At 72.1% G+C, this 113,823-nt stretch carries 103 protein-coding genes and 1 other RNA gene (2 of these 104 only partly in view); 63 read left to right on the top strand and 41 right to left on the bottom strand.

Annotation, left to right across the window (positions count from 1 at the left end):
* Positions 1–903 carry the 3' portion of a DUF3616 domain-containing protein gene (locus tag HEK131_RS07040; protein WP_244334114.1) on the top strand. It extends 474 nt beyond the left edge of the window, so the window shows 903 of its 1,377 coding nt (coding positions 475–1,377); the start codon falls outside the window, past its left edge; it ends in the stop codon at positions 901–903.
* Here HEK131_RS07040 and pspAA read toward each other — a convergent pair whose 3' ends face one another.
* Positions 904–1,182 (bottom strand): PspA-associated protein PspAA, encoded by a 279-nt coding sequence (gene pspAA, locus HEK131_RS07035; protein ID WP_161150852.1) that lies wholly within the window; start codon positions 1,180–1,182, stop codon positions 904–906.
* A gap of 33 nt (positions 1,183–1,215) precedes the next feature.
* Positions 1,216–2,013, bottom strand: a complete 798-nt coding sequence (locus tag HEK131_RS07030; protein ID WP_217463893.1) for a PspA/IM30 family protein — start codon at positions 2,011–2,013, stop codon at positions 1,216–1,218.
* Positions 2,014–2,291: 278 nt separating this feature from the next.
* On the opposite strand from HEK131_RS07030, the gene HEK131_RS07025 reads away from it, so the two are divergent.
* The 3 genes from HEK131_RS07025 (at position 2,292) to HEK131_RS07015 (ending at position 4,859) form a co-directional block, all read left to right on the top strand.
* Positions 2,292–2,918 carry a DUF3043 domain-containing protein gene (locus tag HEK131_RS07025; protein ID WP_217463892.1) on the top strand — a complete coding sequence of 209 codons (627 nt, stop codon included), beginning with the start codon at positions 2,292–2,294 and terminating at the stop codon, positions 2,916–2,918.
* Positions 2,919–2,992: 74 nt separating this feature from the next.
* Positions 2,993–3,730 (top strand): class I SAM-dependent methyltransferase, encoded by a 738-nt coding sequence (locus tag HEK131_RS07020; protein ID WP_244334113.1) that lies wholly within the window; start codon positions 2,993–2,995, stop codon positions 3,728–3,730.
* Between the two features lie 58 nt (positions 3,731–3,788).
* Positions 3,789–4,859: a S1C family serine protease gene (locus HEK131_RS07015; protein ID WP_244334112.1), complete on the top strand. Its 1,071-nt coding sequence runs from the start codon at positions 3,789–3,791 to the stop codon at positions 4,857–4,859.
* A gap of 52 nt (positions 4,860–4,911) precedes the next feature.
* Here the strand turns inward: HEK131_RS07015 and HEK131_RS07010 are convergent, their stop codons facing one another.
* Positions 4,912–5,124 carry a hypothetical protein gene (locus HEK131_RS07010; protein ID WP_217463889.1) on the bottom strand — a complete coding sequence of 71 codons (213 nt, stop codon included), beginning with the start codon at positions 5,122–5,124 and terminating at the stop codon, positions 4,912–4,914.
* Positions 5,125–5,257: 133 nt separating this feature from the next.
* On the opposite strand from HEK131_RS07010, the gene HEK131_RS07005 reads away from it, so the two are divergent.
* On the top strand, positions 5,258–6,457 hold the full coding sequence (locus HEK131_RS07005; protein WP_217463888.1) for a bifunctional adenosylcobinamide kinase/adenosylcobinamide-phosphate guanylyltransferase: 1,200 nt from the start codon (positions 5,258–5,260) through the stop codon (positions 6,455–6,457).
* A gap of 17 nt (positions 6,458–6,474) precedes the next feature.
* Here the strand turns inward: HEK131_RS07005 and HEK131_RS07000 are convergent, their stop codons facing one another.
* Positions 6,475–7,347: a class I SAM-dependent methyltransferase gene (locus tag HEK131_RS07000; protein ID WP_244334111.1), complete on the bottom strand. Its 873-nt coding sequence runs from the start codon at positions 7,345–7,347 to the stop codon at positions 6,475–6,477.
* A gap of 132 nt (positions 7,348–7,479) precedes the next feature.
* Between HEK131_RS07000 and cobT the strand changes: the two genes are divergently transcribed.
* The 3 genes from cobT (at position 7,480) to HEK131_RS06985 (ending at position 11,158) form a co-directional block, all read left to right on the top strand.
* Positions 7,480–8,592 carry a nicotinate-nucleotide--dimethylbenzimidazole phosphoribosyltransferase gene (gene cobT / locus HEK131_RS06995; RefSeq protein ID WP_244334110.1) on the top strand — a complete coding sequence of 371 codons (1,113 nt, stop codon included), beginning with the start codon at positions 7,480–7,482 and terminating at the stop codon, positions 8,590–8,592.
* 65 nt (positions 8,593–8,657) lie between these two features.
* Entirely contained in the window at positions 8,658–10,466 is a 1,809-nt protein-coding gene (locus HEK131_RS06990) for a phosphatidylglycerol lysyltransferase domain-containing protein (RefSeq protein ID WP_432215614.1), read from the top strand.
* Complete coding sequence (locus HEK131_RS06985; RefSeq protein ID WP_244334108.1) at positions 10,463–11,158, top strand: hypothetical protein; 696 nt, start codon at positions 10,463–10,465, stop codon at positions 11,156–11,158. Before HEK131_RS06990 ends, HEK131_RS06985 begins: the two co-directional genes overlap by 4 nt.
* Here HEK131_RS06985 and HEK131_RS06980 read toward each other — a convergent pair.
* Positions 11,098–11,862 carry a hypothetical protein gene (locus HEK131_RS06980; protein ID WP_217463883.1) on the bottom strand — a complete coding sequence of 255 codons (765 nt, stop codon included), beginning with the start codon at positions 11,860–11,862 and terminating at the stop codon, positions 11,098–11,100. The two genes, HEK131_RS06985 and HEK131_RS06980, sit on opposite strands and share 61 nt — an antisense overlap.
* Before the next feature lie 61 nt (positions 11,863–11,923).
* Between HEK131_RS06980 and HEK131_RS06975 the strand changes: the two genes are divergently transcribed.
* The 8 genes from HEK131_RS06975 to HEK131_RS06940 all read left to right on the top strand — a co-directional run bounded on the left by HEK131_RS06975 (position 11,924) and on the right by HEK131_RS06940 (position 22,909).
* Entirely contained in the window at positions 11,924–12,727 is an 804-nt protein-coding gene (locus HEK131_RS06975; RefSeq protein WP_244334106.1) for an adenosylcobinamide-GDP ribazoletransferase, read from the top strand.
* Positions 12,728–13,023: 296 nt separating this feature from the next.
* The gene (locus HEK131_RS06970) at positions 13,024–14,550 is read left to right on the top strand and encodes a leucyl aminopeptidase (RefSeq protein ID WP_244334105.1); all 1,527 of its coding nucleotides are present in this window, start codon (positions 13,024–13,026) and stop codon (positions 14,548–14,550) included.
* A gap of 229 nt (positions 14,551–14,779) precedes the next feature.
* The gene (gene lpdA, locus HEK131_RS06965) at positions 14,780–16,168 is read left to right on the top strand and encodes a dihydrolipoyl dehydrogenase (protein WP_161149561.1); all 1,389 of its coding nucleotides are present in this window, start codon (positions 14,780–14,782) and stop codon (positions 16,166–16,168) included.
* A gap of 61 nt (positions 16,169–16,229) precedes the next feature.
* A complete protein-coding gene (gene sucB, locus HEK131_RS06960; protein ID WP_244334104.1) occupies positions 16,230–18,089 on the top strand; it encodes a 2-oxoglutarate dehydrogenase, E2 component, dihydrolipoamide succinyltransferase in 1,860 nt (619 codons plus the stop codon).
* Between the two features lie 293 nt (positions 18,090–18,382).
* On the top strand, positions 18,383–19,006 hold the full coding sequence (locus HEK131_RS06955) for a GntR family transcriptional regulator (protein WP_217460447.1): 624 nt from the start codon (positions 18,383–18,385) through the stop codon (positions 19,004–19,006).
* A 237-nt stretch (positions 19,007–19,243) separates the two neighbouring features.
* The gene (gene aceE / locus HEK131_RS06950; RefSeq protein WP_217460448.1) at positions 19,244–21,955 is read left to right on the top strand and encodes a pyruvate dehydrogenase (acetyl-transferring), homodimeric type; all 2,712 of its coding nucleotides are present in this window, start codon (positions 19,244–19,246) and stop codon (positions 21,953–21,955) included.
* Positions 21,956–22,063: 108 nt separating this feature from the next.
* On the top strand, positions 22,064–22,582 hold the full coding sequence (locus HEK131_RS06945) for a DUF4240 domain-containing protein (protein ID WP_244451958.1): 519 nt from the start codon (positions 22,064–22,066) through the stop codon (positions 22,580–22,582).
* Positions 22,583–22,651: 69 nt separating this feature from the next.
* A complete protein-coding gene (locus tag HEK131_RS06940; RefSeq protein ID WP_244334103.1) occupies positions 22,652–22,909 on the top strand; it encodes a RidA family protein in 258 nt (85 codons plus the stop codon).
* Here the strand turns inward: HEK131_RS06940 and HEK131_RS06935 are convergent.
* Complete coding sequence (locus tag HEK131_RS06935) at positions 22,906–23,691, bottom strand: peptidoglycan recognition protein family protein (RefSeq protein WP_244334101.1); 786 nt, start codon at positions 23,689–23,691, stop codon at positions 22,906–22,908. The genes HEK131_RS06940 and HEK131_RS06935 overlap by 4 nt on opposite strands.
* Positions 23,692–23,938: 247 nt before the next feature.
* Between HEK131_RS06935 and HEK131_RS06930 the strand changes: the two genes are divergently transcribed.
* The 3 genes from HEK131_RS06930 (at position 23,939) to HEK131_RS06920 (ending at position 27,647) form a co-directional block, all read left to right on the top strand.
* Entirely contained in the window at positions 23,939–25,132 is a 1,194-nt protein-coding gene (locus tag HEK131_RS06930) for a MarP family serine protease (protein WP_217460450.1), read from the top strand.
* A gap of 60 nt (positions 25,133–25,192) precedes the next feature.
* Positions 25,193–26,089 (top strand): TIGR01777 family oxidoreductase, encoded by an 897-nt coding sequence (locus HEK131_RS06925; protein WP_244334099.1) that lies wholly within the window; start codon positions 25,193–25,195, stop codon positions 26,087–26,089.
* Between the two features lie 193 nt (positions 26,090–26,282).
* The gene (locus tag HEK131_RS06920; RefSeq protein WP_217460452.1) at positions 26,283–27,647 is read left to right on the top strand and encodes an NAD(P)/FAD-dependent oxidoreductase; all 1,365 of its coding nucleotides are present in this window, start codon (positions 26,283–26,285) and stop codon (positions 27,645–27,647) included.
* Between the two features lie 68 nt (positions 27,648–27,715).
* Here the strand turns inward: HEK131_RS06920 and HEK131_RS06915 are convergent, their stop codons facing one another.
* Positions 27,716–29,161 (bottom strand): regulator, encoded by a 1,446-nt coding sequence (locus tag HEK131_RS06915; protein WP_244334097.1) that lies wholly within the window; start codon positions 29,159–29,161, stop codon positions 27,716–27,718.
* Positions 29,162–29,412: 251 nt separating this feature from the next.
* Between HEK131_RS06915 and lipB the strand changes: the two genes are divergently transcribed.
* From lipB to HEK131_RS06895, 4 genes are all read left to right on the top strand, one after another.
* Positions 29,413–30,207 (top strand): lipoyl(octanoyl) transferase LipB, encoded by a 795-nt coding sequence (gene lipB / locus HEK131_RS06910; protein WP_217460454.1) that lies wholly within the window; start codon positions 29,413–29,415, stop codon positions 30,205–30,207.
* A 105-nt stretch (positions 30,208–30,312) separates the two neighbouring features.
* A complete protein-coding gene (lipA, locus tag HEK131_RS06905) occupies positions 30,313–31,278 on the top strand; it encodes a lipoyl synthase (RefSeq protein WP_217460455.1) in 966 nt (321 codons plus the stop codon).
* A 229-nt stretch (positions 31,279–31,507) separates the two neighbouring features.
* A complete protein-coding gene (locus HEK131_RS06900; RefSeq protein ID WP_130334211.1) occupies positions 31,508–31,705 on the top strand; it encodes an SCO2195 family GlnR-regulated protein in 198 nt (65 codons plus the stop codon).
* A 73-nt stretch (positions 31,706–31,778) separates the two neighbouring features.
* Positions 31,779–32,480 carry a DUF4191 domain-containing protein gene (locus tag HEK131_RS06895; RefSeq protein WP_217460456.1) on the top strand — a complete coding sequence of 234 codons (702 nt, stop codon included), beginning with the start codon at positions 31,779–31,781 and terminating at the stop codon, positions 32,478–32,480.
* A 107-nt stretch (positions 32,481–32,587) separates the two neighbouring features.
* Here HEK131_RS06895 and HEK131_RS06890 read toward each other — a convergent pair whose 3' ends face one another.
* Positions 32,588–33,055, bottom strand: a complete 468-nt coding sequence (locus tag HEK131_RS06890; RefSeq protein WP_217460457.1) for an RDD family protein — start codon at positions 33,053–33,055, stop codon at positions 32,588–32,590.
* A 210-nt stretch (positions 33,056–33,265) separates the two neighbouring features.
* On the opposite strand from HEK131_RS06890, the gene glnA reads away from it, so the two are divergent.
* Positions 33,266–34,675, top strand: coding sequence for a type I glutamate--ammonia ligase (gene glnA / locus HEK131_RS06885; protein WP_161150111.1), 1,410 nt, complete (start codon positions 33,266–33,268; stop codon positions 34,673–34,675).
* Positions 34,676–34,766: 91 nt separating this feature from the next.
* On the opposite strand, the gene HEK131_RS06880 is transcribed toward glnA, so the two are convergent.
* The gene (locus HEK131_RS06880; RefSeq protein WP_244334095.1) at positions 34,767–35,795 is read right to left on the bottom strand and encodes an endonuclease/exonuclease/phosphatase family protein; all 1,029 of its coding nucleotides are present in this window, start codon (positions 35,793–35,795) and stop codon (positions 34,767–34,769) included.
* A gap of 88 nt (positions 35,796–35,883) precedes the next feature.
* Between HEK131_RS06880 and HEK131_RS06875 the strand changes: the two genes are divergently transcribed.
* Complete coding sequence (locus HEK131_RS06875; protein WP_244334093.1) at positions 35,884–36,558, top strand: response regulator transcription factor; 675 nt, start codon at positions 35,884–35,886, stop codon at positions 36,556–36,558.
* The gene (locus HEK131_RS06870) at positions 36,551–37,654 is read left to right on the top strand and encodes a sensor histidine kinase (protein ID WP_244334091.1); all 1,104 of its coding nucleotides are present in this window, start codon (positions 36,551–36,553) and stop codon (positions 37,652–37,654) included. The genes HEK131_RS06875 and HEK131_RS06870 overlap by 8 nt, the downstream gene beginning before the upstream one ends.
* A gap of 56 nt (positions 37,655–37,710) precedes the next feature.
* On the opposite strand, the gene HEK131_RS06865 is transcribed toward HEK131_RS06870, so the two are convergent.
* Positions 37,711–37,965 (bottom strand): hypothetical protein, encoded by a 255-nt coding sequence (locus tag HEK131_RS06865; RefSeq protein WP_217460461.1) that lies wholly within the window; start codon positions 37,963–37,965, stop codon positions 37,711–37,713.
* 303 nt (positions 37,966–38,268) lie between these two features.
* On the opposite strand from HEK131_RS06865, the gene HEK131_RS06860 reads away from it, so the two are divergent.
* From HEK131_RS06860 to pspAB, 4 genes are all read left to right on the top strand, one after another.
* Positions 38,269–38,526: a hypothetical protein gene (locus tag HEK131_RS06860; RefSeq protein WP_217460462.1), complete on the top strand. Its 258-nt coding sequence runs from the start codon at positions 38,269–38,271 to the stop codon at positions 38,524–38,526.
* A gap of 208 nt (positions 38,527–38,734) precedes the next feature.
* Positions 38,735–39,790: a hypothetical protein gene (locus tag HEK131_RS06855; protein ID WP_347881848.1), complete on the top strand. Its 1,056-nt coding sequence runs from the start codon at positions 38,735–38,737 to the stop codon at positions 39,788–39,790.
* 96 nt (positions 39,791–39,886) lie between these two features.
* Entirely contained in the window at positions 39,887–40,807 is a 921-nt protein-coding gene (htpX, locus tag HEK131_RS06850) for a zinc metalloprotease HtpX (RefSeq protein ID WP_244334089.1), read from the top strand.
* A gap of 3 nt (positions 40,808–40,810) precedes the next feature.
* Positions 40,811–41,407: a PspA-associated protein PspAB gene (gene pspAB, locus HEK131_RS06845; RefSeq protein ID WP_244334088.1), complete on the top strand. Its 597-nt coding sequence runs from the start codon at positions 40,811–40,813 to the stop codon at positions 41,405–41,407.
* Between the two features lie 9 nt (positions 41,408–41,416).
* On the opposite strand, the gene HEK131_RS06840 is transcribed toward pspAB, so the two are convergent.
* Positions 41,417–41,686, bottom strand: coding sequence for a hypothetical protein (locus HEK131_RS06840; RefSeq protein ID WP_244334087.1), 270 nt, complete (start codon positions 41,684–41,686; stop codon positions 41,417–41,419).
* Between the two features lie 91 nt (positions 41,687–41,777).
* Here HEK131_RS06840 and HEK131_RS06835 point away from each other — a divergent pair, with 91 nt between their 5' ends.
* A complete protein-coding gene (locus tag HEK131_RS06835) occupies positions 41,778–42,500 on the top strand; it encodes an alpha/beta fold hydrolase (RefSeq protein ID WP_244334085.1) in 723 nt (240 codons plus the stop codon).
* A gap of 42 nt (positions 42,501–42,542) precedes the next feature.
* Here HEK131_RS06835 and HEK131_RS06830 read toward each other — a convergent pair whose 3' ends face one another.
* Positions 42,543–42,848: a hypothetical protein gene (locus HEK131_RS06830; protein WP_217460468.1), complete on the bottom strand. Its 306-nt coding sequence runs from the start codon at positions 42,846–42,848 to the stop codon at positions 42,543–42,545.
* 213 nt (positions 42,849–43,061) lie between these two features.
* Between HEK131_RS06830 and HEK131_RS06825 the strand changes: the two genes are divergently transcribed.
* The 6 genes from HEK131_RS06825 to HEK131_RS06800 all read left to right on the top strand — a co-directional run bounded on the left by HEK131_RS06825 (position 43,062) and on the right by HEK131_RS06800 (position 49,470).
* Positions 43,062–43,439 (top strand): ArsC/Spx/MgsR family protein, encoded by a 378-nt coding sequence (locus HEK131_RS06825; protein WP_244334083.1) that lies wholly within the window; start codon positions 43,062–43,064, stop codon positions 43,437–43,439.
* Positions 43,440–43,534: 95 nt separating this feature from the next.
* Complete coding sequence (locus tag HEK131_RS06820) at positions 43,535–44,236, top strand: septal ring lytic transglycosylase RlpA family protein (RefSeq protein ID WP_244334081.1); 702 nt, start codon at positions 43,535–43,537, stop codon at positions 44,234–44,236.
* Between the two features lie 351 nt (positions 44,237–44,587).
* Positions 44,588–45,619, top strand: coding sequence for a glutamine synthetase (gene glnII / locus HEK131_RS06815; RefSeq protein WP_244334079.1), 1,032 nt, complete (start codon positions 44,588–44,590; stop codon positions 45,617–45,619).
* Positions 45,620–46,056: 437 nt separating this feature from the next.
* A complete protein-coding gene (locus HEK131_RS06810) occupies positions 46,057–46,659 on the top strand; it encodes a winged helix-turn-helix domain-containing protein (RefSeq protein WP_244334077.1) in 603 nt (200 codons plus the stop codon).
* 61 nt (positions 46,660–46,720) lie between these two features.
* Positions 46,721–47,767, top strand: a complete 1,047-nt coding sequence (locus HEK131_RS06805) for an NAD-dependent epimerase/dehydratase family protein (RefSeq protein ID WP_244334075.1) — start codon at positions 46,721–46,723, stop codon at positions 47,765–47,767.
* Between the two features lie 119 nt (positions 47,768–47,886).
* Positions 47,887–49,470, top strand: coding sequence for a DUF1996 domain-containing protein (locus HEK131_RS06800; RefSeq protein WP_217460474.1), 1,584 nt, complete (start codon positions 47,887–47,889; stop codon positions 49,468–49,470).
* Positions 49,471–49,612: 142 nt separating this feature from the next.
* Here HEK131_RS06800 and HEK131_RS06795 read toward each other — a convergent pair whose 3' ends face one another.
* Positions 49,613–50,023, bottom strand: coding sequence for a hypothetical protein (locus tag HEK131_RS06795; protein ID WP_217460475.1), 411 nt, complete (start codon positions 50,021–50,023; stop codon positions 49,613–49,615).
* Positions 50,024–50,160: 137 nt separating this feature from the next.
* On the opposite strand from HEK131_RS06795, the gene HEK131_RS06790 reads away from it, so the two are divergent.
* The 5 genes from HEK131_RS06790 to HEK131_RS06770 all read left to right on the top strand — a co-directional run bounded on the left by HEK131_RS06790 (position 50,161) and on the right by HEK131_RS06770 (position 55,454).
* Positions 50,161–50,667, top strand: a complete 507-nt coding sequence (locus HEK131_RS06790) for a tetratricopeptide repeat protein (protein ID WP_244334074.1) — start codon at positions 50,161–50,163, stop codon at positions 50,665–50,667.
* 69 nt (positions 50,668–50,736) lie between these two features.
* Entirely contained in the window at positions 50,737–52,659 is a 1,923-nt protein-coding gene (locus tag HEK131_RS06785; protein WP_217460477.1) for a hypothetical protein, read from the top strand.
* 79 nt (positions 52,660–52,738) lie between these two features.
* Complete coding sequence (locus HEK131_RS06780) at positions 52,739–53,641, top strand: metal-dependent hydrolase (protein ID WP_244334072.1); 903 nt, start codon at positions 52,739–52,741, stop codon at positions 53,639–53,641.
* Positions 53,634–54,695, top strand: coding sequence for a PDR/VanB family oxidoreductase (locus tag HEK131_RS06775; protein WP_244334070.1), 1,062 nt, complete (start codon positions 53,634–53,636; stop codon positions 54,693–54,695). The genes HEK131_RS06780 and HEK131_RS06775 overlap by 8 nt, the downstream gene beginning before the upstream one ends.
* A 69-nt stretch (positions 54,696–54,764) precedes the next feature.
* Positions 54,765–55,454 (top strand): TetR/AcrR family transcriptional regulator, encoded by a 690-nt coding sequence (locus tag HEK131_RS06770; RefSeq protein ID WP_244334068.1) that lies wholly within the window; start codon positions 54,765–54,767, stop codon positions 55,452–55,454.
* Between the two features lie 4 nt (positions 55,455–55,458).
* Here the strand turns inward: HEK131_RS06770 and pulA are convergent, their stop codons facing one another.
* The 6 genes from pulA to HEK131_RS06740 all read right to left on the bottom strand — a co-directional run bounded on the left by pulA (position 55,459) and on the right by HEK131_RS06740 (position 67,651).
* On the bottom strand, positions 55,459–60,852 hold the full coding sequence (gene pulA, locus HEK131_RS06765) for a pullulanase-type alpha-1,6-glucosidase (protein ID WP_244334066.1): 5,394 nt from the start codon (positions 60,850–60,852) through the stop codon (positions 55,459–55,461).
* A gap of 201 nt (positions 60,853–61,053) precedes the next feature.
* Positions 61,054–62,433 carry an alpha-amylase gene (locus HEK131_RS06760; protein ID WP_217460482.1) on the bottom strand — a complete coding sequence of 460 codons (1,380 nt, stop codon included), beginning with the start codon at positions 62,431–62,433 and terminating at the stop codon, positions 61,054–61,056.
* Between the two features lie 156 nt (positions 62,434–62,589).
* Positions 62,590–64,272, bottom strand: coding sequence for a glycoside hydrolase family 13 protein (locus HEK131_RS06755; protein ID WP_244334064.1), 1,683 nt, complete (start codon positions 64,270–64,272; stop codon positions 62,590–62,592).
* 57 nt (positions 64,273–64,329) lie between these two features.
* Positions 64,330–65,250, bottom strand: coding sequence for a sugar ABC transporter permease (locus HEK131_RS06750; RefSeq protein ID WP_244334063.1), 921 nt, complete (start codon positions 65,248–65,250; stop codon positions 64,330–64,332).
* 19 nt (positions 65,251–65,269) lie between these two features.
* Complete coding sequence (locus tag HEK131_RS06745; protein WP_217460485.1) at positions 65,270–66,274, bottom strand: carbohydrate ABC transporter permease; 1,005 nt, start codon at positions 66,272–66,274, stop codon at positions 65,270–65,272.
* Between the two features lie 102 nt (positions 66,275–66,376).
* Positions 66,377–67,651: an extracellular solute-binding protein gene (locus tag HEK131_RS06740; RefSeq protein ID WP_244334061.1), complete on the bottom strand. Its 1,275-nt coding sequence runs from the start codon at positions 67,649–67,651 to the stop codon at positions 66,377–66,379.
* A gap of 459 nt (positions 67,652–68,110) precedes the next feature.
* Between HEK131_RS06740 and HEK131_RS06735 the strand changes: the two genes are divergently transcribed.
* A complete protein-coding gene (locus HEK131_RS06735; protein WP_217460487.1) occupies positions 68,111–69,145 on the top strand; it encodes a LacI family DNA-binding transcriptional regulator in 1,035 nt (344 codons plus the stop codon).
* A gap of 97 nt (positions 69,146–69,242) precedes the next feature.
* Positions 69,243–70,106, top strand: a complete 864-nt coding sequence (locus tag HEK131_RS06730; RefSeq protein WP_217460488.1) for a phosphatase PAP2 family protein — start codon at positions 69,243–69,245, stop codon at positions 70,104–70,106.
* Here the strand turns inward: HEK131_RS06730 and HEK131_RS06725 are convergent.
* Positions 70,103–73,096, bottom strand: a complete 2,994-nt coding sequence (locus HEK131_RS06725) for a bifunctional [glutamine synthetase] adenylyltransferase/[glutamine synthetase]-adenylyl-L-tyrosine phosphorylase (RefSeq protein WP_244334059.1) — start codon at positions 73,094–73,096, stop codon at positions 70,103–70,105. The two genes, HEK131_RS06730 and HEK131_RS06725, sit on opposite strands and share 4 nt — an antisense overlap.
* 516 nt (positions 73,097–73,612) lie before the next feature.
* On the opposite strand from HEK131_RS06725, the gene HEK131_RS06720 reads away from it, so the two are divergent.
* Both HEK131_RS06720 and HEK131_RS06715 read left to right on the top strand, forming a co-directional pair.
* Positions 73,613–74,056: a VOC family protein gene (locus HEK131_RS06720; protein ID WP_217460490.1), complete on the top strand. Its 444-nt coding sequence runs from the start codon at positions 73,613–73,615 to the stop codon at positions 74,054–74,056.
* Positions 74,053–74,469 (top strand): VOC family protein, encoded by a 417-nt coding sequence (locus tag HEK131_RS06715; protein ID WP_217460491.1) that lies wholly within the window; start codon positions 74,053–74,055, stop codon positions 74,467–74,469. Before HEK131_RS06720 ends, HEK131_RS06715 begins: the two co-directional genes overlap by 4 nt.
* Before the next feature lie 13 nt (positions 74,470–74,482).
* Here the strand turns inward: HEK131_RS06715 and HEK131_RS06710 are convergent, their stop codons facing one another.
* Positions 74,483–75,298 carry a 6-phosphogluconolactonase gene (locus tag HEK131_RS06710; protein ID WP_244334057.1) on the bottom strand — a complete coding sequence of 272 codons (816 nt, stop codon included), beginning with the start codon at positions 75,296–75,298 and terminating at the stop codon, positions 74,483–74,485.
* Positions 75,299–75,523: 225 nt separating this feature from the next.
* Between HEK131_RS06710 and HEK131_RS06705 the strand changes: the two genes are divergently transcribed.
* The gene (locus HEK131_RS06705) at positions 75,524–76,681 is read left to right on the top strand and encodes a hypothetical protein (protein ID WP_244334055.1); all 1,158 of its coding nucleotides are present in this window, start codon (positions 75,524–75,526) and stop codon (positions 76,679–76,681) included.
* Between the two features lie 11 nt (positions 76,682–76,692).
* On the top strand, positions 76,693–77,535 hold the full coding sequence (locus HEK131_RS06700) for an inositol monophosphatase family protein (RefSeq protein WP_217460494.1): 843 nt from the start codon (positions 76,693–76,695) through the stop codon (positions 77,533–77,535).
* A gap of 148 nt (positions 77,536–77,683) precedes the next feature.
* On the opposite strand, the gene HEK131_RS06695 is transcribed toward HEK131_RS06700, so the two are convergent.
* The gene (locus HEK131_RS06695) at positions 77,684–79,045 is read right to left on the bottom strand and encodes a glutamine synthetase family protein (RefSeq protein ID WP_030807800.1); all 1,362 of its coding nucleotides are present in this window, start codon (positions 79,043–79,045) and stop codon (positions 77,684–77,686) included.
* Positions 79,046–79,382: 337 nt separating this feature from the next.
* Between HEK131_RS06695 and HEK131_RS06690 the strand changes: the two genes are divergently transcribed.
* The 4 genes from HEK131_RS06690 (at position 79,383) to HEK131_RS06675 (ending at position 84,702) form a co-directional block, all read left to right on the top strand.
* Positions 79,383–80,072, top strand: a complete 690-nt coding sequence (locus HEK131_RS06690; RefSeq protein ID WP_244334053.1) for a DUF3105 domain-containing protein — start codon at positions 79,383–79,385, stop codon at positions 80,070–80,072.
* Complete coding sequence (locus HEK131_RS06685) at positions 80,069–80,701, top strand: DUF305 domain-containing protein (RefSeq protein ID WP_244334051.1); 633 nt, start codon at positions 80,069–80,071, stop codon at positions 80,699–80,701. The genes HEK131_RS06690 and HEK131_RS06685 overlap by 4 nt, the downstream gene beginning before the upstream one ends.
* A 198-nt stretch (positions 80,702–80,899) precedes the next feature.
* Positions 80,900–82,864: a S53 family peptidase gene (locus HEK131_RS06680; RefSeq protein WP_244334049.1), complete on the top strand. Its 1,965-nt coding sequence runs from the start codon at positions 80,900–80,902 to the stop codon at positions 82,862–82,864.
* A gap of 83 nt (positions 82,865–82,947) precedes the next feature.
* A complete protein-coding gene (locus tag HEK131_RS06675) occupies positions 82,948–84,702 on the top strand; it encodes an NAD+ synthase (RefSeq protein WP_244334047.1) in 1,755 nt (584 codons plus the stop codon).
* Here the strand turns inward: HEK131_RS06675 and HEK131_RS06670 are convergent, their stop codons facing one another.
* The 7 genes from HEK131_RS06670 to HEK131_RS06640 all read right to left on the bottom strand — a co-directional run bounded on the left by HEK131_RS06670 (position 84,703) and on the right by HEK131_RS06640 (position 91,387).
* Positions 84,703–85,242, bottom strand: a complete 540-nt coding sequence (locus HEK131_RS06670; RefSeq protein WP_244334045.1) for a putative immunity protein — start codon at positions 85,240–85,242, stop codon at positions 84,703–84,705.
* Complete coding sequence (locus HEK131_RS06665; protein WP_217460500.1) at positions 85,239–85,442, bottom strand: hypothetical protein; 204 nt, start codon at positions 85,440–85,442, stop codon at positions 85,239–85,241. Before HEK131_RS06665 ends, HEK131_RS06670 begins: the two co-directional genes overlap by 4 nt.
* Positions 85,443–85,599: 157 nt before the next feature.
* On the bottom strand, positions 85,600–86,370 hold the full coding sequence (locus HEK131_RS06660; RefSeq protein ID WP_244334043.1) for an MHYT domain-containing protein: 771 nt from the start codon (positions 86,368–86,370) through the stop codon (positions 85,600–85,602).
* Between the two features lie 158 nt (positions 86,371–86,528).
* Positions 86,529–87,758 (bottom strand): MFS transporter, encoded by a 1,230-nt coding sequence (locus HEK131_RS06655; RefSeq protein ID WP_244334041.1) that lies wholly within the window; start codon positions 87,756–87,758, stop codon positions 86,529–86,531.
* Between the two features lie 98 nt (positions 87,759–87,856).
* A complete protein-coding gene (locus tag HEK131_RS06650) occupies positions 87,857–88,909 on the bottom strand; it encodes an endonuclease/exonuclease/phosphatase family protein (RefSeq protein WP_217460503.1) in 1,053 nt (350 codons plus the stop codon).
* A gap of 189 nt (positions 88,910–89,098) precedes the next feature.
* Positions 89,099–89,728 (bottom strand): TetR/AcrR family transcriptional regulator, encoded by a 630-nt coding sequence (locus HEK131_RS06645; protein ID WP_217460504.1) that lies wholly within the window; start codon positions 89,726–89,728, stop codon positions 89,099–89,101.
* A gap of 75 nt (positions 89,729–89,803) precedes the next feature.
* Positions 89,804–91,387, bottom strand: coding sequence for an MFS transporter (locus HEK131_RS06640; RefSeq protein ID WP_244334039.1), 1,584 nt, complete (start codon positions 91,385–91,387; stop codon positions 89,804–89,806).
* A gap of 174 nt (positions 91,388–91,561) precedes the next feature.
* On the opposite strand from HEK131_RS06640, the gene panB reads away from it, so the two are divergent.
* From panB to HEK131_RS06625, 3 genes are all read left to right on the top strand, one after another.
* Complete coding sequence (gene panB, locus HEK131_RS06635) at positions 91,562–92,425, top strand: 3-methyl-2-oxobutanoate hydroxymethyltransferase (protein WP_244334037.1); 864 nt, start codon at positions 91,562–91,564, stop codon at positions 92,423–92,425.
* A gap of 122 nt (positions 92,426–92,547) precedes the next feature.
* Positions 92,548–93,573 (top strand): ATP-binding cassette domain-containing protein, encoded by a 1,026-nt coding sequence (locus HEK131_RS06630; RefSeq protein ID WP_244334035.1) that lies wholly within the window; start codon positions 92,548–92,550, stop codon positions 93,571–93,573.
* Positions 93,570–94,394 (top strand): ABC transporter permease, encoded by an 825-nt coding sequence (locus HEK131_RS06625; protein WP_244334033.1) that lies wholly within the window; start codon positions 93,570–93,572, stop codon positions 94,392–94,394. Before HEK131_RS06630 ends, HEK131_RS06625 begins: the two co-directional genes overlap by 4 nt.
* Before the next feature lie 14 nt (positions 94,395–94,408).
* Here the strand turns inward: HEK131_RS06625 and HEK131_RS06620 are convergent, their stop codons facing one another.
* Complete coding sequence (locus tag HEK131_RS06620; RefSeq protein WP_244334031.1) at positions 94,409–97,702, bottom strand: BTAD domain-containing putative transcriptional regulator; 3,294 nt, start codon at positions 97,700–97,702, stop codon at positions 94,409–94,411.
* Positions 97,703–97,862: 160 nt separating this feature from the next.
* Here HEK131_RS06620 and HEK131_RS06615 point away from each other — a divergent pair, with 160 nt between their 5' ends.
* Entirely contained in the window at positions 97,863–98,663 is an 801-nt protein-coding gene (locus HEK131_RS06615; protein WP_217460510.1) for a site-2 protease family protein, read from the top strand.
* On the opposite strand, the gene HEK131_RS06610 is transcribed toward HEK131_RS06615, so the two are convergent.
* Together HEK131_RS06610 and npdG are read right to left on the bottom strand one after the other, a co-directional pair.
* Positions 98,653–98,847: a hypothetical protein gene (locus HEK131_RS06610; protein ID WP_217460511.1), complete on the bottom strand. Its 195-nt coding sequence runs from the start codon at positions 98,845–98,847 to the stop codon at positions 98,653–98,655. The genes HEK131_RS06615 and HEK131_RS06610 overlap by 11 nt on opposite strands.
* Positions 98,848–98,922: 75 nt before the next feature.
* Complete coding sequence (gene npdG, locus HEK131_RS06605) at positions 98,923–99,648, bottom strand: NADPH-dependent F420 reductase (protein WP_217460512.1); 726 nt, start codon at positions 99,646–99,648, stop codon at positions 98,923–98,925.
* A gap of 127 nt (positions 99,649–99,775) precedes the next feature.
* Between npdG and HEK131_RS06600 the strand changes: the two genes are divergently transcribed.
* Entirely contained in the window at positions 99,776–100,372 is a 597-nt protein-coding gene (locus HEK131_RS06600) for a hypothetical protein (protein ID WP_217460513.1), read from the top strand.
* A gap of 60 nt (positions 100,373–100,432) precedes the next feature.
* On the opposite strand, the gene HEK131_RS06595 is transcribed toward HEK131_RS06600, so the two are convergent.
* Positions 100,433–100,663 carry a hypothetical protein gene (locus HEK131_RS06595; protein WP_217460514.1) on the bottom strand — a complete coding sequence of 77 codons (231 nt, stop codon included), beginning with the start codon at positions 100,661–100,663 and terminating at the stop codon, positions 100,433–100,435.
* Positions 100,664–100,721: 58 nt separating this feature from the next.
* On the opposite strand from HEK131_RS06595, the gene map reads away from it, so the two are divergent.
* Positions 100,722–101,579: a type I methionyl aminopeptidase gene (map, locus tag HEK131_RS06590; protein ID WP_217460515.1), complete on the top strand. Its 858-nt coding sequence runs from the start codon at positions 100,722–100,724 to the stop codon at positions 101,577–101,579.
* An 8-nt stretch (positions 101,580–101,587) separates the two neighbouring features.
* On the opposite strand, the gene HEK131_RS06585 is transcribed toward map, so the two are convergent.
* Positions 101,588–102,232 (bottom strand): PhzF family phenazine biosynthesis protein, encoded by a 645-nt coding sequence (locus HEK131_RS06585; protein ID WP_244334029.1) that lies wholly within the window; start codon positions 102,230–102,232, stop codon positions 101,588–101,590.
* A gap of 214 nt (positions 102,233–102,446) precedes the next feature.
* Here HEK131_RS06585 and efeO point away from each other — a divergent pair, with 214 nt between their 5' ends.
* The 4 genes from efeO to HEK131_RS06565 all read left to right on the top strand — a co-directional run bounded on the left by efeO (position 102,447) and on the right by HEK131_RS06565 (position 106,767).
* Positions 102,447–103,583, top strand: a complete 1,137-nt coding sequence (gene efeO / locus HEK131_RS06580; protein ID WP_217460517.1) for an iron uptake system protein EfeO — start codon at positions 102,447–102,449, stop codon at positions 103,581–103,583.
* Positions 103,584–103,600: 17 nt separating this feature from the next.
* The gene (gene efeB, locus HEK131_RS06575) at positions 103,601–104,854 is read left to right on the top strand and encodes an iron uptake transporter deferrochelatase/peroxidase subunit (RefSeq protein WP_244334027.1); all 1,254 of its coding nucleotides are present in this window, start codon (positions 103,601–103,603) and stop codon (positions 104,852–104,854) included.
* Positions 104,855–104,857: 3 nt separating this feature from the next.
* On the top strand, positions 104,858–105,700 hold the full coding sequence (gene efeU / locus HEK131_RS06570; RefSeq protein ID WP_217460519.1) for an iron uptake transporter permease EfeU: 843 nt from the start codon (positions 104,858–104,860) through the stop codon (positions 105,698–105,700).
* Positions 105,701–105,774: 74 nt separating this feature from the next.
* Entirely contained in the window at positions 105,775–106,767 is a 993-nt protein-coding gene (locus HEK131_RS06565) for a hypothetical protein (RefSeq protein WP_244334025.1), read from the top strand.
* 17 nt (positions 106,768–106,784) lie between these two features.
* On the opposite strand, the gene HEK131_RS06560 is transcribed toward HEK131_RS06565, so the two are convergent.
* From HEK131_RS06560 to HEK131_RS06535, 6 genes are all read right to left on the bottom strand, one after another.
* Positions 106,785–107,528, bottom strand: coding sequence for a bifunctional DNA primase/polymerase (locus HEK131_RS06560; protein WP_244334023.1), 744 nt, complete (start codon positions 107,526–107,528; stop codon positions 106,785–106,787).
* A 165-nt stretch (positions 107,529–107,693) separates the two neighbouring features.
* Positions 107,694–108,686 carry a small ribosomal subunit Rsm22 family protein gene (locus HEK131_RS06555; protein WP_217460522.1) on the bottom strand — a complete coding sequence of 331 codons (993 nt, stop codon included), beginning with the start codon at positions 108,684–108,686 and terminating at the stop codon, positions 107,694–107,696.
* Between the two features lie 47 nt (positions 108,687–108,733).
* Positions 108,734–109,909, bottom strand: coding sequence for a serine hydrolase domain-containing protein (locus HEK131_RS06550; protein ID WP_244334021.1), 1,176 nt, complete (start codon positions 109,907–109,909; stop codon positions 108,734–108,736).
* Positions 109,861–111,147, bottom strand: coding sequence for a multidrug effflux MFS transporter (locus HEK131_RS06545; protein WP_217460524.1), 1,287 nt, complete (start codon positions 111,145–111,147; stop codon positions 109,861–109,863). Before HEK131_RS06545 ends, HEK131_RS06550 begins: the two co-directional genes overlap by 49 nt.
* Positions 111,148–111,255: 108 nt before the next feature.
* Complete coding sequence (locus HEK131_RS06540) at positions 111,256–112,476, bottom strand: D-alanyl-D-alanine carboxypeptidase family protein (RefSeq protein WP_244334019.1); 1,221 nt, start codon at positions 112,474–112,476, stop codon at positions 111,256–111,258.
* Between the two features lie 166 nt (positions 112,477–112,642).
* On the bottom strand, positions 112,643–112,969 hold the full coding sequence (locus HEK131_RS06535; RefSeq protein ID WP_161148904.1) for a nuclear transport factor 2 family protein: 327 nt from the start codon (positions 112,967–112,969) through the stop codon (positions 112,643–112,645).
* A gap of 130 nt (positions 112,970–113,099) precedes the next feature.
* On the opposite strand from HEK131_RS06535, the gene HEK131_RS06530 reads away from it, so the two are divergent.
* Positions 113,100–113,645: a DoxX family protein gene (locus HEK131_RS06530; protein ID WP_161148903.1), complete on the top strand. Its 546-nt coding sequence runs from the start codon at positions 113,100–113,102 to the stop codon at positions 113,643–113,645.
* Between the two features lie 110 nt (positions 113,646–113,755).
* Here HEK131_RS06530 and rnpB read toward each other — a convergent pair.
* An RNA gene (gene rnpB, locus HEK131_RS06525) (RNase P RNA component class A) lies at positions 113,756–113,823 on the bottom strand (it continues 333 nt past the right edge of the window).

The following is a 113,823-nucleotide window of genomic DNA, read 5'->3' as shown; positions in this document are numbered from 1 at the left end:
GGCTACGTCCTGGTGGCCAACGACGAGGACAACACCCTGCGCCTGTACGACGGCACGGCCTCGGGCGCGCCGGTGCGGAGCTGGGACCTGGGTTCCGCGCTGGGCGCGGACAAGGAGGTGGACATCGAGGGCGCGGCCCGCGTCGGGAACACCGTCTACTGGACCGGCTCGCTCGGCAACAACAAGGACGGCGAGTACAAGGCGGACCGGAACACGGTCTTCACCACCACCCTCTCCGGCTCCGGCGCCGGCACCTCGGTGGCCTTCGGCGGCGCCGGGCACAGGCTGCGGGACGACCTGGTGGCCTGGGACCACGCGAACGGCGACCGGTACGGCTTCGCGGCCGCCACCGCCGACGGCCAGGCCCCCAAGCAGGTGGACGGCTTCAACGTGGAGGGCCTGGAGTTCGCGCCCGGCTCCACCACCACCGCCTACGTCGGCTTCCGCGCCCCGCTGGTGCCGCCGCGCGAGGGCGGGAAGGCGCTGATCGTGCCGGTGACCAACATGGACCAGGTGGCGCGCGGCACGAAGGCGGCGTTCGGCACCCCGGTCGAGCTGGACCTCGGCGGGCTGTCGGTGCGGGATCTGCGCCGCAACGACAAGGGGCAGTACCTGATCCTCGCCGGGTCCTGGGCGGCCGAGGACAACAGCGCGCCCTACGCCCTGTACCGCTGGGACGGGGTGGCCGGGCACCAGCCGGTGAAGGTGCTGGACCTGCCCACGGCGGACGCGGGCGGCTGGGAGTCCGTGGTGTCGGTGCCCGACCTGGACGTGTCCGGCGGCCGGGTCCAGCTCGTCACCGACGACGGCAGCGCCGACCTCTACGGCGACGGCACCGAGGCCAAGGACCTCTCCCACCCGGAGTGGCAGAAGTCCCGCGCCACCTTCTTCACGCTGGGCTGATCAGCCGGGGATCAGTCCGTCGTCGCTGAGCATCTTGCGGACCTCGTCCAGGGTGGCGTCCGGGGCGGGCAGGATCAGCTCGGAGGGCTCCAGGGCGTCGTCCGGGAGCGGGGTGCCGAGGCCCCGGACGGCGTCGAGGAGGGCGGTGAGGGTGCGGCGGAAGCCCGCCTCGTCGCCGCTCTCCATCTCGGCCAGCAGTTCGTCGTCCAGTTCGTTGAGCCGGGTGAAGTGGGAGTCGTCCACGCTCACCTGGCCCTCACCCATGATCCGTACGATCACGTCGGCCTCCTCGGCTCCGGTCCCGGCGGCGGACTACTGCTTGTCGAAGCGGGGGGTGTCCTGCGGCTGCTGCTGGGCCTGCTGCCCGCCCGCACCGCCCTCGATGGCCTGCTGCTGAGCCGAGGGACCCCCGGCCAGCTCGGCCTTCATCCGCTGGAGCTCCAGCTCGACGTCGGAGCCGCCGGAGAGCCGGTCCAGCTCGGCCTGGATGTCGTCCTTGGCCATGCCGGACTGGTCGTCCAGCGCGCCGGAGGCGAGCAGTTCGTCGATCGCGCCGGCCCGCGCCTGGAGCTGGGCCGTCTTGTCCTCGGCCCGCTGGATCGCGAGGCCCACGTCGCCCATCTCCTCGGAGATGCCGGAGAACGCCTCACCGATCCGGGTCTGCGCCTGGGCGGCCGTGTAGGTGGCCTTGATGGTCTCCTTCTTCGTACGGAAGGCGTCCACCTTGGCCTGGAGGCGCTGGGCCGCGAGGGTGAGCTTCTCCTCCTCGCCCTGGAGGGTGGCGTGCTGGGTCTCCAGATCGGTGACCTGCTGCTGGAGGGCGGCGCGGCGGGACAGCGCCTCGCGGGCCAGATCCTCACGGCCCAGCGCGAGCGCCTTGCGGCCCTGGTCCTCCAGCTTCCCGGACTGCTGCTGCAACTGGTTGAGCTGGAGCTCCAGACGCTTGCGGGAGGTCGCCACGTCGGCGACGCCGCGCCGCACCTTCTGGAGCAGCTCGAGCTGCTTCTGGTACGAGTAGTCGAGGGTCTCGCGCGGGTCCTCGGCCCGGTCAAGGGCCTTGTTCGCCTTCGCGCGGAAGATCATCCCCATACGCTTCATGACACCGCTCATGGGCTTCGCGCGCCCCCTTCTGACGGAACTCCGGCTCACCGATCCTGCGACAGAACCCACAGTACGGGCCCTGCCTCCATTACCGCACCGTTCGGGGAGCGATGCGCTCCTCCCCAAGGACGAGCGTCGGCCCGGCCACTCCGGCGTGAGGAGTAGGTGATCCCCGGGGGTGGCCCCTCGACGGGTGTACGACTCGCCCAGGAAGAGTCCGCGACGTCCCCTCTGTACCCCTGTAGACGTCCGGTGTTGCCGGATCGTTCCCCGGGACACTGGGGTCCATGCCGGTGATGCCCGTACCCTTGGGTTTTGTGTTCCGTAGCCGTGCGAAGGAAGAGAAGGCACCCGCCGACAAGGCGCAGGTGACCGGATCCAGTCAGCCCCGCGACCCGCAGGCCCGCAAGGGCAGGCCCACGCCCAAGCGCAGTGAGGCCCAGTCCCAGCGCCGCGGTGTCGCCAGTACGCCCGTGTCCCGCAAGGACACCGCCAAGCGGCAGCGTGAGGACCGCCGCCAGGCCCTGGAGCGGCAGCGCCGCGCGCTGGCAGGGGGTGACGAGAGGTATCTGCCCGCCAGGGACAAGGGTCCGGTGCGCAAGTTCGCCCGTGACTGGGTGGACTCGCGGATCAACGTGGCGGAGTTCTTCCTCCCGCTGGCCATCGTGATCCTGATCCTCAGCGTGGTGCGGGTCCCCTCGATCCAGAACATCGCGCTGCTGCTGTGGCTGATCGTGATCGTGCTGATCGTCATCGACTCCGCCTTCAGCGGCTACCGGCTGCGCAAGCGGCTCGCCGAGAAGTTCCCGGACGTGAACCGCCGGGGCGCCGTCGCCTACGGCCTGATGCGCTCCCTCCAGATGCGCCGGCTGCGGCTGCCTAAGCCGCAGGTCAAGCGCGGAGAGCGACCCTGAGCGCAGACGCTGCGCCCGGCACGGCGGCCCTGGACCGGCCGGATGCGCCGGGCGAGCTGATCCGGCAGCGGCTGGTGACCTGGCAACTGGACGAGCAGCTCGCCCGCGTCTTCCCCGTCGGGCGTCGGCTGCGCGTGCTGGACGTCGGGATGGGCCGGGGCGCGCAGGCGCTGCGGCTCGCCCGGCTGGGCCACCAGGTGACCGGGGTCGAACGCGACCCCGAGCTGGTCGCCGCCGCCCGCGGGACGCTGGCCGAGGAGCCGGAGGGCATCCGCGAGCGCGTCCGGCTGGTGCAGGGCGACGGGCGGGACACCGGTGTGCACTTCCTGCCGGGCAGCTTCGACGTGGTGCTGTGCCACGGCGTGCTGATGTACGTCGAGGAGCCCGACCCGCTGGTGGCCGGGCTGGCCCGGATGCTCGCGCCCGGGGGCCTGCTGTCCCTGCTGGTGCGCAACGGCGACGCCCTCGCCATGGGGCCGGGCCTCACCGGCGACTGGGCCGGTGCGCTGGCCGCGCTGGACAGCGCCGCCCTGCTCCCCCGCTCCCGCACCGAGGCGGACGGCGACGCCCCGGTGCCTCCCGGCCCGGAGGGCCGCGCCGACCGGCTGGCCGCCCTGACCGCCACCCTGCACGGCATCGCCGCCCCGCTGCACGCCTGGTACGGCGTACGCGTCTTCGCCGGGCGCACCCCGGCTGCCCCCGCCTGTGAGGCCGACCTGGAGACCCTGCTCGCGGTCGAGGAGCGTGCGGGCCGCACGGACCCGTACCGGGGGGTCGCGGAGCTGCTGCACCTGTGCGGTGTGCGGGGCTGAGGCCTCGTTCGGGCGTATCCGGCGGGCCGGGGTCCTCGGCCCGTGGGGAGACTCGGGCATGGACGCTTCCCGTATCCGGGCCGGGCTCCGGAGTGCCGCGGTCGCCGTGCCGCTGTGCGCCGCCGTCCTCCTCGCCGGCTGCTCGAACCCGGTGTCACCGGCCCGCAAGGGCGGTCCGACCGCGCAGGCGGCGCTGCCGATGGTGGCGGACGACCTCCAGGACCGGTACCAGATGGTCATCAAGGACGTGCTGCCCTCGGTCGTGCAGCTCCAGGCGGGACAGGCCCTGGGCTCCGGCGTGGTGTACGACGACAGGGGCCACATCGTCACCAACGCGCACGTGGTCGGCACGGAGAAGACCTTCAAGGTGACCACGGCCAGCAGCGAGGAACCGCTGTCGGCGAGCCTCGTCTACTCCTACCCCGAGCAGGACCTCGCGGTGATCAAGCTGGACCGGGTACCGGCGGGGCTGCGCCCGGCGGTGTTCGGGGGCTCCGACGAGGTGGAGGTCGGCCAGATCGTGCTGGCCATGGGCTCACCGCTCGGCCTCTCGTCCAGCGTGACCCAGGGCATCGTCTCGGCCACCGGACGGACCGTCAGCGAGCCCGGGGACAGCGACGGTACGGGCGCCACGCTCACCAACATGGTGCAGACCTCGGCCGCGATCAATCCGGGCAACAGCGGGGGCGCGCTGGTGAACCTCGACGGCCGGGTGATCGGCATCCCGACGCTGGGCGCGTCCGACCCAGGCATGGAGGGCGGGGCGGCGCCCGGCATCGGCTTCGCCATCCCCGCGTCGACGGTGCGCACGGTCGCCGGGCAGATCATCAGCAGCGGCAAGGTCACCGACTCGGGCCGGGCCGCGCTGGGCGTGACGGTCCGTACGGTCGTGGACGACGGCTACCGGCCCGCCGGGGCGGCGGTGGTCACGGTGCAGGCGGGTGGTCCGGCGGCGAAGGCGGGGCTCCGGGCGGGCGATGTGATCACCCGGCTGGGTGACACCCCGACCGGCTCCGGCACGGAACTCGCCGAGGCGCTGGCGGAGGAGGAGCCGGGCGCGCGGACTGCGGTCACCTACCAGCGCTCGGGCACCGCGCACACCGCACAGGTGACGCTCGGGGAGCAGTGACGGGGCCTGCCGACGGGAGCGGGAGAACCCCGCCCCCGCGGGGCCTTCGGCGCTACTGCTCCTGGGCGTTCAGGCTCATCGGCCCGTAGATCTCGGTGCCCTCCTCGAAGAGCCGCACCTGCTCGGCGCCGCCCTCCAGCAGCGCCTTCCAGTTCTCGCCGACCCAGGACTCGGCGTCGCCCTGCGTGGTGAACTCCTCGGGCTCCACCGCGGGCGGGACCTCCGTCCCGTCGGCCTTCTCGAACCGCCACGTCCAAGCTGTCATGCGCGCCTCCTTCGATCCGACTTCTGCGGGCAGCGTATGCGGTCACCGGGGCCGCCCACAGGACATCGTGGATCATCGTCCGCTCAGGCGGCCCGGTGCGCGGGGGCCGCCGGGAGAGGTGAAAATCGGTTCCGTGGATGTCACTCTGCTCGGCACCGGTGCCCCCTCGGGGCTGCCCCGCCCCGCCTGCCCCTGTGCCGTGTGCGCGAACGCGCTCGGCCCGGACGCGCGGGCGGCCACCGCGCTGCTGGTGGACGGGGTCCTGCTGCTGGACCTGACCCCCGGCGCGGCGTTCGCGGCGGCGCGGGCCGGGCATTCGCTGGGCGGGGTGCGCCAGGTGCTGCTGTCCCACCCGCACGACGGGCCCGCCCTTGAGGTGCCGGCCGGGCTGCCGCAGCCGGTCCGGGTGCCGGACGGCCGCGAGCTGACGCTGCTGACGGGGCATCGGGTGCGGGCACTGGCGATGGACGCGGGCGGCACCGGGTACGAGGTGACCGGGCCGAGCGGGCTCCGGCTGCTGTATCTGCCGCCGGGCGGGTCTCCGGCGGGACTGGAGCGGTCGGCGGAGCCGTACCACATGGTCCTGGCCGACATCGTGGGGCGCCCGGACGCGCTGGCCCGGCTGCGGGCGGCCGGCGGGGTGGGTCCGGCCACGGACGTCGTCGCCGTCCACCTGGACCACGACGTGCCGCAGGCCACGGAGTTGCCCCGGCGGCTGGCGGCGGCAGGGGCGCGGACGGTACCGGACGGGGTGACGCTGGCGGTGGGAGCGTACGACGAGGTGCCGGACGTGCCGCGCCGGACGCTGGTGCTGGGCGGGGCGCGCTCGGGCAAGTCGGTGGAGGCCGAACGGCGCCTGGAGTCCTTCCCGGACGTGGTGTACGCGGCGACCGGCGGCACCCGCGCCGGGGACCGCGAGTGGGCGGACCGGGTGGCCGCGCACCGCGAGCGGCGGCCGGGCTCCTGGCAGACGGCGGAGACCACGGACCTGGTCCCGCTGCTGGCCGAGGACGGGCCGCCCCTGCTGATCGACTGCCTCTCGCTCTGGCTGACCGACGTCATGGACGCGGTCGGCGCCTGGGACGACGCCCAGTGGGCGGACGGCGGCCAGAAGGCGCTGCGCGAGCGGGTCCGGGAACTGACGCGGGCGGTGCGCGAGACGCCCCGCACGGTGGTGGCGGTCTCCAACGAGGTCGGTTCCGGCATCGTCCCCGCCACCGCCTCCGGCCGCCGCTACCGCGACGAACTGGGCCGCCTGAACACGGCGTTCGCCTCCGAGTGCGAGCAGGTCGTCCTGGTGGTGGCGGGCCAGGCGCTGGTGCTGCGCGGCTAGGCCCTCCGCGACAGGCCCTAGCTGGGTGACCGTCCCGGTGCGCGGGCCACCACCCGGTAGGTGCTGGCGAAGCGGGTGTGGCGGGTGAGGGGGGCGAGGAGGTGGTCCAGGGCCGTGGCCGCCGCCAGGGGGACCCGCAGGGGCGCGGGGAGGGTGAACGCCGTGGTGAGGTCCTGGGGCTGGTGGGTGCGGGCCGTGGTGGTGATCGCGCAGTCCAGGGCGCGGAGTTCGGCCTCCAGGTTGGGCAGCGGGAGCAGGTGGAGGTGGCTGTGCGGGAGCCAGCGGGGGCCGAGGAGGGCGGCGTAGGCGCAGTCCGGGTCGGCGGCCTCGATCACGAGGTGGCCGCCGGGGCGGAGCACGGCCAGCGCGGCGTGCAGTTCGGCGCGGGGGTCGGGGACGTGCGCCAGGTGGTGGAACATGCTGACCACGTCGTAGCGGGCGCGCAGCCGCTCGGTGATGCCGGGCGTGGTCAGCAGCCCCCGGTGGGCCTCCTCGACGCGGCCCTCGTCGAGCGCCCGCTCGACACGCGCGGAGGGGTCGAGCCCGTCGAAGCTGGTGTACGGGAAGAACTCCTTGGCGGCCTCGGGGAAGTGACCGTGCCCGGTGCCGACGTCGAGCCAGCTCTCCGGGTCGGGGAGTCCGGCGAGGGCGCGGGCGGCGGCCCGGTGGCGACGGCCCGGCAGCGGGCGGGCGGCGTCATCGGCGGACCGAGGGTTCTGGAAGGCGTGGGCGCAGTCGCCGCACCGGTCGAGGGCGACGGCGCCGGTCCGCTGCCGGCCGGGGGCTCTGAGCCGGGTGCGCAGGCGGGCGGAGCCGCACCAGGGACAGTCCTCGCGGCGCGGGCCGGGGAACCGGTCGCTGACCTGCGGGGCGGAGGGCGAGGGCGGCATGGCGGCTCCCTGTACGGCATTTCGCGGTAAACCGGAACGTATGGGATGCCGATCTTGGGTGCAACGACGTCGGCCGGGTGTGGTGGCGGTGTGGCGCGGGGCGCCTCACGCGCGGGCGGTACTGTTCCGCGAATGGACAGGCTTCAACTCGACGACTTCACCGATCTGATCGAGCGCCCGGACGGCGGTGTGCGCGGGGACGCCGAGGCGCGGCGGGAGCGCCTGGCCGTGCCGCCCGGCGCGCTGGGCAAGCTGGACGAGCTGGGCGAGTGGCTGGCGGCCGCGCAGGGCGCGGTGCCCCTGCGGCCGGTCGAGCGGCCGAAGATGGTCCTCTTCGCCGGTGACCACGGCATCGCCACGCTCGGCGTCTCCAAGCGGCCGGAAGGCGGCGCGGCCGGCCTGGTGCGGGCGGTGCTGGAGGGCGCGAGCCCGGCCGCGGTGCTGGCCCGCCGGCTGGACGTGCCGGTACGGGTGGTGGACCTGGCGCTGGACTGCGCGCCGGACGCATTCCCGGCGGAGGTCTCGCGGTACCGGGTGCGGCGCGGCAGCGGCCGGATCGACATCGAGGACGCCCTGACCGCCGAGGAGGCCGAGACGGCGTTCCGGGCCGGGATGGCCGTCGCCGACGAGGAGGCCGACTCCGGCACCGACCTCGTGGTGCTCGGCGACGTGAGCGTGGGCGGTACGACGGCGGCCGCGGTGCTGGTGGCCGCACTGTGCGGGACGGACGCCTCGGTGGTGACCGGCCGGGGCGGCGAGGCCATCGACGACCTGGCGTGGATGCGCAAGTGCGCGGCGGTGCGGGACGCGCTGCGGCGCGCGCGCCCGGTCCTCGGCGACCAGCTCGAACTGCTGGCGACGGTGGGCGGCGCGGACCTGACCGCGATGACCGGGTTCCTGCTCCAGTGCGCGGTGCGCAAGCTCCCGGTGATCCTGGACGGCGTGGTGTCCGCCGCCTGCGCGCTGGTGGGCCAGCGGGTGGCGTTCCGGGCGCCGGACTGGTGGCTCGCGGGCCACGACAGCGGCGAGCCGGGACAGGCGAAGGCGCTGGACCGGATGGCCCTGGAGCCGCTGCTGGCCCAGGGCGTGCGGGTCGGCGAGGGCGCGGGCGCCCTGCTGGCGCTCCCCCTGGTCCGGTCGGCCGCCGCGCTGGCCGCCGAGCTGCCGGAGCGGCCGGAGCCGGAGAAGCCCGAGCCGGAGAAGCCCGAGCCGGGGAAGCCGGAGGACGTGACCGAGAGCGCCTAGCCGGGCGCGGCCCACGGCGCCGATGAGCGCGATTCGCGGCATATGCGGACATATGATCCCCGCTCATGGGAGATGCCCGAGTTGCCGTGGTTGCCGTGGACCAGCGGACGGAACCGGACCGGCGGACCGGGCCGGACCGGCGGCCGGGCGGGATGTCGTCCCGCCGGGCCGCCGCCGGCGCGGTCTGGTATCTGCGGGCCGTCGCGTTCGTCAACTTCCTCAGCGCGGTGTGGGTCTCGCTGGGCCAGGACGTGCGCCGGCACAACCAGGAGAACCTGTTCACGCCGTACCTGCTGACGGCCGGCTTCGCCTCGGGTGTCTTCACCGCGTTCCTGGCCATCACCATGCGGCGGCGCAAGCGGGCCGCGTGGATCCTCAACCTGGCGCTCAGCGGCGCCTTCCTGGCCCTGTTCGCCTTCGCCATGGCCTTCCCGGAGATCCGCCGGTACCCGCAGAACTGGATCTCCCTCGCCCTCACGGCCGCCTTCGTCGCCGTCCTGCTCACCGGCCGCCGCGAGTTCTACGCCAAGGGCGACCGCGCCAACCCCCGGCTCGCCGCGACCGTCGCCGTCGGCGGCACGGCGGTGGCCTCGCTGCTCGCCGCGCTGCTGGTGACGGCCACCAACCAGGCGCCGGACGCGGCGCGTTCGACGTTCCTGGAGCGCTGGCGGTACGGCACGCTGCGGTTGGTGTCCGTGGGCATCGAGGAGTCCGGCTTCCCCGGCATCGACCCGCCCAACTGGGCCGACGTGAGCATCAACGTGCTCAGCACGGGCCTCCTCCTCGCCGCCCTGTACGCCGCGTTCCGCTCCCGTCGCGCCGTCGACCCGCTCACCGAGGACGACGAGAAGCGGCTGCGCGAACTGCTGGACAGGCACGGCGAACGCGACTCCCTCGGCTACTTCGCACTGCGCCGGGAGAAGAGCGTGCTGTGGTCGCCGACCGGCAAGGCGGCCGTCGCCTACCGGGTGGTGGGCGGGGTCAGCCTGGCCTCCGGCGACCCTCTGGGCGACCCCGAGGCATGGCCCGGCGCCATCACCCCCTGGCTGGCCGAGGCGCGGGCGCACGGCTGGATCCCGGCCGTGATGGGGGCGGGCGAGGAGGCAGGCACCGTCTACGCCCGGCACGGCCTGGACGCCCTCGAACTCGGCGACGAAGCCCTCGTGGAGGTCGGCGAGTTCACCCTGGAGGGCCGCGCGATGCGCACCGTGCGCCAGGCGTACAACCGGGTGCGGCGGGCCGGGTACCGGGTGCGGATGCGGCGGCACGAGGACATCCCGGCGGCCGAGATGGCCCACCTCGTCGAGCGGGCCGACGACTGGCGCGACGGCGCCACCGAGCGGGGCTTCAGCATGGCCCTGGGGCGGCTCGCCGACCCCGGGGACGGCCGGTGCGTGATGCTGGAGTGCACCGACGCCGAGGGGCGGCTGCGCGCCCTGCTGTCGTTCGTGCCCTGGGGCCCCGGCGGCCTCTCGCTGGACCTGATGCGCCGTGACCGGGAGAGCGACAACGGGCTGATGGAGTTCATGGTGATCGACCTCCTGCGCCGGTCCCAGGAACTCGGCGTCACCCAGGTCTCGCTGAACTTCGCGGTGTTCCGCTCGGTGTTCGAGCGCGGTTCCCGCCTGGGCGCCGGGCCGGTGCTGCGGCTGTGGCGCTCGCTGCTCAGCTTCTTCTCCCGCTGGTGGCAGATCGAGTCGCTGTACCGGGCCAACGCAAAGTACCGGCCCATCTGGGAGCCGCGCTTCCTGCTCTTCGAGAAGAGCGCCGACCTGCCGCGTATCGCCCTGGCCGCCGCCCGCGCCGAGGGCTTCCTCGAAGCGCCGGGCCTGCCGAAGTGGCTGCACCGCAGACAGTTGGAGACCCACCGGTGAGAGCGTGGGCACGCGCCGAGTGGGGGCCGCTGTACGCGGCCGTACGGGCGGCGCTGCGCACCCGCGGTCCGCTGCGCGCGGCCCCGCTGACGCTCGGCGCGGTGTTCCTGACCGCGCTCCTGCAGTTCGCGCAGAACCAGCCCTGGGGCTTCCGCCTGGTGCAGTCGGCGGGCTCCGTCAGGGCCGCCGACCCGCTGTGGGCGGCCCTGCTGCGCACCCCGCTCTCCCTGTTCGTGCCCGCGCTGGACCTGCCGGTGTGGGGCGCGCTGGCCCAGGTGCTGTGCGTGTTCGGCATCGCCGAGCTGTGCCTCGGCCGCCGCCGCACCCTGCTCATCGCCTACGTCGCCACGCTCGCCGGGACGCTGTACGCGCGCGCCGGGATCGCGCTCGGCCCGCACGCCCCGCTCGGACTGCCCGCCTCGGACGCGTGGGTGGTGGACACCGGCCCCTCGGCGGCCGTGGTGGGGCTCGCGGTGTACCTCGCGGTACGGCACCACGCCCATGTGACGGCGGTGGCGGTGCCGGCCGCGATGGTGGCCGAGGTGCTGCTCAAGGACAACCTGGCCGGCAAGGAACACCTGGCCGCACTGCTGGCCGTGGGCACCCTGTGCCTGGCCGCCCCGGCGCGGCCTCAGCTCCCCCTGGGCAGCCGCGCCGGGGACGGGTCGGGCTTGCCGCCGATCCAGTCCTGAACCGCGCGGCGGGGCTTCGCCCAGCGCCGGTCGTGACGGTAGGCCCGCAGCAGGGACCGGGCACGGGCGCGGGGCCGCCGACCGTAGAAGCGACGCGCCCACGCCGAGGCCGGCCGGGCCAGCCGGAGGGCGCCCGCGAGGGCCACCAGCGGCACGATCGCGCCGAACACGGCGGTACGGGTCTTGCCCTTGCTCAACGCGACCAGGGAGACGAGGAAGTTGGCCGCGACGAACGCGATGACCCCGCCCCGGTCCTGGAGTTCGTCGTGCGAGAGGTCGTTGACGCCGAACGGGGAGAACCCCCCGAGCAGCAGCCCGACCAGCGCGGCGGTGATCACCACGACCTCGACGCTCTTGCGGCCCTCCGCGCTCCAGTACACGTCGTCCAGATGCAGGATCAGCGCGAACTCGTCCAGCACCAGACCCGCGCCGATCCCGAAGACCACGGCGGCGATCGCGCCGCCGGCCCCGTGCCGGTCGCTGGCGACGGCGCCGAAACCGCCGACGACGGTGAGCACCACACCGGGCACCACGTGATGGATGTGCACCCCGCCCGCCTGGACGTTGCCGAACGGCCCCTTCCCGGCGCGGATCAGCCGGGTGATGACCCGGGTGACCACGAAGGTGAGCACGAAGGCGCTGAGGGCGAGCAGCAGCGGAAGCTTGCCCGGTTCCAGGATGTTCCGCTCCCACCAGTGCCCCATGTGCGCACTTTATCCCCGGCCCCCCGCCCGAGCCCGGCGACAGCCCCGGTAGCCTGCGCCGATGCCCGAGACCTCCCCGCTCGACGGACCCCGCTTCGCCTTCGGCACCCTCACCGTGATCCCCGTCCGCGTGCACCGCTGGGACCGGGTGGCCGCACGCGGGGGCATGCTGTGCGCACCGCTGGCCGGACTGGCCGTGGGTGTCGCGGCGGCCGGGCTCGGGCTGTCGCTCCTGCTGCTGGGCGCGGGCCCGCTGCTCGCCGCCGTCGGCTCGGTGGCCGTACCGGCCGCGCTCACGCGGGGGCTGCACCTGGACGGGCTCGCGGACACCGCCGACGGGCTGGGCAGCGGCAAGCCCGCCGAGGAGGCCCTCGCCGTCATGAAGCGGTCCGACATCGGGCCGTTCGGCGTGCTCACCCTCGTGCTGACGCTGCTGGGCCAGGTCGCCGCGCTCGCCGGGCTGTACGGCGACTCCTGGGCGCGGGGCGCGCTCGGGGCGGTGGTCTCGGCGGTCGCCGCCCGGCTGGCGCTCACGCTGGCCGCGCGCACCGGCGTTCCGGCCGCCCGCCCGGAGGGGCTCGGGGCGGCGGTGGCCGGGGTGGTGCCGGTGCCGGGCGCGCTGGCGGTCGCGGCGGCGGTGACGCTCGCGGCCGGAGCGGGCGGGGCGCTGCTCGGCCCGTGGGAGGCGGTGCGCGCGGCGGCGGCCGTCCCGCTCTGCCTGGTCCCGGCCGAACTCCTGCTGCGCCGCTGCGCCGGCCGCTTCGGCGGGGTCACCGGGGACGTCTTCGGCGCCCTCGCGGAGACCGCGGCCACGGCGGCCCTGCTCGTACTGTGCCTCGGCGGACCGGGTCCACTGGGCGGCTGAGAGCGGCAACTGTTCCGCACCTGAGGCGAGTTGTCCCGCTCGCCTTACACGACGGCCGGAAGTGCGGGCGGCCGGGGTGGTCCTCGGCAATGAGCGAACGCACGTACGCGCGTAGTCTCGTGGCGGGTGTTCGCCGACAGGGTGCGGGACCCGGCCGCCATCTGCCCCCGGCAAGGGGCCTTCGACCGGCTGCCGGACCCGCGTCGACCAACCCCTTGCGGCGGTCGCCCCGCGCGGACGACCGAGCATCGCAACGGCATTGGCAAACTTCACATCGGAAGCGAGATTTCACCACCGTGACTGCTCTGACTCTCAAGCCGGCCGCGGCGCCGGGCCCGCGGGCCGACGCGATCGTGATCGGTGTCGCCAAGGCCGGCACGGGCCCCGTCGTGGCGCCCGGGGCCGAGGCCGTGGACCAGGCGTACGACGGCGGGCTGGCCGGCGTCCTCAAGACCCTCGGTGCCTCGGGCGCCGAGGGCGAGCTGACCAAGGTGCCCGCCCCCGCCGGTCTCGGCACCCCGCTCGTGGTGGCCGTGGGCCTGGGCGCCGAGCCCGAGGCCGACGCCGGGTACGACGCCGAGGCGCTGCGCCGGGCCGCCGGTGTGGCCGCCCGCGCCCTCACCGGCACCGGGAAGGCCACGTTCGCGCTCCCCGTCGACGGCCCCGGCGCCCTCGGCGCGATCGCCGAGGGCGTGCTGCTCGGCGCGTACGCCTTCGACGCGTACAAGGAGAGCCCGAAGGACGAGAAGGCGAAGAACGACGGCGCCCCGCTCGCCGAGGCCGTGCTGCTCGGCGGGGAGGACGGCGATGCCGGTGCCCAGGCCGCCCTGGACCGCGCGGTGGCCGTCGGCGAGGAGCTGAACCGCGCCCGCGACCTCGTCAACACCCCGCCGAACGACCTGGACCCCGAGGCGTTCGCCGCCATCGCGCAGGCCGCGGCCGACGAGCACGGCCTCACCATCGAGGTGCTGGACGAGCAGGCCCTGAAGGACGGCGGCTACGGCGGCATCCTCGGCGTCGGCGGCGGCTCGGCGTCCACCCCGCGTCTGGTGAAGCTGGCGTACACGCACCCGGAGGCCGACAAGCACCTCGCCTACGTCGGCAAGGGAATCACCTACGACTCGGGCGGCATCTCGCTCAAGCCCGCCGGGCACAACGAGACGATGAAGTGCGACATGGCCGGTGCCGCCGCCGTGTTCGCCGCCGTCGTCGCGGCCGCCCGGCTCGGCCTCGAGGTCAACGTGACCGGCTGGCTGGCGCTCGCCGAGAACATGCCCTCCGGCTCCGCCACCCGCCCCGGTGACGTACTGAACATGTACAGCGGCAAGACCGTCGAGGTGCTCAACACCGACGCCGAGGGCCGCCTGGTCCTGGCCGACGCGCTGTGGGCCGCCTCGGCCGAGGAGCCGGACGCGATCGTGGACGTGGCCACCCTGACCGGCGCGATGGTGCTGGCCCTGGGCAGCCGGACCTTCGGCGTCATGGCCAACGACGACGCGTTCCGCACCGCCGTGCACGAGGCGGCCGAGGAGGTCGGCGAGCCCGCGTGGCAGATGCCGCTCCCCGAGCACCTGCGCAAGGGCATGGACTCCCCCGTCGCGGACATCGCCAACATGGGCGAGCGGATGGGCGGCGGCCTGGTCGCCGGCCTGTTCCTGCGCGAGTTCGTCGGCGAGGGCATCACCTGGGCCCACCTGGACATCGCGGGCCCGGCCTACAACGAGGGCGGCGCCTTCGGATACACGCCCAAGGGCGGTACGGGCACGGCCGTGCGCACCCTGGTGCGGCTGGCCGAGCAGGCCGCCGACGGCGACCTCGGCTGACCTCGCGCGGTGCTGAGAAGGGGCGCGGACCTGCCCGGTCCGCGCCCCTTCGCGCGGACGTGGGGCGTCTCACACCCCGGCCCGGCGTCCTCCGCACCCCCGACAGGTGCAAAGATGGAGCCCGGCAGGACAGGGCCCCACCACAGGGCCGAAGCATTGAGCGGCCGGACACCAGCCGCCTGCCGGTCATCGGAGACCGGCGTAGGCGCACATGCATGGAGGACGTGACGTGGCGAACGACGCCAGCACCGTTTTCGACCTAGTGATCCTCGGCGGTGGCAGCGGTGGTTACGCCGCGGCCCTGCGCGGAGCGCAGCTCGGCCTGAGCGTCGCCCTGATCGAGAAGGACAAGGTCGGCGGCACCTGCCTGCACAAGGGGTGCATCCCCACCAAGGCCCTGCTGCACGCGGGCGAGATCGCCGACCAGGCCCGCGAGAGCGAGCAGTTCGGCGTCAAGGCGACCTTCGAGGGCATCGACGTCCCGGCCGTCCAGAAGTACAAGGACGACGTGATCTCGGGCCTGTACAAGGGCCTCCAGGGTCTGATCGCCTCCCGCAAGGTGACGTACATCGAGGGCGAGGGCCGCCTGTCCTCCCCGACGTCGGTCGACGTGGCCGGCCAGCGTGTCGAGGGCCGTCACGTCCTGCTGGCGACCGGCTCCGTGCCGAAGTCGCTGCCGGGCCTGGAGATCGACGGCGACCGGATCATCTCCTCCGACCACGCCCTCGTCCTGGACCGCGTGCCGAAGTCCGCGATCATCCTCGGCGGCGGTGTCATCGGCGTCGAGTTCGCGTCGGCGTGGAAGTCCTTCGGGGCCGACGTCACCGTCATCGAGGGCCTGAAGCACCTGGTGCCGGTCGAGGACGAGAACTCCTCCAAGCTGCTGGAGCGCGCCTTCCGCAAGCGCGGCATCAAGTTCAACCTGGGCACCTTCTTCGAGAAGGCCGAGTACACCCAGGACGGCGTCAAGGTCACCCTCGCCGACGGCAAGGAGTTCGAGGCCGAGGTCCTCCTCGTCGCCGTCGGCCGTGGCCCGGTCTCCCAGAACCTCGGCTACGAGGAGCAGGGTGTCGCCATGGACCGGGGCTACGTCCTGGTCGACGAGTACATGCGCACCAACGTGCCGACCATCTCGGCCGTCGGTGACCTCGTCCCGACCCTCCAGCTCGCCCACGTCGGCTTCGCCGAGGGCATCCTGGTCGCCGAGCGGCTGGCCGGTCTCAAGGCCGTCCCGATCGACTACGACGGTGTCCCCCGCGTGACGTACTGCCACCCGGAGGTCGCCTCCGTCGGCATCACCGAGGCCAAGGCCAAGGAGATCTACGGCGCGGACAAGGTCGTCGCCCTGAAGTACAGCCTCGCGGGCAACGGCAAGAGCAAGATCCTCAAGACCGCGGGCGAGATCAAGCTCGTCCAGGTCAAGGACGGTGCCGTGGTCGGCGTCCACATGGTCGGCGACCGCATGGGTGAGCAGGTCGGCGAGGCCCAGCTCATCTACAACTGGGAGGCGCTGCCCGCCGAGGTGGCCCAGCTCATCCACGCCCACCCGACGCAGAACGAGGCGCTCGGCGAGGCGCACCTGGCGCTGGCCGGAAAGCCGCTGCACGCCCACGACTGAGCCTTCGGCCCCCGGGCGCGACGACACAGACTTCCGCAATTCCTAAGGAGCAACAGAAACCATGGCGGTTTCCGTAACCCTTCCGGCGCTCGGTGAGAGCGTCACCGAGGGCACTGTCACCCGCTGGCTGAAGGCCGAGGGCGAGCGCGTCGAGGCCGACGAGCCGCTGCTCGAGGTGTCGACCGACAAGGTCGACACCGAGATCCCCTCGCCCGTCGCCGGCGTACTGGCTTCCATCAAGGTCGCCGAGGACGAGACCGTCGAGGTCGGCGCCGAGCTGGCACTGATCGACGACGGCTCCGGCGCCCCCGCCGAGGCCCCGGCCCCGGCCGCCGCCGAAGCGCCCGCCGCCGAGGCCCCCGTGGCCGAGGCTCCGGCCCCGGCCGCCGAGGCCCCGCAGTCCGCCCCGTCCACCGAGCAGGCGGCCCCCGCCCCGGCTCCGACCGCCGAGGCGACGTCCGGCGGCGGTTCCGCCGAGGGCACGGACGTGGTCCTGCCCGCGCTCGGCGAGTCGGTCACCGAGGGCACCGTCACCCGCTGGCTGAAGTCGGTGGGCGACTCCGTCGAGGCCGACGAGCCGCTGCTCGAGGTCTCCACGGACAAGGTCGACACCGAGATCCCGGCGCCCGTCTCGGGCACCCTGCTGGAGATCGTGGTCGGCGAGGACGAGACCGCCGAGGTCGGCGCCAAGCTCGCCGTCATCGGTGTCGCGGGTGCCGCCCCGGCCGCCGCTCCGGCTCCGGCCGCTCCGGCCCCGGCTCCCGCCGCCGAGGCCCCGGCCGCTCCGGCCCCGGCCGCCCCGGCCCCGGCTCCGGAGGCCCCCGCCGCTCCGGCCCCGCAGGCCCCGACGGCTCCGGCCCCGCAGCAGCAGACCACCCCGGCTCCCGAGCCGGTCCCGTCCGCTCCCGCTCCGGCCCCCGCCCCGGCTCCGGCTCCGGCCGCCCCGGCGACCGCGCCGAGCGCGCCGACCGCCGCCCAGGCGACCGACGAGGGCGCCTACGTGACCCCGCTGGTGCGCAAGCTCGCCGCCGAGAACGGTGTCGACCTGGCCGCCGTCAAGGGCACCGGTGTCGGTGGCCGTATCCGCAAGCAGGACGTCATCGCCGCCGCCGAGGCCGCGAAGGCCGCCGCCGCTCCGGCTCCGGCCGCCGCGGCCGCCCCGGCCGCCGCGAAGAAGGCTCCGGCGCTGGAGGTCTCCCCGCTGCGTGGCCAGACCGTCAAGATGACCCGCATCCGCAAGGTCATCGGCGACAACATGGTCAAGGCGCTGACCGAGCAGGCCCAGCTCTCCTCGGTCGTCGAGGTCGACGTCACCCGTCTGATGAAGCTGCGCGGCAAGGCGAAGGACTCCTTCGCCGCCCGTGAGGGCGTCAAGCTCTCCCCGATGCCGTTCTTCGTCAAGGCCGCCGCGCAGGCGCTGAAGGCCCACCCGGTCATCAACGCCCGCATCAACGAGGCCGAGGGCACGATCACCTACTTCGACACCGAGAACGTCGGTATCGCGGTGGACTCGGAGAAGGGCCTGATGACCCCGGTCATCAAGCACGCCGGCGACCTCAACATCGCGGGCATCTCCAAGGCGACGGCGGAGCTGGCCGGCAAGGTCCGGGCCAACAAGATCACCCCGGACGAGCTGTCCGGCGCGACCTTCACCATCTCCAACACCGGTTCGCGCGGCGCCCTGTTCGACACGATCATCGTGCCGCCGAACCAGGTCGCCATCCTCGGCATCGGCGCCACGGTGAAGCGCCCGGCCGTCCTGGAGACGGAGGAGGGCACGGTCATCGCCGTCCGCGACATGACCTACCTGACCCTCTCCTACGACCACCGTCTGGTCGACGGCGCCGACGCGGCCCGCTACCTGACGACGGTCAAGCAGATCCTGGAAGCGGGCGAGTTCGAGGTAGAGCTCGGCCTGTAACTCCCACGGCCTGTGAAGAAGCCCCCCTGTCGAAGGACAGGGGGGCTTCGCGCTTGCCGGGGGATGCTCGCCTTGTCGGCGCAGGGCAACTGCCTCTCCCCGGGGGCGCGGGGAACTGCGCGACCAGCCACGACGCACCCGCACACACCCCAAACCGACACCCCCACGGCGAGACCGATCGAAAACACCCTGTGCAACTCGTCTCACCTGGGCAAAAGCCCCCCGATGCGCCGCACGGCGCCCGCGGGGCCCCCGTATGGTCATAGAGCCACGCCCCTTGAAGAGGAGCCCCCATGACCGCGCCCGTAATCCACTCGCTGCGCGAACAGATCCGCGAGCACATCGTGGAGGGCATCGTCAGCGGCCGCTGGCAACCGGGCGAGCGCATCGTGGAACGCAGGATCGCCACCGAGCTGGAGGTCAGTCAGACCCCCGTGCGCGAGGCCCTCCGCGAACTGGAATCCCTCCGCCTCATCGAGTCGGCCCCCAACAAGGGCGTACGCGTACGCAACCTGACCGCGGCCGACCTGGAGGAGAGCTATCCCGTCCGGGCCGGGCTGGAGGCCATCGCTGCCGAACTGGCGGCCGGGAGCCTCGCGGAGGACTGCTCGGCCCTGGAGCCCCACGTAGCGGCCCTCTACGAGGCGGACAGGGCCGCCGACGGCACCGGCCAGGTCCGCCACACCGTCGGCTTCCACCGCGAACTCGTGCGGGCCGCGGGCAACTCGGTGCTGCTGCACACCTGGGAGGGCCTGGGCATCGAGGTGTTCACGGCCCTGTCGATCCGCTGGCTGGGCACGGTCCAGCAGTCGTACGCCGAGGAGCACGAGGAACTCGTACAGGCGTTCCAGCGGCGCGACCCCCGCATCGCGGAGCTGGTGAAGGCACACGTCCTGGGCTGCGCGCCCCGCCCCTGAGCGGCACCCCGCTCACCTGGGAAAACACGGCACCCCGTGCCCGAACGAAAGACACCGGGTGCCTACTTTCGCGTGAAGACGGGGTTTTCACCCCCAAACCTTTGATCGATCATCGATCAGGGAGTTACAGTCACCGACGGACTTCTACCGAGTCCTCGCCCTGTCCTGCCAAAGACCAAGGGCACCCCCGAACCCTCACCCATGAGGGATCCCCCTTCGACTGAGGAAGGCGGCGAGATGACCGACCCCAACGCCATCCAGCCGAGCGCGCTCGACCAGCTCCCGGACCGCGACCCCGAGGAGACCGCCGAGTGGCGCGCCTCCCTGGACGCCGTCGCCAGGGAAGCGGGCCCGCACCGCGCCGCGTACCTGATGCGGCGCACGCTGGAGCGTGCCGAGGCGGGCGGTGTCGCGCTGCCGAAGCTCCTGGAGACGGACTACGTCAACTCCATCCCCACCGCCGCCGAGCCGGGCGTGCCCGGTGACGAGGCGATGGAGTCCCGGATCACCGCGTGGAACCGCTGGAACGCGGCCGCGATGGTCACGCGCGGCAGCAAGCACGGCGTCGGCGGCCACATCGCCACCTTCGCCTCGGCCGCGTGGCTGTACGAGACCGGCTTCAACCACTTCTTCAAGGGCAAGGAGTCCCCGGACGCCGAGGGCTCGGGCGACCAGCTCTACATCCAGGGCCACGCCTCCCCCGGCATCTACGCCCGCGCCTTCCTCGACGGCCGCCTGAACGAGGCGCACCTCGACAACTTCCGCCAGGAGGCGGGCGGCAACGGCCTCCCGTCGTACCCGCACCCGCGCCGGCTGCCCTGGCTGTGGGAGTTCCCGACGGTGTCGATGGGCCTCGGCCCGCTCTCCGCGATCTACCAGGCGCGGTTCAACCGCTACCTGACCAACCGCGGCATCAAGGACATCTCCGCGTCCCACGTGTGGGCGTTCCTCGGTGACGGCGAGATGGACGAGCCGGAGTCGACGGCGGCCCTCGCGCTGGCCGCGCGTGAGGAGCTGGACAACCTCACCTTCGTCATCAACTGCAACCTGCAGCGCCTGGACGGCCCGGTCCGCGCCAACTTCAAGATCGTGCAGGAGCTGGAGGCCCAGTTCCGCGGCGCCGGCTGGAACGTGGTCAAGACGCTGTGGGGCACCGCCTGGGACGAGCTGTTCCAGCTCGACACCACCGGCGCGCTGGTCCGCCGTCTGCGCCAGGTGCCGGACGCCCAGATCCAGACGTACCAGACGCGTGACGCGGCCTACATCCGCCAGGACTTCTTCGGCGCCGACCCGGCGCTGGTGGAGATGGCGAAGCTGCTGAGCGACGACAAGATCCTCGAGTGCTTCCACCTGTCGCGCGGCGGCCACGAGGCCCGCAAGGTCTTCGCCGCGTACAAGGCGGCCGTCGAGCACAAGGGCGCGCCGACCGTGATCCTGGCCCAGACGGTCAAGGGCCACACCCTCGGCTCGGGCTTCGCCTCCAAGAACGCCAACCACCAGATGAAGAAGCTCTCGGTGGACGAGTTCAAGGCGATGCGGGACCTGCTGGAGCTGCCCATCTCCGACAGCGCGTTCGTCGACGGCCAGGTGCCCTACGGCCACCCCGGCGCCGACTCCCCCGAGGTCCGCTACCTCCAGGAGCGCCGCGCGGCCCTCGGCGGTCCGGCCCCGGCCCGCCGGGTGCACCCCCTCGCGCCGCTGCCCGCCCCGGCGGAGAAGGCGTTCACCTCGTTCGACAAGGGCTCCGGCTCGCAGAACGTGGCGACCACCATGGCGTTCGTCCGCCTGGTCAAGGACCTGGTCCGCGACAAGGAGACCGGCAAGCGCTGGGTGCCGATCGTCCCCGACGAGGCGCGCACCTTCGGCATGGAGTCGCTGTTCCCCTCGCTCGGCATCTACTCGCCCAAGGGCCAGACGTACGAGCCGGTCGACCGCGACCAGTTGATGTACTACAAGGAGGCCAAGAACGGCCAGATCCTCAACGAGGGGATCACCGAGGCCGGTTCGATGGCCGACTTCATCGCCGCGTCCACCGCGTACTCGACGCACGGCGAAGCGATGATCCCGTTCTACATCTTCTACTCGATGTTCGGCTGGCAGCGCACGGCCGACCAGATGTGGCAGCTCGGCGACCAGCTCGGCCGCGGCTTCCTCGTCGGCGCGACGGCCGGCCGCACCACCCTCACCGGTGAGGGTCTGCAGCACGCCGACGGTCACTCCCCGGTGATCGCCGCGACCAACCCGGCCGCGCTGACGTACGACCCGGCGTTCGCCTACGAGGTCGCCGTCATCGTCAAGGAGGGTCTGCGCCGGATGTACGGCGAGGCCGAGCCGGGCGAGGACAGGGACGTCTTCTACTACCTGACGGTCTACAACGAGCCGCTGCCGCAGCCGGCCAAGCCCGCCGCCACCGGCATCGACGAGGGCATCGTCAAGGGCCTGTACCGGTTCAACACGGCCGAGTCCGCGGGCGTCACCGTCCCGGCCAACGCCCCGCGCATCCAGCTCATGGGCTCGGGCACCGCGATCCACTGGGCGCTCACGGCGCAGCGGATGCTGGCCGAGGAGTGGGGTGTGGCCGCCGACGTGTGGTCCGCGACCTCCTGGTCCGAGCTGCGCCGGGACGCCATGGACGCCGACGCGGCGCTGCTGCGCGGCGAGGAGCGGGTGCCGTTCGTCCGCCAGGCGCTCCAGGGCGCCGAGGGTCCGGTGCTGGCGGTCTCCGACTACATGCGCCAGGTCCCGGACCAGATCGCGCAGTGGGTGGAGCAGGACTGGTCCTCGCTCGGCGCGGACGGCTTCGGCCTCTCCGACACCCGCGCGGCGGCCCGCCGCCACTTCGGTGTCGACGCCGAGTCGATCGTGGTCGCGGCCCTCGCCCAGCTCGCCAAGCGCGGCGAGGTGCAGGTGACGGCGGTCAAGGAAGCCCGCGAGAAGTACGGTCTGTGACCTCCTGAGGTCCGGTGAAGGGGTACGGCGTGCTGCCGTGCCCCTTCTTCCTTTTCCCGTGCCGTTCCGCGTGCGGGGTGGAGGTGGAGGCCCGATGCTGGTCCCGTGATGGACGAGACGGAGTTCTGGGAGCTGATCGACGCCACCCGCGAGGCCGCCGAGGGCGATCCCGAGGAGCAGGCCGACCTGCTGGTGGACCGGCTGCTCCAGTTCGACCCGGACATGGTGCTGGACTTCGCCCGTCACTTCGAGGCCCGCTACAACCGGGCCTACCGCTGGGACCTGTGGGGCGCGGCCTGGCTGCTGCTGGACGGGGCGAGCGACGACGCCTTCGACTACTTCCGCTGCTGGCTGATCGGCCAGGGCCGCGAGGTCTTCGAGGGCGCCCTGCACGACCCCGACTCCCTGGCCGAGCTGCTGGACGAGTTCGACGAGGAGATCGACGGCGACGGCGAGGAACTGGGCTACGCCGCGGACGAGGCGTACGAGCGCCTGACCGGCATGGTCGCCCCCGACCTGGGCATCGCCCCCGCCCCCGGCGAGCCCGCGGGCACCCCGGTCGACTTCGAGAACGACGGCACCCTGGCGGAGCGGTACCCCACCCTGTGGGAGCGCTTCAGGCCGTGAGCGGACGTTGACCCGGCCCGGCGGGCCCCGTGATCATGGGGCTCTTCGTCGAGGGGGGAGCTGCGGCACGTGGTCAAGCTGACCGGCTTCCTGACAGACCTGGACGACCTCGCCGCCTTCCGCAGGGTCCGGGACGAGCTCCAGGACCCGGAACGGCCGCCCGCCTGCTCGCTCGTGCGGGTCGCCGGGCTGGTGCGGCCGGAGTTCCGCGTGGAGATCGAGGCGTGGGCGCTGGTGGCGGACCAGGGCCTTTCTTCCGGATCAGGCCGACTCGGACCTACGGCGCCTTCTGCGCGACCGCGGCAAGGTCCGGAAGACAGGCCCTAGCGCGTGCGGCCCTGGAGGCGGGCCGCCTTGGCCCGGATGGTGGGCAGGGTGGCGGTGAGGGCCGCTCCGGGGCAGGTGGTGCGGTAGGCGTCGTTGTGGCCGGCCACGGTGGGGAAGGTGGCGGTGGTGCCCGACTCGTAGCGGCTGAGGCCGCTGGTGGAGGTCAGGCGGACGCGGGCGCGGGGGTCGGTGTCGGAGGGGCCGAGCTTCCAGGCGGCGAGCGCGGCGATGGCGTCCGTCATGGCCCGCGGGACCGAGGCTCCGGCGGTGAAGGTGCCGAGCGCGGCGATGCCCGCCGAGCGGTGGTTGAAGCCCTGGGTGTGGGCTCCGGTGACCGCCCGGTCCATGCCCCCGGCGCGGCCCTCGTAGATGGTGCCGCAGCGGTCGACCAGGAAGTTGTAGCCGATGTCGTCCCAGTGCCTGCCGCCGGTCTGGCCGGAGTACAGCGCGCGGATGACGCGCGGGGAGTCGGCACAGTCGTAGTCGTTGGGCGAGTCGGTGTGGTGGATGAAGACGGCGACGACCCTGTCGTCGTAGCGCGGCGGCGGCTGCCGGCGCAGGGTGACGCCGTCCAGCCAGGCGGAGCGGGGCAGGATGGCCGGGCGGGGCGCGCGGTGGGCCACGGGAGCCGTGCTCGGGGCCGGGTGCGCGGGCTGGGCCGTGACGGCGCGCTCGCTGCCCCGGGCGAACAGCAGCAGGGCGACGACGGCGGTCAGTGCGGGCAGGACGCCGGACAGGCGCGCGGTACGCCGGTGGCGTGTCCACGCCGGTGACCACTTCATGATCCCACTGTCGGGCCGGGGTGGCGGGTCCGCGATGTGTGGTGTGCCACCCGGTGGAACCATCGTCCCGGTCCGGGGCGTTTCTGTGGGTACATACATACGAGGACCGTTCGCCGAGGGTGGCCGGACGGGCGGCTGATCAGCGGGCCCGCCCCGCCCGTACTAAAGGGGTGTCCCGTCGATCAGGCGCGAACCCGGCGTGACCGACGGGACACCCTGTGGGGGTTTCCGAGAGAAAGGCGGCTCCGTGGACCTGCTCGACGTGCTGCTCGTGCTGGTGATCCTGCTCTACGCGGCTTCCGGTTACCGGCGCGGTCTGGTGGCCGGCTGTGTCTCGCTGGCCGGATTCGTGGGCGGCGCGGCGGTCGGCGTGTGGGCGCTGCCGTGGGTGACGGGGCTGGTGACGCGCGGTTCGGCGGCGGCGACGGTGGTCGCGGTGCTGACGGTGCTGGTGCCGGGCATGATCGGGCACGAGCTGGCGGGCCGGCTGGCGGTGCGGCTGCGGATGCGGATGGACCAGACGGGCCGCAGCCCCGTCCGGGTGGCGGACGGCATCGGGGGCGCCGCGGCCAATGCCGTCGCCGTGCTGCTCGTGGCGTGGGTCGCGGCGAGCGTGCTGGGCGCGGCGCCCTCGCAGACGGTGACCCATGCGATCCGCAACTCCGCGCTGCTGGGCGCGGTGCAGCGGACGATGCCGGAGACCACCCCGGCCTGGTTCTCACGGGCCACCTCCGCGCTGACGGAGGCGGGCTTCCCGCAGGTGTTCAACCCGTTCGAGAACGAGTCGACGGCACAGGTCGCCGAACCCTCCGGGGACAGCGTGACCCCGGCGGCCACGGAGGCGGCCCGGCGCAGCACGGTGAAGATCGAGGGGTCGGCGGGCACCGAGGGCCGCGAGGGCAGCGGGTTCGTGTACGCGCCGCGCCGGGTGATGACGAACGCGCACGTGGTGGCCGGCATCGACAACCCGACGGTGCGGATCGGCGGTGTCGGTCCGGCGTACCAGGCGCGGGTGGTGCTGTTCGACTCGAGCCGGGACGTGGCGGTGCTGTACGTACCGGGTCTGCGGGCCCCGGTCCTGCCGTTCGACAGCTCCGCGCGGCGCGGTGAGTCGGCGGTGGTGGCGGGCTATCCGCAGGACGGGAGCCTGAACCTCCAGGCGGCGACGGTGGCGAACCGGGTGCGCGCGACCGGCCAGAACATCTACAGCGACCGCACGGTCACCCGCGAGATCTACTCCATCCGCTCCACCGTGCGGCCCGGCAACTCGGGCGGCCCGCTGCTGACCACGGACGGCCGGGTCTTCGGCGTGGTCTTCGCCCGGTCCACCTCCAGCTCGGAGACGGGGTACGTGCTGACGGCGGCGGAGGTATCGGCCGACGCGCGGCGGGCGGAATCGGCGACGGTGCCGGTGGACACGGGTGAGCTGATCACGGGTTAGGCGGCCGTTCGGATCAAGGCGTGCCGCCCTGATCCAGGGCATGCGGGGCATGCTGGGATCATGGAATCTTCCCGAATCGCGGTGGCCGGTGCGTCCGGTCTCATCGGCAGCGCCCTGGTGCGGTCCCTCACCGACGACGGGCACCAGGTGGTGCGGCTGGTCAGGCGGGAGCCGCAGGGCCCGGACGAGGTGCGCTGGGACCCCGAGGAGCAGTACGTGGACGCGGCCGGGCTGTCCGGCTGCGACGCGGTGGTCAACCTCGCGGGGGCCGGGATCGGCGACAAGCGCTGGACGCCCGAGTACAAGCGGGTGATCCGGGACAGCCGGGTGCTGGGCACGACGGCGCTCGCGGAGGCGGCCGCCTCGCTGCCGGAGCCGCCGAGGGTCTTCGTGAACGGCAGCGCGATCGGCTTCTACGGCGAAACCGGCGACCGGATCGTGGACGAGGACGCTCCGCCCGGCGAGGGTTTCCTGCCCTCGGTGTGCGAGGAGTGGGAGGCGGCTGCGGCCCCGGTGCGGGAGGCGGGCGTACGGACGGTGTTCGTGCGCACCGGGCTGGTGGTGGCGTCCGGGGGCGGGGCGTGGGCGCGGATGTTCCCGCTGTTCAAGGCGGGGCTCGGGGGACGGCTCGGGGACGGGCGGCAGTACTGGTCGTACATCGCGCTGCACGACGAGGTGGCCGCGATCCGGCATCTCCTCGACCGCGACGACCTCTCCGGCCCCTTCAACCTGACCGCGCCCCACCCGCTGACCAACCAGGAGATCACCGAGGCGATGGGGCGGGTGCTGCACCGGCCGACGCCGTTCCCGGTGCCGGCGGCGGTCCTGCGCACGGTGCTGGGCGAGATGGCCGGGGATGTGCTGGGCAGTCAGCGGGTGGTGCCCGAGCGGCTGTCGGAGTCCGGTTTCCAGTTCGCGTTCCCCGGCATCGAGGACACGATCCGGGCGGCGGAGTAGCGCGGTGGAGTAGACCGGGCCGCGGCGGGCAGCGAGCGGATATGAACGTATGCGACCTCCATGCGACCGTGCCCTGTCGATGCGCGACTGTCCTTGACTGACAAGGGTCCTAATCTCGACCCGAACTCGCGTATCCGGCGGGCCAGTTGGGGGCATCACGTCTCCACCGGCCGCGCAACCACAGGAGGGCCTCGTGCTTGAGCCCACGTACCAGGTGGACGTCGTCGTCGTGGGAGCCGGGGTCGCCGGACTCGCGGCGGCCCATCGGCTCACCAGCGCAGGAGTGACGACCGCAGTACTGGAGGCCGCCCCCGGGGTCGGCGGCCGCATGTCGACCGAGAAGGTCGACGGCTTCCGCCTCGACCGCATCGGACGGCCCCTGTCCGCACCCGGCCCCGAGTTGCGCACCACACCCGGGCTGGCACCGCTCGCGCTACGGCGTTTCGCCCCCGGCGTGCTGCTGCACCGGGACGGCCGCACGCACCGCGCGGGCGCACCGGCACCCGCAGGAGGCGCAAGGGGCGCACTTCATGCGGTGCGCGCCCTGGCGAGCGCCCCCAGGGGCCCGGTCGCCGCCCCCGGCCGCACCGGGACACCGGTGGGCGGGGCGTGGGACCAGGCCCGGCTGGGCGCCGCGCTGGCCCGGATCGCGGCCACGCCGGTGGAACGGCTGCTGGCCCGCCCGGAGGAGGCCGCAGCGGACGCCCTGGCGGCCCGCGGGATACCCGCCCGCACCGTGGAGGGGTTCCTGCGCCCGCTGCTGGCCGCGCTGCTGTGCGACCCGGAGCTGACCACCTCCAGCCGGAGCGCCGACCTCGCCCTGCGGGCGTTCGCCGGAGGACGGCTGGGCGTGCCCGAGGGCGGCGCGGAGGCGCTGCCCGAGCTGCTGGCGCGCGCCCTGCCGCCGGGCACGGTGCGCACCGGGGTGCGGGTCACCTCGGTCTCCACCACGTCGGTGACCACGGCCGAGCACGGCGTACTGCGCTGCCGCGCGGTACTGCTGGCCACGGACGCGCGGGCGGCGGCCGAGCTGCTGCCGGGCCTGCGCGTCCCGGACTTCCACCCGGTGACCGTGGTCCACCACACCACCGACGACCCCGGCCCGGCGCTGTCCACGGGCACCTCGCTGCTGCTGGACGCCGACCGGGGCGGCCCGGTCGCGCACACGGCGGTGCTCAGCGAGGTCGACCCGAGCCGGGCCCCGGCCGGCCGCGCGCTGATCTCCTCGACCGTGCTGGGCACCCCGCCCGAGGACGTGGACACCGCCGTCCGCACCCACCTGGCCCGCCTGTACGGCACCCCCACGAACCGCTGGGAAACCCTGGCCGTCCACCACACCCCGGACGCGGTCCCCGCGATGCGCCCCCCGTACGACCCCCACCGTCCCGTACGCCTCCTGGCCGGCCTCTACGTCTGCGGCGACCACCGCGACACCGGCACCGTCCAGGGCGCCCTGCACTCGGCCACCCGGGCCTCCACGGCCATCCTCACCGACCTGGGCGCCACCACCTCGATGCACCAGGCGGACCCACCGTCGACGATGCCGCGAGCGGCGTAGCGCGGGGCCCGGCCCACGCCGAGCACCGCTGCGGGGCCCTCACGCCCGCCGGGAGGGCCCCGCACCGCCTAGCCCAGCGCCGCCACCCGCTCCCGGTACCCACGGGCCGGAGGGGCGTCGCGGTAGGGCTCCAGGCGGCGTTCGAAGTCGCGGATGTACTCCACGGCCCGGACCGAGCGCATGTCGGCGGCCTGGGCAGCGGCCTCGGCCGCCAGGGCGCACGCCTGGTCGAGGTCGCCGAGGCCCAGACGGGCGGTGGCCAGGACCACGCGGGAGAACAGGCGGCTGCGGGCGTGCGCGGCGGAGCGCAGCCGCAGCGAACGCTCCGCGTGCTGGGCGGCCGCCCGGAACTGGTGCAGGTCCCGGTGGCAGTGGCCGAGCTCGTCGGCGAGCTGGGCCTCGTCGAAGAAGCGCGCCCAGTGCGGCACGTCGTCACCGGGCCGGGCCGTCTCCAGGGCGCGCTCGGCGCGTACGAGCGCGCCGGTGCACGCCCGCGCCTCACCGAGGACGGCGTGCGCCCGCGCCTCCGCGGCGTGCAGCAGGGCCTGCACCACCGGCGGAGCGCCGGTGCCGATCCCCTGCTGGGCGACCCGCGCCAACTGGACGGCCTCCCGCCCGTGCCCGAGGTAGACGGCCTGACGGCTCATGGTGACCAGCACGTAGGAGCCGTACGCGCGGTCCCCGGCGGCCTGGGCGAGCCGCAGGGCCTGCACGAAGTACCGCTGGGCGAGCCCGTGCGCGGCGATGTCGTACGAGGTCCAGCCCGCGAGGCGGGTCAGGTCGGCGGCGGCACCGAACAGCCTGCGGCCGGTCTGCTCGGAGTAGCTCCCGCGCAGCATCGGCTCGCACTCGTGCTCCAGGTAGCGCACGAGGGCCTGCCGGGCGTGGCCACCGCCGTACTGGTCGTCCAGGGCCCGGAACAGCTCCCCCACCGAGCGCAGCGCGGCGAGGTCCCCGCCGGTCACCCGGTGGCCGGGCGGCCGCTCGGCACCGGTGCCCGGGGCACGCAGGGGCCCGGCCTCCACCGGCCGGGCCTGGGCCGGTACCCGGACGGCCGGCTCGCGGGCCACCCGGTCGTCGGCCTTGCCGATCAGCCAGTCCCGGCTGGGCACGACCAGTCCCGCGGGCGTGAACGCGATCTTGCGCAGCTCGGCATGGCTGCCGGAGTCCTTGCGCCACAGCCCGCTGACGATGTCCACGGCCTCCTCGGGCGTGCCCGCGAACTCCAGCCCGGCGTACACCGGCGCACACGCGTCGAGACCCAGATCCTGGGCGGTGAGCCTGCGGCCGAGGCGGCGGGTGAACACCTCGGCGATCAGGGCGGGAGTGGTCCCGCGCGGCTGCTGTCCGCGCAGCCAGCGGGTGACCGAGGTCTTGTCGTATCTGAGGTCCAGCCCGTGTTCCAGGCCGAGCTGATCGACGCGACGGGCCAGACCCGCGTTGGAGAACCCCGCCTCTGCGATGAGCGCGGCGAGCTGGCGGTTGGGGGTGCGCTGCGCGGGTCGGTCCGTCATGTGCGGTGCGGTCTCCTGCCTGACAGGCCACTGAGGTGCCGGGACGGGCTGTGAACAGCCCTTTTGGCCTCACGAACGGCGCGAATGTAGCGGAGAGTGAACAACTCGTCGCATAGATCCCCAGGCATTCATCCGATCGTGTGAGGATTACCCGCGGGGCTGACGTCACCCGGCCGGACGTACAGTGGCGTGGGCGCCGTACGCGCCTGACAGACCCGACGAGGGGTGCCCGGCAGAGGGAGGCGCTTGCCGTGAGTGAGCTGCGGTTCGTCCACATGGGGTTCGGCGCGGACGCCGTCGACTACCAGGAGGCGTGGGACGAGCAGCGCCGGGTGCACGCCGCCCGGTTCGCCGACGAGGTCTCCGACACCGTCCTGCTGCTGGAGCACCCCCCGGTGTACACCGCCGGCCGCCGCACCGAGGCGAGCGAGCGCCCGCTGGACGGCACCCCCGTGATCGACGTGGACCGGGGCGGCAAGATCACCTGGCACGGTCCGGGCCAGCTCGTGGGCTACCCCATCCAGAAGCTCCCCCGCCCGGTGGACGTCATCGCGCACGTCCGCCGCCTGGAGGAGGCCCTGATCCGCGCCTGCGCGGAGTACGGGGTCGAGACCACCCGCATCGAGGGCCGCAGCGGCGTCTGGGTGCTGGGCGACCCGGTCGAGCAGCGCCTGGGCGGCCTCTCCCTCGACTTCGATCCCCGGATCGCCGACGAGGAGTTCGACCCCCGGCTGAACGGCCCGGAGTACGCGCCCTCCAACGCGGGCCAGCGCCGCGAGGACCGCAAGATCGCCGCGATCGGCATCCGCGTCGCCAAGGGCGTCACGATGCACGGCTTCGCCCTCAACGTGAACCCGGACAACCGCTGGTTCGACCGCATCATCCCGTGCGGCATCCGCGACGCGGGGGTCGCCTCCCTGGCGAACGAGCTGGGCCGGGACGTCACGATCGAGGAGGTCGTGCCGGTGGTCGAGCGCCATCTGCGGGACGTCATGGAGAGCGCGGACCTCAAGCCGAGGGTGATCGAGAAGACCGCCGCGGTCTGACCGGGAATGCGGCCTGCGTCCGCGAGGTTTTCCTCACCCGCAAGGCCCAATGAACACGGGCGTACTCTGGTTACGCCGAAGAATCGAAGCTACAGGGAGCCGGTCGTGTCCGCAGTCGCACCCGACGGACGCAAGATGCTGCGCCTGGAGGTCCGTAACAGCCAGACCCCCATCGAGCGCAAGCCCGAGTGGATCAAGACGCGGGCGAAAATGGGCCCCGAGTACACAAAGATGCAGAACCTCGTGAAGAGCGAGGGCCTGCACACCGTGTGCCAGGAGGCCGGCTGCCCCAACATCTACGAGTGCTGGGAGGACCGCGAGGCGACCTTCCTCATCGGTGGCGACCAGTGCACCCGGCGCTGTGACTTCTGCCAGATCGACACGGGCAAGCCCGAGGCGCTGGACCGCGACGAGCCCCGCCGGGTGGGCGAGTCCGTGGTCACCATGGACCTGAACTACGCCACGATCACCGGCGTCGCCCGCGACGACCTCGAGGACGGCGGCGCCTGGCTGTACGCCGAGACCGTGCGCCAGATCCACGCGCAGACGGCGGGCCGCGAGACCGGCCGCACCAAGGTCGAGCTGCTGGCCCCGGACTTCAACGCGGTCCCCGAGCAGCTCGCCGAGGTCTTCGAGTCCCGCCCCGAGGTCTTCGCGCACAACGTGGAGACGGTCCCCCGCATCTTCAAGCGCATCCGCCCCGGCTTCCGCTACGAGCGCTCGCTGAAGGTCATCAGCGAGGCCCGCGACTTCGGCCTGGTCACCAAGTCCAACCTGATCCTCGGCATGGGCGAGACCCGCGAGGAGGTCGTGGAGGCGCTCAAGCAGCTCCACGACGCGGGCTGCGAGCTGGTCACCATCACCCAGTACCTGCGCCCCTCGGTGCGCCACCACCCGGTGGAGCGCTGGGTCAAGCCGCAGGAGTTCGTGGAGCTGAAGGACGAGGCCGAGCAGATCGGCTTCTCCGGCGTGATGTCGGGCCCGCTGGTCCGTTCCTCCTACCGCGCCGGGCGGCTCTACCAGATGGCGATCGAGAAGCGTGGTACGTACATCGCCGCCCAGGCGGTGTGAGCAAGTCGTGTGAAATCACGCACAAGTTCCTACTGGCCAGTAATGGCCGAGTCGACGCGGTCCCGTCCGTCCTCGCTGATGAGGGCGGTTCCGGGGCCGCGTCGGCGTGTACGGGTTCCACGCCAGGGCTTCACCACCGTTTGACCGGTCGGTCACGCACTGGTAACACCAATCAGTGACCCTGATATCACGCCACGTACACCACCCGCACCGAGGGGGGACCTCGATCATGCAGGCCGCACCCGTCCGCGCCACCGCCATCCCGTCCTTTGCCGTCGCCCTGCGCGCGGTCGAGACGCTGCTGCTGCAGGGCGGTCAGCGCACCGCCCGCCGCAACGCCTGGACCTCCGTCCTGGAGGACCGCCGCCGCGCCAAGGACCGGGTCGAGGCCCAGCAGTTCCTCGACCGCGCCGCCACCCGCCCCTGACCCGCACCACCCCGCCGCCCCCGCGCGGGCACCGCCGTCGAGAGCGCTCCGGCGGCCACGTAGACTCGTGGGCATGGCGAGGAAGGAAACCGCGGCGGACGCCGCGAGCGCAGGGCGACTGAAGCAGATCGCCCTCACGTACAAGATGACCCGCAAGGCCGACAAGACGATCGGTCTTGTACTCGCGGCTGTCGGGCTCGGCATTTTCGCCGTCCTCCTCGTGATCGGCTTCCTGATCGGGCACCCCGTCTACGGCGGCATCCTGGGCGTCCTGCTCGGTCTGCTGGCGACGGCGATCGTGTTCGGCCGCCGGGCGGAGCGGGCCGCGTTCGGGCAGATGGAGGGCCAGCCGGGCGCTGCCGCCGCGGTACTGGACAACATCGGCCGGGGCTGGAGCACCACCCCGGCGGTGGCGATGAACCGCAGCCAGGACGTGGTGCACCGCGCGGTCGGCAAGGCCGGCATCGTGCTGGTGGCCGAGGGCAACCCGAACCGGGTGAAGAGCCTGCTGGCGGCCGAGAAGAAGAAGATGAACCGCATCGTCGCGGACGTGCCGGTGCACGACGTGATCGTCGGTGACGGCGAGGGCCAGGTGCCGCTGAAGAAGCTGCGCACGACCATGCTGAAGTACCCCCGGGTGCTGACCGGCCCCCAGGTGACCGTCACCAACGACCGCCTGCGCGCGCTGGGTGACCTGATGAGCAACATGCCGCTCCCCAAGGGACCGATGCCCAAGGGCATGCGGATGCCGAAGGGCGGCGGCAAGTCCCGCTAGTTCCGATGACATGCGAAGGGGCGCCCGGAGTGACTTCACTCCGGGCGCCCCTTCGTACGTCCTGTGCCGCTTCGTATGCCCTGTGCCGCTTCGTATGCCCTGTGCCGCTAGATCCGGACCTCGACGGTCTTGGCGAGCCGGTCGTGCAGGCCCCGGCCGTCGCGGTCCCAGACCAGGGCCGGGATCGCCAGGCACAGCAGGAAGGTGCGCAGCAGGGCGCGCAGCGGGTTGACGGTGCCGGTCTCCAGGGCGACGACGCGCAGGCCGAGCAGCCGCTTGCCCGGCGTGGAGCCGAGGGTGCCCACGGTGAGGGCGCTCATGGCGAAGAAGACGAGCAGGGCCCAGTTGCTGGTGGCCGGGCTGTTGCCGTGGGTGATCAGGCCGTATGCGATCAGCACGCACAGCCCCCAGTCCACGGCGAGGGCGCCGAGCCGGCGCCCCGGACGGGCGATCGAGTCCGGCCCGGTCTCCGGCAGCCCGAGCTGCTCACCCCGGTAGCCGAAGTCGGCTCCCGCTTCCTCCATGGCCGCGCGCGGCCCGGAGAGCCACGACCCCATCACTTCCCTGTTGTCCACCCGACCACGGTACTGCGCCCGGATTCGGGCGGTGTGCGCAGGGGTGTGTCGGGGCTACGGTTGAGGGGTGGCCGGTTAACTTCTGCGAAACAAACGAGTCACGCCCGAGAAATCACCCGTCCCTAGGGTCGAGACCAGCGTGTGCCACCGCACTGGCCGCACGAACGATCTACCACCCCGGCGGGAACGGTCGGGAGTAGGAGGAGCTGGATGTTCCAGAACGCCGACGAGGCCAAGAAGTTCATCGCGGACGAGGACGTCAAGTTCGTCGACGTCAGGTTCTGCGACCTGCCGGGCGTCATGCAGCACTTCACCGTGCCGGTCCAGGCGTTCGACCCGGACGAGGAGCTGGCCTTCGACGGCTCGTCGATCCGCGGCTTCCAGGCCATCCACGAGTCCGACATGGCGCTGCGCGCCGACCTGTCGACGGCCCGCGTGGACCCGTTCCGCCGCGACAAGACGCTGAACATCAACTTCTTCATCCACGACCCGATCACGGGCGAGCAGTACTCCCGTGACCCGCGCAACGTGGCCAAGAAGGCCGAGGCGTACCTCGCCTCCACCGGCATCGCCGACACCGCGTTCTTCGGCCCCGAGGCCGAGTTCTACGTGTTCGACAGCGTGCGCTTCAAGACCGCCGAGAACGAGGCGTTCTACCACATCGACTCCGAGGCGGGCGCCTGGAACACCGGCGCCGTCGAGGACAACCGGGGTTACAAGGTCCGCTACAAGGGCGGCTACTTCCCGGTCCCGCCGGTCGACCACTTCGCCGACCTGCGCGCCGAGATCTCCCTGGAGCTGGAGAAGAACGGCCTCCAGGTCGAGCGCCAGCACCACGAGGTGGGCACGGCCGGCCAGGCCGAGATCAACTACAAGTTCAACACGCTCCTCGCCGCCGCGGACGACCTCCAGCTCTTCAAGTACATCGTGAAGAACGTCGCCTGGCGCAACGGCAAGACGGCCACCTTCATGCCGAAGCCGATCTTCGGCGACAACGGCTCGGGCATGCACGTCCACCAGTCGCTGTGGTCGGGCGGAGCGCCGCTCTTCTACGACGAGGCCGGTTACGCGGGCCTGTCGGACATGGCCCGCTACTACATCGGCGGCATCCTCAAGCACGCCCCGTCGCTGCTGGCCTTCACCAACCCGACGGTGAACTCCTACCACCGCCTGGTGCCGGGCTTCGAGGCGCCGATCAACCTGGTGTACTCGCAGCGCAACCGCTCCGCGGCGATGCGTATCCCGATCACGGGCTCCAACCCGAAGGCCAAGCGCGTCGAGTTCCGCGCGCCCGACTCCTCCGGCAACCCGTACCTCGCCTTCTCCGCCCTGCTGCTCGCGGGCATCGACGGCATCAAGAACAAGATCGAGCCGGCCGAGCCGATCGACAAGGACCTCTACGAGCTGGCCCCCGAGGAGCACGCGGGCGTCGCCCAGGTCCCGACCTCCCTCCCGGCCGTCCTCGACCGCCTCGAGGCCGACCACGACTTCCTCCTCCAGGGCGACGTCTTCACCCCGGACCTCATCGAGACGTGGATCGACTACAAGCGCACCAACGAGATCGCGCCGCTGCAGCTCCGCCCGCACCCGCACGAGTTCGAGCTGTACTACGACGTGTGATCGTCGCCGCTTGACGCAGAGGGCCGCCATCCCAGCCGGGGTGGCGGCCTTCGCCGTGCCGACGTCCCTGAGGCCCTGAAGCCCTGAAGCCCTATGGCCAGGTCAGTGTGGCCGCCACCGGCAAGTGGTCGCTGCCCGTTTCGGGGAGGGTCCAGGAGCGGTCGGCGGTCAGGCCCCGGTACAGGATCTGGTCGATGCGGGCCATCGGGAAGGCTGTCGGCCAGGTGAAGCCGAAGCCGTTGCCGGAGGTGGTCTGGGTGGAGTGGAGGCGGGCGCGGAGGTCGGTGAAGGCTCGGTCGTCCCAGGTGCCGTTCAGGTCGGCCAGGAGGAGGACGTGGGGGTTGCGCTCGGTGGTGATCGCCTTGGTCAGGGCGGCGGCGCCGATGTTCCGGCTGGCGGTCCAGAAGCCGTGGCGGGGCATGAGGCGGACGGAGCCGAGGTGGGCCACGTAGACCGCCAGGGGGCCGTCGGGGGTGGTGACCGTGGTGTGGAGGGCCCGGTTCTCGGGGAGGGTGGCGGCGGTCGGCCTCGTGGCGGCCAGCGGGCCGTAGTTCATGATGTCGATCGTGCGGGTTCCCGAGAGGGGGAGCTTGCTCCAGAGGCCGACTGTGCCGCGGATCGCGTGGTGGGGGTAGGTCTTGGCCAGCGCCTTCTCGTACAGCGGGGCTGCCTGCGGGGTCAGTTCCTCCAGGGCCAGCAGGTCGGCGCCGGAGGCGGCCAGGGTGTGGGCGGTGCCGGCCGGGTCGGGGTTGGCGGCGCCGACGTTGTGGGCGGCCACCGTGAGGTCGCCGCCCGCGTGGGACTTGTCGTGGAGGAGGCCGCCGAAGAGGGTCGTCCACGCGATGGCCGGTAGCAGGAGCGCGGTCGCGGCGGAGAGGGAGCGGCGCCAGCACGCCGCGGCCAGCAGTGCGGGGATGAATACGCCCAGCCACGGCAGGATGCTCTCCACCAGGCTCCCCAGGCCCGCGAAGTCCGGGATCGTCGCGTGCAGCAGCGGGAGCAGGCCGAGCAGCAGCGCCAGCGCCGTGAGCACCGGGCCGCGCTTCCAGGGCTCCGGGCGGGAGCAGGCGAGGAGCGCCCGGTGGAGGCCCGTACGCCAGGCACGTGGGTTTCGCGTCATGCGGCCCAGCCAAGGCGGAGCGGTGTTGCCGCGGCGTATGCGGTTTCCGATACGCGGACGATACGTACGGCCTCGTAGCCTCGACGGCATGCGTGTGCTGATCGTCGAGGACGAGCCCTATCTGGCGGAGGCCGTCCGCGACGGGCTGCGCCTGGAAGCGATCGCGGCGGACATCGCGGGAGACGGGGACACCGCGCTGGAAATGCTGGGGATCAACGCGTACGACATCGCCGTGCTCGACCGGGACATCCCCGGACCGTCCGGTGACGAGGTCGCGCGGCGGATCGTGGCGTCCGGCAGCGGTATGCCGATCCTCATGCTCACCGCGGCCGACCGGCTGGACGACAAGGCGTCCGGGTTCGGGCTCGGCGCCGACGACTATCTCACCAAGCCCTTCGACCTCAGGGAACTCGTGCTCAGGCTCAGGGCGCTGGACCGCAGGCGGGCCCATCACCGGCCGCCCGTACGGGAGATCGCGGGGCTTCGGCTGGACCCGTTCCGCAGGGAGGTCCAGCGGGACGGGCGTCATGTCGCGCTCACCCGGAAGCAGTTCGCGGTGCTCGAGGTCCTCGTCGCCGCCGAGGGCGGGGTCGTCGGCGCGGAGGAACTGCTGGAGCGGGCGTGGGACGCGAACGCGGACCCGTTCACCAACGCGGTGCGCATCACCGTCTCGGCCCTGCGCAAGCGGCTCGGCGAACCCTGGCTCATCGCCACCGTGCCGGGGGTCGGGTACCGCATCGGCACCGGGGGCGAGCGTGGATAGGGCACCCGGGCCGAGCGTCCGCCTCCGGCTCACCCTCAGCTACGCCGGATTCCTCATGGTCGCGGGGGCCCTGCTGCTCGCCGCGGTGTGGCTGTTCCTGCTGCGGTACGTGCCCGAGCGGGCGCTCATCGTGCCCTCGGGGACGCCGACCACGTACGACGTCTTCCCGGTCCGGTCCAACCTGCTGCGCGTCTTCGCTCCGCGCGCGGCCGGGGTCATGGCGTTCCTGCTGCTGTTCGGGCTGGTGGGAGGGTGGTTCCTCGCGGGCCGCATGCTCGCTCCCCTGACCCGGGTGACGGAGGCGACGCGTAGGGCCGCGAACGGCTCCCTCTCCCACCGCGTCCGGCTGCCCGGCCGCCGGGACGAGTTCCGCGAGCTGGCCGACGCCTTCGACACGATGCTGGCGCGACTCGACGCCCACGTCGCCGAGCAGCGGAGATTCGCGGCCAACGCCTCGCACGAACTGCGCACCCCGCTGGCGATCTCCAAGGCCCTGCTCGACGTGGCCCGCACCGATCCGCGGCGTGACACCGGCGAACTCCTCGACCGGCTCCACGCCGTCAACGCCCGCGCGATCGATCTCACCGAGGCACTGCTCCTGGTCAGCCGCGCCGAACAGCGGGCCTTCGCGCGGGAGGACGTCGATCTGTCCCTGCTGGCGGAGGAGGCCACGGAGACCCTGCTCCCGCTCGCCGAGAAGCACGGCATCGGCATCGAGACCTCGGGCGGGATCACGCCCACGACCGGCTCCGAGGCGCTGCTGCTCCAGCTCACGATGAACCTCGTACACAACGCGATCGTCCACAACCTGCCCGGTCAGGGCCATGTATGGGTCGGTACGGCCGTCCTCGCCGACGCGGTCGCGCTCACCGTCGAGAACACCGGAGAGCACCTCACCCCTGAGCTGGCGGCGACCCTCACCGAGCCGTTCCGGCGTGGCACCGAGCGTGTCCACAGCGACCACGCGGGCGCCGGACTCGGGCTGGCGATCGTCCGGACCATCGCCCATGCCCACGACGGCACCCTGACCCTCACCCCGCGCCCCTCGGGCGGGCTCCGCATCACGGTGGAGCTGCCGGTGAGCGGCGCCGGCTGACGAGGAGGGCCGCCACCCGGGCGGGGTGGCGGCCCACTGTCGTCACACTGTCGTGATCATCCAGGAACGACGATCACCACGACGCTGCTGCCGTTGTTGTAGCCGTAGCCGGGGCCATAGCCGTGGTTGAAGCCGTAGCCAGGGCCGTAGCCGTAGCCGCAGTTGCCCCACCAGCCGCAGCCGCGATTGGTCTGCACTTGGGTGGCCGTGTTGGCCGAGGCGGTGCCGGCGGTGGCGATGGCTCCGCCTGCTGCCAGGAGAAGTCCGGCGGCGGATGCCGCCATGAGGCGCTTCGCGCGGTGTGCGTTCATGGACGTACCTTCCTTCCACCCCGCGTGCGATCCGCGATCGCACGCTTCGGATGGCCGCGCACTCGGAGTGGGAAGTCCGGCGCGGTCGGTGGGCTGCCGCCTCGAAGTAGCCGGGATCACGCAAGACTGGAGCGCATCCCGCACTGCGGCACTCCTGAAGATGCTAGGTGACCTTCGCCCGCTCGGCATCCGGAGGCGGACCGCACCGGACCGGTGCAACCTTTCGCGCCGCCCGGGCTTCTTACCCTCATGGGAGAAGATCAGCCTCTCCCGACGGTGCCGGACGAGAGAGGTAGCACGGGGATGGCGGAACACGACGACTGGCAGCGGGAGTTCGATCTCCGGTGGGCCGCGGACGCCGAGCACAAGGAGCCGTCCGCGCGGGCCCGGATGCTCGCGGCCCGCTGGAAGGAGAACCCCCCGGACCCGGCCCCCTTCCGGGCCGACCCCACACCGACGGGCTCCCGCAGGGGCTCGTGGGTGTCGACGGCCGTGGTGCTCGGGTGCGTGGCCGCGCTGATCGTGCTGCTGGGCTACGCGCAGATGCGGTCGCCCTATTAACGGCGGGGACCCGGCGGCCTGGCTGGAGCTGGACCACCGGGAGAGGTCCTGCCCGCCACCGGACGACCGCCGTACGCTCCTCAGCGCCTTCGCGTCCGGCGAGCCCCTGGACGACGAGCGGTTCGCACGCGCCCTCTGCCACCGCGACGGCCGGGTCCGGCACCGGGCGCTGGGCGAGGCCGCCGGGCGTCCGGCGTCGTTCCCGCTGGTGGTCGTACGCTGCGCCGACTGGGCCGAGCCGGTGCGGGACCGGGCCCGAGAGGTGCTCGCCGAGGTACTCGACGCCGAGACGGCCGTGTCCCTGGCCCCCATGATCCTGCGCGTCGGCGACCGGCACCAGGGTGACCACGCCCTCGGGCTGCTGGACGACGTGCTGCGCCGCGCGCCCCGCGAGCGGCTGGCCCCGCTGCTGGTGTCCGGCGACCGGAGGGTACGCCGGTTCGCGTACCGCATGGCCGTCGAGGAGGGCACCCTCTCCCCCGTCGAGCTGGCCCGTGCCGCCGCCGAGGACGACGACGCGGTCGTCCAGGGCCGGTGCGCGCAGGCGGCGCTGAGCCAGGGCCCCCGGGCGGAGGCGCTGGACATCCTGCTCGGCGCCCGGAATCCGCAGGCCAGGTCGGCCGGGGTGACCGCGCTGCGGCGGATCGGCGTGCCGGAGCGGGCCGTGGACTTCCTGGCCGACCGCTCGGCCCTGGTGCGGGCCTGCGCGCGGTACGTCGTACGGCAGCACGGGATCGACCCGCTGCCCTGGTACCGGGCACGCTGTGCCGACCCGGCCCCGCCGCCCGGCGCCCCGATCGGGCTCGCGGAGTGCGGGGGACGAGCGGACGCGCCACTGCTGTGGGCGCTGCTGGAGCATCCGGCGCCGGGCGTGCGGGCGCGGGCGCTGGCCGGGCTGCGGACGCTCGACGTGACGGACGTACGACGGCTGCGGCCCCTGCTGGACGATCCGGCGCCCGGCGTGGTCGGCGAGGCCACGCTCGCCCTGCTGCCGTCGGCCCGCGAGCTGCCGGAGGAGTGGCTGCTGGGCCGGCTGGACGCGGGGCGGCCCCGCTGGGAGCGGGTGTCGGCGTGGCGGCTGCTCGACGCGCACGGTGACCTCGCACGGCTCCGGGCGGCCGTACCGCTGCTCGACGACGCGGACGTGCGGCTGCGGGCGAGGGCCGAGCACGCCGTCCGGCAGGTGCGGCGCCGGGAGCCCCGCGCGTGGCGAGGCCCGGAGGTCGCGGCGCTGCTCGACCGGGCCGGGGTGGAACGCCGGTGAAGCGGGGGAACCCTTTGCCGCCCTCGGCCACTGTCATGGGCGGGCACGGGTGCACACTGGAAGCGGGGGGAGAGGTCGAGTGCGGGGTGATGCAAGATGCGGAGCCGTTTTCGCAGTGATCGTCGGCTGACCGTGCGGATGACGGTCACGATGTTCCTGCTCGGGCTGCTGTACGTGGCGTTCATCGCCGCGCTGATCGTGCTGCTGAAGTCGTGGGTGCTGGTCGCCGTGGTGGTGGCCGTGATGTTCGTGGCGCAGTTCTGGTTCTCCGACAAGATCGCCATGTTCGCCATGCGCGGGCATGTCGTGGAGCGGGAGCGGTATCCGGAGCTGCACGCCGTGGTGGACCGGCTGTGCGCGATCGCGGACATGCCCAAACCGGTGATCGCCGTGTCCGAGATGGACATGCCGAACGCGTTCGCCACCGGCCGGAACCCCGATCACGCCGTGGTCTGTGTGACCACCGGCCTGCTGCGGCGGCTGGAGCCGGCCGAGCTGGAGGGCGTGCTCGCGCACGAGCTGTCGCACGTGGCGCACAAGGATGTCGCCGTGATCACGATCGCGTCGTTCCTGGGTGTGATCGCGGGGCTGATCGTCCGGTTCGCCTTCTACTCGCAGGTGTTCGGCGGCGGCCGGCGCGACCAGAACACCGCCGCGATCTTCGCCGCGGTGATCGGTGTCTCGGCGGCCGTGTACGCGATCAGCTTCCTGCTGATCCGGGCGCTGTCCCGCTACCGCGAGCTGGCCGCCGACCGTGCGGCCGCGCACCTGACCGGCCGCCCCTCGGCACTGGCGTCGGCGCTGACCAAGGTGTCCGGGGAGATCGCCCGGATTCCCACCAAGGACCTGCGTACGGCGCAGGCGTTCAACGCGTTCTACTTCACCCCGGCCACCGGCAAGGAGCCCGGCATCGAGCGCTTCTTCTCCACGCACCCGTCCCTGGAGCAGCGGCTCACGCAACTGGGCCGGATCTCCGCGGAGCTGGGCGAGGCCGCGACCCCCGAGAAGACGGGCTGATCATTGGGTCTGCTGGACATCCTGCTGGGGCGTACGAAGCCGGTGACGCCCGATCTCGATCAGCTCTTCGCGCTGCCCTCGGCGGCGATCACCCTCCAGGCGGCGGCCGGGTTCACCCCGACCGGCGCCGGTGCGGTGTGCTTCGCCACGGTGGAGGGGGCGGCGTTCGAGCAGACGCACCGGGAGGTGCGGGACCTGCTGGACGCCGACGCGGAACGCAGCGGCCCCCCGGTGGAGCTGACCCAGGACGACTACGGCTACTCCTGGCTCAGCTCCCACCGCACCCCCGACCAGCTCCCGGAGCTGGTGAACGACCTCCACGCGGTGAACAGCTCGCTGGAGGCCGATGGCTTCGGCCCCCAACTGCTCTGTTCCCTCGCGGCGTTCGAGCGGGCGGACCAGAACGACGACCGTCGGCTGGCCCTGGTCTACCTCTACAAGCGCGGCACCTTCTACCCCCTGTGCACGCGCCCCGGCCACCAGCGCCGGGACAACGCCCTGGAGCTTCAGGTGGCCTCCGCGCTGGAGGGTGACCTGCGGATCGAGAAGGACACGTCCCGGTGGTTCCCGCTGTGGGACGCGCCGGGGATGACCGGCTGAGAGAGGTCCTCAGCCGCTCTTCTCGCGCTGCTGCCGACGGGCCTCGTGGGGGCGCTCGCGGCGGTAGCGCCGCTCCCACCTGGCCTGCCGGTCGCGGCGGTCGCGGTAGGCGCGGTACGAGTCCGGGGGCGGGGCGCCGGGCGGCGGGGGTGGTGGTGGCGAGCCGCGCCCGCCCCTGAGGTACAGGCACAGCAGCGCGACGGCGGCGAGCCACCAGAGGTGGTTGCCGATGCCGAGGACGGCCAGGGTGAGGGTGGCGGCGACGATGAGAACGCTCATGACGGAACCTCCTGGCATCTCAACGTAGCGCCCCCGCTACTGTGAGTGCATCTTCTTTTCGGGTTCCGGTGACTGTGGGTGAATGGCGCGCATGACTCAACCACCTTGTCCGCCAGATGAGTTCACCATCGACTGCGACGGCGAGCGGCTGAGCGCGGTCCGCGCCGGCCCGCCTGCCGCACGGGCCACGGCCGTACTGCTGCACGGCGCCGGCACGGGCAGCAAGGACCGGCTGCTGCCTCTGCTGTCGGCCTTCGCCGAGCAGGACCGCCACGCCCTGGCCTTCGACTTCTCCGGGCACGGCCGGAGCACCGGCACGCTGCCCGAACTGAGCCTGCGCCGCCGCTTCGAGCAGGCGGTGGCGGTGATCGACGCCCACGCGGGGGACGGCCCGCTCGTCCTGGTCGGCTTCAGCATGAGCGGCCAGACCGTGGCGGACCTGGTGCGTCATTACGGGCGCCGAGTGGCCTCCGTGGGCCTGGCCGCACCGGGGGTCTTCGCCGCGGCGGCATGGGACGTGCCGTTCGGCGACGGCACGGGCCGCTTCACGGAGATCCTCCGCACGCCGGACAGTTGGCGCGACTCCCCCGCCCTGCCGGCCCTGAGCGCCTTCGACGGCCGGGCGGTCCTGGTGGTGCCGGGCACGGACACGGTGATCCCGGCGCAGGTGACAGAGGCGGTCGAGGAGGCGCTGTGCGCGCGGGCGCGGTACTCGCGCTTCGATCTGCCGGACGCGGAGCACAAGTTGGGGCTGTGGTTCCGTGACCACCCCGAGGACGCACGGAGGTTGGTGGCCGAGCTGCTGACGGAGTGAGCCCGGTGCCGGGCGCCTTCGGGAGGCGCCCGGCCGTGGGACTCAGTGCAGCAGGGCGCGGACCATGCGGCAGGTGGTGGCGGACGGCGGGTGGACGCCCAGCTTGTCCGCCGTGTCGCGGATCGCCTCGTCGCGGGCCTGGGCCGGGAGGTAGACGCCCGAGTCGAGCAGGGCTATGGCGAGGCGCATGGCCTTCAGGCGCCGGTTGTGCGAGACGTACCACTCACGCGGACGCCCGGCCGGCAGCGGGCGCTTCGCCGCGGGCGTGTAGGGCGAGTCGAGCGGCACGGATCGCCTGGCGGTGGACTGGGTGGGCGACGGCTTGTTCCTCAGAGCGGCAGCGGGCACGGACAACCTCCTGTGGCGAGCGGAGCACCCACCCGGGAACCCCGGCGAACACTCTCGAACACTGCCCTCAGTCTACCGCCGGGCACTGACAACGGGGAGGGCGCGCAGAAGCATGAAACTCCCAGTTGGGAACGGCAATTGGCGTGCTGTCACCTGAGTGACGCGAGGGGTGCCGGAAATTCGAACAACCCGAGCGGCGCGTACCGTACCCCCATGGAGATCTGGATCAACCCCGCCTGTTCCAAGTGCCGCAGCGCGCTCGACACGCTGGACGCCGAGGGAGCCGGGTACACCGTGCGCCGGTACCTGGAGGACGTGCCGAGCGCGGCCGAGATCCGGGAGCTGCTCGGGCGGCTCGGGCTGGAGCCGTGGGACATCACCCGGACCGGCGAGGGCGTCGCCGGGGAACTGGGACTGAGGGAGTGGGAGCGGGACCCGGAGGCGCGGGAGAGGTGGATCTCCGCGCTCGTCGAGCATCCCGTACTGATCCAGCGGCCGATCATCACCGCCGAGGACGGGACGGCGCTGGTGGCGCGGTCGGCGGAGGCGGTACGGGACGCGCTGGGGCGGGGTGGACCAACTGCCGTATGACGTAGGTCACTTACTCGACGCGTGTAACCGTTGAGACACGACGGCCGGGCCCCCCGTACATAGCGGCGTACGCTCCCCTACCCCTGGAGGCGCCGATGTCGCGCAGTAGAAGTCTCGGCACCAAGAAGAAGATCGCGCTGCTCGTCAGCGCCGCCGCGGTGGCGGGCGGTGGGGCCTTCGCGCTCGCGGCCACGTCGAACGCCGCGCAGAGCCCGCAGGACGCCAAGACCCTGTCGTCCGCGGCGGACTCGACCGCGTGCCAGGGGTTCGCCACGGCCCTCGGCAACAACCAGAAGTTCATCGAGGGCCAGAAGGCGAACCCGGACGCGCAGTCCTCGGCCCGGATCGCCAACCGTGAGGCGGTCATCGAGCAGATCAAGGTCCAGCAGAAGGCTGCGGGCTGCACCGTTGGGGAGTCGGCTCAGGACTCCCAGGCGGCGCCCGGCGGCCAGCAGGGCGCGGGCCAGCAGGCCGGTGGCGGTCAGCAGGCCGGCGGTCAGCAGAGCGCCCCGCCCGCGCAGGGCAACGGCGGTGGCGCCGCGGCCTCCGGCCAGCAGGTCTGCAACGGCTCCACCGTCACGCTCTCCGGCGAGGGCGGTGCCCCGGCCGCGTCCAGCAACCAGTTCCCGATCGGGACCACGCTGAAGGTCACCAACCTGGACAACAACAAGTCCACGACCGTCAAGGTCGCCTCGGTGTCCGGCAGTTGTGCCCTTCTCAACAACGCGGCCTTCGAGCAGGTCCGGGAGCCGGGCAAGTTCCTGATCCGCCGCGCCGTGATCGAGAAGGTGGGGTGAGGCGCCACGAGGTGAACGGAAACCGGTGAGACGACGGCCCGGACCGACGCCTGCGTCGGCTCCGGGCCGCTCCCCGGCCTCCCGGACCCGCACCGACGGGCGGGGTCCAGGAATCGCCGCCTTGCGCGCACGCCGCGCAGGAGGAACAGGCGGCGCCTCCGGACCCCGCCTTCGTCATGCGCGGGCACCGTGAGCCGCACCACAGAACCTCCAGGTAACACGGGGTTCACATTCGGGCAATGATCGGGAAATCGCCTCTTGGCACGCTGCCGGACGTATCGACGCGGCGTCCGATGCCGCGGCGTCGCGGCACCTCGTGTGCGCCCGAACCACCCCGAAGGATGTGTCCCCGTGACCTTCAAGGCCGAGTACATCTGGATCGACGGCACCCAGCCGACGGCCAAGCTCCGTTCCAAGACGAAGATCATCACGGGTGTCCCGGCCGGTCTCGACGCGCTGCCGATCTGGGGCTTCGACGGCTCCTCCACCAACCAGGCCGAGGGCCACGCCTCCGACCGCGTGCTCAAGCCGGTCTTCACCTGCCCGGACCCGATCCGCGGCGGCGACGACATCCTGGTGCTGTGCGAGGTCCTCGACATCGACATGACGCCGCACGTGTCCAACACCCGTGCCGCGCTCGCCGAGACCGAGGAGCGCTTCGGCGCCCAGGAGCCGATCTTCGGCATCGAGCAGGAGTACACCTTCTTCGACGGCACCCGTCCGCTCGGCTTCCCCGAGAACGGCTTCCCGGCCCCCCAGGGCGGCTACTACTGCGGTGTCGGCGCCGACGAGATCTTCGGCCGTGACGTCGTCGAGGCCCACCTGGACAACTGCCTCAAGGCCGGTCTCGGCATCTCCGGCATCAACGCCGAGGTCATGCCCGGCCAGTGGGAGTTCCAGGTCGGCCCGCTCGCCCCGCTGGAGGTCTCCGACCAGCTCTGGGTGGCCCGCTGGCTGCTGTACCGCACCGCCGAGGACTTCGGCGTCTCCGCGACCCTCGACCCCAAGCCGGTCAAGGGCGACTGGAACGGCGCGGGCGCGCACACCAACTTCTCCACCAAGGCGATGCGCGAGGGTTACGACGCGATCATCACCGCGTGCGAGTCGCTCGGTGAGGGCTCCAAGCCGCTGGATCACGTCAAGAACTACGGCGCCGGCATCGACGACCGCCTGACCGGCCTGCACGAGACCGCCCCGTGGAACGAGTACACCTACGGCGTCTCCGACCGCGGTGCCTCGGTCCGCATCCCGTGGCAGGTCGAGAGCGACGGCAAGGGCTACATCGAGGACCGCCGCCCCAACGCCAACGTCGACCCCTACGTGGTGACGCGCCTTCTGGTCGACACCTGCTGCGCCGCGCTGGAGAAGGCCGGCCAGGTCTGATCCCGCATCCGCCGAAGGGGCGCCCGCCGAGTCGGCGGGCGCCCCTTCGGCGTACCCCGGCCCGACAGCGGCTTTCGGCCAAGAAGGCGTCAAGGAGGCGTCCAAAGGGTGAGAGACGGCTCCTGCCCGGCACCCATGTCTGCTTCAATGGGCCCATGGTCGGCTTCCGGAACTGCGTAGCTACAGGTCGTGATGACCTGGAGCCGTTCTGGCCTTCCCGTCAGCATGACGACTTCGACCGAGTGTGTTGCCGCGCGACGAACGCGCGAGCCCTCTGAGCATCGTGGCTCCCTGAGCGCCGTACACCACCGGCCTCGCGGAAGACCCGGCCTCCGGCCAGCGCGGAACGACGAACGTCCTTTCGGCGCGCGCCCGACCACGAGTCGCGGTCGCCGCCTCGCCCGACGACACTCCTCGCGCGAAAGAGCTGACCTCTCATGGCGACCCACCGTCCTCAGTCCACCGCCACGACCCTCACCGAGCGCTCCGCCACTCCGGCCGCCGGCCCCCGGCACCGGCTGCGCGCCGTCGACCGGGACGAGGAGTGGCACCTGCCCTCCTCCGCCGTCGCGGCGACCGTGGCGGACCTGCTGCCGCCCGGCGCCACCTGGCTGCCCGCCCCGCCGCACACCCTGCCCGACCTGCCCGGCCGGCCCCCGATGGTCGGCTACCTGGTCCTGGTCCCCGCCGACCAGCGGCCCCCGTTCGCCCCGGTGGCGGTCCCCGCCCCGGCCGAGCGCACCCCGGAGCCGGTGGTGAAGATCGACGCCCAACGCCGCATCGCCCATGTCGACGGCCGCGAACTCGACCTGACCTACCTGGAGTTCGAACTGCTCGCGCACCTGGTGGCCCACCCGCACCGGGTGCACACCCGCGACCAACTGGTCACCACGGTGTGGGGATACGGCCATGTCGGCGACGGCCGTACCGTCGACGTCCACATCGCCCGGCTGCGCCGCAAGCTGGGCGCCCAGCACCGGCACGCCATCCAGACGGTGCGCCGGGTCGGCTACAAGTACACTCCCCCGACCGCCGGTTGAGCCGATCCGCTGTGAGCGGACGCGTGTGCGACCGGCGTCCGCTCAGGGCACGATCCCCGGCATGAAACTTCTCGTGCTGGGCGGAACCGAGTTCGTGGGCAGGGCCGTGGTGGAGGCCGCGCTGGAGCGTGGCTGGGAGGTGACCGCCTTCAACCGGGGCAACCGCCAACCCCCTCCGGACGTACGGTCGCTGCACGGTGACCGCACCTCCCCCGACGGCCTGGCCGCGCTCGCCGCCGACGACACCCGCTGGGACGCCGTGGTGGACACCTGGACGGGCGCGCCGAAGACCGTGCTGGAGACGTCCCGGCTGCTGAAGGACCGCGCGGAGCGGTACGCGTACATATCCACCCGCTCCGTCTACACCTGGCCCTGGCCCACCCTGGGCGGCCTCGCCGAGGACGGCCCCGTCGTGGAGGGCGCCGCCGACGCGGAGGCCACCGACTACGCGGCGAACAAGCGGGGCGGCGAGCTGGCCGCCCTGGAGGGCTTCGGCGTCGACCGCACCCTGCTGGTCCGCGCCGGACTGATCCTCGGCCCCTACGAGAACGTCGGCCGCCTCCCCTACTGGCTGACCCGGATCGCGCGGGGCGGCGAGGTGCTGGCTCCGGGGCCGCGCGAGATGCCGGTGCAGTACATCGACGCCCGCGACCTGGCCGACTGGCTGCTGGGCGCGCTGGACAAGGGGCTGAGCGGGCCGTACGACCTGGCGGGCCCGCCCGGCCACGCCACCATGGGCGAGCTGCTCGAACGGTGCCGGGAGGCGACCGGCTCGACCGCCGAGCTGTGCTGGACCGACCCGGAGGCGATCCTCGCGGCCGGGATCGAGCCGTGGACCGAGCTGCCGGTGTGGGCGCCGCCGGACGGCGAACTGTCCTGTGTGCACCGGGGGGACGTGTCGCGGGCGCTGGCCACCGGACTGACGTGCCGGCCGGTGGACGAGACGGTCGCCGACACCTGGCGCTGGCTGACCTCCATCGGCGGCCGCGTACCCGAGCGGCCGGGCCGCACGGCGCCCGGCGTCCCCGCGGACAAGGAAGCGGCGGCACTTGGGGCAAATCTCAACTCCCCCAGTTCAGAAGGCATTTCATCTGTCGAGCCGGGGTAGACCTGGGAAATATTTGTGAGACGGGTGAACACCTCTGGTGCGGCGTGCGTATGGAAGGGCGCCGCTTCACTCCTGTCGGGCGCCTCGATGCTGCCCCGCAAGGAAGTCAGAGGAGTTCCATGGGACGCAACACACGTAAACGCCGCTCGCCGCTGGCCATCAAGGTCACCGCCGCATCGGCGGCCCTAGCGCTCGGCGGGGGCGGGCTGATCTGGGCGAACTTCTACGCCTCGGCTCACGAGTCGAACGACGCGTGGGGAGGCAATCGCACCAAGGCCGCCGCCGCGCAGGTCGCCACGATCTCGTGCCCCGACGTCGGTCAGAAGCTGACCAACGTGCCGGACAAGGCCCGTACCGACGTGGCCGGTGAGCTGTCCAACCTGGACCGCCAGATCACCGAGGCGTACCAGCGCCTGGCGACCACGCGGGACGCGCAGACCCGTGACGCGAGTTTCGTGCAGAACAGCATTCTCCAGCCGCTCAAGGAGCGCCGCCAGAACATCCTGGACCGGATCAAGCTGGAGATCACCCGCGTGGGCGGCACCGCCCCGGGCGACCTGGACACCCTGGCCAACTGCACCGGCACCGCCGCCGACCAGACCAACGCCGGCGGCCAGCAGGGCGGCCAGAACAACGGCGGTCAGCAGCAGGGCGGGGGCCAGCAGCAGGGCGGCCAGAACAACGGTGGCCAGCAGCAGGGTGGCGGCCAGCAGCAGGGCGGCCAGAACAACGGCGGTCAGCAGCAGGGTGGCGGCCAGCAGGGCGGCGCCGTCGGCGGCCAGGCCGGCAACGGCCCCGTCGCGGCCGACTTCGTCGACATCACCAAGGCCCAGGCCAACGTGAAGGCGAAGCCGCGCAACGCCCGCAACGCCGCGAAGGGCACCTTCACCACCCGCTGCGGGGTGAACACCAACAAGAACCACAACACCGACAACGTGATCGTGGCGCCCGGCGTGAAGAACGGCGCGCACCACCTGCACGACTACGTCGGCAACCAGAAGATCGACGCCTTCGCCAGCAACGACACGTTCCTGCAGGGCGGTTCGAGCTGCCAGAACAAGAGCGACCTGTCGTCGTACTACTGGCCGGTCGTCCGCGTCCAGGACGGTTCGCAGGACTTCGACCAGAACAACGACGGCGGCGGCAAGGAGGGCAACGTCGGCAAGATCCTGACGCCCGTCCAGGCGCAGATCAAGTACGTCGGCAGCCCCACCGGCAAGGTCGTGGCGATGCCGCAGTTCCTGCGGATCATCACCGGTGACGCGAAGACCACCACCAACGGTCTGGCCAACGCCAACGCGCACTGGAGCTGCACCGGGTTCGAGAACAAGGTCCAGCTCACCGAGCAGTACCCGATCTGCCCGCAGGGCAGCAAGGTCGTGCGGTCCTTCGCCTTCCAGAGCTGCTGGGACGGCCAGAACGCCGACAGCGCCAACCACCGCACCCACGTCGCCTTCGCCGACGCCAACGGCGCGTGCCAGAACGGCTTCAAGGCCATTCCGCAGCTCACCATGCGGCTGGTGTACGACATCGCGCCGCCGACCATCGAGAACGGCCAGGTGAAGAACGCCTACGCCGTGGACGGTTTCCCGGAGCAGCTCCACAAGCCCTCCACCGACCACGACGACTTCATCGCCATCACGAAGAACGGTCTCGCCAACAAGATCGCCAACTGCGTGAACCGCGGCCAGAACTGCTCGTGATCGCAGGCTCGTGATCGCAGGCTCGTGATCGCATGCTCGTGATCCTCTGAAGACCCCCGTCCTCGGGGGATCACGACAGAAGGCCGGTGCCGGGAATCCCCCGTCACCGGCCTTCGCCGTGTGTGCCGTCCGGTCGTCGGCGTCAGCCACTGTGCTTCGCGCCGTGGCCGCTGTGGTCCGTGCCCACCTCGACATCGCCGCCGAGCGTGCCGCGCAGCGCGTCGACCACGCCGTCGTCGCCCACGGCGACCCACTTGCGGCCGACGAGGTAGTGACCGCCGTAGTCCTTCGCGTCGTTGATCCACTCGCGCTGACCCCGGTCGGTGGCGAAGGTGGCGAGGACGAACTTGCCGTCGGCGTTCTTGCACAGCGCCTGGCGGATCTCGTCGGCGTCGGTCTGCATGTCGGGGCGGCACTTGACCTCGGCGGCCAGGCTCTCCAGGCTGCCGGTCGCGGTGGGCGGCACCTTCTCCGCGCTGTCCTCCCCGCCCGCGCCGCAGCCCGCCAGCGTCAGCATCACGGCGCCCACGAGCACCGCGCTAGTCACCCTCATCTGTTCCTCCGGTCCTGGTGGGCCAAGCATCCCGCACAAAGCCCCCGCGAGGGGGCCCTGCCCAACGGATACGGCTGCGGACCGCTCCGCGCTCAAATCCCTTGATCGGCAAGCCGGATGCCTGGCAGGGTGGCCCGATGGACCGAGACTGGGAAGAGCGCGTGGCCGCCGCCTGGGCAGCCTTCGACACCTGGCCCGAGGACGACGCGGCCGGGTTCCGTGCCGTGATCGACAAGCTGGCCGCCGAGTTGCCCGAGGGCGACCCGCTCGCCCTGTTCGAGCGGGCCTGCGCCTTCGACTCCACCGGCCACTCGGCCGACGCGGTCGGGCTGTACCGCGCGGCACTGGACGGCGGCCTCGCCGAGGCGAACCCGTACAAGGCCCGCCGGACGAAGATCCAACTGGCCAGCTCGCTGCGGAACACCGGGCACGCGGCGCAGGGCGTGGAGCTGCTCACCCCCGAACTCGACGCACACTCGGACGAGTTGGACGACGCGGTACGCGCGTGTCTGGCGCTGTGCCTGTCCAGCCTGGGCCGGGACCGCGAGGGGCTCGCCCTGGTGCTTGGCGCGCTCGCGCCCCATCTCCCGCGCTATCAGCGGTCGATGGCCAACTACGCCCGCGCGCTGACCGATCCGGTGTGAGCCCGTAGGACCCGTCGCACGTCACCCGTGCGGCGGTGACCTACGGCCGTCTCGCTCGTTCTCCCGGATGTGCAGTCACAGGATGTAGCCCACCGTCACGCACCCGCCTCCTCCCGGACCCAGGACCCGGCCGTCGACGTCGGCCAGGCCGAGGCCGCGCTCGTCGAGCACTACCCGCGGCTGGTCCGGCTCGCCTATCTGGTGCTTCCGCCCACCCTCGGCCGGGGGCGCCGGGTCCTGACCGCACACGCCCTGGCCCAGCGCGCCCTGCCGCGCGGCCGCAAGCAGCGCGCGCTGATCCCGGCCCAGTCGACCGGCCGCGACGGCGACCCGGGCTACGCCTTCGTGCGGCTGCGGGTGCTGCGGACCGCGCTGGAGGCGTCCGGGCCGCGCAAGGGGCTGCCCAAGCTGTCCCAGCTCCCCGCCCCGCTCCCCCAGGTGTGGGGCCTCAGGCTCTTCCCGCGCTCCGGCGGCGCCGACGAACTCGCCCTGGACCAGCGGCTGTCGGCCTTGTCGGGCCCGGCCCGCGCCGCCTACGTCCTGCGCGGCCTGGAGGGGCTGGCGGACGACGACGTACGCAGGACCCTCAAGGCCGCCGGGGTCACCCGTACCGAGTCCGCGCTGGCCGAGGCGAACGGCGTGCCCGCGCAGTACGCGCTGCTCGCCTCCCCCGAGTTCGACGCCTGCTCGCTCCAGGCCCGCCCCACCGATCTGATGCGGCGCCGCCAGCACACCAAGGCGGCACTGGCCGCCGCCGCCGCGCTCGCGGTGGCCTGCGCGCTGGTCGCGCTGCCCGGCGGCGGCTGGGGCCCGGACGGCGCCGCCGCGCCCGCCTACGCCGAGAACCCGGCCGCGATGGCCGCGCTCGACCCCGGCCAGGTGCAGCGGGTGGCACCGGCCGCGTGGAAGACCTCGGCGCGCACCGACTTCTCCGTCTGGCCCGCGCGCGGCCCGCTCACCGGCGACGACGGCCTGCTGCGCCGGGCCCTGGCGGTCTGGGCCCGCCCCGGCGCCACCGTCCGCGTCTCGGCGACCCCCGGCACCTTCACCGGCGGCCCCGCCGGACCGCCCCAACTGCTGTACGCGGGCGAGGTGGACGCGGCCCGCGTGGTGATCCTCTACGACGGCCTGCGCATCGCCCGCTACGCCGAGCCGAGGAACGGCACCGAGGGCGCGGCCCTCGACTTCGCCCGCGTGGACGGCGCGTCCGGCGCCGAGGCGAGCGCGCTGGTGCTCGGCCGTTCCGACGGCAACGTCCGCTATCTGACCGCGCCCTGGGTGAAGAAGGCGGCCGAGCGGGACCTGACCAAGCCGGACTCGGCGCCGGGCGCGCTCACCCTCACCGACGGAGTCACCTCCCCGCTGGCCAGTCCGGCGCTGCGGGCGGGCGACTGCACCTCGTGGCACGTGCTCCAGCTCACGGACGGCTCCGGGACCCAGCTCTCCACCGACCTGGGCGAGCTGGTGCCCGCCCACCTCACCGCGGGCCGGCCGGGCTCGGCCGGCGAGGCGACCGGGGCCGAGGGGCTGCGCGCCTGGGCGCCGTTCGCCTGCTCGCTGGCGGCACAGCGGTCGGCCGGGGTGCGCTCGGTGAACTCCTGGGCGTTCGCCGAGCAGCCGCTGCCGGACGCGAGCGGCGACGGGGAATGGGTGTGCACGCGGGCCGAGACCTGGCGCGGCGACGGCACGGCCGCGCTGGCGCAGTTCCGCACGCCGGGCGGGCCGGCCGGGGCGGTCGTGGCCAAGGCGACGGACACCACGGCGTGCGGTCCGCGCGATCCGCAGGTGCTGGCCGGGGTGCTGTGGAAGTCGAGCGGCGGCCACTGGTACCTGCTGGCGGCGGGCAGCCGGGGCGTGACCTCGATCCGGTCGTCGGGCGGCGTCACCGCTTCCGGGCAGGGGCAGTTGCTGGTGGCCAAGGCCGAGCAGGGCGCCCAGGCCCAGTTGGCGGGCACGCTGGAGGGCGGGCGCAGGATCAGCGGACTGCGCTGACGGCCGCTTGCTGACAGCTTGCCGAACAAGGCGGTGCACAGGGGTTCTCAGACGGCTTACCCCTCAGTACATTGACGCCATGTCTAACAAGCAGGCCCGGCCGGTGGCGGCCGAGCGCATCCCGCTGAAGGCGCGCAAGGTGTCCTTCGCCTGGGAGGACACCCCGCTGCACTGGGTGCCGGGCGACCCCTTCACCACGCACACCATCAATGTGCTGCATCTGCTGCTGCCCGCCGGCGAGCGGTGGTTCGTCCATGTGTACAAGCAGGCGCTGCCGCTGATCCGGGACGAGCGACTGCGCGAGGACGTCATCGGGTTCATCGGGCAGGAGGCGATGCACTCCCAGGCCCACGACGAGGTGCTGCCGCATCTGCGCGAGCAGGGGCTCGACCCGACGCCGTACACCGCGCAGGTCGACTGGTTCTTCGAGAAGCTGCTCGGGGACCGCACGCTGCCCCCTGGCCGGGCGCGCCGCTGGTGGCTGCTGGAGCGGATCGCGGTGATCGCGGCGATCGAGCACTACACGGCGTTCCTCGGCGACTGGGTGCTCAACGCGGACGAGCTGGACCGGCGGGGCGCCGATCCGACCATGCTGGACCTGCTGCGCTGGCACGGCGCGGAGGAGGTCGAGCACCGCTCGGTCGCCTTCGACCTGTTCATGCACGTGGACGGCGACTACTGGCGCCGGGTGCGGACCTGGGCGGTGGCGTTCGCGGCGCTGATGTTCCTCTGGCAGCGCGGGGCCCGGTTCTTCATGGAGAACGACCCGACGCTGGTGGACGGCAAGGCGTCGTTCCGGGAGTTCTACACGAGCGGCCGCCGGGGCACGCTGCCCGCCACGGGCGCCCTGCTCAAGTCCATCCCGCGCTATCTCGGCCGGGCCTACCACCCGTCCCAGGAGGGCTCGACCGCGCAGGCGGTCGCCTACCTGGCCTCGTCCCCGGCGGCGCTGGCCGCGGAGAAGGCGGAGCACGATGCCTAGGCGGACCAGGTCGGCCGTCACCGCGGCGCTGCTCGTGGGCGCCGGGCTGCTGACCCGACGGGCGCTGCGGAGCCGGGTGCGCCGGTCGCCGCTGTGGCCGATGCCCGCGCTGGACCCGCCGGTCTCCGGGCGTCCCCGCTCGCGGGCGCTGCGGCTGCGGCTGACCGGCCACGAGCGGATCGCGGACGGGGTGGTGCGGCTCCGGCTGGAGGGCACCGGCCTGCCCGCCTGGGAGCCGGGCGCGCATCTGGATCTGGTGCTGCCCTCGGGGCTGGTGCGGCAGTACTCGCTGTGCGGGGACCCGGCGGACTCCTCGTCGTACGAGGTGGCGGCGCGGCTGGTGACGGACGGGCGGGGCGGTTCGCGCGAGGTGCACGAGCGGCTCACCGAGGGGATGGAGCTGGAGGTGCGCGGGCCGCGCAACCGCTTCCCGCTGGTGGGGGCGCCCGCGTACGTGTTCGTGGCCGGAGGTATCGGCATCACCCCCGTCCTGCCGATGCTGCGGGCCCTGCCCGAGGGCGCGGACGTGCGGCTGCTGTACTGCGGGCGTACGCGGGCCTCGATGCCGTTTCTGAAGGAGGCAGCGGAGCTGGTCGGGGACGGGTGCACGGTGGTGGCCGAGGACGAGGACGGGCGCCCCGACCTGGCCGCGCTGCTGACCGGGCTCCCCGAGGGCGCGGCCGTGTACTGCTGTGGTCCGCAGGGGCTGATGGCGGCGGTGGAGGGGGTGCTGCCCGAGGGGGCCACGCTGCACCTGGAGCGGTTCGCGCCGCGTACGGCGACCGGGGACGACACCGAGTTCGAGGTGGAACTGCGGCGCAGCGGGCGGACGTTGACCGTGCCGCCGGACTCGACGGTGCTGGCGGCGGTACGCCGGGAGCTGCCGGACACCCTCTACTCCTGCGAGCAGGGATTCTGCGGGACCTGTCAGCAGCGGGTGCTGGAGGGCGAGGTGGATCACCGGGACGAGTTGCTGACGGACGGGGAGCGCGCCGACTCGATGCTGATCTGCGTGTCCCGCGCCCGGGGTGAGCGCCTGGTCCTGGACATGTGAGGCGGCGCAGCGCGACCGGGGCGGAAGCGGATCGTCCAAGTGTCGTTTCCGGTCGGTAAGGTTGAGCCCATGAGTACCGGGGTTCGCCGCAGGATGGGCGTCGAGGAGCGTCGGCAGCAGTTGATCAAGGTCGCGCTCGACCTGTTCAGCCGGCGCTCGCCCGACGAGGTCTCGATCGACGAGATAGCGTCGGCCGCGGGCATCTCACGCCCGCTGGTCTACCACTACTTCCCCGGCAAACTCAGTCTGTATGAGGCCGCGTTGACGCGTGCGGCGGAGGATCTGGCGGGCCGCTTCGAGGAGCCGCACGAGGGCCCGCTCGGCGCCCGGCTGCTGCGGGTGATGGCCCGCTTCTTCGACTTCGTGGACGACCACGGACCGGGTTTCTCCGCGCTGATGCGGGGTGGTCCGGCGGTCGGTTCCTCGGCCACCAACGCGCTCATCGACTCCGTGCGCCAGGCCGCCTACGAGCAGATCCTCTCCCACCTGGGGGTCACCGAGGCGCCCGCGCGGCTGGAGCTGGTGGTGCGCTCGTGGATCTCGCTGGTGGAGTCGACGGCGCTGATCTGGCTGGACGGCCGCCGGGTCCCGCGCGAGGAGCTGGAACGCCAGCTCGTGCACGACTTCGCCGCCCTGGCCGCCGTCAGCGCCGCCTTCGACCCGGAGATGGCCGCCGTGGTGCGGGGCTTCGTGCAGGGCGAGCCGGGTGACGGTCCCTTCGCGGAACTCGCCACCCGGCTGATCTCCCTGGCCGGGTGACCCGCTAGCGGGTGAACACCGCCACGGTCCGTGCCGGGACCGTGAAGGTGCCCGAACCGGCGCTGTACGAGGCGGACTTGACCACCTCGTCGGCGCCGGACGCCTGCACGGGGTGCAGCCGGTAGTCCGTCCCGGCGAGGGCGGCCACCCGCTGCTCCTGCCGCTCGGGGGTGGCGTTGAAGACCACGACCAGGTCACCGAGCCGCATGGTGATCACGCCCGCGGTCTCGTCCTTGCCGGAGAGCGGGAAGGACAGCCGGTCCTGCACCCGCTCGGTGCTGCCGAGCGAGAAGGCGTCCTCGGTGGTGCGGATGCGCAGCAGCTCACGGTAGGCGGCCGAGGCGCCGGTGATCTGCGGGCAGCCGACCTTGACCGTGCTCAACAGGGGCTTGGCGTACGACCACTTGGACGCGTTGTCGGCCGCCGGAGGCAGCCCGCGTCCGAAGCCGTTGCCGTCGGCGCAGTTCCAGTGGATGGCGTTGAACCAGTCACCGCTGTCGAAGGAGTTGCGGTCCAGCGACTTGGAGCGCAGCAGGTCGGTGCCCGCCTGCGACAGGGCCGGGCCCTGGGAGAGCGCGGCCGTGGCCATCGCGAGGACCTGCATCCTGGCCCGGTCGGACGCGCTCGTCCCGGCCGGCAGTTTGAAGGTGAGGGCGTCGAAGAGCGACTCGTTGTCGTGGGCGTCCGCGTAGGCGAGGGCGTCGCCGGGGGCGGCCGCGTATCCGGCGGGCGAGCCGTTGTAGTCGACCCCGGCGCCGGTGACCTCCTTGCCCGCGCTGTCGGTGAAGCGGTATCCGGCGAGGTTGCCGGTCAGGCCGACCTTGATCAGGTCCTGGTAGTGCAGCAGCCTGGCCTTCTGTTCGGCCGGGGTGCCGTTGGCCGGGCTGGAGTTGGGGTCGGTGAACAGGCCGGAGGCGAAGCCCTGGACGCCGGGGTCCTCGTCGAAGGGTCCGCCGCCGCGCACCGCGTCCCGGGCCCGGTCGGAGAAGGTGGCGATGCCGGTGCCGGCCATGTTCTTCTGCGTGGCCTGGACGAAGCGGGCGTCGTCGGCGACCTCGCCGAAGTTCCAGCCCTCGCCGTAGAGGATGATCTTGCTTCCGTCGACACCGTCCTTGGCCACGGTCAGCGCGTCCAGCGCCTTGCGGACGGCCAGGATGTTGGCCTTGGGGTGGTGGCCCATGAGGTCGAAGCGGAAGCCGTCGACCTTGTACTCCCTGGCCCAGGTGACGATCGAGTCCACGACGAGCTTGCCCATCATGGCGTTCTCGGTCGCGGTGCCCGCGCAACAGGTGGAGTTGGCCACGCTGCCGTCGGCGAGGAGCCGCTGGTAATAGCCGGGCACGATCCGGTCGAGCACGGAGGTGTCCGCCTGCCCACTGGCCGCGGTGTGGTTGTAGACCACGTCCATGACGACCCGCAGCCCGTCCTGGTTGAGCGCCTGCACCATCTTCCGGAACTGCACCGTACGGGCGGTGCCGTCGGGGTCGGTGGCGTACGAGCCCTCGGGGACCGTGTAGTGGAAGGGGTCGTAGCCCCAGTTGTAGGCGTCCTTGGCGGCGGTCTTCGCCACGCACTCCTGCTGCTTGTCGGAGTCGGCCGGGAAGGAGGCCAGGTCGCAGCCGGGGGTGGCCTGGTCGGCCTTCTTCTCGGGGATAGTGGCGATGTCGAACGCGGGCAGCAGGTGCACGTAGGAGGTGCCGGCCTTCGCCAGCTCGCGCAGGTGCTTCGAGCCGTCGCTGTCCTTGTCGGTGAAGGCCAGGTAGGTGCCCTGGTCCTTCGCCGGGACGGTCTTGTCGGCCACCGAGAAGTCCCGGATGTGCAGCTCCTGGATCTGCGCGTCCTTCAGCGGCACCGCCTTGGGCTTGGTGAGGCCGGTCCAGCCCTCGGGGGCCAGCGAGCGGTCGGCGAGGTCGACGACGAGGCTGCGCTTCGAGTCGGCGGTCAGGGCGACCGAGTAGGGGTCGGTGACCGGGTTGGTGACGAGCTTGCCGACGCTGGGCGCCCACACCTTGACCACGTACCGGTAGGGCTTGCCCTTCCAGGACGCGGGGCCGGTGACGGACCAGACGCCGGTGGTGTCGTCGCGGCGCATGGGCGTCAGCGCGCCGTCCAGTTCCAGCGAGACGTCCTGGGCCGTGGGCGCCCAGACGGAGAGGGTGGGCTTGCCGCCCTGGAAGACCGGGCCGAGGCCGCTCTTCGTGGCGCCCGCGTACACGTCGTCCAGCACCCCGGCGATCTGCACCCCGGTCGCGGCCAGCACGGCTCCGCTCGCGGCGCGCTGGGAGGCGACGAGCTGGCCGGTGAGGGCCTCGCGCACCCGGTCGCGGTCGCGGGGGTCGACGGTCCAGGCGGTGTAGTCCTTCAGGTGCGGGAACTTCGCCTTCTGGGCGTCGGTGAGCGCGCCCTTGGCAAGCCGCAGCCAGCGCTCGTCGTCGCTGGTCAGGGCGGAGTCCTTGACGGCGATCGAGCCGTCGCGGGAGTAGAGGAGCTGGGTGGAGGCGGCTCCCTCGGCGCCGTTCCAGGCGAGGGTGTCCCGGTCGATCCAGACCGCCTTGGCGGTGGTCAGGTCGAGCGCGGCCGCGCTGCCCTTGGGCTGCGGGAGCAGGTACTTCTCCTGCCCGCTCAACAGCCACACCTCGTGGCCGTCCGCCTTGAGGTCGAGGGACCGGTCGGTGGGCAGGTCCTTCTCGTCGCCCTTGTGCAGGATGTAGCTGAGACTGGTGGCACCCTCGGTGAGCGGTACCTCGAAGACCGCGCCATAGGCGTCAGTCTTCACCGGCTGAAGGGGCTTCGACCAGTCGGTGGGGTTGGCGGCACCCGTCCAGGTGTGCAGGCCCCAGCCGTCGTAGTTCCCGTCCGCGCGGTGGTAGTGGAGCACGGCCTTGCCCTGATCCTCGGCCGGATACTCGGGGCGCTCGGTCTGCGTCTCGGGCTTGCCCTGCTCGATCCAGACCTCACCCGTCTTCGTGACGTCGATGGTCCGGTCGGTGGAGACGTCCTTGTCGCCGTCCTTGTCGATGACGAGGAAGCCGACGTTCGAGGCGCCCGGCTTGAGCTTGACGTAGGCGAAGGCGCCGTAGGCGTCGCGGCCGGTGAAGGGGTGGCTGGCCGGCCACTGGGTGGCCTCGCCGTCCGCGAGGTCGCCCCAGGCGTACAGGCCCCAGTTCGCGTAGTCGCCGTCGGCCCGCTTGTAGTGCACCACCGCGTAGTCGCGGGAGGCGGCCGTGGGCGGCTCGGGGGCGGGCGCGGTGCCGGTCGTGCTGGTCGCCAGGGCGCTCGCGGTGCGGCCCGCGGAGTCGATCGCCACGGCCTTGTAGCGCAGCGCGGTCCCCGCGGGGACGCCCTTGCCGACGGCCTGGGTGACCTTGTACGGGGCGTGGTCGGCCGAACCCAGCGTCTTCCAGGGCCCGTTGCCGACCTGGGCGGCGAAGACGACCCGGTTCAGCCCGCCGCCGGGCACATCGGCGCCGACCTCCACCGTGCCGGTGGCTCCGGCGGCCGGGGCGGTCAGGGTGAGCGTGGGCTCGGCGGCGGGGGCGGCGAGGCGGCCGGTGGCCTTGTACACGACGGCGGTCCCGGCCGGGACGGTGAGGCCGAGCTTGCGCCCGGCGTCCGACTTCACCGTGCGGCCGGCTCCGTAGATGCCCTGGTACGCCATGCGGGCGGAGCCGGTCGGGAAGGACACGGTCTGCGCGGTGGCGGCGTTGTTGAGGGCGACGACGTACTCGGCGCCGGTGCGCGCGTCGGTGCGGGTGAAGGCGTAGACACCGGCGCCGTCGGCCGCGTAGCGCTCGGTCTGCACGCCGTCTGTCAGGGCCGGGTTGGCCTTGCGGAGCTTCGCCAGGGCCGCGATGTCCTTGTACAGCGGGGCGGCGGTGTCGTAGGCGTCGCGGGCGTGGGTGCGGGCGGTGCCGATCTCGTCGTCCAGGTAGTCGGCGACCTTGGAGGCGAACATGGTCTGGCGGGCGTCCTTGTCGCCACCGGAGCCGGTGAAGCCCTGTTCGTCGCCGTAGTAGACGACCGGGTTGCCCCGGCCGAGGAACATGAGCTGGTTGGCGAGGCGGTCCTTGCGCAGGATCTCGGCGTCGGACGCCTTCGGGTCGTCCTGCTTCAGGAAGTACCCGATGCGGCCCATGTCGTGGTTGCCGAGGAAGGTCACCTGCTCGTAGGCGTTGGCCCTGTCGGTCGTGTACTTGTAGTCGTCCCCGAAGACCCCGGCGAGCTTCTTCGCGCTGCCGCCCTGGGAGGCGTAGGCGCGGGCGGCGTCCTGGAAGGGGAAGTCGAGGGTGGCGTCCAGGCGGCCCTGGGTGACGTACGGGGAGGTCACCGAGGTGTCGGCGGAGTAGACCTCGCCGAACATGAAGAAGTTCTTCCGCCCGTGCGCGGCCGCGTAGCGGTCCAGCGCGGTGGCCCACTGGGTCCAGAAGCCCATGTTCACGTGCTTGACGGTGTCGATGCGGAAGCCGTCGACGGCGAAGTCCCGCACCCAGCGCTGGTAGATCCTCTCCATGCCGCTGACGACCTCGGGACGCTCGGTCCACAGGTCGTCCAGGCCGGAGAAGTCGCCGTACTCGGCGGACTCGCCCGCGAAGGTGGAGTCACCCCGGTTGTGGTACATCGCCGGGTCGTTCAGCCAGGCCGGGACCTTGTCGCGGCTGCGCACGGCCGGGGTGCGCGGGAAGGACGAGGCGTCGACGGCCGGGAACTTCTTGCGGCCGTCCGCGTAGTCGGCGTCGTCGAAGGGGCGGCCGTCCTCGGTCAGGTACGGGAAGGCGCCCTTGGAGAGGTAGTCGTAGGACTTCTCGCGGTAGTCGACGAGGTCGGCGGTGTGGTTGGTGATGACGTCGAAGAAGACCTTCATGCCCTTGGCGTGTGCCTTGGCGATCAGGCCCTTCAGGTCGGCGTTGGTGCCGAAGTGCGGGTCGACCTGGGTGAAGTCGGTGATCCAGTAACCGTGGTAGCCGGCCGAGGCGTCGGCGCCGGTGCCCTGCACGGGGCGGTTCTTGAAGATCGGGGCGAGCCAGATGGCGGTCGTGCCGAGGCCCTTGATGTAGTCGAGCCGCTGGGTGAGGCCCTTGAGGTCGCCGCCCTGGTAGAAGCCCTTGTCGGTGGGGTCGTAGCCGGTGCTCAGCCGCGAACCGGTGAGCCCGCCGCGGTCGTTGGAGCGGTCGCCGTTGGCGAAACGATCCGGCATGACGAAGTAGAACTGCTCGCGCGTGTCGTCGTGCCGGGCGGGCTCGGCGGCGAGGCGGGCGTCGGAGGGCGGTGCCGGCGGGCTCGCCGCGTGGGCGGACAGGGGCGTCACCAGGGTGGCGGCGAGGGCTGCGGCGGCTACGGCCGCCGCCCGGCGCCGGTAGGGGGTGCGGCGCGTCCCGCGCGCCTGCCAGATCGGTCTCACGGCACAAACTCCTTGCGCTCACGGCTCGTTCGAGTCCGGCCAGAGGCACGGCTTCGCTGCCGGACGCGGCGTGACCGTACCGCCGCCGAAAGCCTTGCAGCAAGACTTGTGAAACATGAAGAAAGAAATTTCAGCGTTGAACGAGGGACGAACCGCCCGTATACGACGGACGGTTCGTCGGGAGGTGCCTCGAGGGGAGCGTCAGCAGCTCGACTTGCCCGCGTACAGGGCGAGGGCGGTGTTGGCGCCGAGGGTCGCGGTGAACTGGCCGCCGGAGTTCACCGACACCGTGGTGTTGTTCTGGACGTTGCAGTACGTGCCCGCCGCGAGCGAGGTCTGGTAGGTGCGGGACAGTGACGAGGACTCGTGGTTGATGGCCACGAAGCCCTTGCTGCCGCGCCCGAAGGCGATGGCGTCGTTGCCGTCGTCCCACCAGTTGGTGACGGCCTGGCCGCGGGTGGCGTTGCGGAAGGCGACCATGGACCTGATCTCCGGCCAGGCGTGCTGGCACTTCCAGCCGTCCTGCCAGCAGGCGTTGACCTTGCCCCCGTTGGGCGGGCCGGCGTCCGCGTCGGACCACTCGTAGCCGGAGTTGATGTCCGGGGTGCCGTACGGGTAGGCCAGCATGAAGACGTTGGCCAGCGTGTAGTTGGCGCCGTCCTTGTAGTTGAGGGTGCTGCCGTTGCGCTCGGTGTCGTGGTTGTCGACGAAGACCCCGGCGACCGAGCTGCTCATGTACCCCCAGCCCTCACCGTAGTTCTTCAGGTAGGCCAGGTTCTCGCTGTTGAACACCCGCTTGAGGTCGTAGGCGTAGCGGAACTCCTGGACGTCGCCGGTGCCCGTGTACTCGGTGGGCTGGACGGCCTCGCCCGCGCCGTAGATGGCCTCCTGCTTCCAGTACACCGACGGGTTGGTCAGCCGGGACTTGATGTTGGCCAGGTCGGCCTTGTCGATGTGCTTGGCCGCGTCGACGCGGAAGCCGTCGACGCCCAGCGAGAGCAGGTCGTTCATGTACCCGGCGATGGCCTTGCGGACGTACTCCTCGCCGGTGTCCAGGTCGGCCAGGCCCACCAGTTCGCAGTGCTGGACGTTCCAGCGGTCCTGGTAGTTGCTGATCTGCGCGGTGCAGTCGTCGAAGTCGGGGGACGAGTACAGGCCGGGGTAGTTGTACTTCGTGTACGACGAGCCGCCGGTGCCGGTGCCGCTGCCCGCCGCCATGTGGTTGATCACGGTGTCGGTGACGACCTTGACCCCGGCCGAGTGACACGTGTCGACCATGCTCTTGAAGGCCGTGCGGTCGCCGAGCCGGCCGGCGATCTTGTACGAGACGGGCTGGTAGGAGGTCCACCACTGCGAGCCCTGTATGTGCTCGGCGGGCGGGGAGACCTGCACGTAGCCGTAGCCGGCCGGGCCGAGGGTGGTGGTGCACTCGCGGGCCACGGAGGCGAAGTTCCACTCGAAGAGGACGGCGGTGACGTCCTTGGTGCCGGGCGGGGCGGCCTGGGCCGGAGTAGTCGGGTACATGCCAACCGTGACCGCTGCCGCGAGGGCGAGCGCCACGGTGAGGGTTCTGCGTGCCATGTGGGGGTTCCTTCGTCGTTGAAGGCGTTGGTTCGTTGGTTCGTCGAACGCATGAAGCGGCTTGCTGAAATGTTTCAGCAAACTTGCGGTGACGCAGATGTTAAAGGCCCGCCACCTGAAAAGGCAGCGGGCCGTGGGAAGTTGATGCAAGAACTTTCAGGCGGTGGTCCACCAGACCGTGGTGTCGGCCGGGATCTCGGCCCCGTCGGCGCTCTCGGTGATCTCCCCGCTGGCGAGCAGCACCCGCCCGTGAGCCGGGACGGTGACCGGCTCGCCGGTGGTGTTGGCGACGCAGGTGACCTCCCCGCGCCGGAAGACGAGGACGCCCTCGGGGGCGGGCAGCCACTCGACGGCCGAGCCCGCGCCGAGCGAGGGCTGATCACGCCGGGCGGCGAGCGCGGCCCGGTACAGCTCCAGCGTCGAACCCGCCACGCCGGTCTGCGCCTCCACGCTCAGCTCGCCCCAGCCCGCCGGCTGCGGCAGCCAACTGCCCCCGACCCCGAAGCCGTACGACGAACCCTCGCTGGTCCAGGGGATCGGCACCCGGCAGCCGTCGCGGAAGCCGTCCTGGCCCTCGCCCCGGAAGTAGGCGGGGTCCTGGCGCACCTCGTCGGGCAGGTCGACCACGTCGGGCAGGCCCAGTTCCTCGCCCTGGTAGAGGTAGGCGGAGCCGGGCAGCGCCAGCATCAGCAGGGTGGCGGCGCGGGCCCGGCGCAGGCCGAGGGCGCGGTCTCCGGCGGTGCGGATCTGGGTGCCGAGGCCGGGCGGGTTGGCGAAGCGGGTGGCGTGCCGGGTGACGTCGTGGTTGGAGAGCACCCAGGTGGCCGGGGCGTCGACCGGGCGCATCGCGGCGAGCGTGCGGTCGATGACCTCACGCAACTGCTCCGCGTCCCAGTCGGTGCCGAGGTACTGGAAGTTGAACGCCTGGTGCAGCTCGTCGGGGCGGACATAGTTGGCGGTGCGCTCGATGGTCGGCGTCCACGCCTCCGCTACGAAGATCCTCTCCCCCGCGTACTCGTCCAGCACGGTCCGCCACTGCCGGTAGACCTCGTGGACGCCCTCCTGGTCGAAGAACGGCATCACGTCGTTGCCCAGCAGCTTGAGCTGGTCGTGGGCGCCGAGGTCGGGCAGACCCTCGGCCTTCACCAGACCGTGGGCCACGTCGATGCGGAAGCCGTCGACCCCCATGTCCAGCCAGAACCGCAGGATCGAGCGGAACTCGTCGCCCACGGCCGGGTGTTCCCAGTTGAAGTCGGGCTGCTCCGGCGCGAAGAGGTGCAGGTACCACTCGCCGGGCGTGCCGTCGGGCTCGGTGACCCGGGTCCAGGCGGGGCCGCCGAAGATGGACTCCCAGTCGTTGGGCGGGAGTTCGCCCTTCTTCCCCTTGCCGGGGCGGAAGTGGTAGCGCTCGCGCAGCGGCGAGCCGGGGCCCTCGGCGAGCGCCCGCTTGAACCACTCGTGCTGGTCGGAGGAGTGGTTGGGCACGAGGTCCACGATGATCCGCAGGGACAGCTCATGGGCGTCGCGGATGAGCGCGTCGGCGTCCAGCAGGTTGCCGAACATGGGGTCGACGGCACGGTAGTCGGCCACGTCGTAGCCGGCGTCGGCCTGCGGGGAGGCGTAGAACGGGCTGAGCCAGACGGCGTCCACGCCGAGGTCGCGCAGGTAGGGCAGTCTGGCGCGCACGCCCTCCAGGTCGCCCATGCCGTCGCCGTTGGAGTCGGCGAAGCTGCGCGGATAGACCTGGTAGATCACCGCGCCGCGCCACCAGTCGCGGTGCTGGGCGGCGGGGGCGACGGCGGTTTCGTCGGCCGGGGCTGCGAGATGCTGCTGGCTCATGGCGTCCTTGGTGCGTGACGAGGTTCGGTTCGTGTCAGACGTGGGTGCGGCGGGGCGTCAGCCCTTGGTGCCGCCCGCGGTGAGGCCGGTGACGAGGTTCTTCTGCACGAGATAGAAGAACACGGACACGGGTATCGCGATCAGCACCGCGGTGGCGGCCATGTAGTTCCACTGCGCGTCGTGCTCGCTGACGAAGGTCTGCAGGCCCACCGCGAAGGTGTACTTGGAGTCGTCCAGCATGAAGGTCGTGGCGAAGGCGACCTCGCCGACCGCCGTGATGAAGTTGTAGAACGCGGCGACGGCCAGGCCCGGGCGGGCCAGCGGCAGGATCAGCCGGAAGAAGGTGCCGAACGGGGTGAGCCCGTCCACCCGGCCCGCCTCGTCGATCTCGAAGGGGATGGTGTCGAAATACCCCTTGAGCAGCCACGCGCTGTACGGCACGGCGGTGGAGCAGTTGATCAGGATCAGCGCCCAGTAGGTGTCGATCAGGCCCAGCTCGCCGAAGATCTCGTACATCGGCACGATCAGGATGGCGATCGGGAACGCCTGGGTGAGCAGCAGGACCCACATCAGCGGCTTGTAGCCGGGGAAGCGCATCCGGGAGACGGCGTAGCCGGTGGTGGCGGCGACGAAGACACCGATGAAGGTGGTGCCGAGCGCCACGATCATCGTCGACTTGAACCAGTCGAAGAAGCCGGTGTGCTGGAGCACGAAGGCGTAGTTGCCGAAGCCGGCCCGGCCGAAGATGCGGCCCGGGTGCAGGTAGTCGTCCTTCTCCGACCCGAGGGACAGGAAGAACAGCCAGGCCACCGGGACCAGCGCGATCAGGCTGGCCAGGACCAGGCCGCCGTGGAGCAGGGCGGTGCCCAGCGGGCCGAGCTCACCGCGCCGGCGGGACGCGCGGGGCCGGGGGGCGGCCGGGGCCTCGGCGGTGAGCGGGCGTCCCGGAGCTGTCTCGGGGGGTGTCGTGGTGCTCATGGCGGCGGCTCCTGCGGCGTCAGACGGCGAGCTGGTCATTGCGCTTCAGCCAGCGGAAGTAGAAGGAGGTGAAGACGGTCAGGATCGACAGCAGCAGTACGCCGTACGCGGCGGACTGGGCGAAGTCGCGCGGCTGCTGCCCGAAGCCGAGGAAGTAGGCCCAGGTGACGAGGATCTGGGCGTCCGGGGCGCCGGTGGGGCCGAACAGCAGGAAGATGATGGCGAACTGGTTGAAGGTCCAGATCACGCCGAGCAGGACCACGGTGGAGCTGACCGAGCGCAGACCGGGCAGGGTGACGTGCCGGAAGCGCTGCCAGGCGCTCGCGCCGTCCATCTCGGCGGCCTCGTACAGCGAGGAGTCGATGGACTGGAGCCCGCCGAGCAGCGAGAGCATCATGAACGGCACACCGCACCAGGTGTTGACCATGATGGCGGCGAACCGCTGCCAGAAGGTGTCCTCCAGCCAGGCCGGCTGGGGCAGGTGGAGGGCGCCGAGGACCTGGTTGAGCACGCCGGAGTCGGCCAGCATGATGCGCCAGGAGAAGACGGTGACGAAGGTCGGCACGGCCCAGGGCAGGACGAGCAGCAGCCGGTAGACCGTGCGGCCGCGCAGCTTCTGGTCGAGCATCATCGCGAGGCCCAGGCCGATGACGTAGTGCAGGGTGACGCAGGCGGCGGTCCAGAAGACGGTCCACAGGAAGTGCGACCAGAAGCGGTCGTAGGCCGTGGGGCCGAAGAGGATGTCCTGGTAGTTGTCCAGCCCGATGAACTTGTAGGTGGCCTCGATGTGGTTGACGCCGATGGTGCGCGCCGAGTTGAGGCTGTTGGCGTCGGTGAGGGTGAGGTAGACACCCCGCACCAGCGGGTAGCCCACGAGGACGCCGAGCACGACGACCACGGGCGCGATCATCGCGTAGGCGTACCAGTACCTCTGGTAGCCGTTCTTCAGGCGCTGCCCGAGACCGGGGCGGGGCGGCCGCTCATCGCGGCGCTCGCCGGTCGCGCGGTCGATGGCGACTGTCATGGTGCGACACCTTCTACGAGTTCGGGGGCGGACTGGTCGTAGGCCGGTGGCCGCCGGGTTCCCCCATCCCCCACGGCGGGGGAACCCGGCGGCCACACGGGCTCACTTGCTGAAGTCGGGCACCAGCTTGGCGATGGCCAGCTCGGCGTTGCCCAGGCCCTTGTCCAGCGGCTCCTTGCCCCCGGCCACCTTGGGCAGCTCGGTGTCCAGCGGACCCCACAGGGAGCTGTACTCCGGCAGCGCCGGGCGGGGCTGGGCGGCGGAGAGGACGCCCTGGTAACCGGCGATGCCCGGGTCGCCCTTGACCTTGGCGGTGTAGGCGTCGCCGCGGGTCGGCAGCGTGGAGTTCTTCAGCGCGATGGCCTCCTGGGACTTGGCCGAGGTCATGAAGTTCACGAACTTCAGCGCCGCGTCCTGGTGGGCCTTGTCCGAGCCGGCGTAGACCGAGAGGTTGTGGCCGCCGGTCGGGGCGCCCGCCTTGCCCGCGGAGCCGGCCGGGACGGTGGCGATGCCGAGGTTGGACTTGTCCTTGAAGGCCGAGCCCTTGTAGAAGTTCGTGATCTCCCAGGGGCCCTGGATGATCGAGGCGACCTTGCCGTTGACGAACGCGTCCTGGATGTGGGCGTAGGCGTCCGCGGTGGTGTCGGCCTTGTGCAGGCCCTTGCCGGAGAACGTGCTCTGCCAGGTGCCGTACGCCTTCTTCGCCGGGGCGGAGGCGACGGTGACCTTCTTGGCCGAGGCGTCGACGGTGTCGGTGCCCTCGCCGTACAGGAAGCACTGGGCGTAGTACGCCTGGGTGGAGCCCCAGTAGCCGTCGACCTTCGCCTTGTCCTTGACCTTGGCGGCGTCGGCCTTCAGCTCGTCCCAGGTCTTGGGGGCCTCGGTGATGCCGGCCTTCTTGAACAGGGCCTTGTTGTAGACGAAGGCGAGGGTGTCGGTGACCAGCGGCACGCCGTAGGTCTTGCCCTCGTACTGGGCCTGCTTGATCAGGTTGGGCTCGAACTTGTCCTGCTCGGCGAGGGCGTCGGTGCCGTCCAGCGGCAGGAAGAAGCCCTTCTTGGCGAAGGCCGGGGTCCAGCCGACCTCGGAACGCAGGATGTCCGGGGCGCCCTTGGAGCCGGCGGCGGTGTCGAACTTGTTCTGCGCCTGGTCGAAGGGCACGTTGACGTACTTGACCTTGATGTTCTTGTTGGCGGCCTGGAACTGCTCGACCAGGGCCTTGTACGTCGGCGCCTCATTGGTGGCGTTGGAGGTGTCCCACCAGGTGAGGGTCACCGGGCCGTCCGCCTTGCCGTCGCCGTCGTCGCTCCCGCCGCACGCCGTCGCCGTGAGGGCGAGGGACGCCACGAGCGCGGAGGCCGCTATGCCACGCCGCATGAGTTCTCCTTGAGGGTGAAAAGCCCGAGTTTGCAGGGGCGGCCCCGTCTGCCGCCTCCTGCGACTTGCCGACTGCGCCATTGCCGCGGCCGGGCGACTGGGAACGTAACAGCGTTGTAAGCGCCGCGAAAGACCTTGCAGAAAAAAAGTGCAAGAAGACGGCCGGGTTACCGTGTCGTGACCTGCGGCAGACCTTGTCGAAATACTGGTCTACCGCCGGTAGGCGGGTTGACGGACACTTGTGCAAGACTCTGCAAGCTCTTGCCGCGGGGGGCCGCCGCCGGGATCATCCCCTTGCGGCCGTGCGCCGGGCGGACCTCCCGGCGGGCACGAGCGACGACATACCCACAAGGGGCGAGGAGCGCGATGACGCGGCAACCCACGGCGGGCCGTTCGGCCGCCCGCGCACGGCGTCCCGCCGGTGCGCCGGGCCAGGTGCGGCGGGTACAGTCCACAGGCGTGACCACACGGCTTGCGGACATCGCCGCACAGGCGGGGGTGAGCGAAGCGACCGTCAGCCGGGTCCTCAACGGGAAGCCGGGCGTCGCCGCCACCACCCGCCAGTCCGTCCTGGCCGCGCTGGACGTGCTCGGCTACGAGCGTCCGGTGCGGCTCCGCCAGCGCAGCGAGGGCCTGGTCGGCCTGATCATCCCCGAGCTGGAGAACCCGATCTTCCCGGCGCTGGCCCAGGTCATCGGCCAGGCGCTGACCGGGCAGGGCTACACCCCGGTGCTGGCCACCCAGACCCCGGGCGGCTCCACCGAGGACGAGCTGACCGAGATGCTGGTGGACCGGGGGGTGGCCGGGATCATCTACGTCTCCGGGCTGCACGCCGACACCACCGCCGACATGCAGCGCTACGAGCGACTGCGCGCGCAGGGCGTGCCGTTCGTGCTGGTGGACGGATTCTCGCCGAAGGTGCAGGCGCCGTTCATCTCCCCCGACGACCGGGCGGCGACCACTCTTGCCGTCACGCATCTGGTGTCGCTGGGCCACACCCGGATCGGGCTGGCGCTCGGGCCGAAACGGTTCGTTCCGGTGCAGCGCAAGATCGAGGGCTTCGTCCGCGCTATGCAGGACCAGTTGGGGCTGGGCGCCGACATGGTCGCCGAGGAGCTGGTGCAGCACTCGCTGTACACCCTGGAGGGCGGCCAGGCGGCGGCCGCCGCGCTGATCGAGCGGAAGTGCACGGCCATCGTGTGCGCCAGCGACATGATGGCGCTCGGCGCGATACGGGCCGCCCGGCAGCTCGGTCTCGACGTGCCGCGCGACGTGTCGGTGGTCGGGTTCGACGACTCCCCGCTGATCGCCTTCACCGACCCGCCGCTGACCACCGTCCGCAAGCCCGTCCCGGCGATGGGGCAGGCCGCGGTGCGCACGCTGCTGGAGGAGATCGGCGGGACGCCCGCCCCGCACAGCGAGTTCGTCTTCATGCCGGAGCTGGTCGTGCGGGGGTCCACCGCCTCCGCGCCGGGTGAGCGCCCGCGCGGCTGAGCCCCGCCCTGCCAGGCGTTTTCGCGCAGAACATGCGTGGTGGCACCGGCCTTGGGATGATCTGTCGAGCATCCCTTGTCTGGCAGACTTGGTAGCTATGAGTGACTCGACCGTGACAGGCACGGACGGCCGCCGCGCGGAGGTGGCCGTTCCGCGGACCGTCACGGGCGAGCGCGGCACCGCACCGCGCCTGCGCGACCGGCTGCGCAGCCCCCGCCGGCCCCCGCTGTGGTTCGAGATCCTGCTGATCGCCGCGAGTTACTGGACGTACTCGCTCATCCGCAACGCCGTCCCGGAGCAGAAGCCCGAGGCGCTGCGCAACGCCGACGCGGTCTGGTGGCTGGAGCACCACCTCGGCATCGCCGTCGAGGCGTCCGTCAACCACGCGGCCGACTCGGTGGGTTGGCTGATCATCGGCATGAACTACTACTACGCCACCCTGCACTTCGTGATCACCATCGGCGTGCTGGTGTGGCTCTACCGATGGCATCCCGACCGCTACGCCCCCGTCAGGCTGGTGCTGTTCGCCACCACGGGCGTGGCCCTCGCCGGGTACTACCTCTTCCCGCTCGCCCCGCCCCGGCTGATGCGCGGCGGCCACTTCATCGACACCGTGATGGTGCACCAGACCTGGGGGTCCATGGCCTCCGGCGACCTCAAGCACATGTCCAACCAGTACGCGGCCATGCCGTCCATGCACATCGGGTGGTCGCTGTGGTGCGGGCTGACCGTGTTCGCGCTCGCCTCCGTGCCGTGGGTGCGGGTGCTGGGGCTCGCTTACCCGGCGCTGACGCTGGTGGTGATCGTGTCCACGGCCAACCACTTCTGGCTGGACGCGGTGGGCGGGGTGGTGTGCCTCGGGTTCGGGGTGGGGGTGGCCCGGCTCTGGTACGGACGGTGGCCGCAGGCGGCCGGGGCAGGTGCCGGGGCTGGGGTGGCTCTGGGGTCCGGGGCGGGTTAGCCCGCGTAGAACAGTTCGTCCACCACTGCCCGTGCCCTGCGGGCCGTGCGGCGGTACGCGTCCAGCATGTCGCCCGCCCTGCCCTCGCCGTAGCCCAGGTAACGGCCCACCGCCGCCAGTTCGCGGGGCTCCGTCGGGAAGGTGTCCCCCGCCCTGCCCCGGACCAGCATCACCGCGTTGCGCACCCGGCTGGCCAGCACCCACGCCTCGTCCAGCACCGCCGCGTCCTCCGCGCCGATCAGGCCCGCCTCCCGCGCCGCCGCCAGCGCCTCGCGCGTCCTCGGGGTGCGCAGGCCCGGCACCTCCCAGGCGTGCCGGAGCTGGAGCAACTGGACCGTCCACTCCACGTCCGACAGGCCGCCCGGACCCAGCTTGGTGTGCAGCTTGGGGTCCGCGCCGCGCGGCAGCCGCTCCGACTCCATCCGCGCCTTCAGCCGGCGGATCTCCCGTACCGCGTCCTCCTCCAGGCCCCTCGCCGGGTAGCGCAGCGGGTCGATCAGCTCCACGAAACGGCGGCCCAGGTCCTCGTCCCCCGCCACCGGCTCCGCCCGCAGCAGCGCCTGCGACTCCCAGCCCAGCGACCACCTGCGGTAGTACGCCTCGTACGACTTCAGGGTGCGCACCAGCGGGCCCGACTTGCCCTCCGGGCGCAGGTCCGCGTCGATCAGCAGGGGCGGGTCGGCGCTCGGGATCTGGAGCAGGCGGCGCATCTCCGCGACCACCTTGTTGGCGGCGCGGGACGCCTCTTGTTCGTCCACGCCCTCCCTCGGCTCGTGCACGAACAGCACGTCCGCGTCCGAGCCGTAGCCCAGTTCGTGGCCGCCGAACCGGCCCATGCCGATGATGGCGAACCTGGTGGGGAGGGTGTCGCCCCAGCCCTCGCGCACCACCGCGCGGAGGGTTCCGGCCAGCGTCGCCGCCGTCAGGTCCGAGATCGCGCCGCCCACCCGGTCCAGGAGGACGCCCTCGTCCGGCTCGGCCGGGGTCGTCTCCGTGCCGTACGAGCCGACGATGTCGGCGGCGGCCGTGCGGAAGAGTTCGCGGCGCCGCACGCCCCGGGCCGCCGTCACGCCCTGTTCGGCGTTCTCGGCCCGGTTCACCGCCGCGGTGATCTCCTGCTCGAGCTGGGTCCTTCCGCGCGGCTCCAGGCCGCCCGCGTCGCCGTCCCCGAGCAGGGCGACCGCCTCGGGGGCGCGCAGCAGGAGGTCCGGGGCGAGGCGGCCCGCCGAGAGGACCCTCGCCAGGTTCTCCGCCGCCGCTCCCTCGTCGCGCAGCAGGCGCAGGTACCAGGGGGTCTTGCCGAGCGCGTCCGAGACCTTGCGGAAGTTCAGCAGGCCGGCGTCCGGGTCGGCGGAGTCGGCGAACCAGCCCAGCAGGACCGGGAGCAGGGTGCGCTGGATCGCCGCCTTCCTCGTCACGCCGGAGGCCAGTGCCTCCAGGTGGCGCAGGGCCGCCGCGGGGTCGGCGTAGCCCAGGGCCACCAGGCGTTCCCTCGCCGCCTCCGCGCTGAGCCTCGTCTCGCCGGGGGCGAGTTGGGCCACCGCGTCGAGGAGGGGGCGGTAGAAGATCTTCTCGTGCAGGCGGCGGACCACGCCCGTGTGGCGTTTCCACTCCCGGCGCAGGCCCGCCACCGGGTCCGTGCGCAGGCCCAGGGACCTGCCCAGGCGGCGAAGGTCGTCCTCCGCCTCCGGGACCAGGTGGGTGCGGCGGAGCTGGAACAGTTGGATGCGGTGCTCCAGTTCGCGCAGGAAGCGGTACGCCTCGTCCAGGCGGGCCGCGTCCTCCCGGCCCACGTAGCCGCCCGCCGCCAGGGCCTGCAACGCCTTGAGGGTGGTGCCGCTGCGCAGGGTGTGGTCCGTGCGGCCGTGCACGAGCTGCAGCAACTGGACCGCGAACTCGACGTCCCTGAGGCCGCCCGGTCCCAGCTTCAGCTCTCTGTCGATCTCCGCCGGCGGGATGTTCTCCACCACGCGGCGGCGCATCTTCTGCACGTCCGGTACGAAGTTCTCCCGGTCCGCCGCCTGCCACACCATGGGGGCCAGGGCGGCCATGTACGCCCGGCCCAGCTCCTCGTCCCCCGCCACCGGGCGGGCCTTCAGCAGGGCCTGGAACTCCCAGGTCTTCGCCCAGCGCTGGTAGTAGGCCAGGTGGCTGCTGAGCGTGCGGACCAGGGGGCCGTTGCGGCCCTCCGGGCGGAGGTTCGCGTCCACCGGCCAGATCGAGCCCTCGATCGTGGTCTCCGAGCAGATGCGCATCATGTGGGACGCGAGCCTCGTGGCCGCCTTCAGTGCCTTCGTCTCGTCCGTGCCCTGGGCCGGTTCCGCCACGAAGATGACGTCGACGTCGGAGACGTAGTTCAGCTCGTGGCCACCGCACTTGCCCATGGCGATCACCGTCAGGCTGCAGGCCGCCGCGTCCTGCGGGGCGTCCGCCTCCGCCATCGCCAGCGCCGCTCTCAGCGTCGCCGTCGCCAGGTCCGCCAGCTCCGCCGCCGTCTGGGTGACGTCCGTGGTGCCGCAGACGTCCCTCGCGGCGATGGAGAGCAGGCAGCGGCGGTACGCGACCCGCAGGGACACCGGGTCCGTCGCCTCCGCCAGGCCGCGTTCGAACTCCGTGACTCCCGGGTGCAGGTCCCTCGGTTCGTAGGTGACCAGTTCCTGCCAGTCGTGAGGGTGGCGGGCCAGGTGGTCCGCGAGCGCCGCGGATGCGCCCAGTACGCCCAGGAGGCGGTCGCGTAGGGGCTTCGCCGCGATGAGGGTGTCCAGCAGCTCGCGGTGGTCCTTGGCCGCGGGCTGCGACTCCAGGAGGCGTACGAGGCCGCGCAGGGCGAGGTCCGGGTCCGCTGTCGCGCCCAGGGCTTCCAGCAGTACGGGGTCCGCCTTCACCGGGGTCAGCTCCGGGCCGTCCAGCAGGCGTTCCGCTCCGGAGGGGTCCGTGAAGCCGTGCCGAAGCAGTCTGGTGAACGTACTGCTCCTGCGCCCCGGCGTCATCCGTGGCCTCCCCTCGGGATCAAGACGGTCCTGGCCAGAGCCTAACCGTGCCGCCGTCCGGTGCCCTCCCCAGCGTGTGTGGCATCGACCTCGCGTCACCTGTGGCATCGGCCTCGTGCCTACCTTTCCCGCCGTCGTGGCGTCGCCCTCGCGTCGTCGTGGGTCGGGGCCGCGCCGGGGGGTGTCCGTCCTCGGTCCGGCGACTTCTGTTTCTTCGATGCGTTCGGCTTGGTGTTTCGCCGGCCGCTGCGGGCGGACACCCCCCGACACGTCCCCTCCTCGCCGTTCGCGGGTGCGGGGGCGCGGGGGTGCGGGGGGGGCGGGGGTGCGGTGGCGGCTGCGGGGACGCGGGGTGCGGGGACTCGGGGTGCGGTGGCTGGTGCGGGGACTCGGGGTGCGGGGGTGCGGGGACGCGGGGACGCGGGGGCGCGGGGGCGGACGCGGGGGTGCGGTGGCGGGGCGTGGTGGTTTCGGGTTCCTTGGAGGGTGTCGGGCTGCCTACGGAGGAGTCGCCGCGTGGACATGAGCCTCGAAGTGATCGTGCTTCCCGTCTCCGACGTGGAGCGGGCCAAGGCGTTCTACCGGGACAAGGTCGGCTTCCATCTGGATTTCGACGGGGAGGTGATGGAGGGCGTGCGGATCGTCCAGCTCACTCCGCCCGGGTCCGGGTGCTCCATAGCCCTGGTGGAAGGGATGGACATGCCCACGGGGACGCCTGTTCCCGGGTCCTATCACGGGCTTCAGTTGTGTGTCGCCGATGCCGATGCCGCTCACGCCGAGCTGCGGGGGCGGGGGCTCGATGTGAGCGAGCCGGTGCGGTATTCGCCGCAGGACGGAGGGACCTTCATGTACTTCACCGACCCTGACGGGAACGGGTGGGCCGTCCAGGAGTACCGGCGGCGGGCCACCGAGCCGCTCCATCGGGTGCTGGCCGAGCTGGTGGGGAGGGGGGACGCGTGAGCGGATCGTTGAGCCGCGGGAGCGTCGCCACCCGGCTGCCCGCTCAGGACCTCGAGCGTGCCCGGCGGTTCTACTCCGAGAAGCTGGGACTGGAGCCCTTCGACGAGCGGCCCGGCGGGCTGCTCTACCGGTGCGGGGACTCGTTCTTCGCCGTCTTCCAGTCCACCGGCGCCTCCCCCGGCAGCTTCACCCAGATGGGGTGGGAGGTCGAGGACCTCGAAGCCGTCGTGGACGAGCTGCGGTCGCGTGGTGTCCGGTTCGAGAGCGTGGACGCTCCCGGATTCCGTACCGACGAGCACGGGATCGCCCTGGTCGAGGGCAACTACCCGAGCAAGGGCGCCACCGGCGAGCGTGCCGTCTGGTTCCGCGACAGCGAGGGGAACCTGATCGGGATCGGGCAGCCTGTTCGGTAGCGCCTCGTGGGTCTCAAGGGTTCTGTGTCTCCGCTCGGCGGTCCTGGAAGGACGGCGCGGCGGCCCGGTCCGCCAGGAGGGACGCCTGTCGGCACTCCCGGACGATGGAGGCGGGCCAGACCGGATCGAAGGCGTCCGCCGTGGACATACGACGGAACGCCGTCTGCTTCTCCTGGCCGAGCGTGATCATGATCGCGCTGCGTGAGTTCTCCACGATGGTGGAGATGCCGACCGTCACGCCGTGTCTCGGGACGTCGTCGAACGTGGCGAAGCCGGGATAGGTCGCCAGGTTGTCTCGCCGGGTGGACTCGGCCAACTCCACGACGCGAGTGACGCTGCCTCGGTCGGTCCCCGGCGGGTTGAACCCCACATGCCCGTCCGTGCTGCCTGACGCCAGGAGGAAGAGGTCCACGCCTCCGGCCGACCGGATGCGCTGGTCGAACTCTTCCGGTTCGGACGGATCGGGCAGCCACACATGGTGCGCCGCCACGCCCTTCCCCGCCGGGGCCGCCGCATTGAGCGGTCCGACGATCTCCTCGGCCGCGAAACGCTCGGCGCTCCAGTGCGCGTCCCCCGGAGGGAGGCAGAGGGACTTCCCCACGGTATGCACGTAGGAATCCATCAGGACGAGGTGCAGATGATCCAAGGGAATCTGTTCGACCGACAGAAGCTGTGCGAGTGATCGATACGTTGTGCGGGCGCTGCGACCGGCCGGACAGCCGAGCAGATAATCCCGTCCGGACCGTCTCGCCTGTCGTATTCCGTCGGCGATGACGGATGCCGCCGACCGGCCGACATCGGTGGCATGCGGAAAAACACGCACCTTCACTGAACTCAACCCCTTGTGCCACTGCCGCCAAGAGCAGTGGGAGTTTCCCACAGTGATCTTGCACCGACCAGAAGGGGTTCGGCGTGGCCGAAAATCGACCCCTTGCAGGAAGCGTCGTGTCGGGTTTATGGTGCTTCCTGCTTGCGGGCGCGGTGTTCGCCGCCGTTCCGTGCGGAAGATAGTTCCGGGGGAAATATGGCGTCGTCACCGGCATCCACGATGAGCGTGCAGGCGTTCGACGCCGTCCGGGTTCATGACCTCCTCCGCGATTATGGCCGCCATAATGCGGCCCGGGTCCGCATGCGTATCGCACCGGGGCCGCTCACCTATGCGGGGCGCGTCGACATGACTCTCGACATTCCCCTGCGATCCCGGCCTTTGCAAGTCTCGACCGGGCGACGCGTGGTGATCGCGGAGATCTCCGTGCCGCTTCCCGTGTCCTCCTTGGAGCAGACGTCCCGCGGCCCTGTCATCGCGGAGAACGTGTCGGCCGTCAGTCGGGGCCGCGAGATGAAAGTTCATCAGGAGGAGAGCTGGGGGCGCCTGGTGATTTCCGTCGACAGGCGACGGTTACGCGGTCTCGACTCGGTCCGCCTCAGCCTCACCACCTCCAGCGTCATGAACCTGGCCGGCGGGCAAGGGCCTTTCAAGACCTGGCGGTTCGGCGTCGAATTGAGGATCCCGTCGGCCGAGCGGGTGATCACCGTGTTCGAACACTCGCCAGAATTGTCCCTGCGCTGCCGGCGTGACGACAGCGAATACCACTCCCTGGCCCAGTCGGCCGACGTGGACCTGGTCCGCAAATTGGGTTTTCACCCCAGCGCCGATCTGAGCGTGCTGTATCTGTTCGGCGACCACGCGGCGTCGAGTTTCCGCGCAGTGGCATTTCCCGCGTTCGCCGCGTCACTGGGACTGCTCTCCGCAGGCTATACCGCAGCCCTCCTCAAGGCCGGACACGGCGACCTCGCGGCCGTCTCGCTCGCCCTGGCACTGGTGCCGCCCGTGATACAGACCATCAAACCGGGGAAATCCTTCTACCGGTCCGCCGACATCCACGTCCGCGGACTCGACTTCTGGGTGCAGTCGTTCGTCATCTCCGCGTACTTCGTCGGCGTCCTGATGCTGTTGATCGGTATCACTTATCTCCCCGCACTGACCTCGCTCGCTCAGGCACTTTCGTACTACCTCGGAGTCGCTACCGGGTTGACGGGAATCGCGATCGTCACGGCTGTACAACAACAGATCATTCCTACGCACCTCTGCGACGTCTGCGTCAGGAGAATCGTGTGGAGACGGAGAAGCCGGCTTCACATGGCGAGCAGGAGGACAGTCTGCAAAGAATGCTTCCATCAGATCGCCGCATCGTCTGGAATCACAGGATAAGTGAGTAGTTCATGCAAAGCGCCGCACTTGCCGTCGTCCACCGGATCTCCGAGAAGCTGCGTCCCCTGCTGCAGGATCCGGCAGAGGTGGAGAAGCTCGGCCCGGTCGTAGCCGACAAGGGGGACGAGCACACCGCGCACGAGGTGGATGTGAGCGCCGAGGCCATTCTCTTCGAGACTCTCGACGAGATCGGCTACCGGGGCACCGTCTACTCGGAAGAACGCGGCCTGGTCGTCCTCGGCGACGAGGAAAGACTCCTCGTCTGCGATCCGTACTGCAACACCACCCTGACGTTCCGCGGATTCCGGGAATCCGCCGTCGCGGCCTACGAGCACGCGGCCGACGGGACATTCGTCGCGGGTGCGATCGCGGACCTCCAGGTGCGTCGCATCCTCCACGCGGAAGCCGGCGGGAAGACGCAGACTCTCTGGCCGCCTGCCCCGGACGCCCAGCGGGCCGCAGGGGTTTCCGATGTGCAGGAGGTCAAGGACGCGTTCATCGTCGTCTCACTCCTGAAGGCGAAGCGACGTGCGTCCTCGCCCCCTCGCCTGCTCGCCGACGCCGGCATGGTGACGACCATCGACGGCGCCATCACCGCGGCCAGGCTCGGCTTCGGCGAGATCGACGGATTCGTGGACGACGTCGTGGGCCAGCCCTTCTACGAAGCACTGGCCTATCAGATGGTCGAGCAGGCAGGAGGCACCGTCACCGACGGCCGCGGAGAGCCGGTCGACTTTCCCGGTATCGCCCGTTCCCTCGCCCGAGGCGTGGTCCGACGGCAGTCCGTCGTGGCCGCCTCGACCGCCGCCCTCCACCGGGAGATCATGACCCGTCTGGACCGGCCCACGGCCTGACCGCCGCCCCAGCCGGACTCACGGTCGGCCAGGGTCGGTACGGGCTCCGGCGCAGGCGGTCCGGGAGGGATGAGACACCGTGGGGTCGGCGGTGCCGGACCATCGACCCCACGGGCGGACACGCCCCGAAGACCGCTCTGAGCTGCGCCTACAGCACCGGAAGGTTCTTGCGGAGTTCGAAGGCCGTGACCTCCGACCTGTACTCCTCCCACTCCTGCCGCTTGTTCCGCAGGAAGAAGTCGAAGACGTGCTCGCCCAGGGTCTCGGCCACCAGGTCGCTGCGCTCCATGAGGGTCAGGGCCTCGCCCAGGTTCTGGGGGAGGGGTTCGATGCCCATGGCTCGGCGTTCCGCGTCGGAGAGGGCCCAGACGTCGTCCTCGGCGCCCGGCGGGAGCTCGTAGCCCTCCTCGATGCCCTTCAGGCCGGCGGCCAGGAGGACGGCGTAGGCGAGGTACGGGTTGGCGCCCGAGTCCAGGGAGCGGACCTCCACCCGCGCCGAGCCGGTCTTGCCGGGCTTGTACATCGGGACCCGGACCAGGGCCGAGCGGTTGTTGTGGCCCCAGCAGATGTAGGAGGGGGCCTCGCCGCCCGCGCCGGCCGTGCGCTCCGAGCCGCCCCAGATGCGCTTGTAGGAGTTCACCCACTGGTTGGTGACCGCCGAGATCTCCGCCGCGTGCCGCAGCAGGCCCGCGATGAAGGAGCGGCCGACCTTGGAGAGCTGGTACTCCGAGCCGGACTCGTAGAACGCGTTCCGGTCGCCCTCGAAGAGGGACAGGTGGGTGTGCATGCCCGAGCCGGGGAACTCCGAGAACGGCTTCGGCATGAAGGTCGCCTGGACCCCCTGCTCCAGCGCGACCTGCTTCATGACCAGGCGGAACGTCATGATGTTGTCCGCCGTGGAGAGGGCGTCGGCGTAGCGCAGGTCGATCTCCTGCTGGCCGGGGCCGCCCTCGTGGTGGGAGAACTCCACCGAGATGCCCATCGACTCCAGCATGGTGATCGCCTGGCGGCGGAAGTCCATGCCGACGTTCTGCGGGGTGTGGTCGAAGTAGCCGGAGTTGTCGGCCGGGGTCGGGCGGCTGCCGTCCGTCGGCTTGTTCTTCAGCAGGAAGAACTCGATCTCCGGGTGGGTGTAGAAGGTGAAGCCCAGGTCGGAGGTGCGGGCCAGCGCCCGCTTGAGGACGTAGCGCGGGTCGGCGAAGGACGGGGAGCCGTCCGGCATCAGGATGTCGCAGAACATGCGGGCCGTGCCGGGGGCCTCGGCGCGCCAGGGCAGGACCTGGAACGTGGACGGGTCCGGCTTGGCGATCATGTCGGACTCGTAGACGCGGGCGAAGCCCTCGATGGCCGAGCCGTCGAAGCCGATGCCCTCGTCGAACGCCTGCTCCAGCTCGGCGGGGGCCACGGCGACGGACTTGAGGAAGCCCAGCACGTCCGTGAACCACAGGCGTACGAACCGGATGTCGCGCTCCTCCAAGGTCCGGAGCACGAACTCCTGCTGCTTGTCCATCTTCCGCTTCCCCATCCTTGCTGGTCAGGCCGCCTGTCCGTGTGTGCGACGAGAGGCGGTCGGCACCTGAGCATCCCACCACATCGGCATTTCGTGCGCGTTGCGGACCTTGATCGGCCGGACGTACCCGGCCTGAACGATCCGCTGCGGGGGATGTACCGCCCTGCCGCCCATCTTGCATGTTCATCGGCCCTTCCGTCATGGCCGCGGAACGGGCACGGCCGGCCGCCGGCCACCGCCGCGAATTATCCGGTTGTCGCACATCCCTCCCCCGTGCCGCGCCCGCCCCATTACGATCAGCGGACCCCGAGACCGCTCCTGAGGAAGGACACGCCCCATGGGTACCGACCAGCACAGCCCCGCCTCCGCGCGCGCCGCGCGCATAGAGGAGATGCGGCGCGCCGAGCGTGCCCGAGGGCGCCGGAACCGGGTGCTGGCCATCGCCGCGAGCGTGGTGGTCGTCGCCGGGCTGGTCGTGGGCGGGGTGGTGCTGGTGCGCTCCCAGTCGGACTCGGGCAAGGAGGGCAAGGAGAAGGACACCGCCGCGAGCGGCGACGCCAAGGGCGGCTCCGGCCACTTCACCACCGGCGCGGACGGGGTGCGCACCTGGTCCGGCAAGCTGTCGCGGACCCATGTCACCGCCAAGGTGACGTACCCGATGCATCCGCCGGTCGGCGGGAACCACAACCCGGTGTGGCTCAACTGCAACGGCGACGTCTACAAGGAGCCGGTGCGCGACGAGAACGCGGTGCACGCGCTGGAGCACGGCGCGGTCTGGGTGACGTACACCGGCAAGGCGGAGAAGGCGGACGTGGACGCGCTCGCGGCGAAGGTGAAGCGGACGCCGTACTCGCTGATGAGCCCGTACGCGGACCAGGACGCGCCGCTGGTGCTGTCGGCCTGGGGGCATCAGGTGAGCGTGAAGAGCGCCTCCGATCCCGAGGTGGACAAGTTCTTCGCCGCCTATGTGCAGGGCAAGCAGACCCCGGAGCCGGGCGCCTCCTGCACCGGCGGGGTCATGAAGTGAGGCGCGGTTACGCTGGGGCGGCGGCCGGTGCCGCCGTCCTGGCCGTCCTCGCGGCGGGGGCCGGGGGTTACGCGGCCGGCGGGGACGGTGACTCCGTCGCCGTACGGGTGCCGGGCGCGGAGTCGGCCGACGCGGGGTTCGCCCGGGACATGGCCGTGCACCATCAGCAGGCCGTGGAGATGTCGTACCTCGTGCGGGACCGGACCGGCGACGAGGAGGTGCGGCGGCTCGCGTACGACATCGCGCAGACCCAGGCCAACCAGCGCGGGATGCTGCTGGGCTGGCTGGATCTGTGGGGGCTGCCGAAGGTGTCCGCGAAGCCGCCGATGACCTGGATGGGCATGGGTGACATGCCGCCGGGGCAGGACGGCGCGCTGATGCCGGGCATGGCGACCAACTCCGATCTGCGCAAGCTGGGTTCGCTCGAGGGGCGTGCGGCGGAGGTGTTCTACCTCCAGCTCATGACGGAGCACCACAAGGGCGGGGTGCACATGGCCGAGGGGTGCGTGGCCCGCTGTGCGGTGGGGCCCGAGAGGCGGCTCGCGCAGGGGATGGTCGACGCCCAGCGGTCCGAGATCCGGCTGATGGCGGACATGCTCAAGAAGCGGGGAGCACACGCCCGTTCGTGACGGCTCCCGATTAAGTCCGCTCTTTTCATGGTTACTTGAGCCTCTCTTGACCTTTTGCTTCCCCTGACATGAACGGTTCATCGGCCAGAGTGGCCCCCATCGTGCGATCTCCACGCCGGTCGACACCGCCGCTTCACCGGCGCGCATCCGCGACGTACCGACCACGACATGCATGCGTAACGCATCGCAGGGGGTTCTATGAGATCCAATCGCGCCAAGACGCGCGCCGGTGTGAGCATGGCGGCGACGCTGCCGATGATCGCCGGGGCGCTGGCGCTCGGCATACCCGCGGCCCACGCGGACGGCCCGGCGCGCAACACGCTGACCGGCACCCGGCCGCTGTGGGCCACGGCGAAGGCGGACAAGGGCGCCGCCGCCGACAGCGCCCGCGTCGACGCCCGCGTCTACCTGGCCGGGCGGGACGCGGCCGGGCTGGCGGCCTACGCCAAGGCCGTCTCCGACCCGGCCTCGCCGCTGTACGGCAAGCACCTCGGCGCCAAGCAGGCGCAGGCCCGCTTCGGGGCCACCAAGGCCCAGGTGGCCGCCGTCAAGTCCTGGCTGAAGTCGGCCGGTCTGACGGTCACCGGGGTCACCGCGCACTACGTCTCCGTCTCCGGTGACGTGGCCGCCGCCGAGAAGGCGTTCGGCACCCAGCTCCACAACTACACCAAGGGCGCCCGGACTTACCGTGCCCCGGCGAAGACCGCGTCCGCGCCCGCGTCCCTCGAGGGCGCCGTGCTCACCGTGACCGGCCTGGACAACGCGCCGCACAAGGCCAAGCACGACAGCCAACTGCCGCCGCCGGAAGCGGTGTTCAAGAACGCCGGTCCGTTCTCGAGCTACTTCGGCTCGAACATAGCGAGCAGCCTGCCGGGCGCGTACGGCCACAAGATCCCGTACGCGGTCAAGGGCTACACCGGCAAGCAGCTCCGCGCGGCCTACGGCGCGGGCAAGTACACCGGCAAGCACGTGCGCGTCGCCATCACGGACGCGTACGCCTCGCCGACCATCGCCTTCGACGCGGGCACCTACGCCAAGAAGAACGGCGACGCGGCGTGGAAGACCGGCCAGCTCCACCAGGTGCTGCCGAAGAAGTACACGCACACCGGGGCCGACGAGTGCGGGGCGGCCGGCTGGTACGGCGAGGAGACCCTCGACGTCGAGGCCGTGCACGCCGTGGCGCCGAACGCGGACGTCACCTACGTGGGCGCCGCGTCCTGCCTCGACGACGACCTGCTGGACTCGCTCAGCAAGGTCGTCGACAACCACCTGGCCGACATCGTCTCCAACTCCTGGGGCGACATCGAGGCCAACCAGACGCCGGACCTGGCCGCCGCCTACGACCAGGTGTTCCAGTTCGGCGCGGTGGAGGGCATCGGCTTCTACTTCTCCTCCGGCGACGACGGTGACGAGGTGGCCGGCACCGCCACGGACACCGAGCCGGGCGTGAAGCAGGTCGACACCCCCGCCAACTCGGCCTGGGTGACGGCGGTCGGCGGTACCTCGCTGGCGGTCGGCAAGGGCGACAAGTACCAGTGGGAGACCGGCTGGGGCACCGAGAAGGCCACCCTGTCGGCCGACGGCAAGAGCTGGGACGCCTTCCCCGGCGCCTTCACCTCGGGCGCGGGCGGCGGCACCAGTAAGACCGTGCCGCAGCCGTACTACCAGCAGGGCATCGTCCCGAAGAAGCTGGCCACGGCCAACAACAAGGCCGGCAACCGCGTCGTCCCGGACATCGCGGCCATCGCCGACCCGAACACCGGCTTCCTGGTCGGCCAGAGCCAGACCTTCCCGGACGGGTCCCAGCGCTACAGCGAGTACCGCATCGGCGGCACCTCGCTGGCCGCGCCGGTGATCGCGGCCGTGCAGGCGCTGGCCCAGGAGGCGCGCGGCGGCAAGGCGATCGGCTTCGCCAACCCGTCGATCTACCAGCGGTACGGCAAGACGGGCGTCTTCCACGACGTCACCGACAACCCGACCGGCTCCGGCCTGGCGGTGGCCCGTACCGACTTCGTGAACGGTCTGGACGCCTCCGGCGGCCTGGCCGTCTCGGTCCGCAGCCTCGGCAAGGACAGTTCGCTGCACGCGGTCAAGGGCTACGACGACGTGACCGGCGTGGGCTCGCCCGCGAACGGCTACGTGCAGTCGTACAAGGGCCACTGATCGGCATCAGCCGGTGACGGGGGCGTGGAGTGTCGGACACTCCACGCCCCCCATCGCGTCTGAGTGACGATTACACTGGCGGGGTGCCTCAACTTCGTCTCGCCCTGAATCAGATCGATGCCCGGGTCGGCGACATCGCCGGCAACACCGAGTCGGTCCTCCGCCTGGCCCGGCGGTCGGCCGAGGCGGGAGCGCATCTGGTCGCGTTCCCGGAGATGGTGCTGACCGGGTATCCCGTGGAGGACCTCGCCCTGCGCTCCTCCTTCGTCGAAGCCTCCCGCACGGCCGTGCGCACGCTGGCCGCCCGGCTGGCCGAGGAGGGGCTCGGCGAGGTGCCGGTGGTCGTGGGCTACCTCGACCGCTCGGCGACCGCGCAGCCCCGGTACGGCCAGCCGGCCGGTGCCCCGCAGAACGCGGCGGCGGTGCTGCACCGGGGCGAGGTGGCCCTCACCTTCGCCAAGCACCACCTGCCGAACTACGGCGTCTTCGACGAGTTCCGCTACTTCGTACCCGGCGACACCATGCCGGTGATCCGGGTGCACGGGGTCGACGTGGCGCTCGCCATCTGCGAGGACCTCTGGCAGGACGGCGGCCGCGTCCCCGCCGCCCGCTCGGCCCACGCGGGCCTGCTGCTCTCGGTGAACGCCTCGCCGTACGAGCGGGACAAGGACGACACCCGCCTGGAGCTGGTCCGCAAGCGCGCCCAGGAGGCGGGCTGCACCACCGCCTACCTCGCCATGACCGGCGGCCAGGACGAACTGGTCTTCGACGGCGACTCGATCGTGGTCGGCGCGGACGGCGAGGTGATCGCGCGGGCGCCGCAGTTCGAGGAGACCTGCCTGCTGCTGGACCTGGACCTGCCCGCCGCCGACACGGAGGCGCCCACCGGCGTGGTCGACGACGGTCTGCGCATCGACCGGGTGATCCTCTCCGAGGACCCGCTGCCGGCTTACGAACCGGAGTTCACCGGCGGCCGCGCGAAGTGGCTGGACGACGACGCGGAGGTCTACGGAGCCCTGGTGACGGGCCTGCGGGCCTACGTGGCCAAGAACGGCTTCCGCTCGGTGCTGATCGGTCTGTCCGGCGGCATCGACTCGGCGCTGGTGGCCGCGATCGCGTGCGACGCGGTGGGGCCGGAGAACGTGTACGGCATCTCGATGCCGTCGAAGTACTCCTCCGAGCACTCCCGGGGCGACGCGGCCGAGCTGGCCCGGCGCACCGGGCTGAACTTCCGCACGGTGTCGATCGAGCCGATGTTCGACGCGTACATGGGCGCGCTGGGCCTGACCGGGCTCGCGGAGGAGAACCTCCAGTCGCGGCTGCGCGGCACGCTGCTGATGGCGGTGTCCAACCAGGAGGGCCACATCGTGCTGGCGCCGGGCAACAAGTCCGAGCTGGCGGTGGGCTATTCGACGCTGTACGGCGACTCGGTGGGCGCGTACGGCCCGATCAAGGACGTGTACAAGTCCTCGGTGTTCCGGCTGGCCCGGTACCGCAACCGCGCCGCCGAGGAGCGGGGCGAGACCCCGCCGATCCCGGAGAACTCGATCAGCAAGCCGCCGAGCGCGGAGCTGCGCCCGGGCCAGGTCGACACCGACTCGCTGCCGGACTACCCGGTGCTGGACGCGATCCTCGACCGGTACGTGGACCACGACCAGGGTGCCGACGCGATCGTGGCCGCGGGCTTCGACCCTGACCTGGTCGTCAGGATCCTCCGCATGGTCGACACCGCCGAGTACAAGCGCCGCCAGTACCCGCCGGGCACCAAGATCTCCGCCAAGGGCTTCGGCAAGGACCGCCGCCTGCCCATCACCAACGGGTGGCGGGAGAGGGCGTAGCTACCCGGTGCGGGTGGGCGGGCGCAGGCCGGCGTCCAGCACGCGGATCAACTCGCCCACCCGTCCGCCGCCGTCCGGCGCGGCCGGGAACCGCCTGAGCACGTCGACGACGACCGGTGTGGCCCGACGCACCGTCCGTCCGAGCTGATCGGCACCGACGCGCCGGTCGTCACCGGCGGCGAGCTCGGCCGCCCTGGCCGCATGGGCGCCGGCCCCGAGAATGTGCTTGACCTGGGTGGCCTTGGCCAGCGGATGCAGATAGGCGGCACCGGCCGCGGCCATCGCGGCCCGCGCCGCCTCCCGCCCGGCCGCCGTAGGCGCGTCCTTGGCCGCCTTGAGGGCCGCCCACGCCGTGTCCCGCAAGGACTTCCCACGCTCACCGCCCCGAGCGAAGGCCCACGCGGCACCGATGGCCTCCCGGGGCCGCGGATCGTCCGGCCGGTCAGCCTCGAAGATGCCCAGCACGCCCTCCGCGGAGGCCGCGGCGAACGCGGTGACCGCACGGAGGTCCTGCTTGCTCAGGACGACCGAGGTGCTCATCGCCCCTCTTCCGGCGCGGACCGCCGGTCGGCGAGGCGGTCCGGATCGGTGGCGTCACCGGTACGGGCCTCGGTGCGGTGCCCCCGGGCCAGGTAGTCGCGGACGATCAGCTCGACGGCGTCCTGCGGGCTCCTCGTCCCGGCCAGCAGCATGACCTCGATGGCCAGATCGCTGTCCAGACTGATGGTGACCTTCGCCATGACCCCTCCTGACAGGCTCCCCGGGCAGCGTACCCAAGAGCGCCGGCCGGCGGTCGGCGAAGGAGAGGTTGCGGCGCATACGGATGCCTCGCGGCTCCTCCGCCCCGGCGACGGCGCCCGTGGCTTCCCCACGGGCCAGGAAGGCGCAGCTCGTTGCTCAGAACGCCGCGCGCGCCCGCCGGGATCCCTCCCGCTCGTCGCCCGCGACCAGCAGGGGGTCGAACATGACGACGACCGCGGCGAGGAGCAGGAAGACGGCCGGGCCGAGGAGCATCGGCAGGACCAGGGAGGCGGCGGACTCGCCTCCGTAGGCGTGGCCAGCGGAGTGGACGTGGACGGTGACGGCGGCCATGCCGGTGTAGTGCATGCCGGTCACCGCGACGCCCATGACGAGACTGGCGCCGAGCGCGGGGAGGAAGCCCCGGATGGACACGGCGGCCCAGAGCGCCGCGGTGGCGGCGGCCACGGCGATGAGCACGGACAGGGTGACCGTGAGGTCGTCGTAGGCGATGTCGCCGTTGAGGCGCATGGCCGCCATGCCCAGGTAGTGCATGACGGCGACGCCGAGGCCCGTGATGATCCCGGCCGTGGCCAGGGTCATCGGGGCCACACCCCGGTAGCCGACGATGAACATGCCGACGCTGACGACGACGATCGCCACCAGCAGGCTGAGCAGGGTCAGCGGGGCATCGTCGGTGATGGACGCGTCCGGGGCGCGGAAGCCCATCATGGCGATGAAGTGCATGCTCCAGATGCCGCAGCCCAGCGAGGCCGCGCCGAGCGCGAGCCACGCCGCCTTGCGCCCCTTGTCCAGGTGCACGGTGCGGACCACGCAGCGCAGCCCCAGGGCGGCGCCGAGGCAGGCCATGAGAAAGGCGGCCAACGGTGTGAGCGCTCCGTAGTCGAATCCGTCGGCCGTGCCTTGCATCGGTCCCTCTCCCCTATGTCCTGTTGTTACGCGAGCGCCTGATGTCGCGGAAGTGTCCTGTGTCGGTGATGTGAAGCCTTATGGGAGAGGGCGTGAACTTCAAGCCACCATGACCGGATTTGAATGAATGTTGCACAACTGTAGTTTGTGCCGATCTCTCAGCGGCGCGAATGTTCCTGCTGGTCAGGGACGTGCGCGGCGACGAGCCGGCCCGGCGCCGCCTCGCCCTGCGGGAGGGCCGCGCGGCGGCGGTCCACGCCGAACGCGACGCCCGCGACGCCGAGGCCGAGGACCGCGAGGGCGGCGCCGGCCAGGGCCGGGGAGGTCGCGCCGAAGCCAGCCGCCAGGGCGAGGCCGCCGATCCAGGCGCCGCCCGCGTTGGCCAGGTTGAAGGCCGCCTGGTTGGCGGAGGAGGCGAGGGAGGGGGCCGCGGCGGCCTTCTCCATCACCATGAGCTGCAGCGGCGAGCCGGTGACGAACGCGGCCATGCCGAGCAGGGTCACCCCGAGCGCCGCGCTCCACTCGGCGCGCATCAGCAGCGGGAACAGCGCGAGGACGACGCCGAGCGCGGCGAGGCCGCCGAAGAGCGTGCCCCGCATCGCGTGGTCGGCGAGCCGCCCGCCGAGCAGGTTGCCCGCGGTGGCGCCGACACCGAACAGCGCGAGCAGCAGCGTCACGCTGGCCGGGGCGAACCCGGCGGACTCGGTCAGCATCGGGGTGACGTAGCTGTACGCGGCGAACAGCGCGCCGAAGCCCGCGACCGTCGTACCGAGCGCCAGCCAGACCGGCACGGACCTCAGCGCGGCCAGCTCGTGGCGCAGCCCGGCCGCGGTGGCGTGGGTGTGGTCGCGCGGTATGAGCAGGGCGAGCGCGGCTATCGCGGCCAGGCCGATGGCGCTGACCCCGAGGAAGGTGGCCCGCCAGCCCAGGTTCTGGCCCATCAGCGTGGCCACGGGCACGCCCGCGACGTTGGCGACGGTCAGCCCGAGGAACATCAGGGAGACCGAGCGGGCCTTGCGCTCCGGCGCGACCATGCCGGTGGCGACGACCGCGCCGACGCCGAAGAAGGCGCCGTGCGGCAGGCCGCTCAGGAAGCGGGCGGCGAGCAGGGACTCGTAGCCGGGGGCGAGCGCGGAGAGCGCGTTGCCCGCGACGAACAGGGCCATCAGGCCGATCAGCACCGTGCGGCGGGACATCCGCGCGGTGACGGCGGCCAGCAGCGGGGCACCGATGACGACGCCCAGCGCGTACGCCGAGACCAGGTGTCCGGCGGTCGGGATCGAGATGTGCAGGTCGTCCGCGACATCGGGCAGCAGCCCCATCATCACGAACTCGGTGGTACCGATGCCGAAGGCGCCCACGGCAAGGGCGAGCAGGGCCAGGGGCATGAGGGGACCTCTCAGAAGCTGGTGCCGTACAGGGCTCAGGGGGAATCTTCTATGTTCCCGTACGGAACAAACTCTTTCAAGGCCGGTATTCCCGCGGGTTACGAGGGCATGTCGAGCTTCACACGAGCCGCCACCGGGAGGTGGTCGCTGTTGGTGCGCGGCAGCGTCCAGGAGCTCTCCGGCTCGACGCCCTTGACCATGATCTGGTCGATCCGCGCCATCGGGAACGCGGCCGGCCAGCTGAACCCGAAGCCGCTGCCCGCCGCGCCCTGCGTGGAGCGCATCTGGGAGGTGACGGCGTTGAGCGAGCGGTCGTTCATCGTGCCGTTGAGATCGCCGAGCAGCACGACCCGGGTGAGGGTCTCGTCCGCGATGGCCTCGCCGAGCGCGTCGGCGCTCTTGTCGCGCTGCCGTGCGGTGAACCCGGCCTCCAGCTTGACCCGCACCGAGGGCAGGTGGGCGACGTACACCGCGACCAGTCCGTGCGGGGTGGAGACGGTGGCGCGCATGGCGCGCTTCCAGCCGAGCTTGATGTCGACCGGCTCGACCTGGCTCATCGGGTACTTGCTCCACAGCCCGACCGTGCCGACCACCGCGTGGTAGGGGTACGTGGCCTTGAGCGCGCCGCCGTACACCGGGACGGCGGAGGCGGGCAGCTCCTCCAGGGCGACCATGTCGGCACCGGAGGCGGCCACGTCGCGGGCGGTGGCGGACGGGTCGGGGTTGTCGGCGTTCACGTTGTGGGTGGCCACCACGAGGTCGCCGCCCGCGGCCGACTTGTCGGAGAGCAGCAGCCCGCCGAAGAGGTTCAGCCACACGATCGCCGGGAGCAGCACCGCGATCAGCGCGGTGGCGGAACGGCGGAGCACGCCGAGCACGAGCAGCACCGGGATCGCCAGGCCCAGCCACGGCAGGAAGGTCTCGATGAGGCTGCCGAGGTTGCCGAGCCGGTTGGGGATGCGCGAGTGGATCAGCATCACCAGCGCCAGCAGCAGCGCGAGCGCGGCGGTGAACAGACCCCGGCGCCAGATCCGCGGGTCACCGCGCCAGCCACCGAACAGACGGTGCGCCAGGCGCCGAAGCCGGGACACTGGTCGCTCGGGCCCCGAGCCGCCGTTGTCCGTCTCCGTCATGTACGCCTGCTGCGCCATACCGTCTGCCTCACTGCCTGCCGTGCACTCCGTCATCCCCCCGTGTGTGTGTACGACCCTAGGGGATGTGCGGCCTCGTTCCGCCGTCCCATGACGGCCGTTCGGAAGACGATGACGAACGAGGCGGCGTCGGCAGTTCCGGGAACCCCCCTCACAGAGGGGTTCTGTGACGAAACACGCACATCCGCACTAGGGAACCGCAGGACTGACGGGGCGTAGGCCGGCGAGAAGAGTGTCGACGATCTCCTCGGCGAGCCCCTCGGGCAGGTCGGCTTCGGGGCGCAGGACGGTGCGCACCAGCATGGCGCCGACGAACATGTCGTTGGCCAGTTCCACGTCGAGGTCGGTGCGCAGTTCGCCGTCGCGCTGGCCCCGGCGCAGCACGTCCAGGGCGAGGGCGCGGCGGGGAGCTATCACGCCCGCCTCGTAGGCGGCCCAGATCCTCGGGCTGCACTTCGCCTGGACGTAGACGTTGTGCATGATCGCCGAGGAGCGGCTGACCAGGCCCCGGCGGCGCAGGGTCTCCAGCAGGACGACGAGGTCGTCGCGCATGGAGGTGCCGGGGAGTTCCGGGTCGGGAGGTTCGGCGGCGCGCATGACGTCGACGAACAGTTCCTCCTTGCCGCTCCAGCGGCGGTAGATGGTGGCCTTGCCGACCCCGGCGGTGCGCGCGACCCGCTCGATGGAGAGGTCGGCCAGGGGTACGCCGTCCTCCAGGAGCTTCATCACGCCCTCGATGATGGCTCGTTCCACGGCCTCGCTGCGGGGCCTGCCCCGTGCGGGGGCGGGCTGCGCGGGCCGGTCTGCGGCAAGGCTCACGTCGGTGTCGTCCTCTCGGTGTGCTGCGGGAGATTCTCCCGCAGCGGCGGCCTCCCCTTCCCGGACGCCGAAGGCTCAGTCGCCGGTCGTGATCAGTTCGGGCTCGTGCTCGCCGGGCTGTCCTGCCGGGGGCCGGCCCGGCAGGAACACGGCGACGACGACGGTGCCGACCAGCGCGACGCCCGTACCCCACAGGGCGGTGACGTGCATGGCGTGCAGGAAGGCGTCGTAGGCGGGGGTGACCAGGGCCTGGCCGCGCGGGCCGAGCTTCTCGGCGATGCCGAGGGTGGCCTCGATGGACTCGCCCGCGGTGTCGCGCAGGCCGGGCGGCAGCGCACCGAGCTTGCCCTCGATGCCGTTGCGGTACGAGGTGGCGAGCACCGAGCCGAGTACGGCGATGCCGAGGGCGCCGCCGACCTGGCGGAAGGTGTTGCTGAGCGCGGAGGCGGAACCGGCCTTCTCGCGCGGCAGGGCCTGCATGATGACGACCGAGGTCGGGGTCATGATGTGGGCCATGCCGGTGCCCATGAGGAAGAAGACGACCTCCAGCAGCCAGATGGGCGTGTCGGCCTCGAAGCCGGCGAACGCGGCCAGGGTGGCGGCGATCAGCAGCATGCCGGCGGTGGTGGTGGCCTTGTTACCGAACCGGTCGACCAGCAGCCGGGCGCGCGGCGCGAAGATCATCTGGGCGGCGGCCAGCGGCAGCATCAGCAGGCCGGACTCCAGCGGGGAGTAGCCGCGCACGCTCTGGGTGTAGAAGACGCCGAAGAACGTGACGCCCATCAGCGCGAAGAAGACCAGCGCGATGGCGGCCATGGCGGCCGAGAAGACCTTGTTCCGGAAGTAGGTCACGTCCAGCGAGGGGTGGTCGCTGCGCTTCTCGTGGACCACGAAGCCGATCAATACGACGACACCGGCGATGATCGTGGCCAGCACCTTGGCGTCGGTGAAGTCGGCCAGCTCGCCGCCCTTGATGATGCCGTAGACCAGCAGGACCAGGCCGAGCACGGAGAGCACCACGCCGACGGGGTCCAGACGGCCGGGCTTCGGGTCGCGGGAGTCGGGCACCAGCCACACCATCAGGGCGACGGCGAGCACCACGATGGGCACGTTGATCAGGAAGACCGAGCCCCACCAGAAGTGGTCGAGCAGCGCGCCGCCGGTGATCGGGCCGATGGCGATGGCCAGGCCGACGCCGCCCGCCCAGATGCCGATGGCCTTGGGCTGCTCGGAGCGCTCGAAGACGTTCATCAGCACGGCCAGGGTGGCGGGCATCACGAAGGCGGCACCGAGGGCCATCACGGCGCGGTAGGTGATCAGTTGGGCCGGGGAGCCGGACTCGGCGGCCAGGGCCGAACCGATGCCGAACACCACCAGCCCGCCGATCAGCACCTTCTTGCGGCCGAGCCGGTCGCCGATGAGGCCGGCGGTGAAGAGCAGACCGGCGAAGACGAGCGTGTACGAGTTGATCGCCCACTCGATCTCGCTCTGCGTGGCGCCGAGACCGGTGGGCGCCGGGGTGGCGATGGTCTTGATGGCGACGTTCAGGATCGAGTTGTCGAGCACCACGATGAGCAGGCTCAGCATGAGCACGCCGAGGATCGCCCAGCGGCGCCGGTGCACGGCTTCCGGTATCCGGGGGGCAGCGGAGGTTGTCATGCGCCCGATCGTATTCCCATTCCGATACGGCACCGTCTCGTATCGGAATTCCTTTGCCGAGGTATTGCGCGGCACTGGGGGTCCCCCTGGCCACCCCCGGCACGAAGTGCCACCATGGAGACGATCCGGGGACGCCGAAAGGGCGCCTCGAGATGAACTGAAGGAGCCGTTGCCATGACGCAGCTCTCGGCTGCCCAGACGAAGCCCTCCGACGGCAAGACGCTGTACGGAGGAAAGGGCACCCGCCGCATCACGGTCCGCGACATCGCACTCGCCAAGGAGCGGGGCGAGAAGTGGCCCATGCTCACCGCCTACGACGCGATGACCGCGTCCGTCTTCGACGAGTCGGGCATCCCCGTCCTCCTCGTGGGCGACTCGGCGGGCAACTGCCATCTCGGCTACGAGACGACCGTGCCCGTCACCCTCGACGAGATGACCATGCTCTCCGCCGCCGTGGTACGCGGCACCAGCCGCGCCCTCATCGTCGGCGACCTCCCCTTCGGCTCCTACCAGGAGGGTCCGGTGCAGGCGCTGCGCTCGGCGACCCGGCTGGTCAAGGAGGCCGGGGTGAGCGCCGTGAAGCTGGAGGGCGGCGAACGCTCGCACGAGCAGATCAGGCTGCTGGTGGAGTCCGGCATCCCGGTGATGGCCCACATCGGCCTCACCCCGCAGTCCGTCAACGCCATGGGCTACCGGGTCCAGGGGCGCGGCGAGGAGGCGGCCCAGCAGCTCCTCCGTGACGCGAAGGCGGTGCAGGACGCGGGTGCCTTCGCCGTCGTGCTGGAGCTGGTCCCGGCGGAGCTGGCGGCCGAGGTCACGCGGGTGCTGCACATCCCGACGGTCGGCATCGGCGCCGGTCCGGACACCGACGCGCAGGTCCTGGTCTGGACCGACATGCTGGGCCTGACCTCGGGCCGGGTCCCGAAGTTCGTCAAGAAGTACGCGGCGCTGCGCGAGGTCATGGGCGACGCGGCGAAGTCCTTCGCGGAGGAGGTCGTCGGCGGAACGTTCCCGCTCGACGAGCACTCCGTCCACTAGCCACTGCGGCACCACCACGGGCAGCCCGCCGACCTTCCCCCTGTCGGCGGGCTGCCCCGCTGTCGGGGCCCTGTAGGCGGCCTGTCGGTGCTTTGTCGGTGGCGGCTGGCATTGTCTGGGGCATGACGCGAATCGAAGACAACCCCGGCGGCGGCCGTTCCGCCGTGTCCGTGCGGGGGATGGTCAAGCACTACGGCGAGACCAAGGCACTGGACGGGGTCGACCTTGAGGTCCGGGAGGGGACCGTGATGGGGGTGCTCGGGCCGAACGGCGCCGGGAAGACCACACTCGTCCGCATCCTGTCGACCCTGATCACCCCGGACGCCGGCGAGGCCCTCGTGGCCGGGTACGACGTCGTGCGCCAGCCCCGGCAACTGCGCCGGGTGATCGGGCTGACCGGGCAGTACGCCTCGGTGGACGAGAAGCTGCCCGGCTGGGAGAACCTGTACATGATCGGCCGACTGCTGGACCTGTCCCGCAAGGACGCCCGCCTCCGCGCCGACGAACTGCTGGAGCGCTTCTCCCTCACCGAGGCCGCCAAGCGCCCCGCCTCCACCTACTCCGGCGGCATGCGGCGGCGCCTGGACCTGGCCGCCTCCATGATCGGCCGCCCGCAGGTGCTGTTCCTGGACGAGCCCACGACGGGCCTCGACCCCCGTACCCGCAACGAGGTGTGGGACGAGGTGAAGGCGATGGTCGGCGACGGCGTGACCGTGCTGCTCACCACCCAGTACATGGAGGAGGCCGAGCAGCTCGCCTCCGAGCTGACCGTGGTGGACCGGGGCAAGGTCATCGCGGGCGGCCGCATCGAGGAGCTGAAGGCCAAGGTCGGCGGCCGCACCCTGCGCGTGCGCCCGGTGGACCCGCTCCAACTGGAGCCGCTCGCCGCCACGCTGGACGAGCTGGGCATCACCGGCCTGGCCACCACCACCGTGGACCGCCAGACCGGCACCCTGCTGGTGCCGATCCTCAGCGACGAGCAGTTGACCGCGGTCGTCGGCGCGGTCACCGCGCGCGGCATCACCATCTCCTCCATCGTCACCGAACTCCCCAGCCTGGACGAGGTGTTCCTCTCGCTCACCGGCCACCGCGCCAGTGCCCCGCAGGACGCCACGCCCGCCGAATCCCGCGAAGAGGTCGCCGTATGAGCGCCGCCACCACGACCGCCCCGCTCGCTCCCGCGGCGGACTCCCGCATCACCCTGCGCGGACACCTGCGGCACACCGGCGCGCTCGTCCGCCGCAACCTGCTGTGGATCAAGCAGGACCCGGAGTCGATGTTCGACGCGCTGCTGATGCCGATCGTCTTCACCCTGCTGTTCGTGTTCGTCTTCGGCGGCTCCATCGGCCAGGCGCTCGGCGGCGGTCAGGACCAGTACGTGCAGTACGTCATCCCCGGCATGCTGGCGATGATGAGCATGACGATGTCGCAGGGCGTCGGCACCGGCTTCAGCCAGGACTTCAACAGCGGTGTCATGGACCGGTTCCGCTCGCTGCCGATCGGCCGCGGCTCGGTGCTGTTCGCCAAGCTCGCGGTGGAGCTGGGCCGGATGCTGTTCGCCACGACCGTGCTGATGATCGTCGCCGTACTGGTCGGCTTCGACATCGATAACTGGCCGGGCCTGTTCGCCACCGTGGGCCTGTCCACGCTCTTCGCGTCCTCGATCATGTGGGTCTTCCTCACCCTGGGCGTGGTGATGAAGAGCGCGCAGTCCGTGCAGGCGATGGGCTTCCTGGTGCTGTTCCCGCTCCAGTTCGGCTCGTCCATCTTCGCGCCGACCAAGTCGATGCCCGGCTGGCTCCAGGCGTTCACCGACTACAACCCGCTGTCCACGCTCGCGGACGCGGCGCGCGGTCTGATGGTGGGCGGTCCCGTGGCCCACGACCTGTGGGTGACGGTCGCCTGGTCGGTGGCGATCACCGCGGTGATGGCGCCGGTCGCCATCCACAAGTTCCGCACCAAGACCTGAGTTCCGGCCGGATCTCACACCAGGGCGGTGGCCTCCGCGAGGGAGAGGCCACCGCCCTCGGCGTACGCGGCGTCGAACGCCGCCTCGCCGAGCACTTCACGGATACGGGCCTCGGTGCGGTCGTAGGCGTGCTGCTCCACCCGTGGGCGCAGATGCCCTTCCGGCATCAGGGCCACGGAGGCGCCCAGGCAGCGGGCGGCGTCCGCGGCACGGGCACCGTCGTCGGCGAGGACGAGGGTCAGCGCCGCGACGGTGAGACAGACGGTCGGCATCTGCGGGACGACGATGTCGCACAGCGGGTCACCGGCCAGCCCGAGCGCCCGGCGGACCGAGTTCAGCGAGCGTTCCGCGTGCCCTTCCTCGGCGTCCAGCCAGGCTTCCTGGGCGAGGATCATGGCGTCGAAGACGACGAACCGGGCGAGGACGAACTCCTCCCGCAGCAGCTCCAGTTGCACCCGGGCCTCCCCGGTCCTGCCGGTCACGAGGAGCCAGGACGCCAGATGCAGCCGGGCCACCGGCATCGCCTCGCTGTGCCGGCCGTCCAGCTCCTGGACGACCTCGCGCAGCAGCCGTTCGCCGCGCTCCTCCTCCCCCGCCTCCATCAGCACGTTGCCGAGGCGGGCGCCGAGGACGGCCATCTGGGCGCGAGCGCCGAGGTGTTCGGCGTGCGCCATGGCGCCTTCGTAATCGGCGGCGGCCTCGCGGCTCATCCCCTTGCGCTCATGGGCCTCGCCGCGCGCGGACAGCGCCTCGGCCAGACCCCACTCGTCACCGAGGCGCTGGTAGATCTCCAGCGCCTCGTCGGCGTCGCGGGCGGCGTCGCCCGCCCAGGTGGCGCGGTTGGCGAGCAGGTTGGCACGGGTCTGGAGGGCGCCCGCCAGCTCCCATTCGTAGCCGGGGGTCTCCCGGCAGGTGCGCACGGTGGCGTCGGTGATCGCGGGCAGCCGCTCGACGCCGTTGGCGAGCATCTCCGCGAACCACCACAGCATGCCGGGCGAGCGGCAGGTCTGCGGCAGGCCGGGCCGGTAGACCTCGGTGATGACGGTCAGCTTGTCCCGTGCCTCGGGGCTCTGCCATGCCTCCAGGTCGGTGTCCATGCAGGCGAGGTGGGCCAGGTGCAGCCCGCGCCGGGCCTCGGCGAGGAGTTCGCCGGTCAGCGGGGGCGGAGTGTCGGTGCAGCGCTCCCACACCGGCTCGGCCCGCCGGACCGGGTCCGTGAACGGGTCGGGTCCGAGCGCCATGACCTCCTCGCACCACGCCCGTACCTCCAGGCGCTGGTCCCGCATCTGCCAGTACCAGATCAGGGACAGCACCATGCACAGTCCCTCCTGCTCGTCGCGCAGGTCGACGGCGTGCCGCAGCGCGGTGCGCAGGTTCTCGTACTCCATCTGGACACGGTCGATGGCCTCGCGCTGCCGGGGTCCGCGCAGCAACGGGTCGGTGGTGCGGGCGAGTTCGCGGTAGTAGGTGAGGTGGGCGCGCTCGGCGGCGGCACGCTCGCCGCTCTCGTCCAGCCGCTCGGTGGCGTACTCGGCGACGGTCTCCAGCAGCCGGTAGCGCATCCCGGCGCCGGCCGAAGGGGCGGCCACCACCAGGGACTTGTCGACCAGGGAACCGAGCGCGTCCAGCGCGACGGGGCCGCAGACGGCCTCGGCGGCGGCCAGGTCGCAGCCGCCGGCGAACACCGACAGCTTTCCCAGCACGTCCCGTTCGTCGGCGTCCAGCAGGTCCCAGGACCAGTCGACCACGGCGCGCAGGGTCTGCTGGCGGGGCAGCACGGTGCGGCTGCCGGAGGTGAGCAGCCGGAAGCGGTCGTCCAGCCGGTCCGCGATCTGACGTGGTGTCAGCATGCGCAGCCGGGCGGCCGCCAGCTCGATGGCCAGGGGCAGGCCGTCGAGGCGGTGGCAGATCTCGGCGCACGCCTCCGGGTCGTCCGCCACGAAGAAGCCGGGGCGGGCGGCCGCGCCACGGTGGCCGAGCAGCCGCAGCGCGACCGGCTCGGGGAGCGGCTCGACGGGTCTGAGCAACTCCCCCGGTACGCCCAGGGGTTCGCGGCTGGTGGCGAGGACGGTGAGGTGCGGACAGTCGGCCAGCAGGCGCTCGGCGAGGCGGGCGGCGGCGTCCACGACGTGCTCGCAGTTGTCGAGGATGATCAGCATCCGGCGCCGCCCGCAGTGCTCCACCAGCCGCTCCACGGGGTCGCCCCAGCGGTCGGAGACGGCGCGCACCCCTTCGACGCCCGCGCCGTGCAGCACGGTCTCGCGGGCGCCGATCGCGGTGAGCACGGCCTGCGGTACGGCGTCGGGGTCGTCCACGGGGGCGAGTTCGGCGAGCCACGCCCCGTCGGGGGCGGTGTCCCGGACCGCCTCGGCGGCCTCCATCGAGAGCCGGGTCTTGCCCGCGCCGCCGGGGCCCAGCAGGGTGACCAGCCGGGAGGCGGAGAGGTCGGCGCCGATGGCATCGATGTCGGACTCCCGGCCGACGAAGGAGGTCAGCCGGGCGGGCAGGTTGCCCGGCGCGGGCCGGTGCGCGGCCGGGGTGGGCGGGGTGGGCGGGGCGGCCGGTGCCGGGTCGGGCCCGGTCCCGGCCAGCAGCTCGGCGTGCAGGGCGCGCAGTTCCGCGCCGGGGTCGGAGCCCAGCCGGTCGGCGAGGAGCCGCCGCACCTCCTCGTAGGCGGCCAGTGCCCGGGCGGTGCGGCCGGTGTCGCGCAGGGCGCGCAGCCGCAGGGCCTGCAGGGGTTCGTCCAGGGGGTGCTCGTCGCACAGGGCGGCCAGCTCCGGCAGGGACGGCTCGGCCTGGCCGAGGGCGAGGGCGGCGGTGTGCCGGGCGCGCAGCGCGTCCAGGCGGCGGGTCTCCCAGCGGGCCGCGTCGGCGGTGCGGTCGGGCAGGTCGGCGAGGACGGGCCCGCGCCACAGGGCGAGGGCGTCGTCCAGGAGGACGGCGGCCTTGGCCGGGTCGGCGTCGGCGAGGGCGGTGAGGCCGTCGCCGGTGAGCCGGTCGAAGCGGGTGAGGTCCACGTCGTCGGGGGCGGCGGTGAGCCGGTAGCCGCCGTCTGCGGAGGCGACGGCGGAGGCCCCGAGGGCGCGCCGCAGCCGGCCGACCAGGGCCTGGAGGGCGCCCGGCGCGTCGGCGGGCGGGTCGGCGCCCCACACCTCGTCGACCAGCACGCCGGCCGGTACGGTCCGTCCCGCGCGCAGCGCGAGCACGGTCAGCAGCGCACGCAGCCGTGCCCCGCCGACGGGGACGGCGGTGCCGTCCGGACGGAGAGCCTGGGTGGTGCCGAGTAGCCGATAGCGCACGGGGTCCATTGTCCCTGGGGACGCACCGGCGGCGCCTCCGGGTTTCCGGCCCGCGCGGGCGAGTACGGCGGGCGGCCCGGAACCTCCGGCCGGTACCGGGACGTTCCCCGCACATCACCGGTACGGTCGACCCTCAGCACCCCAGGCACACAGAGCAGTCAGGAGCCCCATGACCACCGCCCTCTCCCGTACCGGCGACCGCCGGATCAGTCCCGTGTTCGCCGGAATCGTGGCCGTCACGGCGGTCACCGGGTGGGCGACCTGGACCGGATTCGCCGCGCAGCCGGGACTCGCGGTGTTCCTGTTCGTGACGGCCGCCTGGATCGTCTCGCTGTGCCTGCACGAGTACGCGCACGCGCGCACCGCCCTGCACAGCGGGGACATCTCGATCGGCGCCAAGGGTTATCTGACGCTGAACCCGCTGAAGTACACGCACGCCCTGCTGAGCGTGGTGCTGCCGGTGCTGTTCGTGATCATGGGCGGGATCGGCCTGCCGGGCGGCGCGGTCTTCATCGAGCGGGGCCGGATCAGGGGCCGCTGGCGGCACAGCCTGATCTCGGCGGCCGGGCCGCTGACGAACGTGCTGTTCGCGGCGGTGTGCACGGCGCCGTTCTGGCTGCACGCGCTGGACGGCGTCCCCCGCGACTTCCGGTACGCGCTGGCGTTCCTCGCCCTGCTCCAGGTCACGGCGGCGATCCTGAACTTCCTGCCGGTGCCGGGCCTGGACGGCTACGGGGTGATCGAGCCCTGGCTGTCGAACGGGATCAAGCGGCAGGTGGAGCCGATCGCCCCGTTCGGCCTGCTGATCGTGTTCGCGCTGCTGTGGGTGCCCTCGGTCAACCGGGCGTTCTTCGACGTGATCTACACCCTGCTGAGCGCGCTGGGCGTGGACAGCTTCTTCTCCGACTGCGGGTACTTCCTGTACCGCTTCTGGTCCGAGACGCCGGCCCAGTGCTCCCTCATCCGGTGACGGACCCGGTGCGGGCCTCGGCGGCGGCCCGGCTGCGCCTGATGTAGAAGAAGGTCATGTTGGACGTCAGGCCCGCCAGCAGCACCCACACGATCCCCAGCCAGCTCCCCTGGGCGAAGGACACGACGGCCGCCGCCACGGCGAGCACGCAGGCGGCGAGGGTGACGAGGGCGATGCGGGGCATGGGGTCGGCTCCTGTCGGGGGACACTGCTACGCCGACCAGTGTCCCCCATCCCGTCCGGGAGCCGGTGCCAGGTGTCACACGTCGGTGACGCGGAGCCCGGCGTGCGCCTTGTAGCGGCGGTTGGTGGAGATGAGGTTGGCGACCAGCCCCTCCACCTGGTGGGCGTTGCGCAGCCGCCCGGCGAAGACACCGCGCATGCCGGGGATGCGGCCGGCCAGGGCCTGCACGATGTCGGTGTCGGCCCGCTTGTCACCGAGGACCATCACGTCCGTGTCGATCTCGGTGATCTCCGGGTCCTCCAGCAGGACGGCGGACAGGTGGTGGAAGGCGGCGGTGACGCGGGAGTCCGGGAGCAGTGCCGCGGCCTGCTGGGCGGCGCTGCCCTCCTCGGGGGTGAGCGCGTAGGCGCCCTGCTTGTCGAAGCCGAGCGGGTTGACGCAGTCCACGACGAGCTTGCCCGCCAGGTCCTCGCGGAGCGACTTCAGGGTGTCGGCGTGGCCGTCCCACGGCACGGCGACGATCACGATGTCGCTGCGGCGGGCGGTCTCGGCGTTGTCGGCGCCCTCGATGCCGTGGCCCAGCTCCCCGGCGGCGGCCTGCGCCCGCTCGGCCGACCGCGAGCCGACGATCACCTTCTGCCCGGCCTTGGCGAGCCGCTGGGCGAGGCCCTTGCCCTGCGGGCCGGTGCCGCCGATGACGCCGACGACGAGGCCGGAGACGTCGGGCAGGTCCCAGGGGTCCTTGGCGGGGGCCTTCGCGGGGGCGGTACCGGAGTTCTGTGCGCTGTCGCTGGAGGTCATGGGCCGACTCTACGTCCGCGCGGGCGCCCGTACCCGGCGAGGTGGGCCGCGTCACGCGACACCCGCAGGGGTGAACCGGCAGTGAACTGCGGTGCGGGAGTGAGCGGTTGCGGCAGGATGCGGCCGCATGGACGCCGTACGGGTCGCACTGCTGCGGGAAGTGCTCGCCGGGACCGAGTGGTTGGGAGCGACACGGAGGTTCGCGGGGGTGCTGCGCGGCTCGGTGACGGCGCACGGCGGCGGTCTGCTGCTGGCGGGCACCGAGGCGTACGAGCCCTGGCACCTGGCCGCGCACCTGGTGGACGAGGCGGCCTGGTCCGGCACGCCCGAGCTGGCCCCCACCCTGGTCCGCCACCACGCCCGCCCCGGTGACCCGGCGCATCTGGCGGTGGGCCCCGGCCGGATCGCGGAGGCGCGGCGCGGCGAGACCCTGCTGGTGGTGGCGCCGGAGGAACCGGCCGAGCTGCTGGAGCGGGTGCACACCGCGCGGCGGGCCGGGGTGACGGTGCTGGCGCTCGGGGCGGGCGGTGGCGAACTGGCGGCGATGGCCCACGAGACGCTGGCGGTGCCGGACGGCGCGGAACTGGACCTGGACAGCGTGCAGCACCTGGTGAGCGCGGCGGCCGGGGAGAACGCGGGTCCGCCGAGGGCGCGCCGGGGCTTCAGGGACCGGCTGTCCCGGCTGGCGGAGATCCTGACGGCGCCCCCGGCCGCGCCCTGGTGAGAGAAGCGGAGCCGCCCCCGCGATCTAGGCGGGGGCGGCTCGGGGCGTTTCGGGGAGAGGTCAGTCCTTGTCGGACTCGTCGGCCGGGGTGTCGTGCCAGCGCGGGTCGTTCTCCCAGTCGGCGTTGCGCTCGCGGGCGGTCTCCATCGCGTGGCGCGCCTCGTCCGGGGAGGCGTAGGGACCGAAACGGTCCTTGCCGGGACAGTCGGGGCCCTCCTCGACCTTCTTGTGCTCCAGGCAGTAGTACCACTCGCCCGGCTTGCCCTGGGTGCGCTTCTTGAACACGGACATCAACGGCTCCTCTCGCCACCCACATGTTCCCCCATGCCCGCTGGTTAGACTCGCTGGCATGTCTGGCCAGTCGCTGCTCGTACCAGGGGAGCTCTCCCCCACCCGCCCGGTGCCCGGGAACATCCGCCGCCCGGAGTACGTCGGGAAGCCCGCGCCCACGCCGTACACCGGTCCGGAGGTGCAGACGCCCGAGACCGTCGAGGCGATGCGCACCGCCGGCCGTATCGCCGCGAGGGCGATGGCGGAGGCGGCGAAGATCATCGCCCCCGGTGTCACCACGGACCAGTTGGACAAGGTCGCGCACGACTACATGTGCGACTACGGGGCCTACCCCTCCACGCTGGGGTACCGGGGCTTCCCGAAGTCGCTGTGCACCTCGGTGAACGAGGTCATCTGCCACGGCATCCCGGACTCGACGGTGCTCAGGGACGGCGACATCGTCAACCTGGACGTGACCGCCTACATCGGCGGGGTGCACGGCGACAACAACGCCACCTACCTGGTGGGCGAGGTGGACGAGGAGTCGCGGCTGCTGGTGGAGCGGACGCGGGAGGCGCTGGAGCGGGCGATCAAGGCGGTCAGGCCCGGCCGCCAGATCAACATCATCGGCCGGGTCATCGAGTCCTACGCCAAGCGCTTCGGCTACGGCGTCGTGCGGGACTTCACCGGGCACGGCATCAACTCGTCGTTCCACTCCGGGCTGATCGTCCCGCACTACGACTCCCCGCACGCCACCACGGTCATCCAGCCCGGCATGACCTTCACCATCGAGCCGATGCTGACCCTCGGCACCCACGAGTACGACATGTGGGACGACGGCTGGACCGTGGTGACCAAGGACCGCAAGCGCACGGCCCAGTTCGAGCACACGCTCGTGGTGACGGACACCGGGGCGGACGTCCTCACCCTTCCGTAGGGGTCCGCTCAGCGCTCCAGCACGACCCGGCCGCCGACCTCCACCCAGCCGTGCGGCTGGGGGGCGGTGAGGATCTGGGAGCCCTTGCCCTGGGTGATGTTGAGGGCGCGGCCGAGCAGGTCGGTGAGCAGCAGCGCTGCCGCGCCGGTCGCCTCGTCCTCGTCGATGCCGTCGTCCCGGCCGGGGAAGGCGCGGGCGCGCACCCGGCCGGCCGCCTCGTCCTCCCAGGCCCAGGCGTAGATCCACTCACCGGGCGGCGGCACCTCCAGCGCGTCCACCTCGGCGGCGGTGGCGTACCGGCGCAGGGTGCGCGGCGGGGCCCACTCGGCGCGGGCCTCGATCCAGGTGAACTCGCCGTCCAGCCGGGTGCCCACCTCCCCGGCCGGGGTGACCAGTTCGGGCACGTCGAGCAGCCAGGCGGTGCCGACGCAGGGGTGGCCGGCGAAGGGGAGCCGGGAGGCCGGGGTGTAGATGTCGATCACCCCGCGCTCGGGGTCGTCCACGAACACGGTCTCGCTGAAGCCCAGTTTGGCGGCGAGCGCCTGCCGGTCGTCCCGCTCGGGCACGGTCGAGCCGTTGCGGACGACGCCCAGCTCGTTTCCGTAGCCGCCCGAGGGGCCGCAGAAGACACGGAGTACGTCGTAGTCAGTCACCGGTGCATTGAAGCATCGCGGCCGCTTGGGGTGCTCTTTGCCGTTCGTTGGCATCGCCTTGGGGGCGTCGACATCAAGTCGTGTCTGTGATCTTTTCGTGTGGTTCGAATCCGGTATCGGGCGGAGACGGGCGGACTAAGGCTCGGGTAAGTTAGGCAAGCCTCACCGAACCGAATGGGCGGGTTCGCGCCGCCCTGACCGCCTGGAGCCCGTTATGCGAGCCGTCCGTCCGATTGCGATCGCCGCCACCGCGGCGGCAGCGCTGACCGCCCTGTCGGCCTGCACCGCCAAGAGCGACGCCAAGGACGGCGACGCCATCCAGGTCACCGCCGCCGACAGCAAGTGCGAGACGTCCGCCAAGTCCGTGCCGGCCGGCCAGGTCACCCTGAAGATCGAGAACAAGGGCTCGCGCGCCACCGAGGTCGAGATCGTGTTCCCGGACGACCGGATCGTCTCCGAGAAGGAGAACATCGGGCCGGGCACCAGGTACACGCTGACCGCCGAGGTGAAGGCGGGCTCGTACGAGATCGCCTGCCGCCCCGGCATGAAGGGGCACGGCGTCCGGCAGAAGCTCGACGTGACCGGCTCCGGGAAGACCGCGAAGCGGAACCCGGCGCTGGACGGAGCGGTCGCCGGCTACCGCCAGTACGCCCAGGACCAGGCCGACGAGACGGTCCCGCTGGCCGAGACCTTCGCCAAGGCCGTCCAGGCCGGCGATCTCGCCGCCGCGAAGAAGGCGTACGCGCCCTCCCGCCTCGGCTGGGAGCGCACCGAGCCGGTGGCCGAGTCCTTCGGCGACATCGACCCCCTGGTCGACACCCGCGCCGACGGCCTGGAGGACGGCCAGAAGTGGACCGGCTGGCACCGGCTGGAGAAGTCCCTCTGGCAGGACAAGAAGATCGGCGCCGAGGACAAGAAGCTCGCCGCGCAGTTGGTCACCGACCTCAAGGACTGGCAGCGCCGGGTCGGCAAGGCCGAGATCACCCCGACCTCGATGGCCAACGGCGCCAAGGAGCTGCTGGACGAGGTCGCCACCGGCAAGGTCACCGGCGAGGAGGACCGCTACTCGCACACCGACCTGGTCGACTTCAAGGGCAACGTCGAGGGCGCGCAGAAGGCGTACGACCTGCTGAAGCCGGTCGCCGCGAAGAACGACCCGGCGCTCACCGGCGAGCTGGACAAGCAGTTCGCGGCGCTCGACAAGCTGCTGGACAAGTACCGTCCGGCGAAGGACTCCTACGACTTCGTCTCCTACGACAAGGTCGGCAAGGACCAGCGCAAGGAACTGTCCGACGCGGTGAACGCCCTGGCCGAGCCGCTGTCCAAGCTCGCGGCCGCGGTCGTCAAGTAGGTACGGGAGCAAGGGCGATGACCGAGAACGAGCGCGGTGGACCCTCGCGGCGCACGCTGATCGGCTGGGGCGGTGCCGGGCTCGCGCTCGGCGCCGCCGCGGCGGGCGGCGGCGTGGCACTGTCCGGCGACCACCTGGGCCTGGCGTCCGCCGACACGGGCGGCGCCGTCGCCTTCCACGGCGCCCATCAGGCGGGCATCGCCACCCCGGTGCAGGACCGGCTGCATTTCGCCGCGTTCGACGTGAAGACCGACGACCGCGCGGAGTTCGTGCGGCTGCTGAAGGACTGGACGGCGGCGGCCCGGCTGATGACCGCCGGGAAGCCGGTCGGCGAGGGCGCCTACGGCGGGCTCGCCGAGGCCCCGCCGGACGACACCGGGGAGGCCCTCGGGCTCAGCCCCTCGCGGCTGACGCTGACGCTCGGCTTCGGGCCCTCGCTCTTCGAGCGGTTCGGCCTGTCCGACCGGCGCCCGGCCGCGCTCGCGGACCTGCCGAAGTTCCCCGGCGACAACCTGGACAGGTCCCGCACCGGGGGCGACCTCTGCGTGCAGGCGTGCGCGGACGATCCGCAGGTGGCCGTGCACGCCATCCGCAATCTGGCCCGCGTCGGCTTCGGCAAGGTCGCGGTGCGCTGGTCCCAGCTCGGGTTCGGCAAGACCTCCTCGACCACGCCCGACGCGCAGACCCCGCGCAACCTGATGGGCTTCAAGGACGGCACCCGCAACATCGCGGGCACCGAGACCGCCCGGCTGGACAAGCACGTCTGGGTGGGCGCCTCCGACGGGGACGCCAAGTCGGCCTGGATGACCGGGGGTTCCTATCTGGTCGCCCGGCGCATCCGGATGAACATCGAGACCTGGGACCGGACCTCGCTCGTGGAGCAGGAGGACGTGTTCGGCCGGGACAAGGGCGAGGGCGCACCGGCCGGCAAGGCGAAGGAGCACGACGAGCCGTTCCTGAAGGCGATGAAGCCGGACGCCCATGTGCGCCTGGCCCACCCCGACTCCAACGGCGGGATCACCATCCTGCGCCGGGGTTACTCCTTCACCGACGGCACGGACGGACTCGGCCGCCTCGACGCGGGCCTGTTCTTCCTGGCCTACCAGCGCGACGTGCGCGAGGGGTTCATCCCGCTCCAGCGCAGGCTGTCGGCGCACGACGCGCTCAACGAGTACATCCAGCACGTGGGTTCGGCGGTCTTCGCGGTCCCGCCCGGTGTCCGTGACTCCGCCGACTGGTGGGGCCGGGCGCTGTTCTCCGAGGAGGCGTAGTCCGTGTTCTCCAACTACCTGATCGGTCTGCGCGAGGGGCTCGAAGCGTCGCTCGTCGTCTGCATCCTGATCGCCTATCTGGTCAAGACCGGCCGCCGGGAGGCGCTGAAGCCGATCTGGACCGGCATCGCCATCGCGGTCGCGCTCGCCCTGGGCTTCGGCTGCGCGCTCGAATTCGGCTCGCAGGAGCTGACGTTCCAGGCGCAGGAGGCGCTGGGCGGCTCGCTGTCCATCGTCGCGGTCTGCCTGGTGACGTGGATGGTCTTCTGGATGCGGCGCACCGCCCGGCATCTGAAGTCGGAGTTGCACGGCCGTCTCGACGCCGCCCTCGCCATGGGTACGGGCGCCCTGGTCGCCACCGCGTTCCTCGCCGTGGGCCGGGAGGGGCTGGAGACCGCGCTGTTCGTGTGGGCGTCGGTGCACGCGGCGAGCGACGGCACCCCGCGTCCGCTGATCGGCGTCGCCCTCGGCATCGCCACGGCCGTGCTGCTGGGCTGGCTGTTCTACCGGGGCGCGCTCCGCATCAACCTGGCGAAGTTCTTCACCTGGACCGGCGGCATGCTGGTCGTGGTCGCGGCGGGCGTGCTGGCGTACGGCGTCCACGACCTCCAGGAGGCGGGCTGGGTGCCGGGCCTGACGGACGTGCCCTTCGACGTCTCCGGCGCGATCCCGCCGGACAGTTGGTACGGGACCCTGCTCAAGGGCGTGTTCAACTTCCAGCCGGACCCGACGGCCGTGCAGATCACGGTCTGGCTGCTGTACCTGGTGCCGGTGCTGACGTTGTTCCTGCTTCCCTCCCGCCTCCCGCGCCGCACGGGCGAGACCGCGCCGAGCGCGGCGAAGTAGGCGCCTCCGGGGGTCCGGCCGTCTTCCCCTCCCGGTAGGGTTCGCCTCCGGGAAGGGGAAGGTGAAGGCGCCTCATGAGCAGGGATCGCAGCGGCCGCGGGCTTCGCGGCCGAAACCGCAGGGCACTCGTAGCGGCCTCGCTGACCGCTTGGACGCTGACGACGAGCGGATGTGTCGTCGTGCACGGCGAGCGCGAGGTGCTGCCCACCGCCACCCGCGCCGAGGCCGCCCGCGCCCTGACGCGGTTCACGGACGCCTACAACAAGGCCGACCGGGCCTACGACAGTTCGCTGGACGCCGGACACGTCACCGGCGCGTTCGGCGCGATCGACTCCGCCCGGCTGAAGGCGGGCCGCGCCAACAACCCCGGCGGCAACGCCCGGCACACTCCGCTGACGCTGACCGACGCGAAGTTCACCATCCCCGAGAAGGCGGGCTGGCCCCGCTGGTTCGTCGCGGACGCCAAGGGCAGCAAGGGCGGCAGCGCCCGCTGGCTGATGGTGTTCCTGCGCGACGGTCTCGGCGAGCCGTGGCGGGCGGCGTACGTGACGCTGGTCGCGCCCGCCGACATACCGAGGTTCCGTCTCGACGAGGACGGCTGGGCCGAGGCGGTGCCCGCCGCCTCCACCGGCGAGGCGGTCGCGCCGGGCGAGCTGAGCGAGCGGTACGCGGCGTATCTGCGCGGCGGCGGGAAGACGTTCGCCGACGGTCCCAGCACCAGCGGCTGGCGCAGGGTCCGCGCGCAGCAGGCGCGCAAGCCGGGGCTGGTGCGGCAGTACGTCGACCAGCCGCTGACCCGCGACGACTTCGCGCCGCTCGCGCTGCGCACCGCGGACGGCGGGGCGCTGGTGTTCTTCACCTCGCACCACTTCGAGAAGCGGACGGCCGCCGCCGGGACCTCGGTGACCGTGCCCAACCGGGATGTGCAGGCGCTGACCAAGGGTGAGGTGAAGCAGTCACTGACGCTGGAGTTCGTCTCCAACCAGGTGGCGCTCGACCCCTCGGGCACGGGGCCGGTGTCGGTGCTGGGACGTGTGCAGGGACTGACCGCCGCGCGGGGCGAGTAGGCCGGACCGCCCCCGGCTCAGCGGCGGGACGGCCAGGCCGTGTCCGCGTGGCTGTCGGTGCCGGTGGCGGCGTGGCGGGCGCCCGCGTCGGTCAGGGCTTCCAGCAGGGTCAGCGGCTCGGGGAGCGGGTGCTCGGGGCCGCGCACCCAGCGCACTCCGCGGCCGGCGTCGCCGGGAAGGCGGGCGGGGGGTACGAGGACGTAGGAGCCCCGGCAGTGCCAGCGCAGGCCGGGGTGCTCGTCCATGGTCTCGGGGTGGCAGTCCAGTTCGCAGGGCCACCACTCGTCCTCGTCCTCGGGGGTGCCCCGGGTGAGGGTGAAGAACAGCATCCGGCCGTCGTCGCTCTCGGCGACCGGGCCGACCTCGACGCCCTCGCCGAGGAGCCGGTCGAGGGCCGCCCGTCCGGCTTCCAGGGGTACGTCCAGGACGTCGTGGGTCATGCCGGTGGCGGTGATGAAGTTGGCCTGCGGCTGGTCGCGGGCCCACCGCTCGATCTGGGCGCGGTCGGTGGTCGACTGGGTCTGCCAGGCGAAGGACACCGGGTGCCGGGCAGGGGTGGGACAGCCGACGCGGTCGCAGGAACAGCCGTAGCCGGGGGCGGGGTACGCGGCGGGCGCCAGGGGCAGCCCGGCCTCGGCGGTGGCGAGCAGCAGCGCCTCACGGCCGCCGTCCTCGGCGGTGTCCTCCTTGGGGCGGCGTCCGCGCAGCCACTGGGAGATCCTGCCCTGCCGGCCGGACCGGCCGCCGAACGTCGCGCTCATCTGTCCCCTCGCCTCGCTGTGGTGCGGACAGCATGCCTCATCGTCCCACCTTCATGCGCTCCGGGGAGCCCGAGCACGGATATGAAGGAACCAGGCGAGACATACCTCACAATGGCCAGGTATGCGCGATTTTGACCTTTCTTTGCCAGGGGTGGGCCGGTGGGGCTACGCGTCCCCGGCCGGCGGCCAGGCGTCACCCCACTCGGCGTCACGGGCCGCCTTGTACAGATCGCCGTGCCGCTTGGTGACGGTCGTCCGGCTCAGCCGGTCGTCCGCCTCGCACAGGTCGAGCAGCACCTGCCCCTTGCGGATCTGCGGGCGCCGGACCACGCGGGCCGGTGCCGGGTCGGCGGGCAGGCGGGTGGCGGCGACATAGCTGAACTTCTCGTCCTCGTACGCCAGTGAGCCGCCCTTGACCTGGCGGTGCAGCGAGGAACGGCTGACCCGCGCGGCGAAGTGGCACCAGTCGGTGCCGGGCACGATCGGGCACGGCGCGCTGTGCGGGCAGGGCGCGGCGACCCGGAACCCGGCCGCGATCAGCCGGTCGCGGGCCTCGATGATCCGCTCGTACCCCGCCGGAGTCCCGGCCTCCACGATCACGACGGACCGCGCGGCGGCCGCCGCCGTGTCGACGAGGGCGGCCCGGTCGGGCGCGGACAGCTCGTTGAGGACGTAGGACACGGTGACCAGATCGGTGGCCGGCAGCTCCAGCGCGGCCCCGATCCGGGCCCGCCGCCACTCGGCACCGCGCAGCACCGGGTGCGCCCCGGCGATCTCCCGGCCGAGCGCGAGCGCGGGCTCGGCCCAGTCCAGCACGGTGACCGGCCGCTCCCCGCCCCAGGTCGCGGCCACGGCCCAGGTGGCGGCGCCCGTCCCGCCCCCGACGTCCACATGACTGCCCGGCACCCACTCGGGCACCGCGTCCGCGAACGCCTCCAGCGCCGAGCACACCGCCTCGAACGTCGCGGGCATCCGGTACGCGGCGTAGGCCGCCACATCGGCCCGGTCCCGCAGGATCGGCGCGTTCGTCGGGGTGTCCCCCCGGTAGTTGGCGATGAGCCGCTCGACAGCGGATGCCGCCTGCCGGGGCGGCAGCCCGTCCAGCACCCCGGCGAGGGTGGAACGGAGGGTGTCGGCGGTGGAGGCAGGGGCGTTCACCGCTCGATTCTCTCAGGTGGGGGACGCGTGCGAGGGCGCGTGGTGCCTCAGGCGTCGCGTACCGCTCCGGCCAGGCGGCTCGCCAGTGCCGCCCGGGGGTGGCTGTCGGGCTGCCTGCGCACCGGGTGGACCGTGTTCGCCAGCAGGACGAGGAACGTGTCCGTCGCCGGGTCCAGGACCAGCGAGGTGCCGGTGAAGCCCGTGTGGCCGGCGGCGCCCTGGCCGCAGAGGGTGCCCATGAACCAGGGCTGGTCGAGGGCGAAGCCGAGGCCCGGCGGGGTGAGGAGGAGTTCGACGAAGTCGGGGCCGAGGACGCGGGCGGGGCCGTACGCGCCGCCCGCGAGGAGGGCGCGGCAGAAGACGGCGAGGTCGGGGCCGGTGGAGAACAGGCCCGCGTGGCCCGCGATGCCGCCGAGCGCCCAGGCGTTCTCGTCGTGGACGACGCCCCGCAGCATCCCCCGGTCCGCCTTGGCCCAGGGCCGCCGCTGGTGCTCGGTGGCCGCCGCTTCGGGACGCGGCCCGTAGGAGGTCGCCGTCATGCCCAGCGGGCGGGTGATGCCGTCGGCGATCAGTACGTCCAGGGTGCGGCCGGTGATCCTCTCCAGCACGAACTGCAGGAGGAGCATGTTCAGGTCGGAGTACCGGTACTCCCCCGCCTTCCCGGTGGGCGGCTCGGCGCGCAGCCGGGCGAGGCGGGCGGTGAGGTCGGGGCAGTCGTAGAGCGGGAGTTCGGGGGCCAGACCGGAGGTGTGGGTGAGCAACTGCCGCACGGTGACACCGTGTTCGGCTGACCCGGTGAACTCCGGCAGGTACGCGCCCACGCGGGCGTCGATCCCGAGGGTGCCGCGTTCGATCTGCTGGAGCGCCGCGACGGACGTGAACAGCTTGGTGAGCGAGGCGAGGTCGAAGGGGGTGTCGAGGGTGGCCGGCACCCGCTCGGCGGGCGGCAGTTCGACGCCGGTGCCGGTCTCGGGGTCCCAGGAGGCGTACCGCACCGCCCAGCCCGACGCCTCGGCCACGGCGATCACCGGGCCGCGCCCGGCCACGGCGACGGCCCCGGCCGCCCAGGGGTGCGTCCCGGCGGTGAGGGCGTGCAGGTCGTCGGTGAGGTGGGCGATCCCCGCGGGGTCGAGCCCGGCCCGTTCGGGGGTGCCGACGCGAAGTCTCGGTGCGCTCAGTGGTCCGCTCCCTCCGGGCCCGCGCCCGCCTTCCAGGGACGGCACAGTCCCATGAAGCAGGCGCCCGCCACCAGCGCGGCGGCCAGTTGGACGACGGCCATCGGGACGGCGGTGCGCTCCCCGGCGATGCCGACGAGCGGGGAGGCCACCGCGCCGATGAGGAACGAGGTCGTGCCGAGCAGCGCGGAGGCGGAGCCGGCGGCGTGCCGGGTGCGCAGCAGGGCGAGGGCCTGGGTGTTGGGCAACGTGAAGCCCATCGCCGACATCAGCACGAACAGCGCGGCGGCGACGGGGGCGAGCCCGACCTCGCCGAACACCCCGGTGGCCATCAGCAGCAGGGCGCCCGCGGCCAGCACGATCACCGCGAGGCCCGAGGCGAGCACCCGGTCCAGCCGGACCCGGCCCACCAGCAGCTTGCCGTTGATCTGCCCGGCGGTGACCAGGCCGACCGAGTTGAGCCCGAACAGCAGGCTGAAGGTCTGCGGGGAGGCGCCGTAGACCTCCTGGACGACGAAGGGGGACGCGGAGACGTACGCGAACAGCGCGGCGAAGGCGAAGCCGCCCGCGAGGAGGTAACCGGTGAAGGGCAGGTCGGCGAGGAGGGCGCGCATGGTGCGCAGGGACTCCTTCACCCCGCCCCGGTGCCGTTCGGCGGGCGGCAGCGTCTCGGGCAGCCGCAGCCAGACCAGCGCGGTCAGCACGGCCCCGATGCCGGTGAGCACGACGAACACGCCCCGCCAGTCGGTGACCCTCAGGATCTGCCCGCCGATCAGCGGGGCGACGATCGGGGCGACCCCGGATATCAGCATCAGGGTGGAGAAGAAGCGGGCCATGGCGACCCCGTCGTAGAGGTCGCGCACCACGGCCCGCGCGATGACGATCCCGGCCGCGCCCGCGAGCCCCTGCGCCAGCCGGAAGGCGACCAGCGTCCCGACGGTGGGCGCGAACGCGCACAGGGCGGTGGCGACCAGGTACACCGCGAGCCCGGTCAGCAGCGGGCGGCGCCGCCCCCACCGGTCGCTCATCGGGCCGACGACCAGTTGTCCGAGCGCCATCCCGGCCAGGCAGGCGGTGAGGGTGAGCTGCACGGTCGCGGCGGGCGCGTGCAGGGTGCGGGTGACCTCCGGCAGCGACGGCAGGTACATGTCCATCGCCAGCGGGGTGGTGGCGGTGAGCGCACCGAGCAGGAAGGTGACGAGCACCCCGCGCGGCCGCCGCTCCACCGCGGCCGCCTCCGGGACGGCCCCCACCTCCGGAGCCGTCACGACATGCCGCTCACCCATACAACCCCTCCCAGCCAACGCCCCGGACGACGGCTCCCATGGTCTCAGCTCACACACGATGCGGAGGGACATGTGTGCGAGGAGGGCGGAACCGGTGTGGCCGGGCCGTCAGCGGCGGTGGCGGCCGCCCTGCTGGGGTGCGGCTTCGGCGGGGGTCTCCGCCGTACGGGTGCGGCGGCGGCGCAGGAGGGCCCAGGCCCCGGCGCCGAGCAGGGCGGCGGTGCCCGCGCCGCCTTCGGCGAGGCGGAGGGTGGAGGGGCCGGGCGGGGTGGTGGCCGCGTGGGCCTGCCTGCCCTCGGGGACCGGGCTGACGGTCGGGCGGCTGCCGTTCGTGCCGCCGGGTTCGACGAGCATGCCGACCGGCTGCGCGGAGCGGCCGGCGCCGAAGCCCCAGTCGAGGAGGGCGGCGGTCTGCTCGTAGACGGCGTTGCTGCCCTCGGCGGGGTGCATCACGGTGACCAGCAGGGTGCGGCCGCCCCGGGTGGCGGCACCGGTGAAGGTGTTGCCCGCGTGGCTGGTGTAGCCGTTCTTGACGCCGATCAGCCCCTCGTAGGAGTGAAGCCCCCACGCGCCGGTGAGCAGGCGGTCGGTGTTCTGGATCTGGAAGGTCTTCTTGCCGCCCGCCGGGAAGTCGGCGGTACGGGTGCCGCAGTGCCGCCGGAACTCGGGGTTCCCCAGCCCGGCGCGGGCGAACAGCGTGAGGTCGTACGCGGAGGAGATCTGCCCCTTGTGGTCGAAGCCGTCCGGGCTGACCACGTGGGTGTCGCCGGCGTGCAGATACTCGGCCCTGGCCTGCATCTCGGCGACCGTGCGGGCGACCCCGCCGTTCATGTGGGCCAGCACGTGGACGGCGTCGTTGCCCGAGCGCAGGAACACGCCCTGCCAGAGCTGCTCGACGGTGTACGTGGTGCCGGGCTGGATGCCGACGAGGCTGGACCCGGACGGGATGTCGGCGAGGTCGGCGTCGGTGACCCGGTACCGCCGGCCGCGGTCGAACTTGGGGAGCACGGTGTCCGCGAACAGCATCTTCAGCGTGGACGCGGGCGCGAGCCGCCGGTGCGCGCCGTAGGAGGCGAGCACCTCCCCGGTGTCCCGGTCGGCGACGAGCCACGCCTGCGCGGTGAGCTTCTTCGGCAGCCCGGCCGCGCGCACCTGGACGCCGCCGCGCGCCAGCCGCTCACCGCCGACGGCGCTCGTCCCCGCGGATCCCGCTCCGGCGGATCTCGCTCCGGCGGCGGAGGCGGGGGCGGTTGCGGTTGCGGTCAGGGGCACGGCGGCCGCCGCGAGACCGAGGAGGGCACGTCGGCTGAGCGGGGAACATTCACGCACCCGGGGACCGTACACCGGGTCCAACTGGGCCTTACCGGCGGGAGGTCGTTCCCCGGACAGGACTTTGCCGTCCTATGGGAATCGTGCGCAGCGGCCGGGGCGCGAACCGGTCAGGCCCGCCCGCTCACGCCCGTTCCCTCACGCCCGCGCCCTCATGCCCGTTCCCTCATGCCTCGCCCGTCTCGAACCGGGAGATCCGGCCGTCGTCCGCCACGGTGAACGTCCACCGCGTCCGCATCTCGCCCCAGGTGTCGTTGCGGTACCGGGCGACGAGGGCGCGGCCGCCCCTGGACTCGTTGTCGACCTCCAGGTGGCCGTGGGTGGAGAAGATCTCCTGGTCGATCCAGACGGCGAGGTCGCGGTCGGCGCCGTCGTCGGCCATGGTGGCGCCGGGCGCGAGGAGGGACATGAAGCCTTCGCGGTCATGGGAGTTGACGGCGTGCACGAAGGCACGGACGGCCGGGTCGCGCAGCTTGGCGGGCTGAATCGTCATGGCGTCAGGCTCACACCGCTCCCCGCGCCCTGCCACCGGACGTCCGCCGCACGCGCCACCCGGACGCCCGGCCCGAGAGGCCGGACGGGGTACCCGGTGCGACCGTGGACGCAAGGGAAAGGGAGTCACCATGACCTGTTACGACCGACGCGATGTGGGCCTGCTCCTGCTCCGGCTGAGCACCGGCGGGGTACTGGCCGCGCATGGCGCGCAGAAGCTGTTCGGCTGGTTCGGCGGGCACGGCCTGGAGGGCACCGGGCAGTTCATGGAGTCCGTGGGCTTCGCGCCGGGCAAGGCCAGCGCGACGGCGGCGGGCGCCGCGGAGGCGGGCGGCGGCGTGCTGCTGGCGCTCGGTCTGGCGACGCCAGCGGCGGGCGCGGCGGCGGCCGGCGCGATGGCCGGGGCGGCGGCGCTGCACGTCCCCAACGGCTTCTTCGCCCAGGAGGGCGGCTACGAGTACGCGGCGAGCCTCGGCCTGGCCGCGGCGGGCCTCGCCGTCACCGGCCCCGGCCGTCTCTCCCTGGACCACCTCCTGGGCCACGTCTTCGACCGCAACTGGATGGTCCCGGCGGCCCTCGGCGTCACGGCCGCCGCCACCGCGCTGGTGATCGGCGCCCGGAACCGCCGCCTGCGGGAACCGGTGATCGCGGAACAGGAAGTGCTGTTCGAGGAGTAGCACGAGAGGCGGCGGCGGGGCGAGGAGCCGGGCCGGGTCGCCGCGTGGCTGACGTCGAGCCGCCAGAGGAGACGTCCGAGGGGACGGCCCCCTGAGTCGGGGGGGAACGACAGACGAGTCGGGCTGTACGCCGGGTTCTGTTCCGGGAGCCCTCGCGGGCTTCCCGGTGACGGCCATC

It is taken from the genome of Streptomyces seoulensis (assembly GCF_022846655.1).
Classification (GTDB): Bacteria; Actinomycetota; Actinomycetes; order Streptomycetales; family Streptomycetaceae; genus Streptomyces.
Note: the sequence above shows the minus strand (reverse complement) of the source record. Positions and strands in the feature narration are given on the sequence as shown.

Bases quoted from the DNA above. Each gene is read 5' to 3' on its own strand.
- HEK131_RS07000 (WP_244334111.1), bottom strand. From the start codon at position 7,347: ATGCCGCCCTCGCCCTCCGCCCCGCAGGTCAGCGACCGGTTCCCCGGC.
- HEK131_RS06600 (WP_217460513.1), top strand. From the start codon at position 99,776: ATGGACGCCGTACGGGTCGCACTGCTGCGGGAAGTGCTCGCCGGGACC.
- HEK131_RS06860 (WP_217460462.1), top strand. From the start codon at position 38,269: ATGGCGGAACACGACGACTGGCAGCGGGAGTTCGATCTCCGGTGGGCC.
- HEK131_RS06990 (WP_432215614.1), top strand. From the start codon at position 8,658: ATGGGAGATGCCCGAGTTGCCGTGGTTGCCGTGGACCAGCGGACGGAA.
- HEK131_RS06650 (WP_217460503.1), bottom strand. From the start codon at position 88,909: ATGGCGCAGCAGGCGTACATGACGGAGACGGACAACGGCGGCTCGGGG.
- HEK131_RS06810 (WP_244334077.1), top strand. From the start codon at position 46,057: ATGGCGACCCACCGTCCTCAGTCCACCGCCACGACCCTCACCGAGCGC.
- HEK131_RS06760 (WP_217460482.1), bottom strand. From the start codon at position 62,433: ATGGCACGCAGAACCCTCACCGTGGCGCTCGCCCTCGCGGCAGCGGTC.
- HEK131_RS06795 (WP_217460475.1), bottom strand. From the start codon at position 50,023: ATGAGGGTGACTAGCGCGGTGCTCGTGGGCGCCGTGATGCTGACGCTG.
- efeB (WP_244334027.1), top strand. From the start codon at position 103,601: ATGACCGAGAACGAGCGCGGTGGACCCTCGCGGCGCACGCTGATCGGC.
- HEK131_RS06755 (WP_244334064.1), bottom strand. From the start codon at position 64,272: ATGAGCCAGCAGCATCTCGCAGCCCCGGCCGACGAAACCGCCGTCGCC.
- HEK131_RS06680 (WP_244334049.1), top strand. From the start codon at position 80,900: ATGAGATCCAATCGCGCCAAGACGCGCGCCGGTGTGAGCATGGCGGCG.
- map (WP_217460515.1), top strand. From the start codon at position 100,722: ATGTCTGGCCAGTCGCTGCTCGTACCAGGGGAGCTCTCCCCCACCCGC.
- HEK131_RS06935 (WP_244334101.1), bottom strand. From the start codon at position 23,691: ATGAAGTGGTCACCGGCGTGGACACGCCACCGGCGTACCGCGCGCCTG.
- HEK131_RS06880 (WP_244334095.1), bottom strand. From the start codon at position 35,795: ATGACGCGAAACCCACGTGCCTGGCGTACGGGCCTCCACCGGGCGCTC.
- HEK131_RS06820 (WP_244334081.1), top strand. From the start codon at position 43,535: ATGTCGCGCAGTAGAAGTCTCGGCACCAAGAAGAAGATCGCGCTGCTC.
- htpX (WP_244334089.1), top strand. From the start codon at position 39,887: ATGCGGAGCCGTTTTCGCAGTGATCGTCGGCTGACCGTGCGGATGACG.
- aceE (WP_217460448.1), top strand. From the start codon at position 19,244: ATGACCGACCCCAACGCCATCCAGCCGAGCGCGCTCGACCAGCTCCCG.
- HEK131_RS06780 (WP_244334072.1), top strand. From the start codon at position 52,739: ATGTCTAACAAGCAGGCCCGGCCGGTGGCGGCCGAGCGCATCCCGCTG.
- HEK131_RS06805 (WP_244334075.1), top strand. From the start codon at position 46,721: ATGAAACTTCTCGTGCTGGGCGGAACCGAGTTCGTGGGCAGGGCCGTG.
- HEK131_RS06565 (WP_244334025.1), top strand. From the start codon at position 105,775: ATGAGCAGGGATCGCAGCGGCCGCGGGCTTCGCGGCCGAAACCGCAGG.
- glnA (WP_161150111.1), top strand. From the start codon at position 33,266: ATGTTCCAGAACGCCGACGAGGCCAAGAAGTTCATCGCGGACGAGGAC.
- HEK131_RS06670 (WP_244334045.1), bottom strand. From the start codon at position 85,242: ATGAGCACCTCGGTCGTCCTGAGCAAGCAGGACCTCCGTGCGGTCACC.
- HEK131_RS06840 (WP_244334087.1), bottom strand. From the start codon at position 41,686: ATGAGCGTTCTCATCGTCGCCGCCACCCTCACCCTGGCCGTCCTCGGC.
- HEK131_RS06640 (WP_244334039.1), bottom strand. From the start codon at position 91,387: ATGACAACCTCCGCTGCCCCCCGGATACCGGAAGCCGTGCACCGGCGC.
- cobT (WP_244334110.1), top strand. From the start codon at position 7,480: ATGGACAGGCTTCAACTCGACGACTTCACCGATCTGATCGAGCGCCCG.
- efeO (WP_217460517.1), top strand. From the start codon at position 102,447: ATGCGAGCCGTCCGTCCGATTGCGATCGCCGCCACCGCGGCGGCAGCG.
- HEK131_RS06835 (WP_244334085.1), top strand. From the start codon at position 41,778: ATGACTCAACCACCTTGTCCGCCAGATGAGTTCACCATCGACTGCGAC.
- sucB (WP_244334104.1), top strand. From the start codon at position 16,230: ATGGCGGTTTCCGTAACCCTTCCGGCGCTCGGTGAGAGCGTCACCGAG.
- HEK131_RS06615 (WP_217460510.1), top strand. From the start codon at position 97,863: ATGACCACCGCCCTCTCCCGTACCGGCGACCGCCGGATCAGTCCCGTG.
- HEK131_RS06560 (WP_244334023.1), bottom strand. From the start codon at position 107,528: ATGAGCGCGACGTTCGGCGGCCGGTCCGGCCGGCAGGGCAGGATCTCC.
- HEK131_RS06790 (WP_244334074.1), top strand. From the start codon at position 50,161: ATGGACCGAGACTGGGAAGAGCGCGTGGCCGCCGCCTGGGCAGCCTTC.
- HEK131_RS06545 (WP_217460524.1), bottom strand. From the start codon at position 111,147: ATGGGTGAGCGGCATGTCGTGACGGCTCCGGAGGTGGGGGCCGTCCCG.
- HEK131_RS06730 (WP_217460488.1), top strand. From the start codon at position 69,243: ATGAGTGACTCGACCGTGACAGGCACGGACGGCCGCCGCGCGGAGGTG.
- HEK131_RS06925 (WP_244334099.1), top strand. From the start codon at position 25,193: ATGGAATCTTCCCGAATCGCGGTGGCCGGTGCGTCCGGTCTCATCGGC.
- HEK131_RS07010 (WP_217463889.1), bottom strand. From the start codon at position 5,124: ATGACAGCTTGGACGTGGCGGTTCGAGAAGGCCGACGGGACGGAGGTC.
- HEK131_RS06915 (WP_244334097.1), bottom strand. From the start codon at position 29,161: ATGACGGACCGACCCGCGCAGCGCACCCCCAACCGCCAGCTCGCCGCG.
- HEK131_RS06980 (WP_217463883.1), bottom strand. From the start codon at position 11,862: ATGGGGCACTGGTGGGAGCGGAACATCCTGGAACCGGGCAAGCTTCCG.
- HEK131_RS06530 (WP_161148903.1), top strand. From the start codon at position 113,100: ATGACCTGTTACGACCGACGCGATGTGGGCCTGCTCCTGCTCCGGCTG.
- HEK131_RS06865 (WP_217460461.1), bottom strand. From the start codon at position 37,965: ATGAACGCACACCGCGCGAAGCGCCTCATGGCGGCATCCGCCGCCGGA.
- HEK131_RS06750 (WP_244334063.1), bottom strand. From the start codon at position 65,250: ATGAGCACCACGACACCCCCCGAGACAGCTCCGGGACGCCCGCTCACC.
- HEK131_RS06775 (WP_244334070.1), top strand. From the start codon at position 53,634: ATGCCTAGGCGGACCAGGTCGGCCGTCACCGCGGCGCTGCTCGTGGGC.
- HEK131_RS06745 (WP_217460485.1), bottom strand. From the start codon at position 66,274: ATGACAGTCGCCATCGACCGCGCGACCGGCGAGCGCCGCGATGAGCGG.
- HEK131_RS06655 (WP_244334041.1), bottom strand. From the start codon at position 87,758: ATGCCCCTGGCCCTGCTCGCCCTTGCCGTGGGCGCCTTCGGCATCGGT.
- HEK131_RS06945 (WP_244451958.1), top strand. From the start codon at position 22,064: ATGGACGAGACGGAGTTCTGGGAGCTGATCGACGCCACCCGCGAGGCC.
- HEK131_RS06535 (WP_161148904.1), bottom strand. From the start codon at position 112,969: ATGACGATTCAGCCCGCCAAGCTGCGCGACCCGGCCGTCCGTGCCTTC.
- HEK131_RS06595 (WP_217460514.1), bottom strand. From the start codon at position 100,663: ATGTCCGTGTTCAAGAAGCGCACCCAGGGCAAGCCGGGCGAGTGGTAC.
- HEK131_RS06955 (WP_217460447.1), top strand. From the start codon at position 18,383: ATGACCGCGCCCGTAATCCACTCGCTGCGCGAACAGATCCGCGAGCAC.
- HEK131_RS06800 (WP_217460474.1), top strand. From the start codon at position 47,887: ATGGGACGCAACACACGTAAACGCCGCTCGCCGCTGGCCATCAAGGTC.
- HEK131_RS06895 (WP_217460456.1), top strand. From the start codon at position 31,779: ATGGCGAGGAAGGAAACCGCGGCGGACGCCGCGAGCGCAGGGCGACTG.
- HEK131_RS06690 (WP_244334053.1), top strand. From the start codon at position 79,383: ATGGGTACCGACCAGCACAGCCCCGCCTCCGCGCGCGCCGCGCGCATA.
- HEK131_RS06625 (WP_244334033.1), top strand. From the start codon at position 93,570: ATGAGCGCCGCCACCACGACCGCCCCGCTCGCTCCCGCGGCGGACTCC.
- HEK131_RS06725 (WP_244334059.1), bottom strand. From the start codon at position 73,096: ATGACGCCGGGGCGCAGGAGCAGTACGTTCACCAGACTGCTTCGGCAC.
- HEK131_RS07025 (WP_217463892.1), top strand. From the start codon at position 2,292: ATGCCGGTGATGCCCGTACCCTTGGGTTTTGTGTTCCGTAGCCGTGCG.
- HEK131_RS06875 (WP_244334093.1), top strand. From the start codon at position 35,884: ATGCGTGTGCTGATCGTCGAGGACGAGCCCTATCTGGCGGAGGCCGTC.
- HEK131_RS06695 (WP_030807800.1), bottom strand. From the start codon at position 79,045: ATGGACAAGCAGCAGGAGTTCGTGCTCCGGACCTTGGAGGAGCGCGAC.
- HEK131_RS07030 (WP_217463893.1), bottom strand. From the start codon at position 2,013: ATGAGCGGTGTCATGAAGCGTATGGGGATGATCTTCCGCGCGAAGGCG.
- panB (WP_244334037.1), top strand. From the start codon at position 91,562: ATGACGCAGCTCTCGGCTGCCCAGACGAAGCCCTCCGACGGCAAGACG.
- HEK131_RS06610 (WP_217460511.1), bottom strand. From the start codon at position 98,847: ATGCCCCGCATCGCCCTCGTCACCCTCGCCGCCTGCGTGCTCGCCGTG.
- HEK131_RS06975 (WP_244334106.1), top strand. From the start codon at position 11,924: ATGCCCGAGACCTCCCCGCTCGACGGACCCCGCTTCGCCTTCGGCACC.
- HEK131_RS06770 (WP_244334068.1), top strand. From the start codon at position 54,765: ATGAGTACCGGGGTTCGCCGCAGGATGGGCGTCGAGGAGCGTCGGCAG.
- HEK131_RS06660 (WP_244334043.1), bottom strand. From the start codon at position 86,370: ATGCAAGGCACGGCCGACGGATTCGACTACGGAGCGCTCACACCGTTG.
- npdG (WP_217460512.1), bottom strand. From the start codon at position 99,648: ATGACCTCCAGCGACAGCGCACAGAACTCCGGTACCGCCCCCGCGAAG.
- HEK131_RS06825 (WP_244334083.1), top strand. From the start codon at position 43,062: ATGGAGATCTGGATCAACCCCGCCTGTTCCAAGTGCCGCAGCGCGCTC.
- HEK131_RS06665 (WP_217460500.1), bottom strand. From the start codon at position 85,442: ATGGCGAAGGTCACCATCAGTCTGGACAGCGATCTGGCCATCGAGGTC.
- HEK131_RS06630 (WP_244334035.1), top strand. From the start codon at position 92,548: ATGACGCGAATCGAAGACAACCCCGGCGGCGGCCGTTCCGCCGTGTCC.
- HEK131_RS06900 (WP_130334211.1), top strand. From the start codon at position 31,508: ATGCAGGCCGCACCCGTCCGCGCCACCGCCATCCCGTCCTTTGCCGTC.
- HEK131_RS06620 (WP_244334031.1), bottom strand. From the start codon at position 97,702: ATGGACCCCGTGCGCTATCGGCTACTCGGCACCACCCAGGCTCTCCGT.
- HEK131_RS06700 (WP_217460494.1), top strand. From the start codon at position 76,693: ATGCAAAGCGCCGCACTTGCCGTCGTCCACCGGATCTCCGAGAAGCTG.
- HEK131_RS06740 (WP_244334061.1), bottom strand. From the start codon at position 67,651: ATGCGGCGTGGCATAGCGGCCTCCGCGCTCGTGGCGTCCCTCGCCCTC.
- HEK131_RS07015 (WP_244334112.1), top strand. From the start codon at position 3,789: ATGGACGCTTCCCGTATCCGGGCCGGGCTCCGGAGTGCCGCGGTCGCC.